The sequence below is a fragment of the Burkholderia sp. BCC1985 genome (genome assembly GCF_905339915.1).
Classification (GTDB): domain Bacteria; phylum Pseudomonadota; class Gammaproteobacteria; order Burkholderiales; family Burkholderiaceae; genus Burkholderia.
Genome location: NZ_CAJPGY010000015.1, coordinates 56,559 through 169,441 on the forward strand (window position 1 = coordinate 56,559; position 112,883 = coordinate 169,441).

The 112,883-nt window shown below is 68.0% G+C and carries 106 protein-coding genes and 2 tRNA genes (1 of these 108 only partly in view); 56 read left to right on the top strand and 52 right to left on the bottom strand.

The genetic code is table 11. The annotated features are described in order from the left end of the window. The 3 genes from U4Z31_RS17265 to U4Z31_RS17275 form a co-directional block, all read right to left on the bottom strand. Window positions 1–185, bottom strand: the 5' portion of a protein-coding gene (locus tag U4Z31_RS17265) for a high-potential iron-sulfur protein (RefSeq protein WP_021163765.1). The gene continues 127 nt to the left of window position 1, outside the view; the window shows 185 of its 312 coding nt (coding positions 1–185); it begins with the start codon at window positions 183–185; the stop codon falls past the left edge of the window. 173 nt (window positions 186–358) lie between these two features. After that, window positions 359–1,468, bottom strand: a complete 1,110-nt coding sequence (locus U4Z31_RS17270) for an NAD(P)/FAD-dependent oxidoreductase (RefSeq protein WP_321810931.1) — start codon at window positions 1,466–1,468, stop codon at window positions 359–361. A 151-nt stretch (window positions 1,469–1,619) separates the two neighbouring features. Next, a complete protein-coding gene (locus tag U4Z31_RS17275) occupies window positions 1,620–2,600 on the bottom strand; it encodes an AAA family ATPase (protein WP_044848851.1) in 981 nt (326 codons plus the stop codon). A 227-nt stretch (window positions 2,601–2,827) separates the two neighbouring features. On the opposite strand from U4Z31_RS17275, the gene U4Z31_RS17280 reads away from it, so the two are divergent. From U4Z31_RS17280 to U4Z31_RS17320, 8 genes are all read left to right on the top strand, one after another. After that, window positions 2,828–3,556 carry a nitroreductase gene (locus U4Z31_RS17280; protein WP_321810932.1) on the top strand — a complete coding sequence of 243 codons (729 nt, stop codon included), beginning with the start codon at window positions 2,828–2,830 and terminating at the stop codon, window positions 3,554–3,556. Between the two features lie 147 nt (window positions 3,557–3,703). Next, window positions 3,704–4,192, top strand: a complete 489-nt coding sequence (locus tag U4Z31_RS17285; RefSeq protein ID WP_321810933.1) for a hypothetical protein — start codon at window positions 3,704–3,706, stop codon at window positions 4,190–4,192. Between the two features lie 5 nt (window positions 4,193–4,197). After that, window positions 4,198–5,013 carry an endonuclease/exonuclease/phosphatase family protein gene (locus U4Z31_RS17290; RefSeq protein WP_124486665.1) on the top strand — a complete coding sequence of 272 codons (816 nt, stop codon included), beginning with the start codon at window positions 4,198–4,200 and terminating at the stop codon, window positions 5,011–5,013. Between the two features lie 359 nt (window positions 5,014–5,372). Further along, entirely contained in the window at window positions 5,373–6,143 is a 771-nt protein-coding gene (locus tag U4Z31_RS17300; RefSeq protein ID WP_059535031.1) for a ferredoxin--NADP reductase, read from the top strand. 416 nt (window positions 6,144–6,559) lie between these two features. Next, window positions 6,560–7,375, top strand: a complete 816-nt coding sequence (gene rqpS, locus U4Z31_RS17305) for a quorum system sensor histidine kinase RqpS (RefSeq protein ID WP_044848846.1) — start codon at window positions 6,560–6,562, stop codon at window positions 7,373–7,375. Between the two features lie 7 nt (window positions 7,376–7,382). Continuing rightward, a complete protein-coding gene (gene rqpR / locus U4Z31_RS17310; RefSeq protein ID WP_044848845.1) occupies window positions 7,383–8,039 on the top strand; it encodes a response regulator transcription factor RqpR in 657 nt (218 codons plus the stop codon). Between the two features lie 214 nt (window positions 8,040–8,253). Then, on the top strand, window positions 8,254–9,660 hold the full coding sequence (locus U4Z31_RS17315) for an amino acid permease (protein ID WP_321810934.1): 1,407 nt from the start codon (window positions 8,254–8,256) through the stop codon (window positions 9,658–9,660). Window positions 9,661–9,999: 339 nt separating this feature from the next. Continuing rightward, on the top strand, window positions 10,000–11,025 hold the full coding sequence (locus U4Z31_RS17320; protein ID WP_044848843.1) for an XdhC family protein: 1,026 nt from the start codon (window positions 10,000–10,002) through the stop codon (window positions 11,023–11,025). 166 nt (window positions 11,026–11,191) lie between these two features. On the opposite strand, the gene U4Z31_RS17325 is transcribed toward U4Z31_RS17320, so the two are convergent. The 6 genes from U4Z31_RS17325 to fliE all read right to left on the bottom strand — a co-directional run bounded on the left by U4Z31_RS17325 (window position 11,192) and on the right by fliE (window position 15,388). Continuing rightward, window positions 11,192–11,926: a PepSY-associated TM helix domain-containing protein gene (locus tag U4Z31_RS17325; RefSeq protein WP_321810935.1), complete on the bottom strand. Its 735-nt coding sequence runs from the start codon at window positions 11,924–11,926 to the stop codon at window positions 11,192–11,194. Between the two features lie 370 nt (window positions 11,927–12,296). Beyond that, window positions 12,297–12,617 carry an EscU/YscU/HrcU family type III secretion system export apparatus switch protein gene (locus U4Z31_RS17330; protein ID WP_044848841.1) on the bottom strand — a complete coding sequence of 107 codons (321 nt, stop codon included), beginning with the start codon at window positions 12,615–12,617 and terminating at the stop codon, window positions 12,297–12,299. Further along, window positions 12,614–14,008 carry a flagellar hook-length control protein FliK gene (locus tag U4Z31_RS17335; protein WP_321810936.1) on the bottom strand — a complete coding sequence of 465 codons (1,395 nt, stop codon included), beginning with the start codon at window positions 14,006–14,008 and terminating at the stop codon, window positions 12,614–12,616. The genes U4Z31_RS17330 and U4Z31_RS17335 overlap by 4 nt, the downstream gene beginning before the upstream one ends. Window positions 14,009–14,083: 75 nt before the next feature. After that, window positions 14,084–14,416: a flagellar protein FliT gene (locus U4Z31_RS17340; protein ID WP_044849239.1), complete on the bottom strand. Its 333-nt coding sequence runs from the start codon at window positions 14,414–14,416 to the stop codon at window positions 14,084–14,086. Beyond that, window positions 14,413–14,847, bottom strand: a complete 435-nt coding sequence (gene fliS / locus U4Z31_RS17345) for a flagellar export chaperone FliS (RefSeq protein ID WP_044849240.1) — start codon at window positions 14,845–14,847, stop codon at window positions 14,413–14,415. The genes U4Z31_RS17340 and fliS overlap by 4 nt, the downstream gene beginning before the upstream one ends. Window positions 14,848–15,043: 196 nt before the next feature. Continuing rightward, window positions 15,044–15,388, bottom strand: coding sequence for a flagellar hook-basal body complex protein FliE (gene fliE, locus U4Z31_RS17350; protein ID WP_044849241.1), 345 nt, complete (start codon window positions 15,386–15,388; stop codon window positions 15,044–15,046). A gap of 251 nt (window positions 15,389–15,639) precedes the next feature. Here fliE and fliF point away from each other — a divergent pair, with 251 nt between their 5' ends. From fliF to U4Z31_RS17380, 6 genes are read left to right on the top strand one after another with little or no spacing between them, the layout of a single operon-like run. Continuing rightward, window positions 15,640–17,403 carry a flagellar basal-body MS-ring/collar protein FliF gene (fliF, locus tag U4Z31_RS17355; protein ID WP_044849242.1) on the top strand — a complete coding sequence of 588 codons (1,764 nt, stop codon included), beginning with the start codon at window positions 15,640–15,642 and terminating at the stop codon, window positions 17,401–17,403. Further along, window positions 17,393–18,388, top strand: a complete 996-nt coding sequence (gene fliG, locus U4Z31_RS17360; RefSeq protein WP_321810937.1) for a flagellar motor switch protein FliG — start codon at window positions 17,393–17,395, stop codon at window positions 18,386–18,388. Before fliF ends, fliG begins: the two co-directional genes overlap by 11 nt. Beyond that, window positions 18,381–19,064: a flagellar assembly protein FliH gene (gene fliH, locus U4Z31_RS17365; protein WP_321810938.1), complete on the top strand. Its 684-nt coding sequence runs from the start codon at window positions 18,381–18,383 to the stop codon at window positions 19,062–19,064. Before fliG ends, fliH begins: the two co-directional genes overlap by 8 nt. Continuing rightward, on the top strand, window positions 19,058–20,599 hold the full coding sequence (gene fliI, locus U4Z31_RS17370) for a flagellar protein export ATPase FliI (RefSeq protein WP_321803198.1): 1,542 nt from the start codon (window positions 19,058–19,060) through the stop codon (window positions 20,597–20,599). The genes fliH and fliI overlap by 7 nt, the downstream gene beginning before the upstream one ends. Window positions 20,600–20,604: 5 nt before the next feature. Continuing rightward, window positions 20,605–21,063 carry a flagellar export protein FliJ gene (gene fliJ, locus U4Z31_RS17375; RefSeq protein ID WP_321803196.1) on the top strand — a complete coding sequence of 153 codons (459 nt, stop codon included), beginning with the start codon at window positions 20,605–20,607 and terminating at the stop codon, window positions 21,061–21,063. A 31-nt stretch (window positions 21,064–21,094) separates the two neighbouring features. After that, window positions 21,095–22,468, top strand: coding sequence for a flagellar hook-length control protein FliK (locus tag U4Z31_RS17380; protein WP_321810939.1), 1,374 nt, complete (start codon window positions 21,095–21,097; stop codon window positions 22,466–22,468). A gap of 43 nt (window positions 22,469–22,511) precedes the next feature. Here the strand turns inward: U4Z31_RS17380 and U4Z31_RS17385 are convergent, their stop codons facing one another. Beyond that, window positions 22,512–24,152, bottom strand: coding sequence for a GMC family oxidoreductase (locus U4Z31_RS17385; protein ID WP_044847858.1), 1,641 nt, complete (start codon window positions 24,150–24,152; stop codon window positions 22,512–22,514). 217 nt (window positions 24,153–24,369) lie between these two features. Here U4Z31_RS17385 and U4Z31_RS17390 point away from each other — a divergent pair, with 217 nt between their 5' ends. Beyond that, window positions 24,370–24,834, top strand: coding sequence for a hypothetical protein (locus U4Z31_RS17390; protein ID WP_321810940.1), 465 nt, complete (start codon window positions 24,370–24,372; stop codon window positions 24,832–24,834). 39 nt (window positions 24,835–24,873) lie between these two features. Next, a complete protein-coding gene (locus U4Z31_RS17395; RefSeq protein WP_044847857.1) occupies window positions 24,874–26,316 on the top strand; it encodes a coniferyl aldehyde dehydrogenase in 1,443 nt (480 codons plus the stop codon). 79 nt (window positions 26,317–26,395) lie between these two features. On the opposite strand, the gene U4Z31_RS17400 is transcribed toward U4Z31_RS17395, so the two are convergent. Together U4Z31_RS17400 and U4Z31_RS17405 are read right to left on the bottom strand one after the other, a co-directional pair. Then, the gene (locus U4Z31_RS17400; RefSeq protein ID WP_321810941.1) at window positions 26,396–27,427 is read right to left on the bottom strand and encodes a serine/threonine protein kinase; all 1,032 of its coding nucleotides are present in this window, start codon (window positions 27,425–27,427) and stop codon (window positions 26,396–26,398) included. A 49-nt stretch (window positions 27,428–27,476) separates the two neighbouring features. Beyond that, window positions 27,477–27,689, bottom strand: coding sequence for a hypothetical protein (locus U4Z31_RS17405; protein WP_011886311.1), 213 nt, complete (start codon window positions 27,687–27,689; stop codon window positions 27,477–27,479). 832 nt (window positions 27,690–28,521) lie between these two features. Here U4Z31_RS17405 and U4Z31_RS17410 point away from each other — a divergent pair. Continuing rightward, a complete protein-coding gene (locus U4Z31_RS17410) occupies window positions 28,522–29,403 on the top strand; it encodes a DMT family transporter (protein ID WP_321810942.1) in 882 nt (293 codons plus the stop codon). A 307-nt stretch (window positions 29,404–29,710) separates the two neighbouring features. Next, window positions 29,711–29,896, top strand: coding sequence for a hypothetical protein (locus U4Z31_RS17415; RefSeq protein WP_014895742.1), 186 nt, complete (start codon window positions 29,711–29,713; stop codon window positions 29,894–29,896). Window positions 29,897–30,011: 115 nt separating this feature from the next. Here U4Z31_RS17415 and mgrA read toward each other — a convergent pair whose 3' ends face one another. After that, window positions 30,012–31,055, bottom strand: coding sequence for an L-glyceraldehyde 3-phosphate reductase (gene mgrA, locus U4Z31_RS17420; protein WP_124486683.1), 1,044 nt, complete (start codon window positions 31,053–31,055; stop codon window positions 30,012–30,014). Window positions 31,056–31,239: 184 nt separating this feature from the next. Here mgrA and U4Z31_RS17425 point away from each other — a divergent pair, with 184 nt between their 5' ends. Further along, window positions 31,240–31,446, top strand: a complete 207-nt coding sequence (locus tag U4Z31_RS17425; protein ID WP_044847854.1) for a DUF3185 family protein — start codon at window positions 31,240–31,242, stop codon at window positions 31,444–31,446. Between the two features lie 157 nt (window positions 31,447–31,603). Here the strand turns inward: U4Z31_RS17425 and U4Z31_RS17430 are convergent, their stop codons facing one another. Further along, window positions 31,604–32,377 (bottom strand): phytanoyl-CoA dioxygenase family protein, encoded by a 774-nt coding sequence (locus U4Z31_RS17430; protein ID WP_257773986.1) that lies wholly within the window; start codon window positions 32,375–32,377, stop codon window positions 31,604–31,606. A gap of 353 nt (window positions 32,378–32,730) precedes the next feature. Between U4Z31_RS17430 and U4Z31_RS17435 the strand changes: the two genes are divergently transcribed. Beyond that, window positions 32,731–33,072: a hypothetical protein gene (locus tag U4Z31_RS17435; protein ID WP_044847852.1), complete on the top strand. Its 342-nt coding sequence runs from the start codon at window positions 32,731–32,733 to the stop codon at window positions 33,070–33,072. A 118-nt stretch (window positions 33,073–33,190) separates the two neighbouring features. On the opposite strand, the gene metK is transcribed toward U4Z31_RS17435, so the two are convergent. After that, window positions 33,191–34,378, bottom strand: coding sequence for a methionine adenosyltransferase (gene metK / locus U4Z31_RS17440; RefSeq protein WP_044847851.1), 1,188 nt, complete (start codon window positions 34,376–34,378; stop codon window positions 33,191–33,193). A gap of 265 nt (window positions 34,379–34,643) precedes the next feature. Between metK and lpxL the strand changes: the two genes are divergently transcribed. Then, window positions 34,644–35,528 (top strand): lauroyl acyltransferase LpxL, encoded by an 885-nt coding sequence (gene lpxL / locus U4Z31_RS17445; protein ID WP_321810943.1) that lies wholly within the window; start codon window positions 34,644–34,646, stop codon window positions 35,526–35,528. A 20-nt stretch (window positions 35,529–35,548) separates the two neighbouring features. On the opposite strand, the gene U4Z31_RS17450 is transcribed toward lpxL, so the two are convergent. Together U4Z31_RS17450 and U4Z31_RS17455 are read right to left on the bottom strand one after the other, a co-directional pair. Further along, the gene (locus U4Z31_RS17450; protein ID WP_044847849.1) at window positions 35,549–35,851 is read right to left on the bottom strand and encodes a HigA family addiction module antitoxin; all 303 of its coding nucleotides are present in this window, start codon (window positions 35,849–35,851) and stop codon (window positions 35,549–35,551) included. Window positions 35,852–35,865: 14 nt separating this feature from the next. Next, the gene (locus tag U4Z31_RS17455) at window positions 35,866–36,144 is read right to left on the bottom strand and encodes a type II toxin-antitoxin system RelE/ParE family toxin (protein WP_044847848.1); all 279 of its coding nucleotides are present in this window, start codon (window positions 36,142–36,144) and stop codon (window positions 35,866–35,868) included. A 419-nt stretch (window positions 36,145–36,563) separates the two neighbouring features. Between U4Z31_RS17455 and dapF the strand changes: the two genes are divergently transcribed. The 8 genes from dapF to hslU all read left to right on the top strand — a co-directional run bounded on the left by dapF (window position 36,564) and on the right by hslU (window position 44,736). Next, window positions 36,564–37,433, top strand: a complete 870-nt coding sequence (gene dapF / locus U4Z31_RS17460) for a diaminopimelate epimerase (RefSeq protein WP_124486686.1) — start codon at window positions 36,564–36,566, stop codon at window positions 37,431–37,433. 39 nt (window positions 37,434–37,472) lie between these two features. Continuing rightward, window positions 37,473–38,201 (top strand): DUF484 family protein, encoded by a 729-nt coding sequence (locus tag U4Z31_RS17465; RefSeq protein ID WP_321810944.1) that lies wholly within the window; start codon window positions 37,473–37,475, stop codon window positions 38,199–38,201. 13 nt (window positions 38,202–38,214) lie between these two features. Next, window positions 38,215–39,135, top strand: a complete 921-nt coding sequence (gene xerC, locus U4Z31_RS17470) for a tyrosine recombinase XerC (RefSeq protein WP_044847845.1) — start codon at window positions 38,215–38,217, stop codon at window positions 39,133–39,135. Window positions 39,136–39,211: 76 nt separating this feature from the next. Then, complete coding sequence (locus tag U4Z31_RS17475) at window positions 39,212–40,426, top strand: class I SAM-dependent rRNA methyltransferase (RefSeq protein ID WP_321810945.1); 1,215 nt, start codon at window positions 39,212–39,214, stop codon at window positions 40,424–40,426. 198 nt (window positions 40,427–40,624) lie between these two features. Further along, window positions 40,625–41,698: a GTP-binding protein gene (locus tag U4Z31_RS17480; RefSeq protein WP_321810946.1), complete on the top strand. Its 1,074-nt coding sequence runs from the start codon at window positions 40,625–40,627 to the stop codon at window positions 41,696–41,698. Window positions 41,699–42,190: 492 nt separating this feature from the next. Continuing rightward, a complete protein-coding gene (dksA, locus tag U4Z31_RS17485) occupies window positions 42,191–42,607 on the top strand; it encodes an RNA polymerase-binding protein DksA (RefSeq protein WP_006477498.1) in 417 nt (138 codons plus the stop codon). 238 nt (window positions 42,608–42,845) lie between these two features. Beyond that, entirely contained in the window at window positions 42,846–43,382 is a 537-nt protein-coding gene (hslV, locus tag U4Z31_RS17490) for an ATP-dependent protease subunit HslV (protein WP_006760749.1), read from the top strand. A gap of 10 nt (window positions 43,383–43,392) precedes the next feature. Then, window positions 43,393–44,736 carry an ATP-dependent protease ATPase subunit HslU gene (gene hslU, locus U4Z31_RS17495; protein ID WP_044847842.1) on the top strand — a complete coding sequence of 448 codons (1,344 nt, stop codon included), beginning with the start codon at window positions 43,393–43,395 and terminating at the stop codon, window positions 44,734–44,736. 86 nt (window positions 44,737–44,822) lie between these two features. On the opposite strand, the gene U4Z31_RS17500 is transcribed toward hslU, so the two are convergent. The 3 genes from U4Z31_RS17500 to U4Z31_RS17510 all read right to left on the bottom strand — a co-directional run bounded on the left by U4Z31_RS17500 (window position 44,823) and on the right by U4Z31_RS17510 (window position 47,123). Next, window positions 44,823–45,365, bottom strand: coding sequence for a response regulator transcription factor (locus tag U4Z31_RS17500; protein ID WP_044847841.1), 543 nt, complete (start codon window positions 45,363–45,365; stop codon window positions 44,823–44,825). A 13-nt stretch (window positions 45,366–45,378) separates the two neighbouring features. Beyond that, on the bottom strand, window positions 45,379–46,785 hold the full coding sequence (locus U4Z31_RS17505; protein ID WP_321810947.1) for an ATP-binding protein: 1,407 nt from the start codon (window positions 46,783–46,785) through the stop codon (window positions 45,379–45,381). A gap of 113 nt (window positions 46,786–46,898) precedes the next feature. Continuing rightward, the gene (locus U4Z31_RS17510) at window positions 46,899–47,123 is read right to left on the bottom strand and encodes a cysteine-rich CWC family protein (RefSeq protein ID WP_044847839.1); all 225 of its coding nucleotides are present in this window, start codon (window positions 47,121–47,123) and stop codon (window positions 46,899–46,901) included. A 343-nt stretch (window positions 47,124–47,466) separates the two neighbouring features. On the opposite strand from U4Z31_RS17510, the gene argB reads away from it, so the two are divergent. The 7 genes from argB to U4Z31_RS17545 all read left to right on the top strand — a co-directional run bounded on the left by argB (window position 47,467) and on the right by U4Z31_RS17545 (window position 54,527). Further along, window positions 47,467–48,366, top strand: a complete 900-nt coding sequence (argB, locus tag U4Z31_RS17515; RefSeq protein WP_006490510.1) for an acetylglutamate kinase — start codon at window positions 47,467–47,469, stop codon at window positions 48,364–48,366. Continuing rightward, the gene (locus U4Z31_RS17520; RefSeq protein WP_044847838.1) at window positions 48,363–49,154 is read left to right on the top strand and encodes an HAD-IA family hydrolase; all 792 of its coding nucleotides are present in this window, start codon (window positions 48,363–48,365) and stop codon (window positions 49,152–49,154) included. The genes argB and U4Z31_RS17520 overlap by 4 nt, the downstream gene beginning before the upstream one ends. Beyond that, complete coding sequence (gene slmA, locus U4Z31_RS17525; protein WP_044847837.1) at window positions 49,121–49,783, top strand: nucleoid occlusion factor SlmA; 663 nt, start codon at window positions 49,121–49,123, stop codon at window positions 49,781–49,783. Before U4Z31_RS17520 ends, slmA begins: the two co-directional genes overlap by 34 nt. A gap of 419 nt (window positions 49,784–50,202) precedes the next feature. Beyond that, entirely contained in the window at window positions 50,203–51,348 is a 1,146-nt protein-coding gene (gene metX / locus U4Z31_RS17530) for a homoserine O-succinyltransferase MetX (protein WP_044847831.1), read from the top strand. Further along, window positions 51,345–51,953, top strand: coding sequence for a methionine biosynthesis protein MetW (gene metW, locus U4Z31_RS17535; RefSeq protein ID WP_044847830.1), 609 nt, complete (start codon window positions 51,345–51,347; stop codon window positions 51,951–51,953). Before metX ends, metW begins: the two co-directional genes overlap by 4 nt. A 119-nt stretch (window positions 51,954–52,072) precedes the next feature. Then, window positions 52,073–53,494 (top strand): AmpG family muropeptide MFS transporter, encoded by a 1,422-nt coding sequence (locus U4Z31_RS17540; protein WP_124486695.1) that lies wholly within the window; start codon window positions 52,073–52,075, stop codon window positions 53,492–53,494. After that, window positions 53,484–54,527 (top strand): M48 family metallopeptidase, encoded by a 1,044-nt coding sequence (locus U4Z31_RS17545; RefSeq protein WP_321810948.1) that lies wholly within the window; start codon window positions 53,484–53,486, stop codon window positions 54,525–54,527. The genes U4Z31_RS17540 and U4Z31_RS17545 overlap by 11 nt, the downstream gene beginning before the upstream one ends. 67 nt (window positions 54,528–54,594) lie before the next feature. On the opposite strand, the gene U4Z31_RS17550 is transcribed toward U4Z31_RS17545, so the two are convergent. Further along, window positions 54,595–55,539, bottom strand: coding sequence for an AraC family transcriptional regulator (locus U4Z31_RS17550; RefSeq protein ID WP_044847827.1), 945 nt, complete (start codon window positions 55,537–55,539; stop codon window positions 54,595–54,597). 229 nt (window positions 55,540–55,768) lie between these two features. On the opposite strand from U4Z31_RS17550, the gene U4Z31_RS17555 reads away from it, so the two are divergent. Continuing rightward, window positions 55,769–56,821, top strand: a complete 1,053-nt coding sequence (locus tag U4Z31_RS17555; RefSeq protein ID WP_124520555.1) for an NAD(P)-dependent alcohol dehydrogenase — start codon at window positions 55,769–55,771, stop codon at window positions 56,819–56,821. Between the two features lie 104 nt (window positions 56,822–56,925). Here U4Z31_RS17555 and U4Z31_RS17560 read toward each other — a convergent pair whose 3' ends face one another. The 5 genes from U4Z31_RS17560 to gatC all read right to left on the bottom strand — a co-directional run bounded on the left by U4Z31_RS17560 (window position 56,926) and on the right by gatC (window position 62,053). After that, the gene (locus U4Z31_RS17560) at window positions 56,926–57,699 is read right to left on the bottom strand and encodes an exodeoxyribonuclease III (RefSeq protein WP_044847825.1); all 774 of its coding nucleotides are present in this window, start codon (window positions 57,697–57,699) and stop codon (window positions 56,926–56,928) included. A 49-nt stretch (window positions 57,700–57,748) separates the two neighbouring features. Beyond that, entirely contained in the window at window positions 57,749–58,588 is an 840-nt protein-coding gene (locus tag U4Z31_RS17565; protein WP_321810949.1) for a polyphosphate kinase 2 family protein, read from the bottom strand. Between the two features lie 126 nt (window positions 58,589–58,714). Further along, a complete protein-coding gene (gene gatB / locus U4Z31_RS17570) occupies window positions 58,715–60,190 on the bottom strand; it encodes an Asp-tRNA(Asn)/Glu-tRNA(Gln) amidotransferase subunit GatB (protein ID WP_321802727.1) in 1,476 nt (491 codons plus the stop codon). Between the two features lie 3 nt (window positions 60,191–60,193). Further along, entirely contained in the window at window positions 60,194–61,684 is a 1,491-nt protein-coding gene (gatA, locus tag U4Z31_RS17575) for an Asp-tRNA(Asn)/Glu-tRNA(Gln) amidotransferase subunit GatA (RefSeq protein WP_044847822.1), read from the bottom strand. Window positions 61,685–61,753: 69 nt separating this feature from the next. After that, the gene (gene gatC, locus U4Z31_RS17580; protein ID WP_006407213.1) at window positions 61,754–62,053 is read right to left on the bottom strand and encodes an Asp-tRNA(Asn)/Glu-tRNA(Gln) amidotransferase subunit GatC; all 300 of its coding nucleotides are present in this window, start codon (window positions 62,051–62,053) and stop codon (window positions 61,754–61,756) included. Between the two features lie 368 nt (window positions 62,054–62,421). Here gatC and U4Z31_RS17585 point away from each other — a divergent pair, with 368 nt between their 5' ends. From U4Z31_RS17585 to rodA, 5 genes are all read left to right on the top strand, one after another. After that, window positions 62,422–63,465, top strand: a complete 1,044-nt coding sequence (locus U4Z31_RS17585) for a rod shape-determining protein (protein ID WP_004189550.1) — start codon at window positions 62,422–62,424, stop codon at window positions 63,463–63,465. A 128-nt stretch (window positions 63,466–63,593) separates the two neighbouring features. Next, window positions 63,594–64,667 (top strand): rod shape-determining protein MreC, encoded by a 1,074-nt coding sequence (gene mreC, locus U4Z31_RS17590; RefSeq protein ID WP_321810950.1) that lies wholly within the window; start codon window positions 63,594–63,596, stop codon window positions 64,665–64,667. After that, on the top strand, window positions 64,664–65,176 hold the full coding sequence (mreD, locus tag U4Z31_RS17595; RefSeq protein ID WP_321810951.1) for a rod shape-determining protein MreD: 513 nt from the start codon (window positions 64,664–64,666) through the stop codon (window positions 65,174–65,176). Before mreC ends, mreD begins: the two co-directional genes overlap by 4 nt. 109 nt (window positions 65,177–65,285) lie before the next feature. Next, window positions 65,286–67,571 (top strand): penicillin-binding protein 2, encoded by a 2,286-nt coding sequence (gene mrdA, locus U4Z31_RS17600; protein WP_321810952.1) that lies wholly within the window; start codon window positions 65,286–65,288, stop codon window positions 67,569–67,571. 11 nt (window positions 67,572–67,582) lie between these two features. Further along, the gene (gene rodA / locus U4Z31_RS17605) at window positions 67,583–68,731 is read left to right on the top strand and encodes a rod shape-determining protein RodA (RefSeq protein ID WP_044847360.1); all 1,149 of its coding nucleotides are present in this window, start codon (window positions 67,583–67,585) and stop codon (window positions 68,729–68,731) included. A 101-nt stretch (window positions 68,732–68,832) separates the two neighbouring features. Here the strand turns inward: rodA and U4Z31_RS17610 are convergent, their stop codons facing one another. The 14 genes from U4Z31_RS17610 to def form a co-directional block, all read right to left on the bottom strand. After that, window positions 68,833–69,612, bottom strand: coding sequence for a tetratricopeptide repeat protein (locus U4Z31_RS17610; protein WP_321810953.1), 780 nt, complete (start codon window positions 69,610–69,612; stop codon window positions 68,833–68,835). Then, a complete protein-coding gene (locus U4Z31_RS17615; RefSeq protein ID WP_321810954.1) occupies window positions 69,609–70,394 on the bottom strand; it encodes an HpcH/HpaI aldolase/citrate lyase family protein in 786 nt (261 codons plus the stop codon). The genes U4Z31_RS17610 and U4Z31_RS17615 overlap by 4 nt, the downstream gene beginning before the upstream one ends. Window positions 70,395–70,700: 306 nt before the next feature. Further along, window positions 70,701–71,153 (bottom strand): 6-carboxytetrahydropterin synthase QueD, encoded by a 453-nt coding sequence (queD, locus tag U4Z31_RS17620; protein WP_044847357.1) that lies wholly within the window; start codon window positions 71,151–71,153, stop codon window positions 70,701–70,703. Window positions 71,154–71,171: 18 nt separating this feature from the next. Beyond that, window positions 71,172–71,804 (bottom strand): 7-carboxy-7-deazaguanine synthase, encoded by a 633-nt coding sequence (queE, locus tag U4Z31_RS17625; RefSeq protein ID WP_044847356.1) that lies wholly within the window; start codon window positions 71,802–71,804, stop codon window positions 71,172–71,174. A 75-nt stretch (window positions 71,805–71,879) separates the two neighbouring features. Beyond that, window positions 71,880–72,614, bottom strand: coding sequence for a 7-cyano-7-deazaguanine synthase QueC (gene queC / locus U4Z31_RS17630; RefSeq protein ID WP_321802712.1), 735 nt, complete (start codon window positions 72,612–72,614; stop codon window positions 71,880–71,882). Window positions 72,615–72,964: 350 nt separating this feature from the next. Then, window positions 72,965–73,040 (bottom strand) — tRNA-Phe (locus U4Z31_RS17635). 60 nt (window positions 73,041–73,100) lie between these two features. Further along, window positions 73,101–73,802, bottom strand: a complete 702-nt coding sequence (gene esaR, locus U4Z31_RS17640) for a response regulator transcription factor EsaR (protein WP_044847354.1) — start codon at window positions 73,800–73,802, stop codon at window positions 73,101–73,103. Next, window positions 73,803–76,217 (bottom strand): sensor histidine kinase EsaS, encoded by a 2,415-nt coding sequence (gene esaS / locus U4Z31_RS17645; protein ID WP_044847353.1) that lies wholly within the window; start codon window positions 76,215–76,217, stop codon window positions 73,803–73,805. After that, complete coding sequence (locus tag U4Z31_RS17650; RefSeq protein ID WP_044847362.1) at window positions 76,207–76,797, bottom strand: DUF4390 domain-containing protein; 591 nt, start codon at window positions 76,795–76,797, stop codon at window positions 76,207–76,209. Before U4Z31_RS17650 ends, esaS begins: the two co-directional genes overlap by 11 nt. Continuing rightward, window positions 76,794–78,182, bottom strand: coding sequence for a 16S rRNA (cytosine(967)-C(5))-methyltransferase RsmB (gene rsmB / locus U4Z31_RS17655; RefSeq protein ID WP_321810955.1), 1,389 nt, complete (start codon window positions 78,180–78,182; stop codon window positions 76,794–76,796). The genes U4Z31_RS17650 and rsmB overlap by 4 nt, the downstream gene beginning before the upstream one ends. Window positions 78,183–78,414: 232 nt before the next feature. Then, window positions 78,415–79,272, bottom strand: a complete 858-nt coding sequence (gene htpX / locus U4Z31_RS17660) for a zinc metalloprotease HtpX (RefSeq protein ID WP_006485774.1) — start codon at window positions 79,270–79,272, stop codon at window positions 78,415–78,417. 99 nt (window positions 79,273–79,371) lie between these two features. Beyond that, entirely contained in the window at window positions 79,372–80,013 is a 642-nt protein-coding gene (locus tag U4Z31_RS17665; RefSeq protein ID WP_044847351.1) for a LysE family translocator, read from the bottom strand. A gap of 110 nt (window positions 80,014–80,123) precedes the next feature. Further along, window positions 80,124–81,116 (bottom strand): methionyl-tRNA formyltransferase, encoded by a 993-nt coding sequence (fmt, locus tag U4Z31_RS17670; protein ID WP_321810956.1) that lies wholly within the window; start codon window positions 81,114–81,116, stop codon window positions 80,124–80,126. A 34-nt stretch (window positions 81,117–81,150) separates the two neighbouring features. Continuing rightward, window positions 81,151–81,654 carry a peptide deformylase gene (gene def / locus U4Z31_RS17675; RefSeq protein ID WP_057924826.1) on the bottom strand — a complete coding sequence of 168 codons (504 nt, stop codon included), beginning with the start codon at window positions 81,652–81,654 and terminating at the stop codon, window positions 81,151–81,153. A gap of 185 nt (window positions 81,655–81,839) precedes the next feature. Between def and dprA the strand changes: the two genes are divergently transcribed. From dprA to U4Z31_RS17690, 3 genes are all read left to right on the top strand, one after another. Beyond that, window positions 81,840–83,162, top strand: a complete 1,323-nt coding sequence (gene dprA, locus U4Z31_RS17680) for a DNA-processing protein DprA (RefSeq protein ID WP_321810957.1) — start codon at window positions 81,840–81,842, stop codon at window positions 83,160–83,162. A gap of 36 nt (window positions 83,163–83,198) precedes the next feature. Beyond that, window positions 83,199–83,579 carry a thioredoxin family protein gene (locus U4Z31_RS17685; RefSeq protein WP_044847347.1) on the top strand — a complete coding sequence of 127 codons (381 nt, stop codon included), beginning with the start codon at window positions 83,199–83,201 and terminating at the stop codon, window positions 83,577–83,579. A 193-nt stretch (window positions 83,580–83,772) separates the two neighbouring features. After that, the gene (locus tag U4Z31_RS17690) at window positions 83,773–86,370 is read left to right on the top strand and encodes a DNA topoisomerase III (RefSeq protein ID WP_321810958.1); all 2,598 of its coding nucleotides are present in this window, start codon (window positions 83,773–83,775) and stop codon (window positions 86,368–86,370) included. Between the two features lie 134 nt (window positions 86,371–86,504). Here the strand turns inward: U4Z31_RS17690 and U4Z31_RS17695 are convergent, their stop codons facing one another. After that, window positions 86,505–87,554, bottom strand: coding sequence for a LysR family transcriptional regulator (locus tag U4Z31_RS17695; protein WP_044847345.1), 1,050 nt, complete (start codon window positions 87,552–87,554; stop codon window positions 86,505–86,507). A 425-nt stretch (window positions 87,555–87,979) separates the two neighbouring features. Between U4Z31_RS17695 and U4Z31_RS17700 the strand changes: the two genes are divergently transcribed. Then, window positions 87,980–88,993 (top strand): D-2-hydroxyacid dehydrogenase family protein, encoded by a 1,014-nt coding sequence (locus tag U4Z31_RS17700; RefSeq protein WP_044847344.1) that lies wholly within the window; start codon window positions 87,980–87,982, stop codon window positions 88,991–88,993. Window positions 88,994–89,063: 70 nt separating this feature from the next. Here U4Z31_RS17700 and U4Z31_RS17705 read toward each other — a convergent pair whose 3' ends face one another. Beyond that, complete coding sequence (locus tag U4Z31_RS17705) at window positions 89,064–89,930, bottom strand: patatin-like phospholipase family protein (RefSeq protein WP_321810959.1); 867 nt, start codon at window positions 89,928–89,930, stop codon at window positions 89,064–89,066. 8 nt (window positions 89,931–89,938) lie between these two features. Further along, window positions 89,939–90,343, bottom strand: coding sequence for a PaaI family thioesterase (locus tag U4Z31_RS17710; RefSeq protein WP_044847342.1), 405 nt, complete (start codon window positions 90,341–90,343; stop codon window positions 89,939–89,941). A 191-nt stretch (window positions 90,344–90,534) separates the two neighbouring features. On the opposite strand from U4Z31_RS17710, the gene U4Z31_RS17715 reads away from it, so the two are divergent. Next, window positions 90,535–90,610: transfer RNA gene (locus U4Z31_RS17715), tRNA-Lys, on the top strand. 190 nt (window positions 90,611–90,800) lie between these two features. After that, complete coding sequence (locus tag U4Z31_RS17720; protein WP_321802696.1) at window positions 90,801–91,850, top strand: DUF3592 domain-containing protein; 1,050 nt, start codon at window positions 90,801–90,803, stop codon at window positions 91,848–91,850. Between the two features lie 42 nt (window positions 91,851–91,892). Here the strand turns inward: U4Z31_RS17720 and U4Z31_RS17725 are convergent, their stop codons facing one another. Beyond that, complete coding sequence (locus U4Z31_RS17725) at window positions 91,893–92,507, bottom strand: CGNR zinc finger domain-containing protein (RefSeq protein WP_044847340.1); 615 nt, start codon at window positions 92,505–92,507, stop codon at window positions 91,893–91,895. 81 nt (window positions 92,508–92,588) lie between these two features. Here U4Z31_RS17725 and U4Z31_RS17730 point away from each other — a divergent pair, with 81 nt between their 5' ends. Beyond that, window positions 92,589–93,404, top strand: coding sequence for an alpha/beta hydrolase (locus tag U4Z31_RS17730; RefSeq protein ID WP_321802692.1), 816 nt, complete (start codon window positions 92,589–92,591; stop codon window positions 93,402–93,404). A gap of 28 nt (window positions 93,405–93,432) precedes the next feature. Here the strand turns inward: U4Z31_RS17730 and U4Z31_RS17735 are convergent, their stop codons facing one another. The 3 genes from U4Z31_RS17735 to U4Z31_RS17745 are packed head-to-tail and all read right to left on the bottom strand — an operon-like array spanning window position 93,433 to window position 95,665. After that, on the bottom strand, window positions 93,433–94,191 hold the full coding sequence (locus U4Z31_RS17735; protein ID WP_124486713.1) for an amino acid ABC transporter ATP-binding protein: 759 nt from the start codon (window positions 94,189–94,191) through the stop codon (window positions 93,433–93,435). Next, a complete protein-coding gene (locus U4Z31_RS17740) occupies window positions 94,188–94,868 on the bottom strand; it encodes an amino acid ABC transporter permease (RefSeq protein WP_044847337.1) in 681 nt (226 codons plus the stop codon). Before U4Z31_RS17740 ends, U4Z31_RS17735 begins: the two co-directional genes overlap by 4 nt. A 14-nt stretch (window positions 94,869–94,882) precedes the next feature. Next, window positions 94,883–95,665, bottom strand: a complete 783-nt coding sequence (locus U4Z31_RS17745) for an amino acid ABC transporter substrate-binding protein (RefSeq protein WP_257773938.1) — start codon at window positions 95,663–95,665, stop codon at window positions 94,883–94,885. 326 nt (window positions 95,666–95,991) lie between these two features. Here U4Z31_RS17745 and U4Z31_RS17750 point away from each other — a divergent pair, with 326 nt between their 5' ends. After that, on the top strand, window positions 95,992–96,267 hold the full coding sequence (locus tag U4Z31_RS17750) for a hypothetical protein (RefSeq protein ID WP_124486715.1): 276 nt from the start codon (window positions 95,992–95,994) through the stop codon (window positions 96,265–96,267). 90 nt (window positions 96,268–96,357) lie between these two features. Here the strand turns inward: U4Z31_RS17750 and phnY are convergent, their stop codons facing one another. Further along, window positions 96,358–97,812 carry a phosphonoacetaldehyde dehydrogenase gene (gene phnY, locus U4Z31_RS17755; RefSeq protein WP_124486716.1) on the bottom strand — a complete coding sequence of 485 codons (1,455 nt, stop codon included), beginning with the start codon at window positions 97,810–97,812 and terminating at the stop codon, window positions 96,358–96,360. Window positions 97,813–97,839: 27 nt separating this feature from the next. After that, a complete protein-coding gene (gene phnA, locus U4Z31_RS17760) occupies window positions 97,840–99,078 on the bottom strand; it encodes a phosphonoacetate hydrolase (protein ID WP_321810960.1) in 1,239 nt (412 codons plus the stop codon). Window positions 99,079–99,296: 218 nt separating this feature from the next. Here phnA and U4Z31_RS17765 point away from each other — a divergent pair, with 218 nt between their 5' ends. The 5 genes from U4Z31_RS17765 to U4Z31_RS17785 all read left to right on the top strand — a co-directional run bounded on the left by U4Z31_RS17765 (window position 99,297) and on the right by U4Z31_RS17785 (window position 105,989). Continuing rightward, entirely contained in the window at window positions 99,297–100,361 is a 1,065-nt protein-coding gene (locus U4Z31_RS17765) for a putative 2-aminoethylphosphonate ABC transporter substrate-binding protein (RefSeq protein WP_321810961.1), read from the top strand. 111 nt (window positions 100,362–100,472) lie between these two features. Beyond that, complete coding sequence (locus U4Z31_RS17770; RefSeq protein WP_321802683.1) at window positions 100,473–101,564, top strand: putative 2-aminoethylphosphonate ABC transporter ATP-binding protein; 1,092 nt, start codon at window positions 100,473–100,475, stop codon at window positions 101,562–101,564. Continuing rightward, a complete protein-coding gene (locus tag U4Z31_RS17775) occupies window positions 101,561–103,288 on the top strand; it encodes a putative 2-aminoethylphosphonate ABC transporter permease subunit (RefSeq protein WP_321810962.1) in 1,728 nt (575 codons plus the stop codon). Before U4Z31_RS17770 ends, U4Z31_RS17775 begins: the two co-directional genes overlap by 4 nt. Window positions 103,289–103,336: 48 nt before the next feature. Beyond that, entirely contained in the window at window positions 103,337–104,467 is a 1,131-nt protein-coding gene (locus U4Z31_RS17780) for a 2-aminoethylphosphonate--pyruvate transaminase (protein ID WP_321810963.1), read from the top strand. A gap of 133 nt (window positions 104,468–104,600) precedes the next feature. Beyond that, on the top strand, window positions 104,601–105,989 hold the full coding sequence (locus tag U4Z31_RS17785; RefSeq protein WP_321810964.1) for an FAD-dependent oxidoreductase: 1,389 nt from the start codon (window positions 104,601–104,603) through the stop codon (window positions 105,987–105,989). A gap of 291 nt (window positions 105,990–106,280) precedes the next feature. Here the strand turns inward: U4Z31_RS17785 and U4Z31_RS17790 are convergent, their stop codons facing one another. Then, the gene (locus U4Z31_RS17790; RefSeq protein ID WP_044847361.1) at window positions 106,281–107,006 is read right to left on the bottom strand and encodes a phosphonate utilization associated transcriptional regulator; all 726 of its coding nucleotides are present in this window, start codon (window positions 107,004–107,006) and stop codon (window positions 106,281–106,283) included. Between the two features lie 194 nt (window positions 107,007–107,200). Further along, window positions 107,201–109,372, bottom strand: coding sequence for a phosphocholine-specific phospholipase C (locus U4Z31_RS17795; protein ID WP_321810965.1), 2,172 nt, complete (start codon window positions 109,370–109,372; stop codon window positions 107,201–107,203). A 229-nt stretch (window positions 109,373–109,601) separates the two neighbouring features. Between U4Z31_RS17795 and U4Z31_RS17800 the strand changes: the two genes are divergently transcribed. Continuing rightward, a complete protein-coding gene (locus tag U4Z31_RS17800; RefSeq protein ID WP_321810966.1) occupies window positions 109,602–110,510 on the top strand; it encodes a LysR family transcriptional regulator in 909 nt (302 codons plus the stop codon). Window positions 110,511–110,686: 176 nt separating this feature from the next. On the opposite strand, the gene U4Z31_RS17805 is transcribed toward U4Z31_RS17800, so the two are convergent. Beyond that, window positions 110,687–112,327 carry an L-lactate permease gene (locus tag U4Z31_RS17805; RefSeq protein ID WP_321810967.1) on the bottom strand — a complete coding sequence of 547 codons (1,641 nt, stop codon included), beginning with the start codon at window positions 112,325–112,327 and terminating at the stop codon, window positions 110,687–110,689. Between the last annotated feature and the right edge of the window lie 556 nt (window positions 112,328–112,883).

Here is a 112,883-nt window from a genome sequence, read left to right on the forward strand (position 1 = left end):
CCCGCTGCGTATTTCGGATACTTCGTCTTGTCGACCTTCGTCGCATCGGCCTTGTAGCCGAGCGCCACGGCGGTCGGATCCGTTTCCGACAGCATCGGCGCATCGGCCAGCGCTTCGCGCGACAGCGCCAGCGCGGACACGGCGCCGATGCTCGTGATCAGGAAACTCCGACGGGATGTTTTCATGGGGGACTCGCTCCAACGTTATCGGTTTGAAAGCCGTTCTGTCGACGGCCGTACGACAGAATAACGCTCAAGCGCATCAATGTGCGCGCCGAAATGCCGGAGATAAGGGATTTCACACGGGGTCTCGCCCGGGGTTTCGCACGGCCGGCCCGCACGGATGCGGGCCGTGAGCGTCAGCCATGCGACGTCATGTCGGCGACGCGCTGCGCGAGCGCGAGCGACGCGGTCAGCCCCGGCGACTCGATGCCGAACAGGTTCACGAGGCCGCGCACGCCGTGCTGCGCCGTGCCCTGCACGATGAAGTCGGCCGGCGGCTCGCCGGGCCCCGCGAGCTTCGGCCGGATCCCCGCGTAGGCCGGCTGCAGCGCGTCGTCCGGCAGGTCGGGCCAGTACGTGCGGATCGACGTGTAGAACGCCGGCGCGCGCGCCGGATCGACTTCGTAGCGCAGCGCATCGACCCACTCGACGTCCGGGCCGAAGCGCGCCTGCCCGGCGAGATCGAGCGTCAGATGCACGCCGAGCCCCGCGCGGTCGGGCATCGGATAGACGAGATGCGAGAACGGCGCGCGCCCGGACAGGCTGAAGTAGTTGCCGCGCGCGAGATAGAGCGGCGGCACCCAGCGCGGATCGAGGCCGCGCGTGCGGCGTGCGAGCGCCTGCGCGCCGAGGCCCGCGCTGTTGATCACGCACGCGGCCTCGATTTCGGTCGGCGCGTCGCCGCCGGTGCGCACGACGAAGCGGCCGCCGCGCAACACGTCGATCGACTCGACCGGGGATTTCAGCGCGCACACCGCGCCGTCGCGCTCCGCGTCGCCGAGCAGCGCGAGCATCAGCTGGTGACTGTCGACGATGCCGGTGCTCGGCGAAAACAGCGCCTCCACGCAATCGAGCGCGGGCTCGAGCGTCTGCGCCTCGGTGCGCGTGAGCGGCATCAGGTCGAGCACGCCGTTTTCCGCCGCGCGCGCGGCGATCGCCTTCAACTGCTTCACCTGCGCGGTGCTCGTCGCGACGAGCAGCTTGCCCACGCGCCGGTGCGGCACGTGACGCGTCTCGCAGAACTCGTACAGCAGGTCGCGCCCGCGCACGCACGACATCGCCTTCAGCGAGCCGCGCGCGTAGTAGAGCCCCGCGTGAATCACCTCGCTGTTGCGCGAGCTCGTGCCCGTGCCGATGGCGTCGGCCGCCTCGAGCACGATCGTTTCGCGTCCGCGCGCGGCCAGCTCCCGCGCAATCGCAAGACCGACGACACCCGCGCCGATCACCACACAATCCATCTGCTCCATGGCGTTTCGCGTCGCTCACGCGTCGAGGGGAGAGAAGAGAATTGTACGTCCCGGTTCGCCCGCCTGCCGAACGCGCTTGCATCGGCATGTCGCGTGCGCCGCGCCGCACGGCGCGACGCGCGCAGGCCGCGGCGAGGCGCGCGCCGCCGGCTCAGAACCCGATCGGCCGGCGCTTCGCCGCGCCCTCGTCGGCGCGGATGTCGGACGGTGCGATCACGTCCCGGCCGTCGAGCCGCGCGGCGCCGAACGCATGCAGCAGCGCACGGCGCATCGTGCGCGGCGGCGTCGCGGCCAGCACGTCGAGCGCGTCGTCGTCGAGCGTGTCGGGGAAGCGCCGCCCCCACGCGTGCGACGTGCGGATCTCGTCGTAGATCGTCTGCGCGATCCGGCGCGCGCCGGCCGCGTCCGGCGGCGCGATCTCGTACACGTTCATCCGGTTCAGCAGCGGCTCCGGAATCGCCTGCGCATCGTTCGCGGTCGCGACCCAGATCACGTTGCCCGCATCGATCGGCACCTCGGCGAATTCGTCGACGAACGCGCGCGCGGTGTCGTGCTCGAGCAACGCGTACAGCGCGCCGAGCGGATCGTATTGCGCGTCGCTGCCCGCCTTGTCGATCTCGTCGACCGCGATCACCGGGTTCGCGTAGCTGCCGTTGACGAGCGCTTCGAACACCTTGCCGGGCTTCGCGTTCTTCCATTGCGACGACGCGCCCGACAGGATCCAGCCGGCCGTCAGCGAACTCATCGGCACGTAGTGGTACGCGGTGCCGAGCAGCTGCGCGAGCGCCTTCGCGAAATGCGTCTTGCCGATGCCGGGCGGCCCGAGCAGCAGGATCGGCATCAGTTCGAGCCGGTCGTCGGTCTCGAGGCACAGCGCGACCTGCTTGCGCACGTCGTCGAGGGGCTCGGTGAAATTGGGCAGCGCGTCGCCGAGTTCGTCGAACGACGGCATCCGGTTCGGCTTCACGCAAAAGCGCAGATTGCCGGTCTTGAGCATCCGCTCGTAGGTAGCGCGCAGTGCGTCGCTCGCGCTCTCGTTCAGCTCGTTCAACGCGGTCTCGACCTGCTCGAGGTCGTACACCGTGCTGAAGGACGCCACCGCCAGTTCCTGTTTCACCATCGCCGTCGTCATACCAACCTCGCCACTGCTGCCGTCACTCGATCATCAGACCCTTACGATTTCAGTGTAGCGATCCCGCATCGGCGTGCAAGCAAGCAGCCACCGCGGTCTGCTGCTAACACCGTGCGCGCGCTGCGGCGTCGCGCCGCGCGGCGTATGATCGATGATTCACCGGCCGTCGCGCCGGCCTCGCCACGGCGCCCGCGCGGCGCCGCGCGCTTCGTCTCGAAGGGTTGCCGATGTCCGTCCCCGCTGCTGTCTCGCGCGTCGATCCCGACGCGATCCACGCCGTCGACGCTGTCGACGCCGCGCTCAAGTCGCGCCGCGCGATTCGCGCGTTCCTGCCGACGCCCGTGCCGCGCGACACGCTCGAGGCAATCCTCGAAGCCGCGAGCCGCGCGCCGTCGGGCACCAACATCCAGCCGTGGCACGTGTACGTCGCGACCGGCGCGACCCGCGACGCGCTCGCCGCGGCCCTCACCGCGGCATACGACGATCCGGCGCGCGACGAGAAATACGTCGCCGAGTACGACTACTATCCGCGCGAATGGGTGCCCCCGTACATCGACCGGCGCCGCAAGGTCGGCTGGGACCTGTATGGTCTGTTGAACATCGGCCGCGACGAAAAGGCCCGCATGCACGCGCAGCATGCGCGCAACTTCCGCTTCTTCGATGCGCCGGTCGCGCTGTTCTTCACGCTCGACCGCGTGATGACGCACGGCGCATGGCTCGACTGCGGGATGTTCCTGCAGGGCGTGATGACGGCCGCGCGCGCACGCGGCCTCGACACCTGCCCGCAAGCCGCGTTCGTGCCGTTCCACCGGATCGTCGCCGAGCATCTCGGCATCCCGGCCAACGAGCAACTCGTGTGCGGGATGTCGCTCGGCCATGCGGACCCGCACGCGATCGAGAACCGCCTCGTGACCGAGCGCGCGAGCGTCGCCGAGTTCGCGCGCTTTTTCGCTTGAAAACGCGTGACGCGCACCTACCTTTCGATCAGGACCAGATCGTGCTGCGAACCCGCGGCGACGCATCGTGTCACGCGACCGTCCGGATCGATCGGGCGTAAGATGTGCGTCCGTTCCCCGCTACCCCCGCGTTTCCGGAGAAGTTTCATGCTGAAACACGGCCTGGCCGTCCTGCTCGCGAGCGCCGCGCTCGCGGCCCATGCGCAGAGCGCCGCACCGGCAGCCGTCGCATGGGAGATCCAGGTGGTGCGCGACGGTCAGACGATCGACACGTTCCAGCAACGCACCACCGTCGGTCAGACCCGCACCGACACCCATCGCTATCCGTCCGCCGTGCCCGTCGGGTGCGGCAACGCCGCGCGCGTCGTGCCGACCGAGCGCTCGCGCTCGGTGACGGTCGCGCCGCTCACCGTCGACGACGCCGCCCGCACCGTGTCGCTCGCGCTCGACGTGCAGGAAACCCTCGACGACGAAAACGCGACGCGCAACGATCCGTGCGTGCCCGCGTCGCCGCGGCAGATCGTCGCGAGCCATCCGGGGCTGTCGGTCGGCGACGACGCATGGACCGACTGGACGCTCGTCGAGCAGCGCCCGCATCTCGTCTACCGCGTGCGCGCGCACGTCGCGAAGGACTGAGCGCCATGTCCGCCGACGCCCTGTCCCTGCCGTTCGCCGAACCGCACGCCGCGCCCGACGAAATCACCGCGGTCAGCTGGAACCTGCACAAGGGCCGCTCGCCGCTCGGCTTCACCGCATGGAACGCGATGCGCAACTGGATGCAGTCGACGCACGCCGACGTGTATTTCCTGCAGGAAGCGATGGCGCGCCGCATGCCGCGCCCGATGCTCGCCCCCGGCTTCGGCGCGCCGATGGACGACGCGGTCGACGACGTATGGCACTGCCAGGCCACCGAGATCGCGCAGGCGCTCGACTGGCAGATCGCGCTCGGACCGAACGTGTTCAAGCCGTCGTGGCGGCACGGCAACGCGATCCTGTCGCCGCACCCGCTCGACCTCGGCGGCCGCTGGGACATCTCCGCGCACCGCTTCGAGCGGCGCGGGCTGCTGGTCGCGCGCGCGACGCTCGCCGGCGCGCGGCCCGTCACGCTCCTGTGCGCGCACCTCGCGCTCACGCGTGCGGCGCGGCTGCGCCAGATGCACTGGATCGCGCACTGGATCGTGCGCAACGCGGGCGACGACCCGCTCGTGCTCGCCGGCGACTTCAACGACTGGCGCAACGATTCGGTCGCGCTGTTCGCCGAGATCGGGCTGTCCGAAGTCGCGACGCTGCTCGGCGAGTCGGGCCGCACGTTCCCCGCGTTCTCCCCGGCGCTCGCACTCGACAAGATGTTCGTGCGCGGGCTGACGCCGCTCGAATGGCAGGCGCCGTCCGGCGAAACCGCGTGGCTGTCGGACCACCTGCCGTATATCGCGCGGCTGCGCCTCGATTCGCAGTGACGCGGCAGCACCGCATGCCCGCGACGACCTGCGCGCGTATCGCGGCGGCCGGTTCACCTGCCTGACCGGCTCGAAAGCGTGCGCGTTCCGGACCCGCGTGTTCGCGGCGCGAAGCTCGCTGCCGATTACTGAAAGCTGTTTGCAAGATTCCGTTGCGCCAAATCCGCGCAGCCACGCGGGTCAAGCCCGCATCTGCCCCAAGCAGGGTAAAATAAAGAGTTCCTCAAACGTCTGTCATCGAGAAGGCGCGTGTCCGACGCGCCGGCCGGCCGATCCGCGATCGGGCCGACGCACTCGGTTTTTTTGCCCGTTTTTGGGCCCGTTACACGCGTCCGCTACGCGCGTCCGTTTTCAAAGCCATGAGCAAATACGACACCGCCACCGTCCAATCCGTCCATCACTGGACCGACACGCTTTTCAGCTTCACCTGCACCCGTGAGCCGAGCCTGCGCTTCAACAACGGCGAATTCACGATGGTCGGCCTCGAGGTCGACGGCAAGCCGCTCGCGCGTGCCTACTCGATCGTCAGCCCGAACTACGAAGAGCACCTCGAATTCTTCAGCATCAAGGTCCAGAACGGCCCGCTGACGTCGCGCCTGCAGCACCTGAAGGTGGGCGACTCGGTGCTGATCGGCAAGAAGCCGACCGGCACGCTCGTCGCCGACAACCTGCTGCCCGGCAAGACGCTGTGGATGCTGTCGACCGGCACGGGCCTCGCGCCGTTCATGTCGATCATCCGCGACCCGGACATCTACGAACGCTTCGACAAGGTCATCCTGACGCACACCTGCCGCCTGAAGGGCGAGCTGGCGTACATGGACTACATCAAGCACGACCTGCCGGGCCACGAGTACCTCGGCGACATCATCAAGGAAAAGCTCGTCTACTACCCGACGGTCACGCGCGAAGCGTTCGACAATGAGGGCCGGATCACCGACCTGATCGCGACGGGCAAGCTGTTCACGGACCTCGGCGTGCCGGCGTTCTCGCCGGAAAACGACCGCGTGATGCTGTGCGGCAGCACCGCGATGCTGAAGGACACGACCGACCTGCTGAAGCAGGCCGGCCTCGTCGAGGGCAAGAACAGCGCGCCGGGTCACTACGTGATCGAGCGCGCATTCGTGGACTGATCGAGCCCCGAATTTGTGCCGTATCAAGAACCGGAGCAAAAGCTCCGGTTTTTTTTCGTCCCTACTTGGCGAATTCGTAACAAACTGGGACTATTCCATGTCAAATCGTTACATTTGGATACGCGCAGCGCCGGTGCTTTCGTGTCGGTGTTTTTCCTACAGCCAGCTTCATTCCGATTATTCACATTTACCCTTAAACCTCCGTCTGACATGACCTTTTCAAAATTTTTGAGATATTATTCGGCCCGCATGGTTGGCGTCGGGACGGTCATTGAAGGGTCGGACTCAAACGTTACAAATTGTAACTTCTGTTACCTCGGCAAGGGACGATTCTCTGACGGCGACCGTCATCGAAACGGCAGCCGATCCACGCAGCCGGCCGGTGCCCGAACCGCTTTCTGACAGCAGGGAGAGTCATGGATACGTCGCTCAACGCGCCCCCGGGCGCCCACGCCCCGTTCCCGTCGCAGCCGCGCGTGCCTGGCGACGGCGCGGCAGCCCCCGTGGCCGAAGCCCTGCCCAACCGCGACACGTCCGCCGCCCGGATCGCGGCGCTGTCTCTTCAGCTGACGGCCGCCGACGAAGCGGCCCGCCGCCATCTGGCCGGCGAACTGCATGACGGGCTCGGCGCCGAACTTACCGCCGCGCGTTTCGCGCTCGCAAACGTTCAAACGTGGCTGCCGGCCGATGCGCCGGAGGGCTGCCTGCGCGCGCTCGAGCTGGCGCAGCGGTCGCTCGACGCCGCGACCGACGCCAACCGCCGGCTGATCGACGAGCGCGACACGCCGGCACTCGACGGCGGCGTCGTCGGCGCACTGTCGACGTGGGCCGACAGCCACGCGGCCCGCACTGGCCTGCGTACGAGCTTCGTCTGCGCGGCCGACGCGCGGCTCACGCAACTCGGCGGCGCCGGCGCGCTCGCGATCTTCCGTGTCGCGCAGGAAGCGCTGTCGAACGTCGCGAAGCATGCGCGCGCGGCGTCCGTCGACGTGCAGATCGACACGGACGCCACGCATCTGTCCCTGATCGTCACCGACGACGGGACCGGTTTTACCCGCAGCCGGCGCGCCGGCTACGGCCTCGCCGGGATGCGCGCACGCTGCGAGGCGTTCGGCGGCAGCTTCGACGCGCGTGCGCCGGAAGCGGGCCGCGGCACGCGCGTCATCGCGCGCTTCGCGTGGGACTCGCTGTTCGCGGTGCCGGCCGCCGCGCGCCGCGCGTCGCTTTCGTGAGGTCGTCATGAGCCTGAACATCCTGCTCGTGGACGATCATGCGATCGTCCGCCAAGGGATCCGCCACCTGCTGATCGACCGCGGTGTCGCGCGCGACGTGACCGAAGCCGAGACCGGCAGCGATGCGATGGCCGCGGTCGACCGCCAGGCCTTCGACGTGATCCTGCTCGACATCTCGCTGCCGGACGCGAACGGCATCGAGGTGCTCAAGCGCATCAAGCGCAAGCTGCCGGGCGCGCCGGTGCTGATGTTCTCGATGTACCGCGAGGATCAGTACGCGGTGCGCGCGCTGAAGGCCGGCGCCTCCGGCTACCTGTCGAAGACGGTGAATGCCGCGCAGATGATCGGCGCGATCCAGCAGGTCGCGGCCGGCCGCAAGTACGTGAGCCCGGCGATGGCCGAGGCGCTCGCCGAATACGTGTCGTTCGAGAACGAACCGCTGCCGCACGAGAAGCTGTCCGACCGCGAATACCAGACGCTCTGCATGCTCGCGTCGGGCAAGCGCCTCACCGACATCGCGAACACGCTGTCGCTGTCGGTGAAGACGGTCAGCGTGTACCGGTCGCGGCTGCTCGAGAAGATGCGGCTGTCGAACAACGCGGAACTGACGTTCTACGTGATGAGCAACCGGCTCGTCGAGATGACGCCCGCGTCGGGCGCCTGATCCGCCGGATTCACCGGAATCGCGCCGTTCACCGCGCCGGCCTGCGCCGCGCCGGCGCCGGCCGCCGAATGCTGCGCGCAAGCGCTTGTTTTGTCGGGCGATTCCGGAGCACGCCGCTGCGCCGCAGCGGGTCTTTCACGCCAAATCGGCTAAAATTGCGGGTTTTCACTCACTCGGCGCCGCCGCGCTCGCGCGCGCCGGAGACACATCCGCAATGTCCCTCTTCCGCAAGAAAAACGTCGATCGCATGATCGCCGGCGCGCACGGCGCCGGGCTCAAGAAAGCGCTCGGCGCAATCGACCTCACCTTCCTCGGCATCGGCGCGATCATCGGCACCGGCATCTTCGTGCTGACCGGCACGGGCGCCGTGCAGGCCGGCCCCGCGCTGATGCTGTCGTTCGTGATCGCCGCGATCGCATGCGGCCTCGCGGCGCTGTCGTACGCCGAATTCGCGTCGACGATTCCGGTCGCGGGCTCGATCTACACGTATTCGTACGCGACGCTCGGCGAGCTCGTCGCGTGGATCATCGGCTGGGACCTGATGCTCGAATACGGCCTCGCGGCGTCGGCCGTGTCGGTCGGCTGGTCGGGTTACCTGCAGTCGCTGCTGCAGGGCTTCGGGCTCTCGCTGCCGACCGTGCTGACGGCCGCACCCGGCGCGATTCCGGGCGTCGTCACGTGGTTCAACCTGCCGGCGTTCCTCGTGATGGTGGTGATCACGACGCTGCTGTCGATCGGCATCCGCGAGTCGACCCGCATCAACAACATCATGGTGTTCATCAAGGTGTCGGTCGTGCTGCTCGTGATCGCGGTCGGCGTGTTCCACGTGACGCCCGCGAACTGGAAGCCGTTCATGCCGCACGGCTGGAACGGCGTGTTCGGCGCTGCGGCCGTGATGTTCTTCGCGTTCATCGGCTTCGACGCGGTGTCGTCGGCGGCCGAGGAAGTGAAGAACCCGAAGCGCGACCTGCCGATCGGCATCATCGCGTCGCTCGCGGTGTGCGCGGTGCTGTACGTGACGGTCGCGGCGGTCGCGACCGGCATCGTGCCGTCGGCGCAGTACGCGAACGTGTCGCACCCGATCTCGTATGCGCTGCAGATCGCCGGCGAGACGTGGGTCGCGGGCTTCATCGACCTCGGCGCGGTGCTCGGCATGCTGACCGTGATCCTCGTGATGAGCTACGGCCAGACGCGGATCATCTTCGCGATGTCGCGCGACGGGCTGCTGCCGGCGACGCTGTCGCGCGTGCATCCGCGCTACGCGACGCCGTTCCTGACGACCTGGCTCGTCGGCCTGTTCTTCGGGCTGATCGCCGCGCTCGTGCCGCTCAACGTGCTCGCCGAGCTGATCAACATCGGCACGCTCGCCGCGTTCTCGATGGTGTCGATCGCGGTGCTGGTGCTGCGCCGCACGCACCCGGAACTGCCGCGCGCGTTCCGCTGCCCGGGCGTGCCGGTGGTGCCGATCCTCGCGGTCGGCGCGTGCCTGTTCCTGATGCTGAACCTGCAGCCCGTCACGTGGGCCGCGTTCGGCATCTGGCTCGTGATCGGCCTCGTGATCTACTTCCTGTATTCGCGGCGCCACTCGAAGCTCGCGCACGGTCACCATGACGCGCATTGACCGCCGCCGCTGCGCGCGCACACCGCGCGCAGCACGCAGCGTGTAGCGGTACGACGCCACGGCGGGCCGGCACCGGCCCCGTGCCCCCGCTCCCTCCCGCCTGAATCGTCCCCGCCCGAATCGTCCCCGCCATAGGCGCACCCGCGCGGGCGGCGCGACATGCGCCGCTTCGCCCCGCCCGCGCACGATCGCTGCCCGATCGTCGCGATTTCTTGCCCGATCGTCCGGATTTGCCGCCACGATCTGCACGCTGCCGGCACGCGCGCGCCGGGCGGTTCATAATCCCGCCATCGAACGACGGCCCGGCCCGGCGGGCCGTCCGGCAACAGGAACAGGATGATGGAAAGCGTCGATCTCGATGTACTGAAATCCAGCGCGCGCTGGCTCGACGAAGGGCGCCGCGTGCTGCTCGTGACGGTCGTGAAGACGTGGGGCTCGTCGCCGCGCCCCGAAGGCGCGATGCTCGCGGTGCGCGAGGACGGGCTCGTGGTCGGCTCCGTGTCCGGCGGATGCATCGAGGACGACCTGATCGCCCGCGTGCATGCGAGCGGGATCGCGGCCGACGCGCGCCCGGAAGCCGTCAAGTACGGCGTGACGGCCGAGGAAGCGCACCGCTTCGGGCTGCCCTGCGGCGGCACGATCCAGCTCGTGCTGGAGCCGCTCACGCGCGACAGCGGGATCGCCGCGTTGTGCGCGGAAGTCGAAGCCGGCCGCCTCGTCACGCGCACGATGACGCTCGCGACCGGGCGCGCGTCGCTGTCACCCGCGCAGGCGACCGACGGGCTCGCGTTCGACGGCGAGCGGCTCGTGACGATCCACGGGCCGCGCTACCGGATGCTCGTGATCGGCGCCGGGCAATTGTCGCGCTATCTGTGCCAGATCGCGGTCGGCCTCGACTATCAGGTGACGGTTTGCGATCCGCGCGAGGAATACACGGATGCGTGGGATGTGCCGGGCACGCGCGTCGTGCACACGATGCCCGACGACACGGTGCTCGACATGAAGCTCGACGCGCGTTCGGCCGTGATCGCGCTCACGCACGACCCGAAGCTCGACGATCTCGCGCTGATGGAGGCATTGAAGACGCCCGCGTTCTACGTGGGCGCGCTCGGCTCGCGACGCAACAATGCGGCGCGGCGCGAGCGGCTGCTCGAATTCGACCTGAGCGAGGCGGAACTTGCGCGGCTGCACGGGCCGGCCGGCATCTACATCGGCAGCCGCACGCCGCCCGAAATCGCGATCTCGATCCTCGCCGAAGTGACGGCCGCGAAGAACAACGTGTCGCTGCCGACGATCCTGCAGGTCGAGGGCGCGAAGGCCGCCCGCGAGATCGCGGCAAACGGCGGCGCGGCCTGCGGCCTCTGAGGCCCCCTCCAAACCGCTCGCTTCGCGCCAGCCCCCCAAGGAGACTTCCTTCGGGGCGGAAAACCTGGGGCGACCCGGCGTTTTCTTGACGCCGTCGCTGCGGTGCAAGGCCGCGCCGGATGGCCGTCATGCGTCGGCGGGAAACCGGCGCGCGTCGATGCCGACGTCAGGCAAGGCCCGCCGCGAGCGCGGCGGCGACCGAGCCGGCCACCAGCACGACGCCGACCGTGCGGCGCTTGTTCAGCTCCGTCCACAACAGCACGCCCGTCAGCGACAACAGGATCAGCGAACCCGCGATCGTGTCCATCAGCAGCACCCAGCCGAGATTCATGCCGACGCCGCGATGCAGGTTGTTCAGCGTCGTCAGGAACGTGTTGCCGGTGCGCTTCACCGACACGTAGCCGTTGCCGACCCAGTATTCCGCCTGCAGGTTCTGGTGCGGACCGAACAGGCCCATCTGCCAGTGCTCGGGCTGCATCACGCGCTTATCGCCCCAGGCGACCGGCTGCGCAGGCTCCTTGCGCACGCGGCCCGGCCGGCCGTCGAAGTGCAGTTCCTGCTGGAGCCACTTCGTCATCGCGGCGGGCGACTTCGGCACCGGGTCCGGCAACGCGATCTGCATCTGCTCGACCTGCGGTTCGCCGGTCGAGATCTTCAGCGGCGGCGCACGGTGGTTCAGCAGCACGCCCGTCACGCCGAACAGCAATCCGAGCACCGCGCCCCACAGTCCGACCCAGCCGTGCAACTTGCGCAGCCATTTGATGAAGGTCGCGCGGCGCGAGCGCTGGCGGCGCGCCGCCAGTTCGGCGTCGCTCAGGGGCCGTGCGGCCGGATGCAGCACGGTAACGCCCGCGGGGGGCCTGCCCGCCTGCGGCGGGGCGATCGTTTCGGGCGCGTTCACGCGAGAGTATCCATTCGTTCAAAGCAACGGGCGGCGCACGGAAAACGTACGCCGCCCGGACAGCATGAAAATGAGAATGGATATCATTACACAAATGACGCGACCGCTCAATCCGCCGGCACACGACGGAGCGGGCGAGAAAGTCCAGAGATAACCGAAAAAGCATGCTGATCGAGCGAAGATGGCGATCATTAGACGAAAAATGCCGACGAAATGATCGCGAAAGACCCGGACAGCATTTCGCAAGAAAACCGGGTAGGCGGGCGGCTGGGCGAGCTTCGGCTTCGGCTTCGGCTTCGGCTTCGGTGCGGGCGCGGGCGCGGGCGCGGGCGCGGGCGTAGGCGCAGCGCCTCAGCGCCTCAGCGACTACTCAGCGGCGCAGCGGCGGCAACGGAAAGCGCGGCGCGGCGTCACCCGGTTCGGGCTCGGTGCGATCGAGCGCATACAGCCACGCGAGCAGATCCGCGACGGCCTGGTAAAGCTGCGGCGGAATCCGGTCGTCGAGGTCGACCTGCATCAGCAGCGACACCATCTCCGGCGCGGTATGCACGTACAGCCCCGCATCACGGGCGCGCGCGACGATCATCTCGGCGAGCAGGCCATACCCCTTCGCGACCACGCGCGGCGCGGCATCGCCGCCTTTCGGATCGTAGACGAGCGCGGCCGCGCGCTTGCGCGACGTCATGCTCATCGCGGCACCTCGTCGTCGGCGCCCGGCATGCCGCCAGCCGCACTGCGCGCATACGCGGCAGCGGCGGCCTGCGCGACGAGCGGATCGAAGCCGTCCGGCTCGTCGCCGACCGCGCGGATCGACAGTCCGCCGAGCTGCAGGCCCGATCCCTCGAACCGTTGCCGCAACGTCGCCTCGTTTCGCGTGAGCCGGTCGGCGCCGGCCGAATTCGCGCGCAGCCGCGCGACGAGCTGCTTGCCGTTCAACACCAGTTCCGCGTCGACCGTGCCGAGCGACGGCAACGTGAGCGTCAGCCGGGTGCGCCAGGCGATCCCGTCCCCCGTGTCGTCGCCGCCGCGCGACGCGCGGCCGCCCGGCTCGTCGGGCTCGATCGTCCAGTCGAGCCGCGCGCCGGGCCATGCCTCGCCCGCCCAGCGAAACTGGTCCGTCGCGAGTGCGTCGAGCTGCTGCCGGACGATCGGCACGGCGGCCGGATGCACGGGAGCCGATGCCTGCGCCTGCGGATCGGCCGACGCGGCGGCCAGTTCGGCGCGCGCCGGCGTCCAGCGCGGGTCGGGATGGTCGCCGAGCGGGTCGGTCAGCGCGGCCGTGCCCGACGCGGTACCCGGCCGGGAGGCCGGCTGCGCGTTCGGCACAGGCTCGTGCGGCACTGCACCGCCCGGCGCGGGCGCGCCCGGCTGTATGGCGAATCGCGGCGCGGCCGCCGGCAACGGCAGACGCGGCGCGAGCAGTTCGTCGAGCACATCGGGCGCATCGTGCTGCGCGGCATCCGGGGCGGGCTGCACCGGCACGGTCGTGAGGCGCGCCTGCGGTTCGCGCATCAGCGCGGCGAGCGGGCGCTGGCCGGCCAGCCACTGCGCGAGATGGGATTCGTAGAAGAGGCCGCTTTCGCTCACGGCCTGCGCGAGCGCCGCGCGCAGCGCCGCGACGGGCGGTGCGGCAGCCGCAGCGCGCGTGGCCGCGACGTCGGACGCGGGCGACGCGGTTGAAGAAGTGCTGGAAGAAGCGGTGTAGGAAGCAGTGGAAGAAGCGGCGGCCGAAGCGGCCGGATCGGAGGCGCTCTGCCCGACCGGCGGCGCGGTCGCCGCGACGCCCAGCAGCACGGAAGGGTCGGCCAGCAGCGGCGTGCGCCCGGCGATCACGGGCGTCGCGACACCGCCCGAGCGCGAGATCGCATCGAGCACGAGCGCGACATCGGACAGCGCCGTCTGCGCGGACGCCGGCGGCGCGGCCGGCGTGGCCCCCGTCGCGGGCTGCAACGACGCGCCGGCACCCGGCGTGCCGACTTGCGCGGTCGCGCCGCCGCCGGCGGGCGCCGTCACGGTGCCGGCCAGCAGGCTGTCGAGGCGGCTCGCCAGCAGGGCGGCCGCAACGGAGTCGATACCGGTCATGATCGAAGCCTGCTCACCTCAGCCACATCGTTGCGAAGCCGGGCACGCGGCTACCGCCGCCCCGGCAAACGGGCACTATCCGCGAGCGCGGTAGAGATCGGTCAATACCTCGGTCGAGCGCCGCGCCTCGAACAGCGCGGACAACCGCGCGACTTCCGGGCTCGCGAGATCGCGGATCGCGGCGTCGTCGGCGAGGATGCGGCGAATCAGCGCGAGCTTGCGGCCGAGGTCCGCTTCGTCGAGCGCGACGCCCGGAGCGGCCGCCTTCAATCCGTCGACGAGCCTCAGGAATTCGGCCTGCAACTCCGGCAGCGCCCGCCAGTCCGCGCCGCGCGCCGCGCACAGCATGCGGCCGGATACGGCCGCGAGCGCCTCGTAGCGAGCGAAGTATTCGGCCTTGAGATTCATCGCGCCGCGCCCGCCGCCTGTTGCGCGGCCATGCGCGCGACTTCCGGAGCGATGCCCGTCCATGCTTCCTCGAGCGTCGCGAGCAGCCCGTCGACCTCGACCAGCATCGCGTCGCTCGCGTGCATGTTGGCTTCCAGCAGGCGCCGGCCGATATAGGTGTACAGCGCGTCGAGGCGCTCGGCGATCTGGCCGCCCGCGTCGCGATTCAGCGACACCTGCAGGCCGTTCTCGACGATCCCGATCGCCTTGCCGATCGCTTCGCCGCGTGCGGACACGTTGCCCTGCTGCAAATGCATGCGCGCGAGCGCGATGGCCTGCCGCGCGCCCTGATACAGCATCGCGATCAGCCGGTGCGGGGAGGCGCCCATCACCCCCGTCTCGACGCCGACACGCGCGTACGCACTGGCTCCAGCGTGTCCTGGGGAAAACATGCGCTTCTCCTTGTGATGCGTTGGCTATGCGGTGGCCGCCGCCTTGCGATGCACGACGCGGCCTCGTTCCAGAGTTATCGGAACGGAATTGGAAAGCTTTAGGTGCGCGGGCCGCCGGCGCGGCAGGCAGGCTGCTCGCCTGGGCGGCTGCCCCGGGAAGCCCGTCGCCGGTTGCCCGTCGCCGGTTGCCCGCGGGTCAAACCGACATCTGCATGATGTCGTTGTACGCGCTCACCAGCTTGTTGCGGACCTGGAGCCCGAACTGGAAGCCGATGTTGGCCTTCTGCATGTCGACCATCACGTCGTTCAGCGACACGTTCGCCGCGCCGACCTCGAACGCGTGCGCCTCGCCGAGCGCGTGCTGCTGGTCGCCGCTGATCTTGTCGAGCGACGCCTTCATCGCGCTCGCGAACGTGCCGGCCGTCGCGGCGCCCGAGCCGGCGAGCGCTGCCGCCGGGCTCCCGACGCCGCCACTCGCCTGCGCGGCCATCGCCTGCATCTGTTGCAACACCGAACCGATTCCGCTCACGTTGGCAGCCATGCTGTCCCCAGACCTGTAAGAGATGAGACCCGGGCACACCGGGCGTTTCCGACGGCGCCGCACGACGCGCACCATGCCGGATCGCGAAAAAGGATAGCAGCGCGGCGCGCGCCAAAGCCGCGAAAGTACGGGGGAAACCCCGCTCTTTTCGGTCGATCGGAGTCGCGCCCGGGTCCCGATAATCGCATCGTGTCATTGTCCGTCCGCTCGTCCGAGCGGCTCAGTCGTCCCGCTCCGGAGAAACTCCACGCATGGATTCGCAGGCCAACTCGCTGATCAACCCCGACGCCCGCACGGGCCTCGCCAGCCCGGTGCCAGGCGCCACCGCGGCCGCCGCGTTGCCGGGAGCAGGCGGCGCCGGCGCGGACTTCGGGTTCGGCGGCTTCGCGGAACGCATCCCCGGCATCTCGCGGATGAAGGGCAACCCGAAGCTGCCGTTCGTGATCGCGGTCGCGTTCGCCGTCGCCGCGATCACCGCGCTCGTGCTGTGGAGCCGCGCGCCCGACTATCGCGTGCTGTACAGCAACCTGTCGGACCGCGACGGCGGCGCGATCATCACCGCGCTCCAGCAGGCAAACGTTCCCTACAAGTTCGCCGACGCGGGCGGCGCGATCCTGGTGCCGTCGAACCAGGTGCACGAAACGCGCCTGAAGCTCGCCGCGATGGGCCTGCCCAAGGGCGGCTCGGTCGGCTTCGAGCTGATGGACAACCAGAAATTTGGCATCAGCCAGTTCGCGGAGCAGGTGAACTACCAGCGCGCGCTCGAAGGCGAGCTGCAGCGCACGATCGAGTCGATCAACGCGGTGAAAACGGCGCGCGTGCATCTCGCGATCCCGAAGCCGTCGGTGTTCGTGCGCGACAAGGAAGCGCCGAGCGCGTCGGTGTTCGTCGACCTCTACCCGGGCCGCGTGCTCGACGAGGGCCAGGTCCAGGCGATCACGCGGATGGTGTCGTCCGGCGTGCCCGACATGCCGGCCAAGAACGTGACGATCGTCGACCAGGACGGCAACCTGCTGACCCAGACGGCGTCGGCCTCCGGCCTCGACGCGAGCCAGCTCAAGTACGTGCAGCAGGTCGAGCGCAACACGCAGAAGCGCATCGACGCGATCCTCGCGCCGATCTTCGGCGCCGGCAACGCGCGCTCGCAGGTCAGCGCCGACGTCGATTTCTCCAGGCTCGAGCAGACCTCGGAAAGCTACGGCCCGAACGCCTCGCCACAGCAGACCGCGATCCGCAGCCAGCAGACCAGCACGGCCACCGAACTCGCGCAGGGCGGCGCCTCGGGCGTGCCGGGCGCGCTGTCGAACACGCCGCCGCAGCCGGCCTCCGCGCCGATCGTCGCCGGCAACGGCCAGAGCGGGCCGCAGTCGACGCCCGTCAGCGACCGCAAGGACCAGACGACCAACTACGAACTCGACAAGACGATCCGCCACGTCGAGCAGCCGATGGGCAACGTGAAGCGGCTGTCGGTCGCCGTCGTCGTCAATTACCAGCCGGTGGCCGACGCGAAGGGCCACGTGACGATGCAGCCGCTGCCACCCGCGAAGCTCGCGCAGATCGAGCAGCTCGTGAAGGACGCGATGGGCTACGACGAGAAGCGCGGCGACTCGGTGAACGTCGTGAACAGCGCGTTCTCGACCGCGAGCGATCCGTACGCCGACCTGCCGTGGTGGCGCCAGCCGGACATGATCGCGATGGCGAAGGAAGCCGCGAAGTGGCTCGGCATCGCGGCGGCCGCGGCGGCGCTCTATTTCATGTTCGTGCGCCCGGCGATGCGCCGCGCGTTCCCGCCGCCCGAGCCGGCCGCGCCGGCGCTCGCGGCGCCGGAGGATGCGGTCGTGCTCGACGGCCTGCCCGCCCCGGACAAGGCCGACGAGCCCGATGCGCTGCTGCTCGGCTTCGAGAACGAAAAGAACCGCTACGAACGCAACCTCGACTACGCGCGCACGATCGCCCGCCAGGATCCGAAGATCGTCGCCACCGTCGTGAAGAACTGGGTGTCCGATGAACGCTGAAGGCCTGACCAAGAGCGCGCTGCTGCTGATGTCGATCGGCGAGGAAGAGGCCGCTGAAGTATTCAAGTTCCTCGCGCCGCGCGAGGTGCAGAAGATCGGCGCCGCGATGGCCGCGCTGAAGAACGTCACGCGCGAGCAGGTCGAGGACGTGCTGCAGGAGTTCGCGAGGGAAGCCGAGCAGCACACCGCGCTGTCGCTCGATTCGAGCGAGTACATCCGCTCGGTGCTGACCAAGGCGCTCGGCGAGGACAAGGCCGGCGTGCTGATCGACCGGATCCTGCAGGGCAGCGACACGAGCGGCATCGAGGGCCTGAAGTGGATGGACTCGGGCGCGGTGGCCGAACTGATCAAGAACGAGCATCCGCAGATCATCGCGACCATCCTCGTGCATCTCGACCGCGACCAGGCGTCCGAGATCGCATCGTGCTTCACCGAGCGGCTGCGCAACGACGTGCTGCTGCGGATCGCGACGCTCGACGGCATCCAGCCGGCCGCGCTGCGCGAGCTCGACGACGTGCTGACCAGCCTGCTGTCCGGCAGCGACAACCTGAAGCGCAGCCCGATGGGCGGCATCCGCACCGCGGCCGAGATCCTGAACTTCATGACGAGCAATCATGAGGAAGGCGTGCTCGAAAGCGTGCGCCAGTACGACGCGGAGCTCGCGCAGAAGATCATCGACCAGATGTTCGTGTTCGAGAACCTGCTCGACCTCGAGGATCGCGCGATCCAGATGGTGCTGAAGGAAGTCGAGTCGGAAACGCTGATCATCGCGCTGAAGGGCGCGCCGCCCGCGCTGCGCCAGAAGTTCCTCGCGAACATGTCGCAACGCGCGGCCGAACTGCTCGCCGAGGATCTCGACGCGCGCGGCCCGGTGCGCGTGTCCGAAGTCGAGACGCAGCAGCGCCGCATCCTGCAGATCGTGCGCAATCTCGCCGAAAGCGGCCAGGTCGTGATCGGCGGCAAGGCGGAAGACGCGTATGTCTGATTCCGCGCGCGAGCCCGCCGGCACCCTCACCGCGTACCAGCGGTGGGAGATGGCGTCGTTCGATCCGCCGCCGCCCCCGCCGCCGCCCGACACTGCCGCAGCGGCCGCCGCCGCGCTCGCCGCGGACCTGCAGCGCGTGCGCGACGCCGCGCATGCCGAAGGCCATGCGGCCGGTCACGTCGAAGGCCAGGCGCTGGGTTATCAGGCCGGTTTCGACCAGGGCCGCGAGCAGGGTTTCGAAGCCGGCCAGGCCGAAGCCCGCAAACAGGCCGCGCAGCTCGCGGCGCTCGCCGCGTCGTTCCGCGAAGCCGTGTCGAGCATCGAGCACGATCTCGCGTCCGACCTCGCGCAGCTCGCGCTCGACATCGCGCAGCAGGTCGTGCGCCAGCACGTGAAGCACGATCCGGCCGCGCTCGTCGCGGCGGTGCGCGACGTGCTCGCCGCCGAACCGGCGCTGTCCGGCGCGCCGCATCTCGCGGTGAATCCGGCCGACCTGCCCGTCGTCGAAGCCTATCTGCAGGACGAGCTCGATACGCTCGGCTGGAACGTGCGCACCGACGCGTCGATCGAGCGCGGCGGCTGCCGCGCGCACGCCGCGACGGGCGAGGTCGACGCGACGCTGCCCACCCGCTGGCAGCGCGTCGCCGCCGCGATCGGCAAGGTGAGCGCATGGTGACGCCCACGCCCGAATCGATCCTGCACGACGGAATGACGCCGCTCGAGCGCGAACTCGCGCTCGCGTCGTTCGGCCCCGACGGTCCGCACGACACCGCGCACGACGCGCCGGCACACGCGACGGAGGCCGCCTGCGACACGCCGCGCGCGCCGCACAATCCGCATCTCGCGCACTGGCGCACGCACCTGAACGGGCTCGCGACACGCAGCCACCGCGCGCTGCCGCTGCGGCCGTGCGGGCGCCTCACGCGCGCCGCGGGCCTCGTGCTCGAGGCGATCGGGCTGCGCCTGTCGGTCGGCGCCGAATGCACGATCGAATTGCCGCCCGGCAGCACGCTGCCGCACGCGGAAGCGGAAGTCGTCGGGTTCTCCGGCGATCGCCTGTTCCTGATGCCGACCACCGACGTCGCCGGCGTCCTGCCCGGCGCGCGCGTATGGCCGCTGGAGGCCGCGCCCGTCGCCGATCCGCTCGCGGGCGCCAAGCGGCTGCCGGTCGGCTGGGAAATGCTCGGGCGCGTCGTCGACGCGTCGGGCCGCCCGCTCGACGGCCTCGGCCCGCTTGGGTCGAAGGTCGATGCGCCGCTGTCCGCGCCGTCGATCAACCCGCTCGATCGCGAGCCGATCCACCACGTGCTCGACGTCGGCGTGCGCGCGATCAACGGCCTGCTCACCGTCGGCCGCGGGCAGCGGATGGGCCTGTTCGCAGGTTCCGGCGTCGGCAAGTCGGTGCTGCTCGGCACGATGGCGCGCTACACCAGCGCGGAAGTGATCGTGATCGGGCTGATCGGCGAACGCGGCCGCGAAGTGAAGGAATTCATCGAACAGATCCTCGGCGAGGACGGGCTCGCGCGCTCGGTCGTCGTCGCGGCGCCGGCCGACGTGTCGCCGCTGCTGCGGATGCAGGGCGCCGCCTACGCGACGTCGCTCGCCGAGTATTTCCGCGACCAGGGCAAGCACGTGCTGCTGCTGATGGATTCGCTGACGCGCTACGCGATGGCGCAGCGCGAGATCGCGCTCGCGATCGGCGAGCCGCCCGCGACCAAGGGTTATCCGCCGTCGGTGTTCGCGAAGCTGCCCGCGCTCGTCGAGCGCACCGGCAACGGGCCCGAAGGCGGCGGCTCGATCACCGCGTTCTACACGGTGCTGACCGAAGGCGACGACCAGCAGGACCCGATCGCCGACTCGGCGCGCGCGATCCTCGACGGCCACGTCGTGCTGTCGCGCGCGCTCGCCGAGGCCGGCCACTATCCGGCGATCGACATCGAGGCGTCGATCAGCCGCGCGATGACCGCGCTGATCGACGAACCGCATCTCGACCGCGTTCGGCAGTTCAAGCAGATGCTGTCGCGCTACCAGCGCAATCGCGACCTGATCGCGGTCGGCGCCTATGCGCCCGGCCGCGACGCGCAGCTCGACCGCGCGATCGCGCTCTACCCGCGCATCGAATCGTTCCTGCAGCAGGGCTTTCGCGAATGCGCACCGTTCGAATCGAGCCTCGCCGCGCTCGATGCGCTGTTCGACGTACACGGAGGCTGATCCCGATGGCACACGGCTTTCCCCTTCAACTGCTGCTCGACCGCGCGCAGGAAGATCTCGACACGGCCGCGAAGCAGCTCGGCACCGCGCAGCGCGACCGCACCGCGGCCGCCGAGCAGCTCGATGCGCTGCTGCGCTATCGCGACGAATACCACGCACGCTTCGCGCAGTCCGCGCAGAGCGGGATGCCGGCCGCCAACTGGCGCAATTTCCAGGCGTTCATCGACACGCTCGACGCTGCGATCGCGCAGCAGCGCAACGTGCTGGCCGCAGCTGAACGCCGCATCGACGAGGCGCGCCCGAACTGGCAACAGAAGAAACGCACCGTCGGCTCCTACGAAATCCTGCAGGCGCGCGGCGTCGCGCAGGAAGCGCAGCGTACCGCGAAGCGCGAACAGCGCGACGCCGACGAACACGCCGCGAAGATCCTGCGCATGCGGGCCGACGCCGCCCGCTCGGCGTAGCCGCTCACCGCTTTCGAACGAGAGAATCGTCATGCCTCCCCTGCCCCTGCTCGGCGCGCTGCTCGACACCGCCGGCACCGCACTCAAGGCCGTCCGCGACGCGGGTTCGTCGGCCGCCGCCGGCAAGACCAACGGCAACGATGCCGCCGCCAGCCCGGCCGCCGTGCCGTTCGCGCAGACGCTGAAGCAAAGCGTCGACACGCGGCACGACGTGGCGACTGCCGGCAAGCCGGACGCCACGACGAAACAGGTGTCGGCGACGCTGGCCGCCGGCACGAAGCCGTCCGGCACGGGCGACGACAAGCCGACCGACGACGCGAACGCGACGCCCAATCCCGACGCCGCCGCGCTCGCAGCGGCCGCCGCCGTGCAGGCGCAGCTGCTGGCTCGCACGAACGACGCGGCGCCGGCCGATGCCGACAGCACCGCCACTGCCGCGCAGACGACGGCCGTGTCCGGCCAGCCCGACGCCACGGCCGCGCTGACGAATCATGCCGGCAAGGATGCGGCCGCCGAGCCGGCTGCCCCCGCGCCGGGTCGCGACGCGCTGCAGACCGCACTCGCGAAGCTGACCGGCGGCGCGGGCGCGATCGCGATGCCCGCGACGGGCGCGGCGGCGGGCGCGGCGGCGGCCGCAGCGCCCGCACCGGCAGCGACGACGTCGGCCTCGGCCGCCGCCCCGCTGGCGCCGAAGGTCCCGACGTTCGACCGCGCGCTCGCCGACGCGAAAGGCGCGCCCGCGACGCAGCAGCCCGCCACGCAGGCCGCCGCACCGGCGCTGCAGGCCGGCGCAACGGCCCAACCCGCCGCGCAACATGCATTCGCGGCCGCCGAAGAAACCGCCAGCCCGGCCGCCGACGCAACGGTCGCTGCCGCCGCCACGGCTGCGGCAGCCGCCCAGGCGAACCTCCAGGCATCGCCCGCCGCAAGCACGATCGCCGCGGCCAACCCGCACGTGCTGGCCCCGCACGTCGGCACCGCCGACTGGACGGATGCGCTGAGCCAGAAGGTCGTGTTCCTGTCGAATGCGCACCAGCAGAGCGCCGAGCTGACGCTGAACCCGCCGGACCTCGGCCCGCTGCAGGTCGTGCTGCGCGTCGCGGACAACCACGCGCATGCACTGTTCGTATCGCAGCACGCACAGGTGCGTGACGCGGTGGAAGCCGCGCTGCCGAAGCTGCGCGAGGCGATGGAAGCGGGCGGGCTCGGCCTGGGCAGCGCGACGGTCAGCGACGGCGGCTTCGCGTCGCAGCAGCAGAACCCGCAGCAAAGCTTCGCCGGCGGCCGGTCGTCGCCGCGCGCGCGCGCCGGATCGTCAGCCGTCGACGCACCGCTCGACGCCGCGCAATCCGCATCGGCCGCCGCCACCGTGAGCCGCGCGGGCCTCGTCGATACGTTCGCCTGAGCATCGCGTCGCTCGCGTGCCGGTATGTGCCGGCATGTGCCGCTCAGCGGCCGTGCGCGGCCGCGGCCGCCTCGCCGCGCGGCACGCCGCCCCGGCGCGCCGCGACGATGAAGTCCGCCGCGCGTTCGCCGATCATCACCGACGGCGCATTCGTGTTCCCGCCGATCAGCGTCGGCATCACCGACGCATCCACCACCCGCAGCCTTTCGACGCCCCGCACGCGCAGTTGCGGATCGACGACCGCGCGCGCATCCGAGCCCATCCGGCAGGTGCCGACCGGGTGATAGATCGTGTCGGCGTGCGCGACGATCGTCGCGCGCAGCTCGGCTTCGCTCTGGCCCGCGCGCGTGTACAGCTCGCGCCCGCCCTGCGACGCGAGCGGCGCCTGCGACAGGATCCGGCGCATCGCCTGCGCCCCGCGCACGAGCAGGTCGAGATCGCGCGTATCGCTGAAGAAACGCGGATCGATCAGCGGCGCGTCGCGCGCATCGCCGCTCGCGAGCGCGACCGTGCCGCGGCTGAACGGGCGCAACGCGCACACGTGCAGCGAATAACCGAAGCCCCAGTGCATCTTGCGGTTGTGATCGTCGACGAGCGCCGTGCAGAAATGCAGTTGCAGGTCCGGACGATCGAGCGACGGATCGCTCTTGATGAAGCCGCCGGCCTCCGCGACGTTGCTCGTCATCATCCCCGTGCGGCTCGAGAAATAGCGCGCGAGCGCCGGCGTCATCTTCGCGATCCCGCGCAGGCAGATGCCGACCAGCTCCGACGAATTCACGCGCGTGTTGATGATGAAGTCGATATGGTCGATCAGGTTGGTGCCGACATCCGGCGCGTCCTGCACGACCGCGATCCCGTGCCGGCGCAGTTGTTCCGCCGGCCCGATCCCCGAGCACATCAGCAGTTGCGGCGAATTGAACGCGCCGGCCGACAGGATCACTTCCGCGCGCGCGCCGAGCGTCTCGACGCGTCCGTCGCGCGACACCACCACACCGACCGCGCGCTTGCCGTCGAAGCCCACGCGCAGCACCGTCGCATCGGTGATCACATGCAGGTTCGGCCGGTCGCGGTCGTAGATGTACGCACGTGCAACGCTGCAGCGCGAGCCGTCGCGATGCGTGACCTGATAGAAGCCGACGCCTTCCTGCGTCGCGCCGTTGAAGTCGTCGTTGAGCGGATAACCGGCCGCGTGCGCGGCCTGGATGAATCGTTCGGAGAACGGATTGCGAAAGCGCAGATCGGACACCGTCAGCGGCCCGTCCGCACCGTGCCAGGCGTCGGCGCCGCGCGCGTTGCCTTCCGCGCGGCGGAAATACGGCAGCACGTCCTGCCAGCCCCAGCCCGTCGCACCGAGTTGTGCCCACTCGTCGTAGTCGCCCGGATGGCCGCGCGTGTAGATCATCGCGTTGATCGCGCTCGAGCCGCCCATTCCGCGTCCGCGCGGCTGGTAGCCGCGGCGGCCGCCGAGGCCCGGCTGCGGCACCGTTTCGTAACCGTAGTTCGTGCCGAGCTTGAACGGCACGAGCGCCGCGATCCCCACCGGCATGTTGACGAGCAGGTTGCGCGCCGTGTGCGAACCGGCCTCGATCAACGCGATCGTCGCGTCGGGGCATGCATCGGCGAGGCGGCTCGCGAGGCTCGACCCGCCCGATCCTCCGCCGACGATGATGTAGTCGTATTGCATGTCACGTCTCCTTCGTGTCATGAACGGCACCCGGCGCGGCCCGGCTCCCGCTTGTAATGTTCGGGCATTGTAGGAATGGCCGTCGCGCGCGCGGCACGCCGATTCAAGAGCGATTCCTCTAAACGCCCGCGTGAACTAAATTTAAGATGTATCGATGAATTCGACGCGATGCAGCGGCCGCCAGAAGCCGCGCCGTCGCGAAACTGGGGAGACGACGATGCAGCGCGACGTACTGCAGGCCGCGTGCCGACCGGGTTGCCCGGACGCACCGCGCGCGGCCCGCATTTCATTTCAAACGGGTGCCTTGGCGGTGACGTGCAACACCGTGCGCGCGGCCGGTCGAAATCGAACGACGCCGCGTATCGCCGACCGTTTGAACGGCGCGTCGCATGTGCGGTTCGCCCTGCCGATTCATGCATCGTCGCGCGCATCGCGCGATGCCGCTTCGGTGCGCCGGCAAGCATCGGCAATTCGCGATCGCGCACCATTCGGAAGTCGCAGCGAGCCGTACGCGCACCCCGGGCGATCCCGTTTTCGAACACGAATACCGTCGCGCGGATACGACGCTTGCCGCACGTTGCACCCTGTTTTCGACCGTGCATTGCATCCGGCCCCGTGCCGCGCGACGCGCGCCATCCCGACCCGCCCCACCACGCTCGCCGAGCGGGTACGTGCGGCCTGACTGCTGGCCGACGTGCCACGCCCAACTGGAGTAGACGACATGAAGAACGACCTGCCCGAACTGGCCCCGCAAACGGCGCCGTCGGTCGATGCGCTGACGTCGCTGCTGCGCGACCAGCGCGCGGCCTACCTGCGCGCGCCGTATCCGGAGTGGGACACCCGCGCGCAGCACCTGCGCGCGCTGCGCACGATGCTGCTCGATCACGCGGATGCGCTCGCCGATGCGATCAGCGCCGACTTCGGGCATCGCGCGAAGCAGGAAGTGCTGCTGTCGGAAATCTGGATGGCGAAGGAAGAGATCGACGATGCGCTCAAGCACGGCAAGCGCTGGATGAAGCCCATCCGCAAGCCGATGAACAAGTGGTTGCGGCCGGCGCGCGCGAAGGTGCTGCCGCAGCCGCTCGGCGTGGTCGGCATCGTCGTGCCGTGGAACTATCCGCTCCTGCTCGCGGCCGGGCCGCTGATCTGCGCGCTCGCGGCCGGCAACCGCGCGATCATCAAGATGTCCGAACTGACGCCGCGCACGTCGGCGCTGTTCGAGCAACTGATTGCGAAGACCTTCTCGCGCGACCACGTCGCGGTCGTGAACGGCGATGCGGAGATCGGCGCCGCATTCAGCGCGCTGCCGTTCGATCACCTGCTGTTCACCGGGTCGACGCACGTCGGCCGCCATGTGATGCGCGCCGCGGCCGACAACCTCACACCCGTCACGCTCGAACTCGGCGGCAAGTCGCCGGCGATCGTCGGTCCGAATGCGCGCTTCGATGCGGCCGTCGACGCGATCATCGGCGGCAAGACGCTGAACGCGGGCCAGACCTGCATCGCGCCCGACTACGTGCTGCTGCCGCGCGGGATGGAAGCCGCGTTCATCGAGCGGGCACGAGCGCGCTTCGCGAAGCTGTATCCGGACCTGTCGACCAACGGCGACTACACGACGATCGTGTCGCCGCGCCATTACGCCCGGCTGCAGCAGTTGGCGACCGACGCGCAGGCGGCAGGCGCGCAATTGCATCCGCTGTCGGACGCGCAGTCCGATCCCGCGTCACGCCGCTTCGTGCCGTGCGCGGTCACGCACGTGCCGGCCGCATCGCAGCTGATGCAGGAGGAAATCTTCGGACCGTTGCTGCCGCTCGTGCCGTACGAGCGGCTCGACGAGGCGATCGCGTACGTGAACGCGCGGCCGCGGCCACTCGCGCTGTACCTGTTCGACGAGGATGGCGGCACGGTCGAGCGCGTGATGCGCGAAACGATCTCGGGCGGCGTGACGGTGAACGACGCACTGCTGCACATTGCGTGCGGCAGCCTGCCGTTCGGCGGCGTCGGCGCGAGCGGGATGGGCGCGTATCACGGCTACGACGGCTTCGTGACGTTCTCGAAGATGAAGCCCGTGCTCACGCAGGCGCGTCTGAATACCCGTGGGCTGATCGCACCGCCTTACGGCAAGCGCTTCGCCGCGGTCATCAGGATGATGCTGAAGTTCTGAGCGATGCGGGCCGCGGGCCACGCGCGCCGGCCCGCCCACGAACGCCGCGCGGCGACGCTGCCGCGCGCGCCGTCGCACGTCACACGGGCCAGAGCGGCCCTTCCTGCATCGCGCCGATCTGCTCGCGCAGCTCGAGCACGCGTGCTTCCCAGTAGCGATGCGTGTTGAACCACGGGAACGCGGCCGGAAACGCCGGATCGTCCCAGCGGCGCGCCAGCCAGGCCGCGTAGTGGATCAAGCGCAGCGTGCGCAGCGCTTCGACCAGATGCAGCTCGCGCGGCTCGAATTCGCAGAAGTCCTCATAACCGGCGAGCAGGTCCGCGAGCGCGCGCGACGCGCCTTCGCGATCGCCCGGCAGCAGCAGCCACAGATCCTGGACGGCGGGCGCCATCCGGCTATCGTCGAAGTCGACGAAATGCGGGCCTGCGTCGGTCCACAACACGTTGCTCGGATGGCAGTCGCCGTGCGTGCGCAGCAGGCGAATCTCGCCCGCACGCTCGAACGCGGCCTCGACGCCTTCGAGCGCGAGGTTCACCGCCGTCTCGTAGGCGGGCCGGACATCGTCGGGAAGAAAATCGTGCGCGAGCAGGTAGTCGCGCGGCTCGTAGCCGAACGTGCGTATGTCGAGCACCGGACGCGCGACATACGGCTCGGTCGCGCCGACCGCGTGAATCCGGCCGATGAAGCGGCCGAGCCATTCGAGCGTGTCGCTGCGGTCGAGATCGGGCGCGCGGCCGCCGCGCCGCTCGAAGATCGAGAAGCGGAAGCCGTCGAACGCGTGCAGCGTGCGGCCGTCGAACACGCGCGCGGGCACCGCCGGAATCTCGCGCGCGGCGAGTTCGGCGACGAACGCGTGTTCTTCCAGGATCGCGTCGTCCGACCAGCGCGCGGGCCGGTAGAACTTCGCGACGACCGGCGGGCCGTCTTCGATGCCGACCTGGTAGACGCGGTTCTCGTAGCTGTTGAGCGCGAGCAGGCGCCCGTCGGTGCGCAGCCCGGACGGCATCAGCACGCTGTCGAGCGCGTCGAGCACGCACTCGGGCGTGAGGCCGGCGAACGGCGGGCCGGCAGGAGCTGCGGGGGCGGAAGTGTCGTCTTTCATGCCCCGCATTGTGCCGTCAGCCGCGCCGAAACACGAGCGCCCGGTGCGGCACGCGCGCTCAGTGGATCGCGGCGCCGGCCGGCAGCACGGATTCGCCGGTGTCGATCAGGTCCTCGAGAAAGAACGGCTCGGTGTTGAGTTCCTTCGACTCGCCCGGCACGCCCGCGTACCAGGTCACCATGGCCATGTCGCCCAGAACGCGCTGAACGATGCCGCGCGCGCCCTTCGGCACTGCGATATGGGTAGTGCAGACAATCGACCCGACATGCATGATGGTTCCCCACTCTTGAAACTTGAAACCCGGCTCGCTGGCGAGCCGGCAAATGCACGATCCGCGCCGCCCTCGTCGGGGTGTTGCGCGTGATCCCATTGTTCACGGTTTATCGAAGCGCGAAAAGAAGAAGAAGCAGGCGAAGTGCCGCGAATTCGTCGAATGTCTCCAATCAACCACTGCGCCGCGCGTGCGCTTGCACGGGCGGATACCCCCATCATACCCTGTCGAATGTGACCGTCCGCCGAATCCGGCCATACGCGCGGCGCGCACGCGAATCGCACGACAGGCGTATCGTCTGCCCTTTGCCCGGTCGCGAGGAGACTTCGCGTGAGCGCAGCGAACGGAACCACGCCCGCGGCCTCGCGCCTCAATGCCGCGTCTCCTTTCCTCGAACAAGACTCACGCGGCTACCGACGCGCGGCGTGCGGCGTGATGTCGTAGTGTCATCGTGTCGTGGCGCCATAGCGCATGGCGATGCCGGTGCGCCGCCGGTTGCGCTGCACGACCGCCTTGCGTTACCTTTGACGTTCATTCGCGTTCAAGCGCATTTCGACACGATGCATCCGCTCACGTCCGCTCTCGCAAAATCCAGGCCGCAGTTCGACTCGCGGCCGCAGGCGTGCGCGCATCCGTCGGTCCTCCCTCCTCCTGTCGCACCGCCGCTCGTCGGCGCCGCGCCGCCCCCGCCGGCGGCACGCGTCGGCTGACCAGCCGGCTTTCGGTTTCCGTTTTCCATTTGCCCGTTCGGGCCGTTCGTGCGTGATCGCGCACGACGCGTTCCCGCACGCGCGACATGTAACGTTTCGATCCGTTCGACAGGTGGATTCACATGGTTTCGTTCAAACGCGCGCTCGCCGCGCATGGCGTGACGTCGCTCTTCGTCCTGCTGTGGAGCAGCGGCGCGATCTTCGCGGAACTCGGTCTGCATCACGCATCCGCGTTCGTCTTTCTCACCGCGCGATTCGCGCTCGCGTCACTCGTGCTGCTCGCGCTGGCCGTCATGCGCGGACGCTGGCTGCCGCCACGCGGCGAGCGCCGCATGGCCGCGCTGACCGGCCTGCTGATGATGGGCGGCTATTCGATCTTCTACCTGCTCGCGCTCGACCGCGGGATCGCGCCGGGCGTGCTCGCGACGATCCTCGGCGTGCAGCCGATCCTCACGCTCGCGATCGTCGAGCGGCGCTGGCAACCGATGCGTATCGCCGGGCTCGGGCTGTCGCTGGCCGGTCTCGCGCTCGTCGTGTGCCGCGGCGTGGGCGGTGCCGGCCTGCCGGTCATCGGCGTCGCCTGCGCGCTCACGGCGCTCGTCGCGCTGACCGCCGGCTCGCTGCTGCAAAAGCGCGTGCGCGCGGCGCCTGCCGACGTGCTGCCGCTGCAGAACGCGATCGGCCTCGCGCTGTGCGTGGCGATCCTGCCGTTCCGGCCGATCTCGCTCGAGATCGGCTGGGCGTTCGTCGTGCCGCTGCTGTGGCTCGGGATCGTGATCTCGGTGATCGCGCAGTTGCTGTTCTACCGGTTGATGCAGCGCGGCGATCTCGTCAACGTGACGAGCCTGTTCTATCTCGTGCCCGTCGTCACCACGCTGATGGACGCGCTCTGGCTCGGCAACCGGCCCGAACCGCTCGCGCTCGCCGGCATGGGGGCGATCGTCGGGGGCCTCGCGCTCGTGTTCCGCACGCCCGCCGTTCGCGCGCAACCCGATCGCGCATAAGCGGCCGGGCTGCCGCGCCCGCGGATGCGGCAGCCCGTAGCGAACACGTACGACGTTTCCGCGCCAATCGAAAGGAACGGGAAAGACTTGCGCAAGGCATTCGTCCAGTTCGCGGAAAAAATGCGGAATCCCCCGGGTTTTCCGCATACTTTTAATGGTTCGGATAGCGAAAAACGCAGCGAGCTTGCCTATACTCGAACTGTCCGAGCCGCTCGCAATCGCGAATCGGTCGGCCGAACAAGAGAAATGCCCGGCATGGGGCTGGAAGACGCGCATGCGCCTGTTCCGGCCGACTACGGAGACACGCATGACGACCTATTTCACGATCGGCGACTTCATCCTGTTGATTCCGATGGCGCTGGCCGGAGCGCTATTTCTCGGCGCGGTGCCGTGCGCAACCGAATTCCGCCACAACCTGCTGCGCGTGCTCGGCGTCATCCTCGGCGTCGGCGTTGCGGTATTGCTCGTCGAGGGCCTGCCTGCACTCCTCTAGCCACGCGTCGGCGCGCGGCGGTCACGTCGCTGCATTGCAGCGACGCGACGGCGTGCGTGCGCGGCGATACGGCATGCAATGCTTCGCATCCCGTATCAGCCGTCGTTGCTGCCGGTCAGATCGCCTGATCGGTGGACGGCTTTTCCCACAGATTGATGCCACCCTCGATCGCATGGCGATCGATCTCCGCGAGTTCGTCGGCCGAGAATTCGAGATTCTTCAGCGCGCCGACGTTTTCACGCACCTGCTCCGCACGGCTCGCGCCGATCAGTGCGGACGTCACGCGGCCATTGCGCAGCACCCACGCGAGCGCCATTTGCGCGAGGCTCTGCCCGCGCCGCTCGGCGATGCCGTTGAGCTTGCGCACGTGCTCGAGGTTCTCCGCGCTCAGGTGATCCTGCTTCAGCGAGCCGCCGCCCGGTTTGTTCACGCGTGCGTCGTCCGGCACGCCGTTCAGGTATTTCGACGTCAGCAGCCCCTGCGCGAGCGGCGTGAACGCGATGCTGCCCGTGCCGATCTCGTCGAGCGTGCCGAGCAGGTCCGGCTCGATCCAGCGGTTCAGCATGTTGTACGACGGCTGGTGGATCAGCAGCGGCACCTTGTATTGCGCGAGCAGTTCGGCCATCTCGCGCGTCTTCGCGGCCGAGTACGACGAGATGCCGATATACAGCGCCTTGCCCTGCTGCACGGCCGATGCGAGCGCGCCGGCGGTTTCCTCGAGCGGCGTGTGCGCGTCGAAGCGGTGCGAATAGAAGATGTCGACGTAGTCGAGGCCCATGCGCTGCAGGCTCTGGTCAAGGCTCGCGAGCACGTACTTGCGCGACCCGCCGCCGCTGCCGTACGGCCCCGGCCACATGTCCCACCCGGCCTTCGTCGAGATCAGCAGCTCGTCGCGGTACGGCCGGAAATCTTCCTTCAGCAGCCGGCCGAAGTTGGTTTCGGCGCTGCCGTACGGCGGCCCGTAGTTGTTCGCGAGGTCGAAGTGATTGATGCCGAGGTCGAACGCGGTGCGCAGGATCTCGCGCTGCGTCGCGATCGGCGTCGAGTCGCCGAAGTTGTGCCACAGGCCGAGCGACAGGGCGGGCAGTTTGAGCCCGGATTTGCCGCAGGTGCGGTATTGCATGTCGGCATAACGTTCGGAAGCTGCTTCGTAGGCCATGAGTCGGTTCCGTCAGGACGTCGGGGAAGGGACGCGCGCCGCGCGCGAACATCACGCGCCGGCGGCGAAGGAAACATACGACGGCTATGGTAGCGAACGTGGCCGATGCGCGCACGGCAATGGACGCGGCTGCGCGCGTCGCCTACACTGCGGCGTCTCGAATCACCGTTACAGCGAGGTTGGTATGTCCCGGGTCATCTCGGTTGCGCTGCTCGTCGGCGGCGTCGTGCTGCTGTATTTCGGCGGCCAGTCGTTCCATTCGATCAACGACAACGTGTCGCGCTTCTTCACCGGCTCGCCCGCCACGAAAACGATCCTGCTGATCGCCGGCGGCGCCGTCGCGATGCTGATCGGCCTGATCGGCCTCGCAATGCCGGCCAACAAGCGCTGATCACGCAGCCGCGCGACGCACGACGACGTGCCCGCCTCGCGCGATGCGGGCCGCACAAAACGCAACGGGCGGCCAGGCCGCCCGTTTCTTCATCCGCTCACGCGGCCGCGCGCCGCATCGAACCATCGACGCGGCTGCAGCGCCGCCCGAACCGCTGCTAGAACTGCACTTCCGGCTTCGCCGCCGAACGCGTGCCCGGCATCGGCCGGTTGCTCACGCCGTGATACGTGTAGACGAGCGAGAACTTCACCTGGTCGGAGCGGTTCTGCCCCGCCGAATGCAGCGTGTTGCAGTGGAAAAACACGACGTCGCCCGTCTGGAGCGGCGGGCAGGTTGCCGCGTCGATCATCTTGCGGTTTTCCGGCAGGTCGCTGCGGAAGAACTTCGCGTCGTCGAACGCTTCCGGCCCGAATTCGGCCGTGTGCGAGCCCGGCACCAGCCAGAGCGCCCCGTTTTCATTCGTTTCCGGGCCGAGCGCGAGCCACACCGACACCATGTCCGCACGTTCGAACGACCAGTAGCGGAAGTCGCGATGCCAGCCCGTCAGGCTGCCGTACGCCGGATGCTTCGTCATCATGCAGTTGTGATGCGCGCGCGACAGCACCGGCTGCTCGCCGAAGTACTCGCGCATCCACGCGCCGATTTCCGGCGCGATCGCGCGCTCGGCGAACGCCGGATCGCGCGTGTAGGCGTCCAGCAGCCGCCGCACCGTATGCCCGCCCGGCGCATGCTTCGACTCGGGCGCGCCCGGGTAGCGCAAATCCGCCTCGAACTCGATCGGCTCCGCCGCTTCCTGCAACTGGCGCGCCGCGATCTGCTTGAGCGTCGCGCACTGCGCTTCGCCGACGAGGCCGCGCGCGACGACGAAGCCGCGTTCGCGCAATTCCGCGACTTGCGCGCGGATCGATTCCGACTGCAATGAAGACGACATGGGATGCCAGACGTTTATTGTGTGAATGTGACGATTGTAAATCGGCGCCGGATGCCGCGAACAGCGCCATTGTCGTACGCAGGGGCATGCCAATCGCCGATTTGATCTGGCTCAAGGGAACTGTGCGGCGCCGCGCGAGCCTCAGCGACAGGCGGTATGCGACGACACGCTTGCGGCACAAGGGTTTATCGCGACTTTTGCACGTCATGAAACCCCGGTAGCCTGTCGCGGCCTGTCAATTCTGGCGGGCGCGGCGCGCAACGACTTTCGGTAAGATCCGTTGCGCCATCCGAGGCCGTTCATACCAGTGCGCTCTTCAAGGGCGCCATCCATACAAGCGAAGCATCGTTCACATGCCATTCCGTCTGACTTCCCGTCTCAGCCGCGCTGCGAAGCGCGTCGTGCCGTCCGCTCCCGCCCGCCCGCTGCGCCATCACCGCGCGCGCACGCAGGCGCTCGCCGAGCACACGCACGCACATAGCCGGCTGGACGGCATCCGCGCGTGGTTCCACGCGTTCTTCTCGATGATGAGCGCACAGGCGTTCGCCCGCCGCGCCGGCCTGCGCTCGCTGCTGCAGAAGCCGTCGTCGCTGCGCGCGCTCGCGCTGCGCCGCACGCTGGGCCCGCAGCGCCGCGTCAATCGCCCGCGCCGCCTCGCGGCGAGCAACGGCTGGTTCGGGTTCGGCGCGCGCTGAAGCCGAGCCGGCGGCACGCTGCCCGCCACGATCGTCGCGCGCGCCGTCATTCCGCCGGCGTGCGACGCGCAAAAAAAACCCCGGCATGCCGGGGTTTTTCGTTTCAGGCGGACGACGCTTATGCGACGCGTGCCGTCGGCTCCACGCCAGCCGCTTCGGCCAGCGCGAGTGCCTTGTCGGTTGCTTCCCACGAGAATTCCGGCTCGTCGCGGCCGAAGTGGCCGTAAGCGGCCGTCTTCTCGTAGATCGGGCGCAACAGGTCGAGCATCTTGATGATGCCCTTCGGACGCAGGTCGAAATGCTCGCGCACGAGCTTCGTGATCACCGCATCCGACACGCGGCCCGTGCCGAACGTGTTGACCATCACCGAGGTCGGCTCGGCAACGCCGATCGCGTACGACACCTGGATCAGCGCGCGCGATGCGAGGCCTGCTGCGACGATGTTCTTCGCGACGTAACGGCCGGCATACGCCGCCGAACGGTCGACCTTCGACGGATCCTTGCCCGAGAACGCGCCGCCGCCGTGCGGTGCGGCACCGCCGTAGGTATCGACGATGATCTTGCGACCCGTCAGGCCGCAGTCGCCCTGCGGGCCACCGATCACGAACCGGCCGGTCGGGTTCACCAGGAACTTGATGTCGCCCTTGATCAGGTCGGCCGGCAGCGTCGGCTTGATGATTTCCTCGATCACGGCTTCGCGCAGCGCCGGCAGCTCGATGTCCGGTGCGTGCTGCGTCGACAGCACGACGGTGTCGATCGAATCGGGCTTGCCGTCGACGTAGCGGACCGTGACCTGCGACTTCGCGTCCGGGCGCAGCCACTGCAGGCGGCCGTCGCGGCGCAGGCTGGCCTGGCGCTCGACGAGACGGTGCGACAGGTAGATCGGCAGCGGCATCAGTTCCGGCGTTTCGTCGCATGCGTAACCGAACATCAGGCCCTGGTCGCCCGCGCCTTGATCGAGGTTGTCGTCATGCGCGCGGTCGACGCCTTGCGCGATGTCCGGCGACTGCTTGTCGTACGCGACGAGCACCGCGCAGCCCTTGTAGTCGATGCCGTAGTCGGTGTTGTCGTAGCCGATGCGCTTGATGGTGTCGCGCGCGATCTGGATGTAGTCGATGTTGGCCGTCGTGGTGATTTCACCGGCCAGCACGACGAGACCCGTGTTGCACAGCGTTTCGGCCGCAACGCGGGAGTATTTGTCCTGCTCGAGGATGGCGTCGAGAATCGCGTCCGAGATTTGGTCCGCGACCTTGTCCGGATGGCCTTCGGAGACGGATTCGGACGTGAAGAGATAATCGTTTGCCACTTTTTCAGGCTCCTGTGTGGTTACGGTGGGTTTCACGTAGCCAGCTTCGTTGGGCCTGAAGCGGCGACGCTTTAGCGGATTACCAGGACCGGGCAGCGCGCTTCGCGCCAGCCGGCTTCGCCCCGCAAGTTGTCAGTTAACTCGGCGAAGCCCGTATTATAGCGGCTTTCGTGAATTGTCACAGAGCGCCACACGTGCTGCATCGTCCGCTGTCCTCCCCCCCTGTTCGCAACGCGCCGGCCAGCCGGCCCCACGGAGATTCCGCATGCTAGGCCGCCTCGGCACGCACCTCGCCATCGGCTTGCTGAAGCTGCTCGCCCTGCTGCCGTACGGTCTGACCGCACGGTTCGGCGACGGCCTCGGCTGGCTGCTGTACCAGATTCCCAGCCGGCGAAAGCGCATCGTACATACCAATCTGAAACTCTGCTTCCCCGACTGGAGCGACGAACGGCGCGAGGAAGTGGCGGGCCGGCATTTCCGCCACGCGATCCGCAGCTACGTCGAGCGCAGCGTCCAGTGGTTCGGCTCCGAGCGCAAGCTCGCGAAACTGATTCAGGTCGACAGCGCGGTCGATCTCACGGACCCCGATCTGCCCCCGACGCTGTTCCTGGGCCTGCATTTCGTCGGCATCGAAGCCGGCTCGATCTGGCTGAACCGTTCACTGCAGCGCCGTTGCGGATCGCTGTACCAGCCGTTCTCGAATGCGATCCTCGAGGAAGAAGCGAAGAAGGCGCGCGGGCGTTTCGACGCCGAGATGGTCGGCCGCGCGGACAGCGCGCGCGTCGTGCTGCGCTGGCTGCGCGACCGCAAGCCGGTGATGCTCGGTGCCGACATGGACTACGGGCTGCGCAATTCGACGTTCGTACCCTTCTTCGGCGTGCCCGCGTGCACGCTGACGGCCGTCGGCCGGCTCGCGAAGACGGGCCGCGCGCAGGTCGTGCCGTTCATCGGCGAAGTGCTGCCGAACTACCGGGGTTACCGGCTGAAGGTGTTCAAGCCGTGGGATCACTACCCGACCGGCGACGACGATCTCGACGCGCGGCGGATGAACGAATTCCTCGAAGAGCAGATTCCGCTGATGCCCGAGCAGTATTACTGGGTGCACAAGCGCTTCAAGACGCGCCCGCCCGGCGAGCCGAGCCTCTACTGAGTCGAACCGCGGGCGCGTCGTCAGATACGCGCCTGCACCCTCGCCACCTTCGGCGCGCCTTTCGCGCGCGCCTGCCAGAGATCGTAGGCCGACTGCTGCGCCAGCCACAGATCCGCCTTCCCGCCGTTTTCCTCGCCCAGCCACGCTTCGAGACGCAGCGCCATTTCAGGCGAGATGCCGGCATGGCCGTGCAGGATGCGCGACAGCGCCGCGCGCGTGACGCCGAGCTGCGCGGCGGCTTCGGTGACGGTCAGGCCGAGCGCCGGCAAGACGTCGTCGCGCAGCGCCTCGCCCGGATGGGGCGGATTGAAGATGCGAGTCATGGCGTTGAATGACCTCAGTGATAGTCTTGATAGTTGACCAGGACGACATCCGGGCCCTCGAATCTGAACGTCAGGCGCCAGTTGACGCTCACGCTCACCGAGCAGTAACCCTCCAGCCCGCCGGCGAGGCCATGCAGGCGCCAGCCGGGTACGTTCATGTCGAACGGCTGGCTCGCCATGTCGAGACGGGCAAGCTGGCGCCGCAACCTCGGGGCATGATCCGGCCGGATGCCAGCCTTGCTCCCGTTCGTGAAAAACGCTTCCAGCCCCTTGTGCTGCCATGACTTGATCATGGGCCTCCCACACTCGAGTGCGATTCGACGGCATGGCCCACATGGCGTATAGCCAGACTATACGAATCGCCTGATTGATTTGTCAATTTGACCGGTACGAAAACAGGCACGCGGCAAAATCCCGTGCACTGGCAACGCCGGGCAGCATGCTGCCGGATTCACCTGTCCCGACAACGCTCGCCACATCGCACCACCTCAATCTGCCGACTCCCTGCCCACGCGACCAGTCAGCCGATCGGCCGGCATCGCCGAGCTCCGCCGCCCGAACGACGGCCGGCGCCCCGCCCGCGCAGGACGCCCCTGTCGGCTGCATGTATCATTTGCGGTTGAGATCAGCACGACGAACGACGCCGCCCGGCATGACGGCGCGCCGCGTCCGTCGTGCCGGCCGCCCTGTTCGCCATGGAATTCCGGACCCAGTGAAACTCTCGTTCACCAAGATGCACGGCGCGGGCAACGACTTCGTCGTGCTCGACAGCTATTCGCGCGCGCTGCCGCCGCTCACCGAGGCGCAGGTGCGCGCGCTCGCCAACCGACACTTCGGCATCGGCGCCGACCAGTTGCTGCTCGTCGAGAAACCGACCGTCGACGGCGCGGATTTCAAGTACCGGATCTTCAATTGCGACGGCGGCGAAGTCGAACACTGCGGCAACGGCGCGCGCTGCTTCGTGAAGTTCGTCAGCGACCGCGGCCTGACCGACAAGCGCAGCGTGCGCGTGCAGGTGATGAAGGGGCTGATCACGTTGACGATGCAGGACAACGGCGAAGTCGTCGTCGACATGGGCGCGCCCGTGTTTGCGCCGGCGGAGGTGCCGTTCGACGCCGCGGGGCTCGACGGCCGGACGGAAGGCAACGACACGCTGTGGCCGCTCGACGTCGGCGGCCACACGCGCTGGATCTCGACGGTGTCGATGGGCAACCCGCACGCGGTGCAGGTCGTCGACGACGTCGAAGCGTATCCCGTGCTCGACGAAGGCCCGCTGATCGAGCGCCACGCCCGCTTCCCGCAGCGCGTGAACGCCGGCTTCATGCAGATCGTGTCGCGCAGCGAGGTGAAGCTGCGCGTGTACGAACGCGGCGCGGGCGAGACGCTCGCGTGCGGCACCGGCGCGTGCGCGGCGGTGGCGGCCGGCATCCGGCGCGGCCTGCTCGATTCGCCGGTGACCGTGCACACGCATGGCGGCACGCTGACGATCGGCTGGGGCGGCGCGCGCGACGAAGCCGCCGCGCTGATGATGTCCGGGCCCGCCACCACCGTGTTCGAAGGCGAGATCGACCTGAACGTCTGACCCTTCAACGTCCCGATAACCGAAGAACGCTCCAGCCACATGAACGATCGCGAAGTCGCCGACTACCTGCTCGCCAATCCCGAATTCTTCGCGCAACATGCGGAATTGCTCGCGACGATCCGTCTCGCGAACCCGCACGGCAAGGCCGCGATCTCGCTGCAGGAGCGGCAGATGGAGATGCTGCGCGACAAGAACAAGCATCTCGAGCGCCGGCTCGCCGAGCTCGTGCGCTACGGCCACGAGAACGACAGCCTGTCCGCGAAGTTCAGCCGCTGGACCGCGCGCGTGATCGCGGAACGCGACCCGTACGCGCTGCCGCGCACGGTCGCCGAAGGCATCGCCGACGTGTTCGACGTGCCACAAACCGCGCTGCGCGTATGGGACGTCGCCGACACCTACGCGCAGGCCGATTTCGCGCGCCAGGTCGGCGAGGAAGTGCGCCTCTTCACGAACGGGCTGTCGACGCCGTACTGCGGCGCGAACACCGGATTCGAAGCAGCGCAGTGGCTCGCGCCCGCGCTCGCGGCGCCGGCCGCGAATGCGGCGGAAGGCGCCGAAGCCGCGCCGGCCGGCGACGGCGGCGCGGCCACGTCGGTCGCGCTGCTCGCGCTGCGCGCGCCGCTCGGCGGGACCGATGCGCCCGCGTTCGGCCTGCTCGTGCTCGGCTCGCCCGATCCGCGCCGCTTCCACGACGGGATGGCGACCGACTTCCTCGCGCAGATCGCGACGCTCGCGAGCGCCGCGCTCACGCGCCTGCTGCCGCATTGAGATCGCTCCCGCGATGACCGACGATCCGATCGCCGCCTACCTGTCGAACCTGAAACACGTCAGGCAGCTGTCGGAACACACGCTGCGTGCGTACACGCACGAACTCGACGAACTGAAGAAACTCGCCGCCGGCCGCCCGCTCGACGCGCTGACGGCCGCCGACATGCGCGGCGCGGTCGTGCGCGCGCACGCGGGCGGCTTGTCCGCTCGCTCGATCTCGCACCGGCTTTCCGCATGGCGTGCGTTCTATCGCTGGCTCGCGCAGCGCATCGAGATGCCCGCGAATCCCGTTGCCGGGGTGCGCGCGCCCAAACGCGAGAAATCGCTGCCCAAGGCGCTGTCGGTCGACGATGCGGTCGCACTCATGGATACGCCGCTCGCCGGCACGACCGAAGGCATCCGCGATCACGCGATCCTCGAGCTGTTCTATTCGTCCGGGCTGCGCCTCGCGGAGCTGGTCGGGCTCGACGTCATGTACACGCAGGCCGACGGCTACCGCTCGGCCGGCTGGCTCGATCTCGCCGAAGCCGAAGTCACCGTGCGCGGCAAGGGCAACAAGGAGCGCAAGGTGCCGGTCGGCCGCAAGGCGATCGAGGCGCTGAACGCGTGGCTCGCGGTGCGCGGCGAATTCGTGAAGCACGATCCGCATCCGCTGTTCGTGTCCGTGCGCGGCAACCGGATGGCGCCGGGCGTCGTGCGCGACCGCGTGAAGCGCGCGGCGCTGGCCGCGGGCATCCCCGCCAACGTTCACCCGCACGTGCTGCGCCATTCGTTCGCGACGCACGTGCTGCAGTCGAGCGGCGACCTGCGCGCGGTGCAGGAGTTGCTGGGCCACGCGAGCGTCGCCGCGACGCAGGTCTACACGTCGCTCGACTTCCAGCATCTCGCGAAAATTTACGACAGCGCGCATCCGCGCGCGAAGAAGCGCGACTGACGCGCGTCCCGCCCTACCCGCCGCGCGCGGCGGCCGGCAACGGCCGGCGCCGTCCGCGGCCCCAATCGATCCGATCATGCAAACCGTCACACTCAGACCGTCCAAGGAAAAATCGCTGCTGCGCCGGCATCCGTGGATCTACGCCAATGCGATCGACCGCGTCGACGGCACGCCCGCCCCCGGCGCGACCGTGGTCGTGCGCGCGCACGACGGCCGCTTCCTCGCGCGCGGCGCGTACAGCCCGCAGTCGCAGATCCGCGTGCGCGTGTGGAGCTTCGACGAGAATGAGCCGATCGATCACGCCTTCTTCAAGCGCCGCGTGCAGCGCGCGGTCGCGCACCGCACGACGATGGTGTCGGGCACGGGCGCGGTGCGGCTCGTGTTCGGCGAAGCCGACGGGCTGCCGGGGCTGATCGTCGACTACTACGTCGCGGACACGGCCGAGCCGGGCGCCGCGCCGCGCGGCCAGCTCGTGTGCCAGTTCATGGCCGCGGGCGTCGAGGCATGGAAGGATGCGATCGTCGCGGCGCTCAGCGGCGCGACCGGCTGCCCGAACGTGTACGAACGCTCGGACGTGTCGATCCGCGACAAGGAAGGGCTCGCGCAGACGACCGGCGTGCTCGCCGGCGACGCGCCGCCCGCGACGCTGATCGCGAACGAAAACGGCGTGCGTTATCACGTCGACGTGCCGAACGGCCACAAGACCGGCTTCTACGTCGACCAGCGCGACAACCGCGCGCTCGTCGCACAATACGCGGACGGCCGCGACGTACTGAACTGCTTCTGCTACACGGGCGGCTTCTCGCTCGCGGCGCTCAAGGGCGGCGCGAAACGCGTCGTGTCGATCGACTCGTCGGGCGACGCGCTCGCGCTCGCGCAGCAGAACGTCGTCGCGAACGGTTTCGATCCCGACCGCGCGACCTGGCTCGACGCGGACGCGTTCAAGACGCTGCGCCGCCTCGTCGACGAAGGCGAGCGCTTCGACCTGATCGTGCTCGATCCGCCGAAGTTCGCGCCGACCCGCGACAGCGTCGATCGCGCGTCGCGCGCCTACAAGGACATCAACCTGAGCGGCTTCAGGCTGCTGCGTCCGGGCGGCCTGCTGTTCACGTACTCGTGCTCGGGCGCGATCGACATGGACCTGTTCCAGAAGATCGTCGCGGGCGCGGCCGCCGACGCGAAGGTCGACGCGCGGATCCTGAAGCGGCTCGGCGCGGGCGTCGATCACCCGCTGCTCGCCGCGTTCCCGGAAGGCGAATATCTGAAGGGGCTGCTGTTGCAAATCGTCTGATCGCCCCGATCTAGACGCACACCCGTTCGCCGGCCGTTCGTGCGCTGGCGGAACCGCGCTCTCGCCTGTCGTCCGGACGACGGGCGAGGGCTTGACAGGTATGTTTCAATGGATGGTTGTGCGCCCCGGCTCGCGAGTCGACGGCGCGACGCACCCATCCTGGTTTTGACCCCGATTCACGAACCACAGGCGACCGACATGGCCACTCCCGTCACCATCCTCACCGGCTTCCTCGGCAGCGGCAAGACGACGCTGCTCAAGCGCATCCTGAACGAACAGCACGGCATGAAGATCGCCGTGATCGAGAACGAGTTCGGCGAAGAGAACATCGACAACGAGATCCTCGTCCAGGACACGAACGAGCAGATCATCCAGATGAGCAACGGCTGCATCTGCTGCACGATCCGCGGCGACCTCGCCCGCGCGCTCGGCGATCTGGCCGCGAAGAAGCGCGAAGGCAAGCTCGACTTCGACCGCATCGTGATCGAGACGACCGGCCTCGCGAACCCGGGCCCCGTCGCACAGACCTTCTTCATCGACAGCGAGATCGCCGACGATTTCCTGCTCGACGCCGTCATCACGCTGGTCGACGCGAAGCATGCGAACGCGCAGCTCGACGAACACGAAGTGGTGCAGCGCCAGGTCGGCTTCGCCGATCGCCTGTTCATCACGAAGTCGGACCTCGTCGACGACCAGGCCGTCGCGGCGCTCAAGCACCGCCTGATGCACATGAACCCGAAGGCGACGATCAAGGTCGTGAATTTTGGCGAAGCCGACATCAAGGAAATCTTCGACCTGCGCGGCTTCAACCTGAACGCGAAGCTCGAGATCGACCCGGACTTCCTCGCCGAGGACGACCACGCGCACCATCACCACGATCACGACCATGATCACGATCACGCGGATTGCGACCACGATCACGGTCAATGCGCGCACGATCACGCCCACGGCCATCACCATCACGCGCACCACGACGACAAGATCAAGTCGTTCGTGTATCGCAACGACCGTCCGTTCGACCCGAACAAGCTGGAGGATTTCCTCGGCGGCATCCTGCAGATCTATGGGGAACGGATGTTGCGCTACAAGGGCGTGCTGTACATGAAGGGCGTCGACCGCAAGGTCGTGTTCCAGGGCGTGCACCAGATGATGGGCAGCGACCTCGCCGCGAAGTGGCTGCCGGTCGAGAAGAAGACCAACAAGATGGTGTTCATCGGCGTCGACCTGCCGCAGGACCTGATCACCGACGGCCTCGACGCCTGCCTCGCCTGAGCGGTCGGGCCGGCGTCGCAGGCCTTCCGTGCGGCCGCCTTCGCGGGCGGCCGCGGCGCTTGCGGGGTGCCGTTTCCGGGCAGGGTTTCGCCGTCATCGCTTTTTCGCGATTTGCGCGTTATATTTTCTAGATATTGGCGCAGCCGACGGGGATCGACCCGATACGGCGCCCGCTTGCGATTCAGTTACAATACGTGCCCGCTGGAGTACGGCAATAACAGGCCCGGTTCTTGCAGAACCAATACCCGGGCATCGCAACCGCGCCGGATCGCCCATCCGCCACCCGGCCGCGGCCGATGCGATCTGCCGCGCAGTACCGGTTCGCCGCGCGCGCAAATCCGCGCCAGGCCTGTCCTGGTATTTGAGAACCGGTTTTCCAGAGGCTTTCGGCCCCGCGGCGGCAAATCGCAATTGATTGCAAGCGGCAGTTGCGGGTAATCCCAAAGTGCAGGCACTATCTCCTGATTTGCCGCACATTGAAGAAGCAAGCAGATGACGAAGAAACTCTTGACCGAAGCCGAAATCCTGAAGATGAGCGACAAGGATTACATGAATGAGGATCAGCTCGCCTTCTTCAAAAATCGGCTCGAACAGTTGCAGGCGGACATCCTCAAGAACGCAGGCCAGACGACCGAGAACCTGCGCGAGACGGTGATCGTCCCCGATCCCGCCGACCGCGCGACGATCGAGGAAGAGCACGCGCTCGAGCTGCGCACGCGCGATCGCGAGCGCAAGCTCCTCAAGAAGGTTCAGCAGTCGCTCGCCCGCATCGATTCCGGCGACTACGGCTGGTGCGAGGAAACCGGCGAACCGATCGGCATCCCGCGCCTGCTCGCGCGTCCGACGGCCACGCTGTCGCTCGAGGCGCAAGAGCGCCGCGAGCTGCGCCAGAAGCTGTTCGGCGACTGATCGAGCGGCGTTCCGCTCCGACACGCTGCTTCCCGAAAGCGCGCGGCCTGCCGCGCGCTTTTTGTTTTTCCGGCACCGGTTCCCGGGCCGCCGGCCGATTTGCGTCCCCCTCTTGATATCCCGGCGCCCGCCCTAAAATGAAACGGACGCGCGCCGGGCCGCTCCCCGGCGCACTGCGGATTCACGCGGCGGCGCGTCGCGCCGCCCGACTCTTCCCCGTTTTTCTCAAGGAACGCAGATGGAGCAATTTCACGGCACGACCATCGTTTCGGTCCGGCGCGGCGACAAGGTCGCGCTCGGCGGCGACGGCCAGGTAACCCTCGGCAACATCGTCATGAAGGGTGGCGCGCGGAAAGTGCGGCGGATCTACAACAACCAGGTACTGGTCGGATTCGCGGGCGGCACCGCCGATGCGTTCTCGCTGCTCGATCGCTTCGAGGCGAAGCTCGAGAAGCACCAGGGCAACCTGACCCGCGCGGCCGTCGAGCTCGCGAAGGACTGGCGCACCGACCGGATGCTGCGCCGCCTCGAGGCGATGCTGATCACGGCCGACGCGACCACCACGCTCGTGATCACCGGCAACGGCGACGTGCTCGACCCGGAAGGCGGCATCTGCGCGATCGGTTCGGGCGGCGCCTATGCGCAGGCCGCGGCCCGCGCGCTCGCGGAGAACACCGAGCTGTCGCCGCGCGAGATCGTCGAGAAGTCGCTCGAGATCGCCGGCGACATGTGCATCTACACGAACCACAACCGCATCATCGAAACGATCGAGTAAGGACCGCCCCATGAGCACCATGACCCCTGCCGAGATCGTCTCGGAACTCGACAAGCACATCATCGGCCAGGCCAAGGCGAAGAAGGCCGTCGCGGTCGCGCTGCGCAACCGCTGGCGCCGCCAGCAGGTCGCCGACCCGCTGCGCCAGGAAATCACGCCGAAGAACATCCTGATGATCGGGCCGACGGGCGTCGGCAAGACCGAAATCGCACGACGCCTCGCGAAGCTCGCCGACGCGCCGTTCATCAAGATCGAAGCGACCAAGTTCACCGAAGTCGGCTACGTCGGCCGCGACGTCGACAGCATCGTGCGCGACCTGATCGAGATCTCGGTCAAGCAGACGCGCGAATCCGAGATGCGCAAGGTGCGCAGCAAGGCCACCGACCAGGCGGAAGATCGCATCCTCGACATCCTGCTGCCGCAGCCGCGCGCGGTGGGCTTCGGCGGCAATGCCGACCACGCGAACGACGACAACAACGCGACGCGCCAGACCTTCCGCAAGCGCCTGCGCGAAGGCCAGCTCGACGACAAGGAAGTCGAGCTCGACCTCGAGCAGCCGTCGGCCGGCATGGACATCATGGCGCCGCCGGGAATGGAAGAGATGACCGAGCAGATCCGCTCGATGTTCTCGAACCTCGGCAGCGGCAAGAAGCAGCGCCGCAAGGTGAAGATCAAGGAAGCGCTGAAGCTGCTGACCGACGAGGAAGCGGCGAAGATGCTCAACGACGAGGAAGTGAAGACGAAGGCCGTGCAGAACGTCGAGCAGAACGGCATCGTGTTCCTCGACGAGATCGACAAGATCACGTCGCGCAACAACGAAGGCAGCGGCGGCGAAGTGTCGCGCCAGGGCGTGCAGCGCGACCTGCTGCCGCTCGTCGAGGGCACGACGGTCAACACGAAGTACGGGATGGTGAAGACCGATCACATCCTGTTCATCGCGAGCGGCGCATTCCACCTCGCGAAGCCGAGCGACCTGATTCCCGAACTGCAGGGCCGCTTCCCGATCCGCGTCGAGCTCGACTCGCTGTCGGTGAAGGATTTCGAGGCAATCCTCGTCGCGACCGATGCCAGCCTCGTCAAACAGTACCAGGCGCTGCTCGCCACTGAAGACGTGCAGCTCGAGTTCGCCGAAGACGGCATCCGCCGCCTGGCCGAGATCGCGTACGCGGTCAACGAGAAGACCGAGAACATCGGTGCGCGCCGGCTCTACACGGTGATCGAGAAGCTGCTCGAGGAAGTGTCGTTCTCGGCCGGCAACCACGCCGGCGAGCGCGTGACGATCGACGCGCAGTATGTCGACCGTGCGCTCGGCGAAGTGTCGCAGGACGAAGACCTGTCGCGCTACGTGCTGTAACGCGCGCGGCGGCGAATGCGAAACGGGCGGCTCCTTCGGGGCCGCCCGTTTTCGTTGGGGGCGGCCGGCCGCTGCCGCCGCGCCGCTTACTGCCGCACCGGCTTCTTCGCGAGCTTGCGCTGCAGCGTGCGACGGTGCATGTTCAGCGCGCGCGCGGTTGCCGAAATGTTGTTGTTGTTCTCCGCGAGCACGCGCTGGATGTGCTCCCATTCGAGCCGGTCGACCGACAGCACGACCGGATTCTCGAGCGCCTCGTCGGCCTGCACCTCGCTCGCGTTGGTCTGCAGCGCGGCCAGGATCGACTCGATGTTCGCCGGCTTCGCGAGATAGTTGTCGGCGCCTTCCTTCACGGCCTGCACGGCGGTCGCGATGCTCGCGTAGCCGGTCAGCACGAGGATCCGCGCGTCGGGCTGCAGGTCGCACAGCGGCGCGATCAGGCTCAGCCCCGAATCGTCGCCGAGATGCAGGTCGACGGTGATGAACTGGAACTTGCCGCCGGCCGCGAGCCGCAGCGCCGCCTCCTTGTCGTGCGCCTGCTGGACCGCGTAGCCGCGGCGCTCGAGGCCGCGCGCGAGCGTGCCCGCGAACACCTCGTTGTCGTCGATCACCAGGAAATTGTTCTCGCTCATGTGGTTTCTCCGTCTACGTGTTGGTTGAGGCGGCCGGCGCCGTGACGCGCGCCACCGGCAGGCGCAGCACCGCGCGGGTGCCGCGGCCGGGGACGCCAGCCGGGCGGCCGTCCGGCGCGGCTGCCGCTCGTTCGCTCGCGCGCTGGCCCGACCCAGCAGCGGCGTGACCGTTCGCACCGCCACCCGCGCGCCCGTTGCCGCCCGCCGCGCGCGGCGTGACATCGGACAGCTCGACCTCGCCGCCGAGGCGCGCAGCCGCGCTGAACGCAAGATACAGGCCGACCCCGTGCCCGCCCTGCGTGCTGTCGACCGGCATCGCGCCGAGCGATTCGCGCAATGCGGCCGGAATGCCGGGGCCGTCGTCGCATACTTCGAATTCGATCTGGTCGCCCGCCCGGTCGTTGTGCGCGAGCTTCGCGGACAGCGTCACGCGGTGCGGGCTCGCCCGCGCGGCATTGTCGAGCAGGATCGTCAGGATCTGGCCGGCCGCCACCGTGTCGTCGAGCGCGACGCCAGACGGGCGCGCACCCAGCAGCTCGAACTGCACGTGCGGATGCCGCAGGCGCCAGTGCTCGACGAACGTGTCGAGCCAGTCATCCACCGGCTGGCGGCTCGCCGGCGCGCTCGCGCGACTGCGCAGCCGCGCGAGCGCCGACGTGCAGAGCGTCATCTGTTCTTCCAGCACCTTCAGGTCGCCCTCGTAACGCGCGAGCCCCGGATCGGCGCGTGCCGCGTCGCGCAGTTCCTCCGCGAGCATCGCGATCGTCGACAGCGGCGTGCCCATCTCGTGCGCGACGGTGGCCGCCTGCACGCCGAGCGCGACCGCCCGCTCGTCGCGCAGCAGGTGCGCCTGCGCCTCGCCGAGCGCCGCATCGCGCTGGCGCAGCGCGTTCGACATGCGCGCGACGAACCATGCGATCAGCCCGACGCTGACCATGAAGTTCGCCCACATCCCGGTGCGGTAGTAGTCGAACAGGTTCGCCGGGTTATCCATGTTGAGCGGCACCGAATCGAAGCCGAGCGCCGCATAGCACGCGACCGCGAACGCCGCGAGCCAGATCATCAGGTGCCACGGCAGCACGGCCGCCGCGATCGCGAGCGACGGCAGGTACAGCGACACGAACGGGTTGGTCGTGCCGCCCGACAGGAACAGCAGCGCCGACAATGCGCCGAGGTCGACCCACAGCTGGCCGAGCAGCTCGAAATTGGTCTCGGGCCGCGCGCGCAGCACGCGCACCCAGGTCAGCGCGTTGAAAACGATTTCGAGCGCGATGACCATCAGCATCGCCGGCAGCGGCAGATGCACGCCGAAATAGGTCTGCACGACGCCGATCGTCACGAGCTGGCCGATGATCGCGAGATTGCGCAGCCAGAACAGGTGACTGAGGTTGACGCGCCCGGTGGTGGTGATTCGTTGCATCCGAGCAGTTTACCCGTTTAGCGCCCGGCGCCTCTACCGGGGGCCGGATCGGTGAGGACGAACGGCGCACCGGGCGAGCCGGCGTCGCATCGGGTTGCACGGGCCGGCAACCGTCAGCCGGCCGCACCGGCCATGCGTTGCGCGATCTCGTCGGCGAGGCACTCCGGACAGCGGCAACGCGTACCGGCTGCCGGCGGCGCGCCGCCGGGCACGGCCGGCATCGACGCACACCAGCACTCGAACGGCTGCGTGCCGGCGCCGCAGTCGAAGCCGCGCCCGCAGTGCGGGCAACGCGCTCGGCGCGGGGTCGAACGGGCGGCGGCGGCGGAATCGGTCATGGCTCAAGCGTGAAAGCGGGCATGCACGTCGCCCTACGCGACAAGCATAGCGCGGCGCACGGATTTTGCACGTCTGCCGTCCGGCCGATGCGTGCCGCCGACACCGCCGCACGCGGCGGACGTCGCCCGGCTCGCGCCGCTGGCGCGGAGCCCGCCGCGGGGGCCGGCTCAGAGCCCGGCGCAGGGTTCGGCCGCAGGGTCCGGCGCCATGGCCGGCGGGCCGCCGAGCGTGGCGCCGGGCCCGCGCGATCGGCCGTCCGGCCAGCCCAAAAACCCGATGCTGCGCTGCGCCACTCCTGTACAATTCGCCCTGTTTCAACCGTTCCCAGCCAGAGCCGCCGCCATGTCCGAGCCCATCGACCTCTCGCAGATCGCCCCCACGCTGAAAGCAGAAATCCTCGCCGAGGCGCTGCCGTACATCCGCCGCTACCACGGCAAGACCGTGGTGATCAAATACGGCGGCAACGCGATGACGGAAGAGCGGCTCAAGCAGGGTTTCGCGCGCGACGTGATCCTGCTGAAACTGGTCGGCATCAATCCGGTGATCGTCCACGGCGGCGGTCCGCAGATCGATCATGCGCTGAAGAAGATCGGCAAGGCCGGCACCTTCATCCAGGGCATGCGCGTCACCGACGAAGAAACGATGGAAGTCGTCGAATGGGTGCTGGGCGGCGAAGTCCAGCAGGACATCGTGATGCTGATCAACCACTTCGGCGGCCATGCGGTGGGCCTGACGGGCAAGGACGGCGGCCTGATCCATGCTCGCAAGCTGCTGATGCCGGACCGCGACAATCCGGGCCAGTACATCGACATCGGCCAGGTCGGCGAAGTCGAGGCGATCAACCCGGCGGTCGTGAAGGCGCTGCAGGACGACGCGTTCATCCCGGTGATCTCGCCGATCGGCTTCGGCGAGGACGGCCTCTCGTACAACATCAACGCCGATCTGGTCGCGGGCAAGCTCGCCACGGTGCTGAACGCCGAGAAGCTGCTGATGATGACCAACATCCCTGGCGTGATGGACAAGGACGGCAACCTGCTGACCGACCTGTCGGCGCGCGAGATCGACGCGCTGTTCGAGGACGGCACGATCTCGGGCGGCATGCTGCCGAAGATCTCGTCGGCGCTCGACGCGGCGAAGAGCGGCGTGAAGTCGGTGCACATCGTCGACGGCCGCATCGAGCACTCGGTGCTGCTGGAAATCCTGACCGAGCAGCCGTTCGGCACGATGATCCGCTCGCATTGAGCGCGCGCCGCAAAACCACCGGTCCCGACCTGCCGGCGTCGCTGCGACGCCGGCGCATCTCCCGCAGCCGGCCGCGCGCCGGCTCGCCTGTCTGGCTGTTCGATCTCGACAACACGCTTCATCACGCATCGCACGCGATCTTCCCGGAGATCAACCGCGCGATGACGCAATACATCATCGACACGCTCCACGTCGGGCGCGTCGAAGCCGATCGCCTGCGCACCGGCTACACGCAGCGCTACGGCGCCGCGCTCCTCGGCCTTGCGCGCCATCATCCGATCGATCCGAACGACTTCCTGCGGGTCGTGCACACGTTTTCCGACCTGCCCGCGATGCTGCGCGCCGAGCGCGGCCTCGCGCGCATCATCGCCGCGCTGCCGGGCCGCAAGTTCGTGCTGACCAACGCGCCCGAGAACTACGCGCGCGCGGTGCTGCGCGAGCTGCGCATCGAACGGCTGTTCGAGCGCGTGATCGCGATCGAGCACATGCGAGACCGGCGTGCGTGGCGCGCAAAGCCCGATCACACGATGCTGCGCCGCACGCTGCGCGCCGCGCACGCGCGGCTCGCCGACGCGATCCTCGTCGAGGATACCCGCAGCCACCTGAAGCGCTACAAGCGCCTCGGCATCGGCACCGTGTGGATCACGGGCCACCTGCCGGGTCATCTGCCGAACATCGGCCGGCCGCATTATGTCGATCAGCGCATTCGTTCGTTAAAATCGCTGCGACTGGGCACACGATCGGGGCGACAAAAATGCAGCCGACTTACCCGCAGGACCAAGCCGTAACGGAAGACCAGGCCACGCCGTCCCGCCCGCGCCCGAAGCCGGGCGAGCGGCGCGTGATGATCCTGCAGACGCTCGCCGCGATGCTGGAGGCGCCGAAGCCCGAAAAAATCACGACGGCCTCGCTCGCGGCCCGGCTCGACGTGTCGGAAGCCGCGCTGTACCGGCACTTCTCCAGCAAGGCGAAGATGTACGAAGGGCTGATCGAGTTCATCGAGCAGGCGCTGTTCGGCCTCGTCAACCAGATCGTCGCGAAGGAGCCGAACGGCGTGCTGCAGGCACGCACGATCGCGCTGACGATGCTCAATTTCGCCGCGAAGAACCCCGGCATGACGCGCGTGCTGACCGGCGAGGCGCTGGTCGGCGAGGACGAGCGGCTCACCGAGCGCGTGAACCAGCTCGTCGACCGAATCGAGGCGACCGTCAAGCAGTGCCTGCGGGTCGCGCGCACCGAATCCCAGGCGCCCGACGGCGCGGCGCCGTTCGTGCTGCCGGCCGATTACGATCCCGCCGCGCGCGCAAGCCTGCTCGTCAGCTATGTGATCGGCCGGTGGCATCGCTTTGCAAAAGGCGGGTTCCAGAAGCCGCCCGGGGAACAGGCCGATGCGCATTTGCGGTTGATTCTGCAGTGATGCCCGGCGCGCCTCCATCCGGATCGGCACGACCGGACAAGTGAGCCTGCGCTTCTCGATATCGGCCAGCCTCGGCGTGGAAGGAAACCTGTCCAACTACTCGGTGATCACGGGCCAGTTCACGGCAAAGTACCGCTGGTAAAGCGGCCAGCGGGCCACACGCTCCGATGAAATCCGCCTCCGGCGGAATTCCGCTATACTTTGCCGACTTGCCGCCCCCTTGGCGGCAGGCCGGAAGCGCGCCGATTTGCTGACTCGATTGCGGGCGCGCGAACCGGCCGGGGCTTTGACGCGTCGATGCGTCGTTCCCCGGCGGTTCACTACAAATGCGGCTAAAGAGGTCGTCAGCCGCGCACCTTCGACTCCGCGCCTCGCCGACACCATTTAGCCGCCCAGTCATATGGCATAAGGCGGAACGAATGGAATCGATCGGCATCGTCGCTCCACAGACCATGCACTTCGCCGAACCGCTGCGCTTGCAAAGCGGCAGCGTGATCGGCAACTATCAGCTCGTCGTCGAGACGTACGGCGAGCTCAACGCCGCGCGCTCGAACGCGGTGCTCGTCTGCCACGCGCTCAACGCGTCGCACCACGTCGCCGGCGTCTACGCGGACGATCCGCGCAGCACCGGCTGGTGGGACAACATGGTCGGCCCCGGCAAGCCGCTCGACACCAACCGCTTCTTCGTGATCGGCGTGAACAATCTTGGGTCGTGTTTCGGCTCGACCGGCCCGATGAGCATCGATCCGTCGACCGGCAAACCGTACGGCGCGCGCTTCCCCGTCGTCACCGTCGAGGACTGGGTGCACGCGCAGGCGCGCGTCGCCGACGCATTCGGCATCGAGCGCTTCGCCGCCGTGATGGGCGGCAGCCTCGGCGGGATGCAGGCGCTCGCGTGGAGCCTGATGTATCCGGAGCGCGTCGCGCACTGCATCGACATCGCGTCGACGCCGAAGCTGTCCGCGCAGAACATCGCGTTCAACGAGGTCGCGCGCTCGGCGATCCTGTCCGATCCCGACTTCCACGGCGGCGACTACTACGCGCACGGCGTGAAGCCGAAGCGCGGCCTGCGCGTCGCGCGGATGATCGGCCACATCACGTACCTGTCCGACGACGACATGGCCGAGAAATTCGGCCGTGCGCTGCGCCGCGCGGACGGCGCGCTCGACGCGTACAACTTCAGCTTCGACGTGGAGTTCGAGGTCGAGTCGTACCTGCGCTATCAGGGCGACAAGTTCGCCGACTACTTCGACGCGAACACCTACCTGCTGATCACGCGCGCGCTCGACTACTTCGATCCGGCGAAGGCGTTCGACGGCAACCTGACGGCCGCGCTCGCGCACACGCAGGCGAAATACCTGATCGCGAGCTTCTCGACCGACTGGCGCTTCGCGCCGGCGCGTTCGCGCGAGATCGTGAAGGCGCTGCTCGACAACAAGCGCACGGTCAGCTACGCGGAAATCGACGCGCCGCACGGCCACGACGCGTTCCTGCTCGACGACGCGCGCTATCACAACCTGCTCCGCGCGTATTACGAACGAATCGCCATCGAGGTGGGGGCATGAACCAGCAAGCACTGAATTCCCTGTCCGCCCGCGCGGACTTCCGCGCGATCGCCCGCTGGGTCGAACCGCGCGCGACCGTGCTCGACCTCGGCTGCGGCGACGGCTCGCTGCTGTCGCTGCTGTCGGAAGAACTCGACGTGTCCGGCTACGGGATCGAACTGAACGACGCGGGCGTGCTCGCGAGCGCGAAGAACGGGATCAACGTGATCCAGCAGAACCTCGAGGACGGCCTGCGCCTGTTCGAGGATCACAGCTTCGATTTCGCGATCCTGTCGCAAACCCTTCAGACGATCCACCAGACGGCCGCGATCCTGCGCGAAACCGCGCGCGTCGGGCGCGAATGCATCGTGTCGTTCCCGAACTTCGGCTACTGGGCGCACCGGTTGTCGGTGCTGCGCGGCCGGATGCCGGTGTCGAAGTCGCTGCCTTACCAGTGGCACAACACGCCGAACGTCCGGGTGCTGACGATCAAGGATTTCGAGGCGCTCGCGCCCGAAGTCGGCGTCACGATCCTCGACCGCATCGTGCTGCACGAAGGCCAGCCGATTCGATGGGGAGCGAACTGGCGTGGTAGTCTTGCTGTCTATCGCGTCAAGCGCAGCTGAGCCGGGGGGCCGTTGACGGACGCCGACGGCCCGCACGCACGTACGGCCGCGCTCCTGTGCTACCCGCGCCGCCGCCTGCGCTGCCGCCGCCATCAGTCAACGCTACCCAGTTTCCGTCCATGTCCAAAACGCCACACGAGGCGCCCGCACTCACCGCTCACGAGGATCACCCCGGCTGGCGCGCCTATCTGAACACGCACATGCTGATCTGCGTGTTCCTGGGCTTCACGTCGGGGCTGCCCCTGTTCACGCTCGTCTACCTCGTGCAGGCATGGCTGCGCTCCGAGGGCGTGAACCTGAAGGAAATCGGCCTGTTCGCGCTGATCCAGTTCCCGTATACGTGGAAGTTCCTGTGGGCGCCGCTGATGGACCGCTACATCCCGCGCCTGCCCGGCTGGCGGCCGGGCCGCCGGCGCGGCTGGATGCTGCTCACGCAGGTGCTGGTCGCCGGCGCGATCGCCGCGCTCGGCTTCGTGTCGCCGCGCGACTCGATCTGGACGGTCGCCGCGCTCACGACGCTCGTCGCGTTCTTCGGCGCAAGCTCCGACATCGTGATCGACGCCTATCGCCGCGAACTGCTGCGCGACACCGAGCAAGGCCTCGGCAACGCGGTGCACGTGAACGCATACAAGCTCGCCGCGCTGATCCCCGGCTCGCTCGCGCTGATCCTGTCCGACCACATGCCGTGGGACGCCGTGTTCGCGCTCACCGGCGCGTTCATGCTGCCGGGCATCCTGATGACGCTGCTCGTGCGCGAACCGGAAGTCGTCGGCGCGCCGCCGCGCAACCTGCGCGACGCGATCGTGCTGCCGTTCCGCGAATTCATCCAGCGTGACGGCTGGAGCGGCGCGCTGCTCGTCATCGCGTTCATCTTCCTGTTCAAGATCGGCGACACGATGGCCACCACGCTGTCGACGTCGTTCTTCCTCGACATCGGCTTCACGCGCACCGAGATCGGCATCGTCGCGAAGACCACCGCGCTCGTCGCGAGCGTCGCCGGCGGCATCATCGGCGGCGTCTGGCTCGTGAAGATCGGGATCGGCCGCGGGCTGTGGATCTTCGGCGCGCTGCAGATGGTGTCGACGCTCGGCTTCGCATGGCTCGCGCAACTCGGCCCCGGCTCGCCGGTACTCGCGATGCTGTACGACTTCACGGTATCGACGAGCCATGCGATCGCGGCGGCGCTGTCGGTGTTCGGCGTCGCGGTCACGCCGCAATTCAGCCCGATGACGGTCGCGCTCGCGATCGTCTACGGCGTCGAAACCTTCACGACCGGCCTGACGATGGCCGCGTTCGTCGCGTATATCGCGAGCACGACCGATCCGCGCTACACGGCCACGCAGTTCGCGCTATTCACGAGCCTCGCGTCCGTACCGCGCACCCTCGCATCGGCCGCGAGCGGCTTCATCGTCGCGAAGATCGGCTGGTTCGACTACTTCATCGTGTGCACCGCGCTCGCGATCCCCGGCATGCTGCTGCTGTTCAAGATCGCGCCGTGGAACGGCACCGCGCGCAACGGCGAGGCCAGCCGTGCGCAATGACCGACTGCATCGCGTGGCGCGCGTCGCCGCCGCGCTGGGCGTCGGCTTCGCGACGCTCGGCGCGGCGGGAAGCGCTCATGCGTCCGACACCGTTGCGGCCATGGCCGGCTCCGCGCCCGCTGCCCCGGCATCGCCGTCCACACCGGCTGCAGCCGCTCCCCCGCCCGCAGCCGAAGCCGCGCAGCCGACCGGCGCCGCGGTGCCCGCGAAAGCCTATACGCCGACGCCGCAGCAGGTTCGCTACGGCAATGCGATCGCGTTCCGCACGCTGATCCCGTCGCCGCTGCTCGAACAACTCACCGCGAACGAATACGCGCAGATCGTCCAGGCCGCCGCCGACAGCGACCGCCTGCTGCCCGCGAACCAGCCGCGCGTGAAGCGGCTGCGCGCGATCGTCATGAAGCTCGCGCCGTATTCGGTGAAGTGGAACGATCGTGTGAAGAGCTGGGCGTGGGACGTCAACGTGATCCGCTCGCGCGACATCCGCATCACCTGCCTGCCGGGCGGCAAGGTACTCGTGTACGGCGGGCTGCTCGATCGCGTCCGCCTGAACGACGATGAGTTCGGCGTGCTGATCGCACACGGCATCGCGCACGCGCTGCGCGAACACGCGCGCAGCAATTTCAGCGCGACGTCGCAAACGTCGCTGCGCGCGGCCACGCTGCCGCCGCTGTTCGGCGTCGGCGATCCGCTGCCGCAGGCGCTGAACCTCGGCGAACGCCTGCAGACGCTGCGCTACGACCCGACCGACGAAACCGAAGCCGACGTGATCGGCGGCGACATCGCCGCCCGCGCGGGTTTCGATCCGCGCGCGGCGATCACGCTGTGGGACAAGCTCGCGGCGGCGACGCGCGCGAACAAGACGTCGGGCTTCATCTACATGCATCCGTACAGCGCCGCGCGGCGGCAGGATCTGCTGAACCGCCTGCCGGACCTGATGCCGCTGTATGCGAAGGCGACGGCCAAACGCGTCGACACGCTGCCCGACTACGCGGGCATCAGCGCGCAGCGGCGCAAGGTCGTGCGGCGCTGAGCGCCGCACCCGGCGGCTTCCCCGCCGGGAATCGCCGGCACGCATCACCGGCGCACGAGGCCAGGCGCTACGCGCCGACTTCCGACTCGACCGGCCGGCTGCCGATTTCGCGCATCCAGCGTACTTCGTCTCCCGGGCTGCGGCCGAACAGCCGCTTGAACTCGCGGCTGAACTGCGACGCGCTCGCATAACCGACCCGTGCCGACGCCGCACCCGCGCCGAGACCGTCCTGCACCATCATCAACCGGGCCTGGTGCAGGCGCGCGGCCTTCACATACTGCATCGGCGACGTCGCCGTCACGTGCTTGAACTGCGCGTGGAACACCGCAACGCTCATCCCGGCCTCGCGCGCGAGCGTCTCGACGTCGAGATCGGCCTTCAGGTCCGCATGGATGCGCCGCAGCGCCTTCGCGATGCGGCCGAAATGATGCTGCTGGACGAGCGCCGCCCGAATCGCGTCGCCCTGCGCCCCCGTCAGCACGCGGTATGCGATCTCGCGCATGATCGCCGGCCCGAGCACGCACGTGTCGTGCGGCGACGCGAGCGCTTCGAGCAGCCGCACCACCGCGTCGGCGAGCGGCGCATCGAGCGGCGTCGAATAGACGCCGTGCGGCTCGCTGACTGAAGCACCCAGCGTCTCGTCGAGCAGGATCGCGAGCTCGGCGATCACCGCGAGATCGACGCGGATCGAGATCGCGAGAAACGGCTCGTCCATGCTCGCGAAGGTCTCGCATTCGAACGGCAGCGGCACCGACAGCACGAGATACTGCTGCGCGTCGTAGACGAACGAGCGGTCGCCGAGATAGCCGAGCTTGCGGCCCTGGCACACGACGATGATGCTCGGTTCGTACAGCACCGGCATGCGCGGCACGGGGCGGTTCACGCGGAAGAAGCGCACGCCGTCGAGCGCCGCCGGCGTATCGCCCTCGTTCGGCGCGAGACGCGCATGCAGCTCGATCATGCGGCGCCGCACACGGTCGCCCGTGTCGTCGAAAAGGGGTTGGAAGCTCACGGGCGTCGTCCTGTCCGGCGAGAGAATCAGGCTCGCAATGTAGCACCTTGAAAGCGTTTTGACGGCCGTTCGCGTGCAATTCGAGAGGAATAGGCAAATCTTCGAGACCTTCGTGTATTTCGCCGACGCGGCCCGCTCCTTACGATGGGCACCTGTCTCGCCGCGTCGCCACATGATGCGGTGGCAGTCTGATTCGCCGGACGTTTTTGCCGGACAAGGAGCCCCCTGCATGAGCACAACCTACGCTTACGCGGCGACCGACGCGCGCTCGCCGCTCGCCCCGTTCGAATTCCAGCGCCGCGCGCTGCGCGACCTCGACGTCCAGATCGAGGTGCTCTACTGCGGCGTCTGCCACTCGGACCTGCACCAGGCCCGCAACGAATGGCGCAACACGATCTACCCGGTCGTGCCGGGCCATGAAATCGTCGGCCGCGTGACCGCGACCGGCCCGCAAGTGTCGCGCTTCAAGGTCGGCGAGCTGGTCGGCGTGGGCTGTCTCGTCGATTCGTGCCGCACCTGCCCGAGCTGCGCGGAAGGCCTCGAGCAGTATTGCGAGAACGGCTTCGTCGGCACCTACAACGGCCAGGACCGCGTGACCGGCGACGTCACGTACGGCGGCTATTCGACACAGCTCGTCGTCGACGAGGCGTTCGTGTTGCGCGTGCCCGAGACGCTCGACCCGGCCGGCGCCGCGCCGCTCTTGTGCGCGGGGATCACGACCTATTCGCCGCTGCGCCAGTGGAACGTCGGGCCCGGCAAGAAGGTCGGGATCGTCGGCCTGGGCGGCCTCGGTCACATGGGCGTGAAGCTCGCGCGCGCGATGGGCGCGCACGTCGTGCTGTTCACGACGTCGCCGTCGAAGATCGAGGACGGCAAGCGTCTCGGCGCGCATGAGGTGGTGATCTCGAAGGACGAAGCGCAGATGAACGCGCACCTGAACAGCTTCGACTTCATCCTGAACACGGTCGCCGCGCAGCACGACCTGAACCCGTTCCTGCACCTGCTGAAGCGCGACGGTACGATGACGCTCGTCGGCGCGCCGGAGCACGACCATCCGTCGCCGCAGGTGTTCAACCTGATCTTCAAGCGCCGCCGCCTCGCGGGCTCGCTGATCGGCGGGATCGCGGAAACGCAGGAAATGCTCGACTTCTGCGCGGAGCACGGCATTACGTCGGATATCGAAACGATTCCGATGCAGCAGATCAATGCCGCTTACGAGCGGATGCTGAAGAGCGACGTGAAGTACCGGTTCGTGATCGACATGGCGTCGATCAAGCAGTAAGCGACGCACCAAACGAAACGGGGCCGCATGTTCGACATGCGGCCCCGTTTTGCGTGCGGCGACCGGACGACTCGGCAGCGACGCGAAGCGCGTCGCGCCGACGCTCACTTCTTGTAGTCGTAATCGACCGTCAGCGGCGCGTGATCGCTGAACTTGATGTCCTTGAAGATCGACGTGCGCTTCGCGGTGCCGGCCACGCCCGGCGTCGCGATCTGGTAATCGATCCGCCACCCGACGTTCTTCGCGTACGCCTGGCCGCGATTGCTCCACCACGTGTACTGCTCGGGGCGCGGATCGAGCGTGCGGAACACGTCGACGTAGCCGACATCGTCGAACAGCTGCGTGAGCCACGCGCGCTCTTCCGGCAGGCAGCCCGAATTCTTCTGGTTGCTCTTCCAGTTCTTGATGTCGATTTCCTTGTGCACGATGTTCACGTCGCCGCACAGGATCACCTCGCGCTTCTTCTTCAGCTCGGCGAGGTGCGGCATGAACTCGTCCATGAAGCGGTACTTCGCCTGCTGGCGCTCTTCGCCGCTCGAGCCGGACGGCACGTACACCGACACGACCGACAGCTTGCCGTAGCGCGCCTCGACGTAGCGCCCCTCGGAGTCGAATTCGCTGCTGCCGAAGCCGATGATCACGTCATCGGGCTCGTGGCGGCTGTACACGCCCGCGCCGCTGTAGCCCTTCTTCTCGGCGTGATGGAAGTAGCTCCTGAAGCCGTGCGGCTCGACGAATTCGGCCGGCAGGTCGTCGGCCGATACCTTGATTTCCTGCACGCACACGCAGTCGGCATTCTGTTCGCCGAGCCATTCGAAGAAGCCCTTCTTCGCGGCGGAGCGGATGCCGTTCAGGTTGGCGGTAATCACTCGCATCATGTCGGGTTCCGTTGTTCAGTTCAGTTCGATGTGGTTGCAGGTTCGCAGCCTAGCGGATCTTCACGCCTTCGAGTTCCGGCTTCGGCGGCGGGAATTCGAGCTTCATGTCGGTCATCGTGCGCAGCAGCAGCTCGGCGATCATCACGTTGCGGTGCGTCTTCGAGTTCGCCGGGATCACGTACCACGGCGCATGCTCGGCCGACGTCGCGGCGAGCGCATCGCGGTACGCCGACTGGTACGCCTCCCAGTGCTTGCGCGCGTCGAGATCGGCGATGTCGAACTTCCAGTGCTTGGTCGGATCGTCGATGCGCGCCTGCAGCCGCTCGCGCTGCTCGTCCTTCGAGATGTGCAGGAAGCACTTGACGATCGTCGTGCCGTTCTCGAACAGCATCGTCTCGAAATCGCGGATCTGCCGGTAGCGGCGCTCGCATTCCTTGTCGTCGATCGCGCCGATCACGCGCGGCACGAGCACGTCTTCGTAGTGACTGCGGTTGAAGATCGCGAGCTCGCCCGCGGCCGGTACCTGCAGATGCACGCGCCAGAGGAAGTCGTGCACGGCCTCGATCGGCGTCGGCGCCTTGAACGACACGACGCGCAGGCCGAGCGGATCGACCTCGCGGAACACGGCGCGCACGGTGCCGTCCTTGCCGCTGGTATCCATCCCCTGCAGCACGAGCAGCACGCGCTTCTTCTGCTGCGTGTGCAGGCGCTCCTGCTGGACGTCGAGCTCGGTCGATACGGCCGACAGCCGTTCGCGGTCGGCGTCCTTCGACCCCGACGAAAACGGCTTCGCGGCCGGATCGAACGCATCGAGCTTGAATGCGGCAGCTTCCTTCTCGCGCGTGCTGTACGGCACGCGGAAATCGTCGAGCGACGGTTGTTTCGCCATTCGTTCCTCCGTTGGACGGTGCGATGCACACGCGCACACGATAACGCATGCACCAAAACGACGGGCCGCCCCGAACAGGTTCGGCGGCGGCCCGTGGTCAGGCGCGGTTCAGGCGCGCGGCCATGCTCAGCCGAGTTTCTTCTTCAGCAGCTCGTTGACCTGCTGCGGATTGGCCTTGCCCTTGGTCGCCTTCATCGCCTGGCCGATCAGCGCGTTGAACGCCTTTTCCTTGCCGGCGCGGAACTCCTCGACCGACTTCGCGTTCGCCGCCAGCACCTCGTCGATGATCGCTTCCAGCGCGCCGGTGTCGGAAATCTGCTTCAGGCCCTTCACGTCGATGATGCGGTCGGCCGCGCCTTCGTCGGTCGCCTTCTCGTCCCAGATCGTCGCGAAGATTTCCTTCGCGATCTTGTTCGAGATCGTGCCGTCGGCGATGCGCTGCAGCACCAGCGCGAGCTGCGCGGCCGACACGGGAATCGCGTCGATCTCGATGCCGTCGCGGTTCAGCTGCGACGACACGTCGCCCATCAGCCAGTTCGCGGCGATCTTCGCGTTCGCCGCGCCGGCCTTCGCGACCACCGCCTCGAAGTAGGCAGCCATCGCCTTGCTCGACGTCAGCACGCCCGCGTCGTACGCGGACACGCCGTACTGCTCGACGAAGCGCTGCTGCATCGCGGCCGGCAGTTCCGGCATGCCGGCCTGCACGCGCTCGACCCAGTCACGGCCGATCACGAGCGGCATCAGGTCGGGGTCGGGGAAGTAGCGGTAGTCGTGCGCGTCTTCCTTGCTGCGCATCGAACGCGTCTCGCGCTTGTCCGGATCGTAGAGGCGCGTTTCCTGCACGACTTCGCCGCCGTCCTCGATCAGCTCGATCTGGCGGCGCACTTCGTAGTTGATCGCCTCTTCAAGGAACCGGAACGAGTTCAGGTTCTTGATCTCGGCACGCGTGCCGAACTTTTCCTGGCCGACCGGGCGCACCGACACGTTCGCGTCGCAGCGGAACGAGCCTTCCTGCATGTTGCCGTCGCAGATGCCGAGCCACACGACGAGCGCGTGCAGCGCCTTCGCATACGCGACGGCCTCGGCCGCGCTGCGCATTTCCGGCTCGGTGACGATCTCGAGCAGCGGCGTGCCCGCGCGGTTCAGGTCGATCCCGGTCATCCCGGCGAAGTCTTCATGCAGCGACTTGCCCGCATCTTCCTCGAGGTGCGCGCGGGTCAGGTTGACGGTCTTCTCGTACGCTTCCTTGCCGGCCTTTTCGTTGGCGGGCACCTGGATCGTGATCTGGCCGCCCTGCACGACCGGAATCTCGTACTGGCTGATCTGATAGCCCTTCGGCAGATCGGGGTAGAAGTAATTCTTGCGCGCGAAGATGCTGCGCGGCGCGATGGTCGAGCCGATCGCGAGGCCGAAGCGGATCGCGCGCTCGACCGCGCCGCGGTTCAGCACCGGCAGCACGCCCGGCAGCGCCAGGTCGACCGGGCAAGCCTGCGTGTTCGGCTCCGCGCCGAACTGCGTCGACGCGCCCGAGAAAATCTTCGAGACGGTCGACAGTTGCGCGTGCGTCTCGAGACCGATGACGACTTCCCATTGCGTAGTCATTGCTTACACCCCTGCCGGAACTTGCTTGTGCCAGTCGGTCGCGCGCTGGAACGCGTCGGCGACCTGCAGCATCCGGGCTTCGTTGAAATAGTTGCCGATGATCTGCAGACCGACCGGGCGCTTCGCGTTCGCGCCGGCGCCGAAGCCGCACGGCACGCTCATGCCGGGAAGACCCGCGAGGCTCACCGACAGCGTGTAGATATCCGCGAGATACATCTGCACCGGATCGTCGCCCTTCGCGCCGAGATCCCATGCGACCGTCGGCGATGCCGGGCCCATGATCACGTCGCAGGACTTGAACGCTTCCTGGAAATCGTTCGCGATGATGCGGCGGATCTTCTGCGCCTGCAGGTAGTACGCGTCGTAGTAGCCGTGCGACAGCACGTAGGTGCCGACCAGGATCCGGCGCTTCACCTCGGGGCCGAAGCCTTCGGCGCGCGACTTCTTGTACATGTCGAGCAGGTCGCCGTACTGCGCGGCGCGGTGGCCGAAGCGCACGCCGTCGAAACGCGACAGGTTCGACGATGCTTCCGCCGGTGCGATCACGTAGTACACGGGAATCGACAGTTCCGTCTTCGGCAGCGACACCGGCACGAGCGTCGCGCCGAGCGCCTCATATTGCTTGAGCGCCGCGTCGATCGACGCGCGCACGTCGTCGGCCAGACCATCACCGAAATACTCGTTCGGCAGGCCGATGCGCAGCCCCGCGAGCGGCTTGGCCGCGTCGTTGCCGGCCGTCCACGGCTGGCCGAGATGACGCGTGAAATCCTCGTCGTCGCGCTCGAGGCTCGTCGAGTCGCGCTCGTCGAAGCCGGCCATCGCGTTCAGCAGCAGCGCGCAGTCGGACGCGCTCTGCGCCATCGGGCCGCCCTGGTCGAGCGACGACGCGAACGCGATCATCCCGTAGCGCGACACGCGGCCGTAAGTCGGCTTGATGCCCGTCACGCCCGCGAACGACGCGGGCTGGCGGATCGAGCCGCCGGTGTCGGTGCCGGTCGCGGCCGGCGCGAGGCGCGCGGCGACGGCCGCCGAGCTGCCGCCCGAGCTGCCGCCCGGCACGGCGTTCGTGTCCCACGGGTTCTTCACCGCGCCGAACGCCGAGTTCTCGTTGGACGAGCCCATCGCGAACTCGTCCATGTTGGTCTTGCCGAGCGTGACCATGCCGGCCGCCTGCAGGCGGGCGACGACGGTCGCGTCGAACGGGCTTTCGTAGTTCGCGAGCATCTTCGAGCCGGCGGTCGAGCGCCAGCCGCGCGTGACGAACACGTCCTTGTGCGCGATCGGCAGGCCGGTCAGCGCGCCGCCCGCGCCGCGCGCGAGCTCGGCGTCGGCGGCCTTCGCCTGCGCAAGGGTGAGGTCGGCATCGACATGGACGAACGCGTTCAGGTCGCGTGCCGCGTCGATCCGTTTCAGGTAGAGCTGCGCGAGCTCGACGGCCGAGCATTCCTTGGCGGCGAGCGCGGCGCGCAGTTCGGTCAGGCTTTTTGCGTGCATTGAGTGGTTTTCCTGGGAATTCTGGGTGGCGCGCGGCGCAGGCCGGCCGGCGCGCTTCTCATCGAATGCTTACTCGATCACCTTCGGCACGAGATAGAGGCCGTCCTGGACGGCCGGCGCCGGACGCTGGTTGTCGTCGCGATTGACGACTTCCGTCACGGCGTCGTCGCGCAGGCGCTGCGCGACTTCCTGGATCTGTTCGATCGGGTGGGCGAGCGGCGCGATGCCGGCGGTGTCGACCGCCTGCATCTGCTCGACGAGGCCGAAGAATTCATTGAGCTGGCCGAGCGTATGCTCGGCGTCGGCGTCGGCCATTTCGAGTCGCGCCAGGTGCGCGATGCGTTTCACATCGGTCAGGGTCAGGGCCATGCGATCACCGGAAAAACAAGGCTGCGCAGCGCATTGAAAACCGCGCTGCGGCGGGGGGTTGGAGGGTACGATCCCACCCTCAAAAATCAGGGCCGAAGCGGCAAAAATACCGTCCGTTTCGATTCAAATACCGCGAAATTATAAGGTATCATTACGCGTTCGACCCAAACCCGGCAGCCTTTTCCCGCACCGTTTCGCCCCGCTTCGGCAAGCCGTGCGTGCTTCGTGCGATTCCCGGTAGACATCACTCGCAGCTTCGTGCGCCGCGGCGGCCGCTTCCGCCACGCTTCCCGAGGCTGTTATTTTTTCCGCTGCCCGCCCTCAGCGTTCGCTATGCAGGGCCGGCCCAGAGCGAAACAGGATTCTGAATGTTCGGTTTTTTGCGCAGCTACTTCTCCAACGATCTGGCGATCGACCTCGGCACCGCAAACACCCTGATCTACATGCGCGGCAAGGGCATCGTGCTCGATGAGCCGTCGGTCGTGTCGATCCGCCAGGAAGGCGGCCCCAACGGCAAGAAGACGATCCAGGCAGTCGGCAAGGAAGCCAAGCAGATGCTCGGCAAGGTGCCGGGCAACATCGAGGCGATCCGCCCGATGAAGGACGGCGTGATCGCCGACTTCACCGTCACCGAGCAGATGATCAAGCAGTTCATCAAGACGGCGCACGAGTCGCGCATGTTCTCGCCGTCGCCGCGCATCATCATCTGCGTGCCGTGCGGCTCGACCCAGGTCGAGCGCCGCGCGATCAAGGAAGCCGCGCACGGCGCCGGCGCATCGCAGGTCTACCTGATTGAGGAGCCGATGGCGGCCGCGATCGGCGCCGGCCTGCCGGTGTCGGAAGCCACCGGCTCGATGGTCGTCGACATCGGCGGCGGCACCACGGAAGTCGGCGTGATCTCGCTCGGCGGCATCGTCTACAAAGGCTCGGTGCGCGTCGGCGGCGACAAGTTCGACGAGGCGATCGTCAACTACATCCGCCGCAACTACGGGATGCTGATCGGCGAACAAACCGCCGAGGCGATCAAGAAGGAAATCGGCTCCGCGTTCCCGGGCTCCGAAGTCAAGGAAATGGAAGTGAAGGGCCGCAACCTGTCGGAAGGCATTCCGCGCAGCTTCACGATCTCCAGCAACGAAATCCTCGAAGCGCTGACCGATCCGCTGAACCAGATCGTGTCGTCGGTGAAGATCGCCCTCGAGCAGACGCCGCCGGAACTCGGCGCCGACATCGCCGAGCGCGGGATGATGCTGACGGGCGGCGGCGCACTGCTGCGCGACCTCGACCGCCTGCTCGCGGAAGAAACCGGCCTGCCGGTGCTCGTCGCCGAAGATCCGCTCACCTGCGTCGTACGCGGTTCGGGCATGGCGCTCGAACGCATGGACAAGCTGGGCAGCATCTTCTCGTACGAGTGATCGCCTAAGCAGTCCCGTTTGATATGGCGCACCCGCGGCGTGGCCGGATCGCTCGTTCAGAACGAACCGCCACGCCGTTCGCGCGTCTGAGCATTATTTAACCGATCGCCACGCGCCCGGCGCCGACCATGGAATACAGTCCGCCGCCCCTCTTCAAGCAAGGTCCGCCCGCACTCGCGCGGCTCATCTTCTTCGTCGCCCTCGCCATCGCGCTTCTCGTATCGGACGCGCGCTTCAGCACGCTCGAAATCGTCCGCGGCGTGCTCGGCACCGTGCTGTACCCGCTGCAGCGCGCGGCGCTCGTGCCGCGCGACCTGTTCATGGGCGCGGCCGACATCGCCGTCACCGGTGCGTCGCTGCGCCACGAGAACGACGCGCTGCGCAAGCGCAACCTGCAGCTGTCCACGCAGGCCAACCAGGCCGCGGTGCTCGCGCAGGAGAACACGCATCTGCGCGCGGTGCTCGAGCTGCGCCAGCACATCGCGACGCATTCGACGCCGGTCGAGATCCAGTACGACACCAGCGACCCGTTCACGCAGAAGATCGTGATCGGGCAGGGTTCGCAGCAGGGCATCCAGAACGGTGCGCCGGTCGTCAGCGAGGACGGCGTGATCGGCCAGGTCACGCGCGTGTTCCCGCTGCAGGCCGAAGTCACGCTGATCACCGACCGCGATCTCGCGATTCCCGTGCAGGTGCTGCGCACCGGCCTGCGCAGCGTGATCTACGGCACGCCGAAGGGCGATTCGCTCGACCTGCGCTTCGTGCCGACGAGCTCGGACCTCGTCGCGGGCGACGAACTCGTCACGAGCGGCCTCGATGGCGTCTATCCGCCGGGCCTGCCGGTCGCGAAGGTCGCGAAGGTCGACAAGCTCGCCGATACCGCGTTCGCGCGCGTGACCTGCGCGCCGGTCGCCGCCGTGCGCGGCGCGCGCCAGATGCTCGTGCTGCATTACCAGAACGATGTCCCGCCGCGCCCGGCCGAGCCCGAGCCGGCCGACAAGAACGCGAAGGGCAAGAAGGGCGCCAAGGCCGCCGCGAAGAGCGACAAGGCCGACGCGAACGCGAAGCCGGCCGCCGCGGCCGCACCCGGCGCGAAACCGGCGGCGGCTGCACCTGCCGCCCCCGCCGCCCCCGCCGCTCCGGCCAAGCCGGCCGCCGCGCCCGCGAAGCCCGCGGCCGGGCAACCAGGAGCCCAGCGATGAACCGCCCGCAATACATCCTGCAGCCGGTCAACCCGTACTTCATCGTCTTCAGCCTCGCCGCCGCGTTCCTGCTGAACCTGATGCCGTGGGGCCGCCTGCCCGGCGTGCCCGACTTCGTCGCGCTCGTGCTGCTGTTCTGGAACATCCACCAGCCGCGCAAGGTCGGAATGGGCGTCGCGTTCGCGCTCGGCATCCTGATGGACGTGCATGACGCGGGGCTGCTCGGCGAGCATGCGCTCGCCTATACGCTGCTGTCGTACGGCGCGATCACGATCCACCGCCGCGTGCTGTGGATGCCGATCGGCGTGCAGGTGCTGTACGTCACGCCGCTGCTCGTCGTCGCGCAGCTGGTGCCGTTCGTGATCCGCCTCGTGATGGGCGCCGCGTTTCCCGGCTGGCGCTATCTGGTGGACGGCTTCGCCGAGGCCGCGCTGTGGCCGATCGCGAGCCACCTGCTGCTGATGCCGCAACGCCGCCCGGTCGACCCGGACGATACGCGCCCCATCTGAGCCGGACCGACCTTGAATACCCGCCGCCCCCACGCCCGCGCGCCGCGCTCCGGGGCGGCTCCTTGCCCGCGCGCGCTCGCCGCGCACGGGCCAGATCGATCGTAACCGCATGACCGAATTCAACGACACCCAACAGCAGCTCTCGAAGTTCCGCCTGCGCGTCGCGGCGGCGGGCGTGTTCGTGTTCGTCTGCTTCGGGCTGCTCGCGAGCCGCTTCTTCTACCTGCAGCTGATGCAGCACGGCAAATACGCGCTGCAGGCCGAGGAAAACCGCATCTCGGTCGCACCGATCGTGCCGAACCGCGGGATCATCACCGACCGCAACGGCGTGGTCCTCGCGAAGAACTATTCGGCCTACACGCTCGAGATCACGCCGTCGAAGCTCGACGACACGCTCGACAACACAATCGACAAGCTGTCCGAGATCATCCCGATCGACGCGCGCGACCGCCGCCGCTTCAAGAAGCTGCAGGAAGACTCGAAGAACTTCGAGAGCCTGCCGATCCGCACGCGCCTCACCGACGCGGAAGTCGCGCGCTTCACCGCGCAGCGCTTCCGCTTTCCCGGCGTCGACGTGCGCGCGCGGCTGTTCCGCCAGTACCCGCTCGGCATGACGGCCGCGCACGTGATCGGCTACATCGGCCGGATCTCGAAGCGCGACCAGGATCGCATCGACGCGATGAGCGACGACAACGACAGCGACCAGGAACACTACGATCCGCGTCGCGACGCGAACAACTACAAGGGCACCGACTACATCGGCAAGATCGGCGTCGAGCAGAGCTACGAAACCGAGCTGCACGGCCTCACGGGCTTCGAGGAAGTCGAGGTGACGGCCGGCGGCCGGCCCGTGCGCACGCTGTCGCGCACGCAGGCGACGCCCGGCAACAACCTCGTGCTGTCGCTCGACATCGCGCTGCAGCAGGTCGCCGAGCAGGCGTTCGCCGGCAAGCGCGGCGCGCTCGTCGCGATCGAGCCGAAGACGGGCGACGTGCTCGCGTTCGTGTCGTCGCCGAGCTTCGACCCGAACTCGTTCGTCGACGGCATCGACCAGCAGACCTGGGACGAACTGAACAACTCGCCCGACAAGCCGCTCCTGAACCGCCCGCTGCACGGCACCTACCCGCCCGGCTCGACGTACAAGCCGTTCATGGCGCTGGCCGGCCTGACGCTCGGCAAGCGCACGCCGGGCTGGGGCTTCCAGGATCCCGGCTACTTCACGTTCGGCGGGCACACGTTCCGCAACGACGTGCGCTCGGGCCAGGGTTGGGTCGACATGAACAAGGCGATCATGGTGTCGAACGACACCTACTTCTACATGCTCGCGCGCGACCTCGGCGTGAACGCGATCGCGAACTTCATGAAGCCGTTCGGCTTCGGCCAGATCACCGGCATCGACATCCAGGGCGAGGCGCGCGGGATCCTGCCGTCGACCGACTGGAAGAAGAAGGCGTTCAAGAAGGCCGCGCAGCAGAAGTGGTTCGACGGCGAGACGATCAGCCTCGGGATCGGCCAGGGCTACAACTCGTACACGATCCTGCAGCTCGCGCATGCCACCGCGACGCTCGCGAACAACGGCGTCGTGATGAAGCCCCACCTCGTGAAGGAAGTCGAGGATCCGATCACGCGCGGGCGCCACCTGACCGTGCCGAAGGAAAGCGAAACGATCCCGCTCAAGCAGGCCGACATCGATGTCGTGAAGCGCGGGATGGAGAACGTGATCGAGAATCCGTCCGGCACCGCGTACAAGGTGTTCCGCGGCGCGTCGTACCTCGCGGCCGGCAAGACCGGTACCGCGCAGGTGTTCTCGCTGCAGGGCTCGAACTACAAGGGCCACCTGCTCGCCGAGCACCTGCGCGACCACGCGCTGTTCATCGCGTACGCGCCGGTCGACCATCCGCAGATCGCGCTCGCGCTGGTCGTCGAGAACGGCGGCTGGGGCGCGCAGGCCGCGGGCCCGATCGCGCGCCGCGTGCTCGACTTCTACCTCGTCGAGCGCCAGAAACCGGAGAACGAGGCGGCTGCCGTCGCCGCCGCCGCGTCGGCGACCGAGCCGATCAGCGCACCGGTGATCGGCGATGCCTCGAAGGCCGTGTCCGTCGCGGCCGGCTTCAAGGCGCTGCCGCCGCCTGTCGTGCCGGCCGCGGCCAGCGCGGCGGATGCGGCATCGGCCGCGTCGGCGCCCGATGCGTCGGGTGCGGCCGCGGCAAGCGCGGCGCAGCCCGCCGACGCGAGCGCCGCGGCGCCGAGGGCCGCGAGCCTGCCGCCGATCCGGCGCCCGCACCGGCCGCGCCGGCCCGCCAGCGACGCGCAGCCGCTCGCCGCCGCGCCGCGCGACGACAACTTCCGTGTCACGGCCTCCGCGAAAGCGGTGAACGCCGCCACCGCTCATTAACGGAGAAAGGCATGCAATTCGACAAGCGCGCCTGGCTCGACAAGATCAAGCAGATGTTCGCGGGCTTCGACCGCCCGCTCGCCCTCATCGTGTTCCTGCTGCTGTGCGTCGGCATCGTCACGCTGTACAGCGCGTCGATCGACATGCCGGGCCGCGTCGAGGATCAGCTGCGCAACATCCTGCTGACGTTCGTGCTGATGTGGGTGATCGCCAACATCCCGCCGACGACACTGATGCGCTTCGCGGTCCCGCTCTATACGTTCGGGGTCACGCTGCTGGTCGCCGTCGCGCTGTTCGGGATGACCAAGAAGGGCGCGAAGCGCTGGCTGAACGTCGGCGTCGTGATCCAGCCGTCGGAAATCCTCAAGATCGCGACACCGCTGATGCTCGCGTGGTACTACCAGCGCCGCGAAGGCGGGCTGCGCTGGTACGACTTCATCGCCGCGTTCGCGATCCTGCTGGTGCCGGTCGGCCTGATCGCGAAGCAGCCCGACCTCGGCACGGGCCTGCTCGTGTTCGCGGCCGGCTTCTTCGTGATCTACCTCGCGGGCCTGTCGTTCAAGCTGATCGTGCCGGTGCTCGTCGCGGGCGTGATCGCGGTCGGCTCGATCGCCGTGTTCGAAGAGCGCATCTGCCAGCCCGAAGTGCAGTGGCCGCTGATGCACGACTACCAGAAGCACCGCGTGTGCACGCTGCTCGACCCGACCTCCGACCCGCTCGGCAAGGGCTTCCACACGATCCAGGCCGTGATCGCGATCGGCTCGGGCGGCGCGCTCGGCAAGGGCTACCTGAAGGGCACCCAGGCCCACCTCGAATTCATTCCGGAGAAGCACACCGACTTCATCTTCGCGGTGTTCTCGGAAGAATGGGGGCTCGCCGGCGGCCTCGTGCTGCTGACGCTGTACATGGCGCTGATCGCACGCGGGCTCTATATCGCCGCGCAGGGCGCGACGCTGTTCGGCCGGCTGCTCGCGGGCTCGCTCACACTCGCGTTCTTCGTCTACGCGTTCGTCAACATCGGGATGGTGAGCGGCGTGCTGCCCGTCGTCGGCGTGCCGTTGCCGTTCATGAGTTACGGCGGCACCGCACTCGCGACGCTCGGTGTCGCGATCGGCATGATCATGAGCGTCGGGCGACAGCGGCGGCTGATGAAGAGTTGACGGCGCGGCACGACACGGCACGCGGTCGCAAGTAATGAAAAACGGCGCCTCGGCGCCGTTTTTTCGTTCTGCGCGTATCGCATGGCGCCCGCGCTGCCTGCTCACTGCGGTGGCGTCGCGCGCGGGCTCCCATGATCCGTACCGGCGCCCGAAGCGGGCTCCTGCGCTCTCAGCCGCGCGCTCAGTTCCTTGAATTTCAGCCCGGCCGTCTCGTCGCCCTGCGCGGCCGCGGCCGCGTAATACGCGCGCGCGATGTTCAGGTTCTGCGTGACGCCGTCGCCACCGCGCTCGTAGAACGACGCGGTCACGTACTGCGCGGTCGGCTCGCCCGCGTCGGCCGCCTGCTTGTACCACTCGAACGCCCGCCGGTTGTCGCGCGGCGTGCCGCGCCCGTCGAGGAACTGGTTCGCGAGCGACAGCTCGGCCTGCACGTGCCCCTGCTTCGCCGCGCGCAGGAACCAGCGGTGCGCTTCGGCCGGGTTGCGCGCAACGAACTCGCCGTCGTCGAACATGCGCCCGTACACGTACTGCGCATGCGACATGTTCGCGTCGGCCGCCCGCTTCAGCCAGCGCAGCCCTTCGTCGACGTTCGCGGTCACGCCGACACCCGTGAGCAGCATCATCGCGTAGTTGAACTGCGCGAGCCGGTCGCCGCGTTCGGCCGCGTCGTGGAACTGCACCAGCGCCGCGCGATAGTCGCCCGCGTTGTAGTCGGCCACCGCGGATTGCGTCTCGCGCGCCGGGTCCGGCTTCGCGTGCGGCGCATTCTGCGCAACCGCCGCGACGCATACGGCCCACAGCCCGAGCAGCGCGCCGATCCGCCCGCGTACGCCGGCCGCAAGCCGCACACCTTCGTGCCCCGCGCCGTCGCCATCGTTCATGACCGCACCTCCTGCAATGCCTGGCGCGTCGCGCGCAGCAGCCAGCTCACGTCGGCCGACAGCGTGATCATCCGGAAGCCGGCCTCGCGATACTGGCGCGCGGTTGCGGTATCGCTCGCAAAGATGCCGACCGCGACGCCGGCCTGCTTGCCGGCCGCGAGCACGCGCGCGATCGCGGTTTCGACGTCCGGATGGCGGCTGTCGCCGAGGTGCCCGAGGCTCGCCGCCAGATCGGCCGGGCCGACGAACAGGCAGTCGACGCCCGGCGTCGCGGCGATCCGCTCGACTTCGTCGATGCCGCGCGCCGATTCGATCTGCACGATCACCGCGACCTGCGCGTTCGCCGTCTGCAGGTAATCGCGGCGCATGCCGAACGCCGCCGCACGCACCATGCAGGCCACGCCACGCAGCCCGTCGGGGGAATCCGGCGACGGGAAGCGCGTGAGCCGCACCGCGTGCGCGGCCTCGTCGGGCGTCTCGATGCACGGGAACATCAGCGTGCGCGCGCCGGCGTCGAGCGCGCGCTTCACGAGCCACGGCTCGCGCCCCGGCACACGCACGACGGGCTCGCTCGGCAGGTGCGCGGCGGCCAGCGCGCGCAGTTGCGACGCGACGTCGCGGCTGTCGTTCGGCGCATGCTCCATGTCGATGCAGAGCCAGTCGTAGCCGGCGTGGGCGAGCGCTTCCGCGGCCGAATCGCAGCCGAGCGACAGCCACAGGCCGTACAGCGGCTCGTCGCCGTCGTGCAGGCGTTGTTTGAGGGAATTGGTGAGCGTGCTCATCGATACGGGCTCCTGGACGGAACGGCAATCGAACGGGACAAGCAACGGGCGAAGCGGGCGCGATACGCCGGGCCGCGATGCCCGGCGGCGCCGGACCGGGCCCTGGAACGTCAGTCGGTCGTGAGCAGCCGATCTGACAGCGCGGGCCGCGCGATGTCGCACGGATGCGTTTTCCGGTGCCACGCAACGATCATAGCGCGGCGTTACGCGGAATGTGGGAACAGGCGGGGAACGGCGCCGGGCGGGGCCGCGCGGCGCGGCGGCAGGCAGCCCGCGCCGGCCGGCGGGGCTGCCGGGAAGGCAGGATCAGCGGCCGGGCTGGCGCTCGACGTCGGCCCAGCAGTTCGGCGTTTCGTACAGGCGCACGCGCTCCAGGCGCAGGTTCACGCCGTAGTGCGCGTCGTACACGTTCGCGAGGATGTCGAACGCGATCGCCGCGAGGTTCTCGACGGTCGGGATCCGGTCGAGCACGACGGTCTTGTGGTCGGCCATCTGCTCGAGGAACGAGCGCACGACTTCGTCGCGCGCGTAGACCAGGAACGCGTGATCCCACTTGTTGACGAGGTGCTCGACCGCGAGCGCCTTCACGTCGGCGAAGTCCATCACCATGCCGCGATCGGGCGCCCCCTCGGTATCGACGAGATCGCCGCGCAGCGTGACTTCGAGCACGTAGCGATGGCCGTGCAGGTTGCGGCACTGGCTGCGGTGATCGGGAATGCGGTGGCCCGCGTCGAATTCGAGTTTTCGGGTAATCAGCACGATGTCAAAAGCCGTGGCTCAGGGAATGTTCAGATATTTGTGGGTCTGCATCGACAGCCGCCACTGCGGATGCCGCTTGCACCAGTCGATCGCGAGCTTCGTATTGAGGTCGCGCGACGGGCCGTCCATCGGCTGCACGAGAAAATACTCGAAATCGAGCTTCGCGTAATCGGCCAGCCGCTGGTTGTCCTGCGGGATCACGACCTTCAGTTCGTTGCCCTTCGTGACGACGAGCGGCGCGTCGGCCTTCGGGCTCACGCAGATCCAGTCGATCGTCTCGAGCACCGGCAGCGAGCCGTTGGTCTCGATCGCGATCTCGAAGCCCGCCGCGTGCAGCGCGTCGACGAGCGGCTGGTCGAGCTGCAGCATCGGCTCGCCGCCCGTGCAGACGACGAAGCGGTGCGCCTCGCCGTCCGGCCACAGGCCGGCGATCGTCGCGACGAGCGCGTCGGCGTCCTTGAACTTGCCGCCGTTCTCGCCGTCGGTGCCGACGAAGTCGGTATCGCAGAAGCGGCACACGGCATCCGCCCGATCCTCTTCGCGACCCGACCACAGATTGCAGCCGGCGAACCGGCAGAACACGGCCGGACGGCCCGCGTTCGCGCCCTCGCCCTGCAACGTGTAGAAAATTTCCTTGACCGCGTAAGTCATCGTGCTTCGTCCGGCTCGCGCCGCTCGTTGTCGATCAGAATCCGTTATCCATCCAGCGCTGCCGGCGCACCCGCGTCACAGCGGTGCTTCGGTCACGCGCTCGCCCTTCAGGTAGGCCTCGTAGCCGCGCTTGCGCAGCTTGCAGGCCGGGCATTCGCCGCAGCCGAAGCCCCAGTCGTGCAGTTCCGCGCGCTCGCCCACGTAGCACGTATGCGTCTCGACGCGGATCAGTTCGACGAGCGCCTCGCCGCCGAGCTGCTCGGCCAGTTGCCAGGTCTGCGCCTTGTCGAGCCACATCAGCGGCGTCTCGAGCACCATGCGCGTGTCCATGCCGAGGTTCAGCGCGACCTGCAGCGCCTTCATCGTATCGTCGCGGCAGTCCGGGTAGCCCGAGAAATCGGTCTCGCACATCCCGCCGACCAGCACGCGCAAGCCGCGGCGATAGGCGATCGCGGCCGCGATCGTCATGAACAGCAGGTTGCGGCCCGGCACGAACGTGTTCGGCAAGCCGTTCGCCGCGGTCTCGATCTCGATCGTGCGGGTCATCGCGGTATCGCTGATCGCGCCGAGCACCGACAGGTCGACCATGTGATCGTCGCCGAGGCGGTCGCCCCACGCGGGAAACTGACGCTTCAGCGCGTCGCGCACGCCTTCGCGACATTCGAGTTCGACGCGGTGGCGCTGGCCGTAATCGAAGCCGAGCGTCTCGACCGTCTGGTAGCGTTCGAGGGCCCAGGCCACGCACGTGGCCGAGTCCTGCCCGCCGGAAAACAACACGAGCGCGCCGTCTTTAGCGTCTGTCCGAATCACCGTGATACTCCGTGAATGTGTAGGCTCGCGTCGCGCTGCGCCCCGGGGCCGGCTGCCGCCGGGCGGCCCGACGCGTGCCGGCCTGCGCCGGCTCGACCAGTATAGGCAGCGCGGTCGGCCGCGAACGCGGCGGAGCGCTTATACCGCCCATCGCGCGGCATCGTTGCCGCACATCACGGCAGCGCCTGCGGGCAGCCTTGCCGTGCGCATGAAGCGATGCGCTAAGTCATTGAGCGGGCACGGATTTTATCACGCCCCGACGAATGCTGCCGGGCGCGCCGCCAATGCCGCGCAAACCCACCACAAACGAAAAACCCCAAGAACCTTCCGATTCTTGGGGTTGGAACTGCTGGTGGCCTGGGACGGAATCGAACCATCGACACGCGGATTTTCAATCCGCTGCTCTACCAACTGAGCTACCGGGCCAACGAAGAAACAAAGTATATCGAGCTTTATTGTGTCGCACAAGGGGTTTCGTGAAATTTCTTATACGGCCCCTTCCGACGGCTTCTTGCCGAGCTCGACGCCGAGCTGCTTGAGCTTGCGATACAGGTGCGTGCGCTCGAGGCCCGTCTTCTCCGCGACGCGCGTCATGCTGCCGTTCTCGCGCGCGAGGTGATATTCGAAGTACGCGCGTTCGAACGCATCGCGCGCTTCGCGCAACGGGATGTCGAACGGAATCGCGGCCGTCTGGCCCGCGAGGCCGAGCGCCGCGGCCATGTCGTCGCCGAGCGTCGGCAGCGCGGCCGCGGACGCGACCGCCGCCGGGCCCGATGCCTGGCCGCCGCCCGCCTTCGCCGCCGCATTGGCAGACACCGGTGCCGCGCCGCGCGCGAGACCGTGCTCGACGGACTTCAGCAGCTTCTGCAGCGCGATCGGCTTCTCGAGGAAATCGAGTGCGCCGATCTTCGTCGCCTCGACGGCGGTATCGATCGTCGCGTGCCCGGACATCATGATCACGGGCATCGTCAACAGGCCCTGCGCCGCCCATTCCTTGAGCAGCGTGACGCCGTCGGTATCGGGCATCCAGATATCGAGCAGCACGAGATCGGGCGCCTGATTCAGACGGTATTCCCGCGCGGCCTGCGCGTTTTCCGCCGCCTCGACGACATGTCCTTCATCGCTGAGGATCTCCGAGAGCAATTCCCGGATGCCCATTTCATCATCTACCACCAGGATGGTTGCCATTTACGCTGCCTTTGTCTGCACACTTGCTTTTGTCTTGGCGGGAGCCGCCCCGCCCTGCGCGCCGGATTCGACGCCTGGCGTATCGCTCGCCATCTGCAGGAACAGGATCGACACCTGCGCACCCTCGACGGTCTCGCCGTGCATGCGATTGCGCAGATCGATCCGCGCGCCGTGCTCATCGACGATTTTCTTGACCGTGGCCAATCCGAGCCCCGTGCCCTTCGCCTTCGTCGTCACGTAAGGCTCGAACGCACGGGTCAGGATGCGTGCCGGAAAACCGGGCCCGTTGTCGGACACGGTAAGACGTACCGCGACGCGCGTTTTGCCCTCGGCGTCGGGGTCGCCATATTCTACTGTCTTGGTTTCGATCAACACACGCGGATGCGCGACTTCCGCGACCGAATCCTGCGCGTTCTGCAGCAGGTTGTGAATCACCTGGCGCAGTTGCGTCGCGTCGCCGCGGATCACCGGCAGCGACGGCGCGAGTTCGGCGACGATCGCGCTCTTGCCTTCGCCGACACCATACAGCCCGAGCACCTCGCTCGCCAGTTCGTTCAGCTGCAGGTTGGCGAGCACCGCCGGCGGCGTGCGCGCATATTCGCGGAAGTCGTCGACCATCCGCTTCATCGCGGCCACCTGGTTGACGATCATCGTCGCGCCGCGCTTGAGCACGTCGGCATCGGGCGGCGCGAGCTTGTCGGACAGCTTCATCTGCAGCCGCTCGGCCGACAGCTGGATCGGCGTCAGCGGGTTCTTGATCTCGTGCGCGAGCCGCCGCGCGACCTCGCCCCATGCGACCGAACGCTGCGCGGAAATCACGTCGGAGATGTCGTCGAACACGACGACGTAGCCGGACGTCTGCGGATCGTCGGCCTCGCCCTCGACGGTCGATACGAGGCGCGTGCCGCGTACGAGCAAGGTCAGCGGATCGGCTTCGCCCGGCACTTCGATCGCGAACTGCTGCTGCCAGTGGCCGCGGTCGCCGCCGCCGTCGTCGGACGCCGCTTCGCGATCGGCGAACGCCTTGCGCACCATCGCGCCGAATTCCGCGACGACGCCGATCCGGTCGAGCGCCGTGCCGATCATCGCGCCGAACGGCTGGCGGAAAATGCGCTCGGCGCCGCGGTTGGCCGTCGTCAGCCGGAACTGGCGATCGAGCACGAACACGCCGGCGGTCAGGTTCGCGAGGATGCTCTCGAGATAGGTCTTCGAATGCTCGAGCGCGACGCGGTTCTTCTCGACCGCGAGCCGCGCCTCGGACAGCTGGCGCGTCATCGCATTGAACGACTGCGTGAGGAAGCCGAGCTCGTCGCGCGACTTGATCTCGCGCTTCGGCGTGTAGTCGCCTTCCGTGATCTCCTTCGTGCCCTGCGCGAGCAGGAACAGCGGCCGCGCGAGCTGCTGGCCGAGCGCGAGCGCGAGCATCATCGCGATGAAGGTCGCGAGGAACAGCGCGAGCGTCAGCGTGCCGATGTACATCTTGCGCAAGCCCGTGCGGCCGAGCGATTTTTCCTGGTACTCGCGATACGCGCGCTGCACCGCGTCGGCATTGTGCGCGAGCGTGGGCGGCACCGGCTGCGTGAGCTGCAGGAACCGCTCCGCCGGCTGCAGCAGCGACGTCGTCGCGTCGGGAATCGGCCGCACGACACGCAGCCGCAGCGCGCCCTTCGCGCCGTGCGCGCGCGGGTCGCCGTCGACCTCGCCCTCGATCGCCGCATACGCGCCGTGTTCGCGCGCCTGGCTCAGCATCAGCGGCGTCGGCAGGTCGTCCGGAATCAGCGCGGCGAAATTGCCCGATGCCTGCGCGACGATGTGCAGGTCGGGCGCCGCGCCGGAGCCGCCGCGGCTCGGCTCGACGATCGTCGCATCCTGCACGCCGAACTGGTCGCGCAGGCGCAAGAGCGTGAGCGTCGTGCCGTTCGTGTTCGCATCGACGCTCGCGAGCTGGTCGGACATCAGCCGCGCCTTCGTCTGCAGGTCGGACAGCGACGCGTCGAGCATCCCGCGGCCGAGGTTCAGGCCGGCCGTCAGCGCGGTCTCGACGTTCACGTCGAACCACGACTCGATACTGCGCGACACGAACTGGTACGACACGATGTAGATGATCCCGCCCGGCACCACGCCGACGAGCGCGAAGAACACCGCGAGCTTCGCGAGCAGCCGCGTGCCGAACTTGCCCTTCCTCAGGCGCACGACGATCATCCCGATCAGCCCGAGCACCACGAGCAGGAACACGAGCGCGACGACGATGTTCGTCGCGTACAGCCACGAGTAGTAGCGGTCGAAGAATTCGGTGTTCGCGCTCGCGGCCGCGAGCAGCACGAGCAGCAGCAGTGCGGTGATCGCGACGGTCGAGACGATCACGCGAACGAGGAGGCTCTTCCCGCTGGCCGCGCGGCGCACTTTATTTAGCACGTTCGGTCACCGTGAAGGTAAAGCGCTTCCAGTCCGACCCGAGCGTCCAGTCGCGGTTGTTCACCGCGTCGACCTGGAACGGTTTCGGCATCAGCGCCGTATCGAGCTGCATCCGCACCGAGGCCGTGTAGGTTTCGCCGGCACGCACCTGGTTGCGGTCGATCACGTGCCACGACGTGATGTGCCGGACGACCGCGAGCGCGTCCTTCAGCGACGGGAAGCCGAGTTGCAGGCCGCCCGTCGACACGCGGTACTCGCGCGTGAGCGGCTGGAACGACAGCCGGATCGTCTGCGACACCGACACCGGCTGCTCGTCGAACCAGTACCAGCGCGCGCGGCCCAGTTCGAAATCGGTCGTGAAGTAAAGCGGGATGCCCTTGTTGACGGCATCCTCGAGGTTCGGATTCAGCTCGAAATCGAAGCGGGCATCGAGGCTCCAGCCGCTTCCGTCAGCCTGCAGCGATGCGCGCTGCACGGCGATCGACTCGGCGCGCGCCGGCCGAACGACCGTCAGGCACAGCGTCAACGCGACCAGCAGGACGGCCGCAAGCCGAAGTGGAAAAAGGTGTTTGATCGTCACCGTTTCTGAAACCGCGCGTAGAAGAATCCGTCGTGATCGGTGTTCTGGTCGCGTGCGCCGGCCGCCCCGCCGTGCACGCCGCCCGGCAGCAGTTGGCCGGGCGCGTCCAATCGTACCGCATCTTCACAGGCCGCTTCAAACCAGCGCGCCTGCAATTCACCTTCCTCGGGGAAGATCGAACAGGTCACGTAGAGCAGTTCGCCGCCCGGTTTCACGAGCGGCCACAACGCGCTCAGGATGCGGCGCTGTTCCGCGACGAGCGCGGCGATGTCGGCTTCGCGGCGCAGCCAGCGGATGTCGGGATGACGGCGCACGATGCCGGACGCCGAGCACGGCACGTCGGCCAGGATGCGGTCGAACGGACGGCCGTCGTACCACGCGTCCGGTGCGCCCGCGTCGCCGACGCGCACGTCCGCCGCGAGCGACAGGCGCGCGAGGTTCTCGCCGATACGCGCCGCGCGCGTCGCGTCGCTTTCGAGCGCAACGACTTCCGCGTCGGCCAGTTCGAGGATATGCCCGGTCTTGCCGCCCGGTGCCGCGCACGCGTCGAGCACGCGCATGCCGTCGCGCGCACCGAGCCACTCGGCCGCGAGCTGCGCGCCGGCGTCCTGCACCGACACGACGCCATCGGCGAAGCCCGGAATGCGATCGACCGGCAGCGCCAACGCGAGCCGCACCGCGTGCCGGCCGATCGCGGTCGCGTCGATCCCGCTCGCACGCAGCGTGTCGAGATACGCGTCGACGCTCGCGCGGCGCGCGTTCACGCGCAGCGTCAGCGGCCCCTGGCGCTCGCCGGCCGCGAGGATCGCCTGCCATGCGTCGGGCCATGCGCGCTTCACCGCGTCGACCCACCAGGTGCGGTAATTCCAGCGCGCGACCGGATCGTCCTGCAGCGCCGCGACGAGCACGTCGCGCTCGCGCAGGAAACGCCGCAGCACCGCGTTGACCAGCCCCTTCGCGAACGCGTATTCGCGTCGCGCGCCGATTACAGTCACGGCCTGGTCGACGATCGTGAACGCCGGATATGCAGCCGTTTCTTCCGGATCGAGCAACAGCGCAAATGCGCCGGCGAGCACCGCATGCACATGCGCGGGCGGCGCTTTGCTGACGAGCCGGCCGATCAGCCAATCGGCGCTCCCGAGACGACGCATCGTCCGATACGCAACGTCCTGCGTCGCGCCGCGCGCGAGCGCCTGCGTGCCGGCCGGCATCTGCGCGAACACCGCGGCCAGTGCCGCCGGCAGCGCGGTGCCGCGCCGCACCGCATCGACTGCCTGCGCGGCCGCGTCGAGCGCGAAGCCCAGCGAATCGGGCGCGAGATGCAGCGCGGACGGGCGCGCCGGGCGGCCGGAGGAAGACGGGGCGGAGGAACGGGTTCGTGTCATCGGAACGGAATCGGCAATCAAGCGCGGCAAGCAGGCACGGCAAACACAGGCGGCAAACGGCGGGATCGCAACGGCCCCGAGGCCGCGCGATTCCAAACCGCGCATTGTAGCGTGCGACCGCGCGAACCCTTTGGCCCCTTTACGGCGCGCAGAAATGAAAAACCCCGCAGCGCGAAGCGTGCGGGGTAGCATCGCGCCCCCGCGCGGCAATGGCCGCGCGATGCGCCTGGGATCAATCGAAGCGGCCGGTACGGGCCATCTCCATCAGGCGCGCGATGCGTTCCTCGGTCGCCGGGTGCGTGGAGAACAGGTTCTGCAGGCCGCCGCCGTGCAGCGGGTTCATGATCATCATCTGCGCGGTGGCCGGATGCGCTTCGGCCGCCTGGAACGGGATGCCGGCCGCATAGCGATGGATCTTGTCGAGCGCGGTGGCGAGCGACTGCGGATCGCCGGAGATCTGCGCGCCGCCGCGGTCGGCCTCGAACTCGCGCGCCCGCGAGATCGCCATCTGGATCAGCGCACCGGCGATCGGCGCGAGCAGCGCGACCGCAATGCCCGCGATCGGATTGGCCGGACGGCCGTTTTCGTCGCGGCCGCCGAAGAACATCGCGAAGTTGGCCAGCGCCGAAATCGCGCCCGCCATCGTCGCGGTGATCGTCGAGATCAGGATGTCGCGGTGCTTCACGTGCGCGAGCTCGTGCGCCATCACGCCGCGCATCTCGCGCTCGGACAGCACGCGCAGGATGCCCGTCGTCGCGGCGACTGCCGCGTGCTCGGGGTTGCGGCCCGTGGCGAACGCGTTCGGCGCGTCCTCGTTGATCAGATAGACGCGCGGCATCGGCAGGTTCGCGCGCGTGGCGAGCTCGCGCACCATCCGGTAGAACTGCGGCGCCGTGTTCTCGTCGACTTCCTGCGCGTTGTACATGCGCAGCACCATCTTGTCCGAGAACCAGTATGAGAAGAAATTCATGCCGAGCGCGAACAGCAGCGCGATCGTCATGCCGCGCGAGCCACCGATCATGCCGCCGATCACGATGAACAGGGCCGTGATCGCGGCCATCAGCATCGCCGTTTTGACCCAATTGAACATACCCACTCCTTATCCGTCAGGGGACCCGCCGACATCACAGTGCGCGGCGGAAAATTGTAAGCGATTTGTTAGATAAGGTCTTGCCGGAAAAATTCAATTTCAGCGTTGCGTCGCCGCGAGCCGCAGCCCGAGGCCGACGAAGGCGCTGCCCACCGTGCGATCCAGCCATTTCCTGACGCCCGGCTTGCCCGAAAAGCGCTGTGTGACGCTACCCGCGACCCACGCGACGATGCAGCTCCAGACGGTGCTCATCACGAGGAACACCGACCCGAGGGCCAGGAACGCCAGCGCCTTGTGCGGGCTGTCGGCCGACACGAACTGCGGGAAGAACGACACGAAGAACAGCACGACCTTCGGATTCAGCACGTTGGTCCAGAAACCCTGCATGAACAACTGGCGCAGCGGCTTCGCGGCCGTGGCCTGCGCCGCCTCGGCGCCTGCCGGCGCGGCGGCCTGCTTCGTGACGATCATGCGCACGCCGAGGTAGATCAGGTAAGCGGCACCGACCAGCTTGATCGCCGTGAACGCGGCCGCCGACGCCGCGAGCAGCGCGGTCAGGCCGAATGCGCACGCAAGCGTGTGCACGCAGCAGCCGGCCGAGATGCCGAGCGCCGACATCAGCCCCGCGCCACGGCCCTGCGCGACGCTGCGGCCGACGATGTACGCCGTATCGGGGCCGGGCGTGACATTCAGCAGGAAGACCGCGAGCACGAAGAAGCCGAAATGGGTGATGCCAAGCATGAGAACCTCGAAACCGGAATGCGCAGGGAAATTCTACGCGCGCCTGCCGCGCTGCGCGACTCGGCCATCCGGCCGATTGCGCGCTGGCGCGATGCCGTGTCGAATGACGCTCAGGCCGCGTCAGGCAACGCGAAGCGCTGGCCCGCGGCGAGCGGCGAGCCGGCCAGGAATTCGCGCGCGGGCAGCCGCTTGCCGCCCGGTTTCTGCAGTTGCGTGACGCGCAGCGCGCCGCTGCCGCAGGCGACGACCACGCCCTCCGGCGCAGCCTCGACGATCGTGCCGGGCGCCACGTCGACAGTCGTGCCGCGCGCCGCCACCGGTTCGGCCGCCCACAGCTTGATGGCCGCGCCGTCGAGCGTGGCGACGCCGCCCGGGAACGGGTCGAACGCGCGCACCTGGCGCGCGAGCACGTCGGCCGGCTTGCGCCAGTCGAGCGCCGCTTCGTGCTTGCCGATCTTTTCCGCATAGGTCACGCCGTCGGCCGGCTGCGGCGTGGCGGGCAGCGTGCCGTCGCGCTCGAGCCGCACCAGCGCATCGACGATCAGCCGCGCGCCGTCGGCGGCGAGCCGGTCGTGCAGCGTGGCGGTCGTGTCGTCGGACGCGATCGCGACGCGTGTTTCCTCGATCATCGCGCCGGTGTCGAGGCCGACGTCCATCTGCATCAGCGTGACGCCCGTCTCGGCGTCACCGGCCTCGATCGCGCGGTGGATCGGCGCGGCGCCGCGCCAGCGCGGCAGCAGCGACGCGTGGATGTTGATGCAGCCGGCACGCGGAATGTCGAGCACTTCCTGCGGCAGCAGCAGGCCGTATGCGGCGACCACCATCACGTCGTGCGGCGTCGCGCGCAGCAGCTCGATCGCGTCGGCCGCCTCCGCCGGGTACTTGCCCGCGCGGCGCAGCGACGGCGGCTGCGCGACGGGCATCCCGTGCTCGACGGCATAGCGCTTCACGGCGCTCGCCTGCAGTTTCATCCCGCGCCCGGCCGGGCGATCGGGCTGGGTGAGCACGAGCGGCACCGGAAAACCGGCCTCGTGGATCGCGGCGAGTGCGGCCGCGGCAAATTCCGGCGTGCCGGCAAAAATCACGCGCAACGTATGGGTCATGACAGCGTTCGGGATCGGGCTGGGCACACGCGCGTCACATCGCGCGTTCGAGTTTCTTCATCTTCGTCTTGATGCGGGTCTGCTTCAGCGGCGACAGATACTCGACGAACACGCGCCCCATCAGGTGATCCATCTCGTGCTGCACGCACACGGCCAGGAGGCCCTCGCAGTCGAGCTCGAAGGTCTCGCCGTGCTCGTTGAGCGCACGTACACGGACGTGGTCGGGACGCTCGACTTCGTCGTAGATCCCGGGCACCGACAGGCAGCCCTCCTCGTAGACCTGTTTCACGTCGCTCGACCAGATGATCTCGGGGTTGATGAACGCGCGCAGCTCGTTCTTCTCCTCGGAGACGTCGATCACGATCACGCGCTCGTGCACGTCGACCTGCGTCGCCGCGAGGCCGATGCCCGGCGCGGCGTACATGGTTTCGGCCATGTCGGCGACGAGCTTGCGGATCCGGTCGTCGACCTTGTCGACGGGCTTCGCGACCTTGTGCAGCCGCTTGTCGGGGTAATGAAGAATGTTCAGCAAAGCCATGGTGTTCGGTATTCGGTGGAGCGGCGTGCCGCATCGGCCATCCGGCCGGCTGGCGCCGCCGCCGGGATGCAATGAAGATGAGGCAGACGCGCGGCATATCAACGCCGCAGGTCATGCCTCCTGCAATTGGCCGGGCGCTCGTGCGCGCGGCCCTGTCGAGTATTTCGGATGATGAAAATTTTATCATGGCGCCACGCGCTCCGCTGGCCGCCGCGTTCGAGGGGAACCTCATGTCGCCGCAAGCGCTGACGACTTCCGCGTTGCGCGCGTGGCTGCAGCTCGCGCATGCGCCGGGCATCTCCCCCGCCGTGCTGCACGCGCTGCTCGACGCATTCGGCTCGCCGGCGGCGCTGCTCGCCGCGTCCGACCAGGCCATCGGCGCGGCGAGCAGCGCTGCCGCCGCGCGGGCGGTGCGCGCCAGCGAGCGGGACGACCTCGACGCATGCACCGACGCCGCGCTGGCATGGCTCGACACACCGGGCAACGCGATCGTCACGCTCAACGATCCCGTCTATCCGCCACGGCTGCGCGACCTGCACGACCCGCCGCCGCTGCTATATGTAAAGGGCAGGCTCGACCTGCTGCACGCACGCGGGCTCGCCGTGGTCGGCAGCCGCCATGCGACGCCGCAAGGGCTCGCCGACGCCACCCGCTTCGCCCATGCGCTGTCCGACGCGGGGCTCGCGATCGTCTCCGGCCTCGCGCTCGGCATCGACGGCGCCGCGCACCGCGGCGGGCTCGACGGCCGCGCCGCCACGGTCGCGGTGATCGCGACGGGCGCCGATCTCGTCTATCCGGCGCGGCACCGCACGCTTGCGCACGACATTGCCGCGCGCGGCGCGATCCTGTCCGAATGGCCGCTCGGCACACCCGCGCGGGCGTCGCATTTCCCTCAGCGCAACCGGCTGATCGCCGCGCTCGCGCTCGGCGTGCTCGTCGTCGAAGCCGCGCCGCGGTCCGGCTCGCTGATCACCGCACGCCTCGCGAACGAGCTGGGCCGCGACGTGTTCGCGATGCCGGGCTCGATCCACGCGCCGCTCGCGCAGGGCTGCCACGCGCTGATCCGCGACGGCGCGAAGCTCACCGCGACACCGCTCGACGTGCTCGAGGAGTACGGGCTGGACGAACCGGCAACGCACACCGCCCACGCCGCGGCGAATTCGCGTACGCGCCCCGATAACGGCGAAACAGCCGGCACGCTGGGGCGACGCGCGGGTGAGCATGTCGGGAAACCGGATTGCGCCGTTCCATCCACCGCATCGACCGGAACCGAAGGCGTGCCGCCCGACGACCCGGCCGAGCGATCCGTGCTCGCCGCACTGGGATACGGCCCCGTTACTTACGAGTGGCTCGCCGAGCACAGCGGCCTGTCGGATGACGCGCTGCATCGCGCGCTGCTCGCGCTCGAACTGGCCGGCCGCGTCGCGAGCGTGCCCGGCGGACGCTTCGCGCGGCTTGACGTGGCGCCCACTCCGCCCGCGTCCGGCGTGCTACAGTCCCCCGCATAGGGCGGCCCGTGCCGCCGACGCTACCCAAGGAATTCCATGCCCGCGCTGAATCTCGACACCGATGCCGATCGGATCGCCGAGCGCCTCGCCGATCCCGACACGCTGCTGGTCGCCTGCCTGTGCGCCGAGTGGTGCGGCACCTGCCGCGACTACCGGACGGCCTTCGACCAGCTCGCCGATACCCATCCCGACGCCTGCTTCGCGTGGATCGACATCGAAACCCATGCCGACCGGCTCGACGATCTCGACGTCGAGAATTTCCCGACGATCCTGATCGAGGACGCGAACACCGCGCGCTTCTTCGGCACGGTGCTGCCGCACGCGACGATCGTCGAACGAATGCTGTCCGACCTGAGCGCCGTGCCCGGCGCGCCGCACGCACCGAAATTGCGCAATATCCTGAACGTCGAGGCGTGAACCGCGCACCGGCCGGGCGGCTTTTCGCGCCGTTGCGCGTGCCGCCGCGCCGGGTGCGCTTGCCGCCGTTGCGCCCCCCCTCTATGATGAGCCGCTTTTTGCACGCCGAGCCGCCGTCGCTGCGGCGTGTGCTATAAAGCCGTCGTAAAAGGGACCCACGCCGGCGAACCCGGTCTACCAACACACATCTGTCATGTCCAAAGCTCTGATCATTGCGGAAAAGCCTTCTGTCGCGAACGACATCGCGCGCGCTTTGGGCGGCTTTACCAAGCATGACGAATACTTCGAGAGCGACGAATTCGTCCTGTCGTCCGCGGTCGGCCACCTGCTGGAAATCGCCGCCCCGGAAGAGTACGAGGTCAAGCGGGGGAAATGGAGCTTCGCTCATCTGCCCGTCATCCCCCCGCATTTCGACCTGAACCCGATCGCAAAAAGCGAGTCGCGCCTGAAAGTCCTGACCAAGCTGATGAAGCGCAAGGACGTCGACCGCCTGATCAACGCATGTGACGCGGGGCGCGAGGGCGAGCTGATTTTCCGCCTGATCGTGCAGCACGCGAAGGCGAAGCAGCCGGTCCAGCGTCTGTGGCTGCAGTCGATGACGCCGCAGGCGATCCGCGACGGTTTCGCGCACCTGCGCACCGACTCGGACATGCAGCCGCTCGCCGACGCCGCACGCTGCCGCTCGGAAGCCGACTGGCTCGTCGGGATCAACGGCACGCGCGCGATGACCGCGTTCAACAGCAAGGGCGGCGGCTTCTTCCTGACGACCGTCGGCCGCGTTCAGACGCCAACCTTGTCGATCGTCGTCGAACGTGAAGAGAAAATCCGCCGCTTCATCCCGCGCGACTACTGGGAAGTGAAGGCCGAGTTCGCATGCGCGGGCGGCTTCTACGAAGGCAAGTGGTTCGACCCGAAATTCAAGCGCGACGAATTCGATCCGGAAAAGCGCGACTCGCGCCTCTGGAGCCTGCCGGCCGCCGAAACGATCGTCGCCGCGTGCCGCGACCAGGTCGGCACGGTGTCCGAGGAATCGAAGCCGTCGACCCAGCTGTCGCCGCTGCTGTTCGACCTGACGAGCCTGCAGCGCGAAGCGAACAGCCGCTTCGGCTTCTCCGCGAAGAACACGCTCGGTCTCGCGCAGGCGCTGTATGAAAAGCACAAGGTACTGACGTACCCGCGTACCGACGCGCGCGCGCTGCCGGAAGACTACATTTCGACGGTGCAGTCCACGCTCGAGATGCTCAAGGAGAGCCACAACTACCTGCCGCACGCGAAGCAGGTGCTCGACAAGGGCTGGGTGAAGCCGAACAAGCGGATTTTCGACAACTCGAAGATCAGCGACCACTTCGCCATCATCCCGACGCTGCAGGCGCCGAAGTCGCTGTCCGAGCCGGAGCAGAAGCTGTACGACATGGTCGTGAAGCGCTTCCTCGCGGTGTTCTTCCCGGCGGCCGAGTTCCGCGTCACGACGCGGATCACCGAAGTCGCCGGCCATCACTTCAAGACCGAAGGCAAGGTGCTCGTCGAGCCGGGCTGGCTGCAGGTGTACGGCCGCGACGCCGAAGGCGCGGACGCGAACCTCGTGCCGGTGCAGAAGGACGAGAAGGTGAAGACGGACGAGATCGCCGCGGTCGCGCTCGTGACGAAACCACCCGCACGCTACTCGGAAGCGACGCTGCTGTCGGCGATGGAAGGCGCGGGCAAGCTCGTCGAGGACGACGAGCTGCGCGAGGCGATGGCCGCAAAGGGCCTCGGCACGCCGGCGACGCGCGCGGCGATCATCGAAGGCCTGCTCGGCGAGAAGTATCTCGTGCGCGAAGGCCGCGAGCTGATCCCGACCGCGAAGGCATTCCAGCTGATGACGCTGCTGCGCGGGCTCGGCGTGAAGGAACTGACCGCGCCCGAGCTCACCGGCGAATGGGAATACAAGCTGTCGCAGATGGAGCGCGGCAACCTCGGGCGTGACGCGTTCATGCAGGAAATCGCCCGCATGACGCAGCAGATCGTCAAGCGCGCGAAGGAATACGATTCCGACACGATCCCCGGCGATTACGCGACGCTCGAGACGCCGTGCCCGAACTGCGGCGGCCAGGTGAAGGAAAACTACCGCCGCTTCGCATGCACGAAGTGCGAGTTCTCGATCTCGAAGATTCCGGGCAGCCGGCAGTTCGAGATCGCGGAAGTCGAGGAGCTGCTGCGGGAAAAAACCATCGGCCCGCTGTCCGGCTTCCGCAGCAAGATGGGCCGTCCGTTCTCGGCGATCCTGAAGCTCTCGTTCGACGACGAAACGAAGAACTACAAGCTCGAGTTCGACTTCGGCCAGGACCAGGGCGGCGAGGAAGGCGAAGCGCCCGACTTCTCCGCGCAGGAACCGGTCGGCGCATGCCCGAAATGCAAGGGCCGCGTGTTCGAGCACGGGATGAGCTATGTGTGCGAGCACTCGGTCGCGAATCCGAAGACCTGCGACTTCCGTTCGGGCAAGGTGATCCTGCAGCAGGAAATCACGCGCGAGCAGATGGCGAAACTGCTGGCCGACGGCCGCACGGATCTGCTGCCGAACTTCAAGTCGTCGCGCACGGGCCGCAACTTCAAGGCATTCCTCGTGAAGCAGCCGGACGGCAAGATCGGTTTCGAGTTCGAGAAGAAGGAACCGAAGGCCGCTGCCGCGAAGAAGACGGCAAAATCGGCGACGAAGGATGCCGAAACCGTGACGGAAGGCGCCGACGTGAAACCGGCACCGGCGCGCAAGACCGCCGCCCGCAAGACGACGGCGCGCAAGACGGGCTCCTGACGCACCGGGCGCCGGGGTTTCCCGGCCCGTAGTAAGCCGGTGAAGCGGCGATAAAAAAACGCGGATCGATCGCTCGATCCGCGTTTTTTCTTGGTGCCTGCTGCCGGCCGTGCCGGTGCGCGGCCGCCGCGCCGTTACAGCGGCGACGGCACCGCGACGCGCGCGCGCGGCGAACGCGCGAGCCGCGGCTGCAGGTTCGGGTCGGTCGACTCGGGCGGCTCGGCACGCATCTCGACGCCGATCGGCGCAGGCGCCGCGCTCTGTGCGGCCCACTGTTCGCCCATCATCGCGTCGGTCGAGTGGCTGAAATATTCGACGAGGTGGTCGATGAACGTGCGCACCTTCGCGGGCAGGTGGCGCCGGCTCGGATACGCGATGTTGATCTCGACCTGCGGCAGCCGGAAATCCGGCAGCAGCCGGACCAGCGCGCCGCGCGCGATGTCGCTGCCGATCAGGTAGCTGGGCAGGATCGCGACGCCCATCCCGAGCAGCGCGAACTGGCGGAGCATCGCGGTATTGTTCGCGACGATCACGTTGGTCGGGCGCACGCGCACTTCGCCGTCCGGTCCGGTGAACACGCGCTCGTCGCCCCAGTATTCGGTCGGCAGGCTCAGCGCCGGGTGTTCGGCGAGATGCTCCGGATGGGTCGGCACACCGTGCTTTTCCAGGTAGCTCGGTGTCGCGCACACGGTCATGCAGCCCGTGGTCAGCCGACGCGTGACGATGCTCGCGCTGCGCATCTGGCGCGTGACGACGATGCCGACGTCGAAACCTTCCTCGACGAGATCGACCTGGCGGTCGACCAGCGTCAGATCCGGCACCACTTTCGGGAAATTCTCGGTGTACGACTGCAGGACGGGCGCAAGGTTGTGCAGGCCGAACACGACCGGCGCGACGATGCGCAACGTGCCGACCGGCTCGTGATTGCGCGCGACGACCATCTGTTCGACATCCTCGAGCTCATCGAGAATCTGGCGCGCCCGCTCCAGATAGACCTGGCCCGACTCCGTCAGCGAAAGGCTGCGCGTGGTGCGGTTCAGCAGGCGCGTGCCGAGCCGGCCTTCCAGATCGGCGACGTGACGCGTCGCGACCGCGTTGGAAATATCCATTGCACTCGCGGCCCGCGCGAAACTGCCGAGATCCGCAACCTTGACGAACACGCGCATCGACTGCAAATGATCCATAACGACTCCTGCCGCTGTTACAACTTCAAAAAGTTGAAGCAAATGCGTAATTCTCCTACGACAGCGGAAATGATGCAGAGTTGCTCAACAAGGGCCGCCTTGACGATAAAAATAGTCAAAAATCCTCACTCATCGCGAATGGATGATCCAATTATTCTGATTGAAGCAACAATTGGGTGAACCTCGTCGAGGAAACGTCCGAATCAGGAAGGACGTATTTGACGCGACACGGCAGCGGACCCCGCCGCACCCGACGGGAGCGGCGCCGGCTCAGGCCGGCGCCGATTGCGGCGGAGCGTAACAACCTGTTAAAAAGACACCACGACGTGCGCCGACGTAGCATCATGTCGGCCCCGGCCGGGCGGGACGGGTGCGCGACCTGCGCCGCCGCCGCTGCCGCTTTCAACGCGCGACTCCCGCTGATCATGAAAATTGCCATCCTCGACGACTACCAGGACGCCGTCCGCAAGCTGAACTGCTTCGAGATGCTCGCCGAGCACGACGTGAAGGTCTTCAACAACACGGTACGCGGCCTGGGGCAACTCGCGAGCCGCCTGGCGGAAGTCGAGGCGCTCGTGCTGATTCGCGAGCGCACGCCGATTTCGTCGCAACTGCTCGCCAAGCTGCCGAACCTGCGCATGATCAGCCAGACCGGCCGCATCTCGAGCCACATCGACCTCGAAGCGTGTACCGACCGCGGCATCGCGGTGCTCGAAGGCACGGGTTCGCCGGTCGCGCCCGCCGAGCTGACCTGGGCGCTCGTGATGGCCGCCCAGCGCCGCATTCCGCAATACGTCGCGAACCTGAAGCAGGGTGCGTGGCAGCAGTCGGGCCTGAAGACGTCGGCGCTGCCGCCGAACTTCGGCCTCGGCCAGGTGCTGCGCGGCCAGACGCTCGGCATCTGGGGCTACGGCAAGATCGGCCGGCTGGTGGCCGGCTACGGCAAGGCGTTCGGGATGAACGTGCTGATCTGGGGCCGCGAGCATTCGCTCGAGGCCGCGCGCGCCGACGGCTACACAGCCGCCGAGAGCCGCGAAGCGCTGTTCGAGCAGAGCGACGTGCTGTCGCTGCACCTGCGCATGCACGACGACACGCGCGGGATCGTCAAGCAGGAAGACCTGATGCGGATGAAGCCGACATCGCTGCTCGTCAACACGAGCCGTGCCGAGCTGCTCGAGGAAAACGCGCTCGTCAACGCGCTGTCGCACAACCGTCCGGGGATGGTCGCGATCGACGTGTTCGAGAGCGAGCCGATCCTGCAGGGCTACAGCCTGCTGCGGATGGAAAACGTGATCTGCACGCCGCACATCGGCTACGTCGAGCGCGAAAGCTACGAGCTCTATTTCAGCGCGGCGTTCAAGAACATCCTCGCGTTCGACCAGGGCGATATGTCGAGCGTCGTCAATCCGGAAGCGCTGACGCCGCGCCGCGTGCGCTGACGGACTCCGGCCGGTGCTGACCGGCACAGGCCGCGCTCGCCGCGCGGCTCTGCTGCCGGGCTTCCCGCCTTCAGGCGGCCACGCGGCCGCCCGTCATCGCGTCGACGCGCGTGAGGAAATGCTCGCCGTCGCGCCGTCCGAGGTCGTACGCATGCCGCATCTGCGACGGACTCGTGTAATCCCAGCTCGAAATCGGCACCTTGCTCGACGGCTGTACATACAGCCTCCGCTGGTCGCCGTGCGCGACCGTGAACGTCTGCGGGCGCGGATACAGCCGCGTGACGAGCACCAGCACGTCGCCCGGCGACGCGTCGAGCGCGTCGACCGGCACGTTGTCGACCATCCCGCCGTCGAGCACCGGCCGGCCGCCGCGGCGCAGCACCGGCGTGAACGGCGGCGTGCACGACGACTGCAGGATCAGATCGGCGAGTTCGTCGACACTCGCGCACGCCTGCGCGCGCACGAACTCGGGCCGGAAACCGAGCGTGCGCCCGAGCGTCGGGTGCAGCGTCTTGCGCAGGTACTTTTCGATGTTGTATGCGACGAGGCCCGCGGCGACCGCGCTGCGCGCGCCGAGCCAGCGCGGCACGTGCGACACGCCGATGCGGATCTCCGGCGCGTCGGCGAGCCGCGCGAACGGCTCGCCGTAGATGTCGAGCAGCGCCTGACGGTAGATCCGGTAATGCGGAAACACCGGCTCGCGGCCGAACAGGTTGCCCCAGTATGCGTTCTTGCGGTTGTGGCGCAGCGCTTCCTCGTAATAGCGCATCACCCACGCGGCGTCGCGTGCATACAGCATGCAGGCGGTCGCCGCGCCGGCCGAGATCCCCGCGATCACGCGCGGGCGCAAGCCGAGCGCCGGCTGCGCGACGTCCCAGAAGCCGGCCTGCCACCAGCAGCGATTGCCGCCGCCCGCGAAGACGATCTGGTCGAACATCGCGCCGCTCAGCTGACGAGCGCGTAGGTCGACGTCGCGTGAACGGCCATCTTGCCGTCCTCGTCGAACAGCTCGACTTCGCCGAATACCAGGTTGCGACCCATCCGCAGCACGCGCGCGGTGACGAGCACGTCGCCCTTGCGCACCGGACGCATGAAGTTCGTGTTCAGCGAGACGGTGGTCATCGGCCGGAACTCGCCGAGCGCGGCCGAGATCGCGACCACCATCGCGGTGTCGGCGGCGGCCGTGAACACCTGGCCGCAGATGACCCCGCCCGAATGACGGAATTCGCCGGAAAACGGCAGGCGCATCGTGACGCTGTCGTCGCCGATCGATACGGGAACCAGACCGAGCGAGCGGACCCACGGGGCCAGCAGGCGATCCAGCAATTCGCGGACTGCGTTTTCGTCCATCTTCGAATGTCCAGAAAACGTTGCGCGACCGCCGCGCAACGGGTGTGGACGTCATCATACCGGGAGCGCGCCAACTGCGATGGCTCGTTACCGCGCCGACAGCCGCCCTCGACGCTACGAAATATTTTGAGGAAATTCGCAGAAAGGGCTTGCCAAGTCCGAAATACACGGGCATAATCTTTCTTCTGTTGGGGGCGTTAGCTCAGTTGGTAGAGCAGCGGACTCTTAATCCGTAGGTCGAGTGTTCGAGTCACTCACGCCCCACCAGGAATTCCGAAGGCCGGTCAGCGCAAGCTGACCGGCCTTTTTCCATTTCCGGCGCCGCCCGGCCTCTCCCCCTCCTCGCGACAGGCAATCACATTGATGCCTCGCCCAGATACTTTCCGCTAGAATCGTCCGACAAAATATCACACGACCGGGACGGCGATCGCCGTATCGCCGCCGGCACTGAGAGAGCATGGGACGTCAGACATGGAATCATGTGAACGAGACGCGACCATTCAGAGGGCATGGTCACGCCGACAACGGCACGCACATCGTGTCGCCTCCTTCCCCCGATCGCATCCGGGCCCGTCGCGTGACGCGCACTACGGATCCGGCCATGCCGCGTAAGGACGCGCTCGTCGCACTCGCGCTCGGCGTTGCGCTGCTCGTGGTCGCAGCCATGCTCGCCGTCACCGCGAGCCATGCGGCCGGCGACCTGATCCGCACGCCGGGCACGGTCGTGCGCATCGTGCAGGACAGCGACGCGATGCGTGCATACCGCCCGATCGTCGCCTATTTGGCGAACGACGGCCGCCGCCGCGAAGTCGCCGGCAATACCGCATCGGTGGTCCCGGCCTACGACATCGGCGAAAGCGTGGACGTCCTGGTCGATCCGGCCCATCCGAACCGTCCCGCGCTCATCGACGATTTCACGCAACGCTGGTTGCCCGTCGCGGTGCCGGCGCTGCTTGCAGTCGCATCGCTGGCGATCGGCAGCCTGCTGTACGTGAACGCGCGCCGCGGCCGGCAGGCCGACGCGCTGTCTGCGCCAGCCGCCCGCAAAGCGGTCCGGCGCCGCTGGAACATCGCGATCGTGCTGATTCCGATCGCGATCGGCACCGTCTTCCTGGCCGGCGCCGGCGCCGCCGGGCTGCGCCAGTGGCAGATCGCCCGCCATTACGCGCACTCGACCGGCCATGTGGTCGAGATCGCCGAAACCGCCCAGTCGTCCCGCACGCGCACGTCGCTCTATTCGGCGACCATCGCGTTCACGACCGACAGCGGCCGCCCCGTCACGTTCGCGCAAGGCTCGACCTCGTCGCGCCCCGGGCTGTACGAAGGCGAGGTGGTCGACGTGCTGTACGACCCCGTCACGCCCGAGCGTGCGGTCATCGACCGGTTCTGGGACCGGTGGGGGCTCACGGCCATCCTGTTCGCGATCGGCGCGCCGTTCCTCGTCGCCGGACTGTTCGTCGTCGGGGCGCTGTGGCCCGAGCCTCGACCGCACGAACTCGCCGAATGACGAACGCGGAAGAACCGGGCCGTCAACGTCGCGGCCCCGGCTTCACCGCTCCCTGAATGCCTCCACCTTCGCGCGGTTGCCGCACGTGCGCATGTCGCACCAGCGGCGTCCGACGCCGCGGCCGCGATCGACGAAGAACCACGTACAGCGGCCGCACTGCCGCACGCGCGCGAAATCGTCGCCGCGCAGCAGATGCTCGAATCCGAGCGCGGCCGCGTCGATCCATCGCGACTCGGCCCGCGCATCGGGCCGCCACGCGAAGCGGCCGTCGACCGCGTCGAATCTGCTGCGCCCGATCGCGTCGCGAATCGCCTCGGCGAGCCGGTCCGCCGCTCGCGCGCCGGCACTGCCGCCTTCGCCGGCCGTCAGGTGCGCGAGCGCCGCATACGCATCCTCGCGAAAACCGTGCAGCGCAGCGAGTTCGTCCGCGCCGTCCTGCCGCGGATGACGCAGAAACCGCGTCAGGTCGGCCTCCGCCAGCAACCCCGACTTCCCGGCCCAGGCACGCACGGCCGGCCAGTCGACGAGTTTGTCCTCATCGCGCGTCTTGCCCGTGTCGGCCACCGTGTTCAGGAAATCGAGCGCCGGATGGCCGCCGACGAAATCGGCCGCACACCATGTATGCGCCGCTCGCGCAGGCTCGTGTCGAGTAACCATTTATTTTCACCTATCGGTTTCACATCCGAGTGAACACGCGTAACCTGTTAACAACCAAAACAGGTTAGCACGGAGGCGCCGATGCTCGAGCTCGCCAATCGCTACAATTTTGAAGGTCACCGGATCGCATGGGGCACGCTTGGCGAAGGGCCGCCGCTCGTGCTCGTGCACGGGACGCCGTTCTCGTCGCAAGTGTGGCGCCGCATCGCGCCGTGGCTCGCACGGCGTCATCGCGTGTTCTTCTACGACCTGCTCGGCTACGGCCAGTCGGACATGCCCGACACGGACGTCTCGCTCGGCCGGCAGAACGTGCTGTTCGGCGCGCTGCTCGACGAATGGAAACTTTCACGCCCGCGCGTACTCGCGCACGACTACGGCGGCGCAACCGTGCTGCGCGCGCATTTCCTCGACGGCATCGCGTATTCGGACCTGACACTCGTGAACCCCGTCGCGATCGCGCCGCAAGGCTCGCCGTTCGTGCGTCACGTCGCGCAGCACGAAGCCGCGTTCACCGGGCTGCCGGCGTATGCGCATCACGCACTCGTGTCGGCCTATATCGGCAATGCAGTCGCACGGCCGTTGAGCGACGACGTGCTGTCGATCTACCGCTCGCCGTGGCTCACGCCGGCCGGCCAGCCGGCGTTCTATCGGCAGATCGCGCAGATGCGCCAGCGCTATATCGAGGAAGCCGAGGCCCGTTATGCGCCGCCGGACTTTCCGGTGCGCATCGTGTGGGGCGAGGACGACGCATGGATTCCGCGCGAACAGGGGCAGGCGCTCGCCGATCGCATCGCGGGCGGAAAGCTGATCCGCGTGCCGCGCGCGGGGCACCTGGTCCAGGAGGATGCGCCCGAGGCGATCGTCGCCGCGGTGCTCGACGCACACGGACAGGAATGATCGCCCACGCAGCCGCGTGCGTGGCAGATCAGAAGGCCGGCACGCCCTGCGCGAGCGTCGCGACGAACTTCGCGGTGCGCGGATCGCGCGGCCGCCCGAACAGCTCGCGCGATGCGCCGGCCTCGACCACCCGGCCATCCGCGAGAAACACCGCATCGTGCGCGACCGACGCGGCCAGGCGCAGGTCGTGCGTGGCCATCAGCATCGTCGTTCCTTCCCGCGCGAGCTGGCGCAGCACTTCGACGACTTCGACGGACAATTCGGGATCGAGCGCTGAGGTCGGCTCGTCGCACAGCAGCACCTGCGGCGACGGCGCGAGCGCGCGTGCGATGGCCACGCGCTGCTGCTGGCCGCCCGACAACGTCGCGGGCCATGCGTCGGCCTTGTCGGCGATACCGACCTTGTCCAGCAACGCGAGCGCCCGTTCGCGCGCCTGCTCGCGCGGCCAGCGCTGCACGGTCACGAGCCCTTCCATCACGTTCTGCACGACGCTCAGGTGCGGAAACAACTGGAAGTTCTGGAACACCATGCCGGTCTGACGGCGCACCGCGAACACGTGATCGCGCGACGGGCGGCGCCCCGCCGCGAAGTCGATGCGGGCGTCGCCGACCGTGAGCGCGCCCGCCTCCGGCACTTCGAGCAGGTTCACGCAGCGCAGCAGCGTGCTCTTGCCGCTGCCGGACGGCCCGATCAACGCGGTCACGCTGCCGGGCTGCAATGCAAGGTCGATGCCGGTCAGCACGCGCTGCGCGCCGAACGACTTGTCGATGCGTTCGAGACGGATCATCGCAACTCCGCGTGGAACAGCGCATGGCGCCCGAACCGGAGCTCGAGCCGACGTTGCAGCGACGAGAGCACCGAGCTGAACAGCAGATAGATCAGCGCGGCTTCGGTATAGAGGATCAGCGGCTCGTAGGTGACGGCCGCGATGCGCTGCGCGGCCTGGAAGATCTCGGGCACGGTCAGCACGGCCGCGAGCGACGTGTCCTTTACCAGCGAGATGAACGAATTCGACAGCGCGGGCAGCGCGACGCGCGCGGCCTGCGGCAGGATCGCGCGGCGCAGCGCCTGCGCGCGCGTCATCGCCATCGAGTACGCGGCTTCCCACTGCCCTTTCGGGATCGATTCGATCACGCCGCGGATCACCTCGGCGTTGTACGCGCCGACGTTCAGCGAGAAGCCGATCACGGCGGCGGTCAGCGGATCGAGCACGATGCCGACGTTCGGCAGTCCGTAGAAGATCACGAACAGCTGCACGAGCAGCGGCGAGCCGCGAAACAGCCAGATGTAGAAACGTATGGCGGCCTGCGCCCAGCGCGGCCCGAACAGGCGCGCGAGCGCCGCGCCGAACGCGAGCAGCAGGCCGATCGCGAACGACGCGAGCGTGAGCGGAACCGTGAACACGAGCCCTGCCACCAGCAGGGGCCGCAGCGATTCCGCCATCAAGTGCAGCCAGGGCGGCATCGGTCAGCCTCGCGTCACGGCTGCGACACGTCGCGGCCGAAGTACTTCTGCGAGATCTTCGCGTAGGTGCCGTCGGCCTTGAGGTCCGCGAGCGCCTTGTCGATCGCCGCCACCAGCGCGGGACTGCCCTTGCGCAGCAGCACGCCCGATGCATCACCGGCGCCGCTCGTGTCGGTCGCCGCGATCTTCAGTTTCGCGTCGGGCTTGTGCTTGCGGAAATCGAGGTACGACAGCGAATCGTTGATCGTCGCGTCGACGCGCCCCGCGCTCAGCAGGTCGATCGATTCGTTGAAGCCCTGCACGGGCACCACGTCCGCGCCGTGCGCGGCCGCGAGCTTGCCGAAATTGCTGGTCAGCGTGTTCGCGGATTTCTTGCCCTTCAGGTCGTCGAACGAGCGGATCGACGTGTTGTCCGCACGCACGATCAGCACCGCGTGGGACGTGATGTACGGCGTCGAGAAATCGTATTTCGCCTTGCGCGCATCGGTGATCGACACTTCGTTGACGACCGCGTCGTAACGGTTCACGTCGAGGCCCGCGATCAGCCCGTCCCACTTGCCTTCGACGAACTCCGCCTTCACGCCGAGCCGTTGCGCGATCGCGCTCGCGATGTCGACGTCGAAGCCGGTCAGCTTGCCCGACGCATCGTGATACGTGAACGGTGCGTACGTGCCTTCGGTGCCGACCCGGAACACGCCGGCCGACTTGATCTGCGCGAGATCGTCGGCCGCCAGCGCGCTCGTGACGGCAGTGGCCTGCAGCAATGCGACGACCAGGATGGAGCGAAGGAATTTCATGGTGCGGACCCCGAACGATGGAAGGGAGTGGACCCGCCGGCCCGAACGGCCGCGCGAGAGGTCCGCGAATTCTACCGACGCGCCGATATCCGGCAAAAACGCAAATCCGCTAACGATATGAGCGCGTCGAATAACGCGCAGGCGAGCCGCGCCCATTCCGCAGACGAAATCCCACGCGATGCAGCGCGGCGATCGTCTGACGAATCGTTACCTGCGGTTACAGAAGCGACACTGCGGTATCACCCATTGGGCATGCGCTACGTACCATGAAGGCAGGTAAAACGATTGCTCGCGGGCCTGGTCCCCGCGGACGGAGTGAACGGCAAATGAGACGCATCCTGTTGTCCAGTGCCGTCGGCATCGCGGCCGCCTGCCTGTCGGCAAGTGCGTTCGCGCGTGCCGACGTCGGCGTGTATTTCGGCGTGCCGGGGCCCGTGATCGAGGCGCCGCCGCCTGTCTACTACGCGCCGCCGCCGCCCGTCGTGTACGAGCCGGCGCCCGTCTATTACGGCCCGTACTACGGCGAATACCGTTACCGCTACTACCGGCACGACAACGGCTGGCATCGCGGCTGGCGTCATCACCATCACGACGACGATTGACCGTCCCAAGGCGGCTGTCGCGGCCGCCTCCCGCCATCGGGAAATTGCGCGCGCCGGCCTTCGAGCCGGCGCGTGTGCATCACACACCGCTTACCACGGCAGCGAGTAGGTCTTCGTGTTCGTGAAGCTCTTCATCGCCTCCTGCACGCCTTCCTTGTAGCCGAGGCCCGAATCCTTCACGCCGCCGAACGGCGTCAGTTCGAGCCGGTAGCCCGGCACCTCGCGCACGTTCACGCTGCCGACTTCCAGCTCCGTGATGAAGCGCGTGATGCTGTCGAAGCGGTTCGTGCAGACCGACGACGACAACGCATAGTCGGTGCTGTTCGACATCCGGATCGCCTCGTCGATGTCGCGAAAACGCATGATCGGCGACACGGGCCCGAACGTCTCGTACTTCACGAGCGGCATGTCGGGCGTCACGCGATCGACGACCGTCGGCGAATACAGCGCGCCGTCGCGCACGTTGCCGACCAGCAGCCGCGCACCGCGTGCAATCGCGTCGTTCACCTGCTGCTCGCAGAACTTCGCGGCCGCTTCGTCGATCACGGTGCCCATGTCGACCGACGGATCGGCCGGGTTCCCGTAGGCCCACGCGCGGGTTTTCTCGACGACCAGCTCGGTGAAGCGATCGGCCACCGCCTCGTGCACGAGCATCCGCTTGATCGCGGTACAGCGCTGCCCCGAGTTCTTGTACGAACCCGACACCGCCAGCGTGCTCGCTTCGTCGAGATCGGCGTCCTCCATCACGATGATCGGATCGTTGCCGCCGAGTTCCAGCACCGCGCGCCGGTAGCCCATCCGCGACGCGATCGACTTGCCGATCGACACGCCGCCGGTGAACGTGATCAGGTCGATCGCCGGGTTCGTGATCAGCTCGTCGGCAATCTCCTTCGGGTCGCCGGTGATCACCTGCAGCATCTGCGGCGGCAGGCCGGCTTCATACAGGATGTCCGCGAACAGGTAGCACGACAGCGGCACCTTCTCCGACGGCTTCACGACGATCCGGTTGTTGGTCGCGACCGACGGCACGACCTTGTGTGCGACCTGGTTCATCGGATGGTTGAACGGCGTGATCGCGGAAATCACGCCGAGCAGCGGTTCGCGCTGCGTGTACACGCGGCGCTTCTTGCCGTGCGGCGTCAGATCGCACGAGAAGATCTGCCCGTCGTCCTTCAGCACTTCGCCCGCGCCGAACGTGAGCACGTCGGCCACGCGCCCGGCTTCATACGTCGAATCCTTGATGCACAAGCCGGCCTCGGCCGTGATCAGCGCCGCGATCCCGGCGGTGCGCGCACGCACGATGTCGGCCGCGCGGCGCAGGATCGCCGCGCGCTCGTGGCGCGTGAGCGACGGCCGGTACGCCCGCGCGACCGCGAACGCGCGCCGCACGTCGTCGAGCGTCGCCTTCGGCACGGTGCCGACGAGCGAGCCGTCGTACGGGTTGCGTACCTCGATCACCGCATCGCGCTGAATCCTTTCACCATCGATTCGCAGTGCTTCACGATGAACCGTGCGAACCTCCGTCGATGCTGCAATGGCGTTCATGAGTGTCTCCTGGCGGATGCGTCCGCGTCACTGCAGATGGTTGAGCGCGATGTCGATGATGTCGAAGTTGCGCAGCCGCGCGCGGCCCGCGACATCGGTCGCGACCGGCTTGCTGAAGATCAGCGGCACGATCTGCTCGGAGATCCCGCCGTGCGAGCGCAGCGGCACGTCGAGGCCCGACAGGTCGTGCTTGATGCGGCGCGTGCCGAGCACGACGTCCTGCTTCGAGATCACGATCAGGTCGCCCATCCGCTCGGGCGGCAGCTCGAAGCGCGCGCAGCCTTCGGCGCCCGTCAGCACGACCTCGATGCCGTCCACCGCGGCGAGCCGCGCGCGCAGCGCGTCGGCATCGGCGTCGTCCGGCACGTAGACGGTCGCGAACGAGCCGAGCGCGCCGTGGTGCACGACGTACGGATCGGTGATCGGCAGGATCACGCGCGCCGCGTCGTGGCCGAGCCAGTCGTCGAACAGCTCCTGCAGATAGATCACGTTCGGCTCGCCGGTCTCGCCGTCGTGCTTCGCGTTCATCCCGTGGTCGGCCGTGATCGCGACGATCGCGCCGAGTTCGTCGAACCGCTTCAGGTACGCGTCCATCATCTGGTAGAACGCGTTCGCGCCGTCGGTGCCGGGCGCGCATTTGTGCTGCACGTAGTCGGTTGTCGACAGGTACATCAGGTCGATCGGGCGCGTCTCGAGCAGGCGCACGCCGGCCGCGAACACGAACTCCGACAGGTCCGCGCTGTACACGCTCGGCACCGGCTTGCCGACCAGCTCGAGCACGTGGTCGATGCCGTTTTCCTCGAGGCTCGCCTCGTCCGCTTTCTCCGACGAGAAGCAGATGCCCTTCAGCCCCTTGCCGAGCAGGCGGCGCAGCTTGTCCTTCGCGGTGACGACCGCGACGCGCGCGCCCTGTTCCGCGAAGGTCGCGAGCACGGTGGGCGCGACCAGGTACTTCGGATCGTTCATCAGCACCTCGGCGCCGGTGTCGCGATCGTAGAAGTAATTGCCGCTTATCCCGTGGATCGCCGGCGGCACGCCGGTAACAATCGACAGGTTGTTCGGGTTCGTGAAGCTCGGCACCACGCACTCGCCCTTGAGCGCCGTGCCCGGCTTCAGCAGCGTGCGCAGGAACGGCGCGACGCCGGCCTCGGCCGCCATCTCGAGATACTCATAGGCGCAGCCGTCGACGCAGACCACCACCACGGGGCGGCGCATCCAGTTGTAGCGGCGGCCGTTCACTTCCACGGATACAGGCGTTTCAGTCATGACGTTCAGTCCTTTCGGTTCGAAGGGGGTTGAGCTGTCGGCGCCCGCGCCGCGCCGAGGAGGTGTTTTCCATGCTTGACATTAAAATTGAGGATTTGTAGATTGTCAACAACATGCAGAGAACAGAAAGCAAAAGACGGAAACACGAGGCAGTACGAAGAGGGCTGGTCTCCACTCATCCGCCGCATGCCGCGGCGCCACGGTCAAGGGGTCTGAAGATGAACGAAGTGCCGGTACAGAAGCGTTTCAATGCATGGGCGACGGGCGCGGCGCGCGTCGCGCTGGCCGCCGCGGTCGCGCTCGGCGCGGCGCAGGCGGCGCAGGCGGCGCAGGCGAAGACGTCGCTGCTCGTCTACACCGCGCTGGAGGACGAGGCGATGAAGCCCTACAAGGACGCCTTCGAGAAAGCGAACCCCGACATCGAGATCCGCTGGGTGCGCGACTCGACCGGCTCGGTCACCGCGAAGCTGCTCGCGGAGAAGAACAACCCGCGCGCGGACGTCATCCTCGGCCTCGCCGCATCGAGTCTCACGCTGCTCGACCTGCAGGGGATGCTGATGCCGTATGCGCCGAAGGGCTTCGACCAGCTCACGCGCAAGTACAGCGACGCGAACACGCCGCCGCACTGGGTCGGCATGGACGTGTGGGGCGCGACGATCTGCTACAACCGCGTCGCCGCGCAGGCCAAGAACATCCCGAAGCCGACGTCGTGGGAAGACCTGACGAAGCCGGTCTACAAAGGCGCGATCGTGATGCCGAGCCCCGTTTCGTCGGGCACCGGCTATCTCGACGTCACCGCATGGCTGCAGACCTTCGGCGACGATCGCGGCTGGAAATTCATGGACGCGCTCGACAAGAACGTCGCGCAGTACGTGCATTCGGGCTCGAAGCCGTGCACGCTCGCCGGCACCGGCGAATTCCCGATCGGCATCTCGTTCGAGTTCCGCGGTCATGAACTGCAGGCGCAGGGCGCGCCGATCGATCTCGTGTTCCCGAAGGAAGGGCTCGGCTGGGACATGGAAGGCACCGCGATCATGAAGACGACCAGGCAGCCCGACGCCGCGAAGAAGCTCGCGGACTTCATGGCGAGCAAGGACGCGAACCAGATCACCGCGCGCTGGTGGGCGATCGTCGCGTACCCGGGCGTCGCGCGCAAGCTCGCCGGCATCCCCGACAACTATGCGGACCTGCTCGTGAAGAACGACTTCGTGTGGTCGGCGAAGAACCGTCAGTCGATCCTCGATACCTGGCAGAAGCGCTACGGGGCGAAAGCACAGCAATGACGCGGCGCTAACGCCGCACCAGGCAGCGGGGCCGCGACACGCGCCGCCCCGCCTCCCTTCCGATCGTCGTATCCGGCCCGCATCCGGGCCGCCCGCAGCGTGGAGGCGTGCATGGCACCCTATCTGAGCGTAGAACGCATCGAAAAGCGGTACAACGACACACAGGTCCTCACCGACATCAACCTGAGCGTGATGAAGGGCGAGATGATCTGCTTCCTGGGGCCGTCCGGCTGCGGGAAAACCACGCTGCTGCGGATCATCGCGGGGCTCGAGGCGCAAAGCGCCGGCCACATCATGCAGGACGGCCGCGACATCTCGCGGCTGCCGCCGCAACTGCGCGACTACGGGATCGTGTTCCAGTCGTACGCGCTGTTTCCGAACCTCACCGTCTTCGACAACGTCGCGTACGGGCTCGTGAACCGCAGGATGAAGCGCGACGCGATCCACGAGCGCGTGCATACGCTGCTCGCGCTGGTCGGCCTGCCCGACAGCCATCGCAAGCATCCCGGTCAGCTGTCCGGCGGCCAGCAGCAGCGCATCGCACTCGCGCGCGCGCTCGCGACGTCGCCCGGCCTGCTGCTGCTCGACGAGCCGCTGTCGGCACTCGATGCGCGCGTGCGCGTGCGGCTGCGCCAGGAGATCCGCGCGCTGCAGCAGCGGCTCGGCGTGACGACGATCATGGTCACGCACGACCAGGAAGAGGCGCTGTCGATGGCCGACCGCATCGTCGTGATGAATCACGGCGTGATCGAGCAGATCGGCACGCCGCTCGAAATCTACCGGCAGCCCGCGTCGCCGTTTGTCGCGGACTTCATCGGCCGCGTCAACACGATCCCCGCCGAAGTCGCGCAGGACGGCACGCTGCGGGCGGGCGGCGTCGGCTTCGACTGCCGGCATGGCGCGACCCGGCCGGCCCAGGGCGCGGCCGTGTCGGTCTACGTGCGGCCCGAGGATCTGCGCATCCGCATTCCGGGCGAGACGGCCGACAACGTGCTGGCCGGCCGCGTCGAGAAGCTCGAGTTCCTCGGCGCGTTCTGCCGCGTGAGCTTCCGGATCGACGGGCTCGACGGCCAGGAGATCGTCGCCGACCTGTCGTATCACGACGTCGACCGCACCGGCGTGCAGGCCGGCGCGCGCATCGACCTCGCGCTCGATCGCGAGCATGTCCGCGTGTTCCCGAGCGCGAAGGAGCGACTGCAATGAGCGCCGTCCTCACCGAACGCCGCCGCGGCGCGGCCGCCTCCGCCGACGTGCGGCAGCTCACGCACTGGCACGACCGCATCGCACAGCTCGCGCTCGTCGCGATGGCCGCGCTGATGTCGCTGTTCCTGCTGCTGCCGCTCGCGCTCGTCGTGCAGAAATGCTTCGTCGACGCGGACGGCCGTTTCGTCGGCGCACACAACTTCGTCGAGTATCTCGAGGACAGCGGCGTGCTGCGCTCGATGCTCCATTCGCTGACGGTCGGCGCGCTCGTCACGATGATCGTCGTGCCGATGGCGTTCACGTTCGCGTATGCGCTGACGCGCTCGTGCATGCCGCTGAAGAACGCCGCACGCACGATCGCGCTACTGCCGCTACTCGCGCCGACGCTGCTGTCCGCCGTGTCGTTCATCTACTGGTTCGGCAACGCGGGGCTGCTCAAGCCGCTGCTGCACGGCCACTCGATCTACGGACTGGCGGGCATCGTGCTGAGCATGGTGTACGCATCGTTTCCGCACGTGCTGATGATCCTCGTCACCGCGCTGTCGCTCGCGGACGGCCGGCTCTACGAAGCCGCCGACGCGATGGGCACGAGCCGCATCCGCAAGTTCTTCACGATCACGCTGCCGGGCGCGAAGTACGGGCTGATCAGCGCGACGATGGTGGCCTTCACGATGTGCATCAACGACTTCGGCGTGCCGGTGGTGATCGGCGGCTCGTACAACGTGCTGTCGACCGACATCTACAAGCTGATCATCGGGCTGCAGGACTTCAACCGCAGCGCGGTCGTGAGCCTGATGCTGCTGTGCCCGGCGCTGGTCGCGTTCGGCGTCGACTTCTTCATCCGCCGCCGCCAGCAGTCGCAGCTCGGCGCACGCTCGACGCCGTATCAGCCGAAGCCGTCGCGCGGCTTCGACGCCGCGATGCTCGCGTACTGCGCGCTGGTGTGCGCGTTCTTCATCGCGGTGGTCGGCATCTCGGTGTTCGCGTCGTTCGTGAAGTTCTGGCCGTACCAGATGAGCGTCGGGCTGCAGCACTACGAGATGGGGCTGATCGGCGCCGGCATCTTCGATGCGTACAAGAACAGCCTGCGGATGGCCGCGACCGTCGCGCTCGGCGGCACGATCGTCGTGTTCGGCGGCGCCTACCTGATCGAGAAAACCCGCGGCGCGCGCTGGCTGCGCGGCTTCATCAGCCTGTGCGCGATTTTGCCGATGGGCGTGCCGGGCCTCGTGCTCGGCATCAGCTACATCTTCCTGTTCAACGCGCCCGGCAATCCGCTGAACGGGCTGTACGGGTCGCTGTGGCTGCTCGCGATCGTCACGGTCGTCCACTACTACGCGTCGAGCCACCTGACCGCCGTCACCGCGCTGCGGCAGATCGACAGCGAGTTCGAGGCCGTGTCCGCGTCGCTGAAGGTGCCGTTCTACAAGACCTTCCTGCGCGTGACCGTGCCCGTGTGCCTGCCGGCGATCCTGCTGATCGCGCGCTACCTGTTCGTCAACGGGATGACGACGGTCTCCGCCGTCGCGTTCCTGTACTCACCGGACACGCAGCCCGCCTCCGTCGCGATCCTGAACCTCGACGACGCGGGCCAGATGGGCCCGGCCGCCGCGATGGCGACGCTCGTGCTCGCGACCTCGTCGTTCGCGTGCGTGCTGTTCGCCTGCATCTCGCACCGCCTGTTGCGCCGCACGCAGGCCTGGCGCACCCCGCACCGCCGCTGATCCGTTCGCCGCATTCACGTGACGTCCCGACTTCACCAAGGAGACACCATGACGCTCGCCACCCAGCCCATCCTGCTCACCCCCGGCCCCCTGACGACCTCGGAGCGCACGCGCGACGCGATGCTGCGCGACTGGGGTTCGTGGGACAGCGACTTCAACGCGATCACCGCGCGGCTGCGTGAACGGCTGCTGCAGATCGTGCACGGCGAAGGCACGCACGAATGCGTGCCGCTGCAGGGTAGCGGCACGTTCTCGGTCGAGGCGGCGATCGGCACGCTCGTGCCGCGCGATGGCCACGTGCTCGTGCCGAACAACGGCGCGTACTGCCAGCGCCTCGCGAAGATCTGCCGCGTGCTCGGCCGCAAGCTCACGACGATCGACTACAGCGAGGACCGCCGCGTCGATCCGGCCGACGTCGAGCGCGCGCTCGCCGGCGATCCGACCATCACGCACGTCGCGCTCGTGCACTGCGAAACCGGCGCCGGTGTGCTGAACCCGCTGCACGAAGTCGCGCAGGTCGTCGCGAAACACGGCCGCGGGCTGATCGTCGACGCGATGAGCTCGTTCGGCGCGATCGACATCGATGCGCGCACGACGCCGTTCGACGCGGTGATCGCCGCGTCCGGCAAGTGTCTCGAAGGCGTGCCTGGGCTCGGCTTCGTGATCGCGAAGCGCACCGCGCTCGAACGCTGCGAAGGCAACAGCCATTCGCTCGCGATGGACCTGTACGACCAGTGGGTCTACATGCAGCGCACGACGCAATGGCGCTTCACGCCGCCGACGCACGTGGTCGCGGCGCTCGATGCGGCCGTCGCGCAATACGTCGACGAAGGCGGGCTCGCCGCGCGCGGCGGCCGCTACCAGCGCAACACGCGCGCGCTGATCGACGGGATGCGCGCGCTCGGCTTCCGGCCGTTCCTCGATCCGGCGATCCAGGCGCCGATCATCGTCACGTTCCATGCGCCCGACGATCCGAACTACGACTTCAAGCGGTTTTATCAGGAGGTCAAAAAGCGCGGCTACATTCTGTATCCGGGCAAGCTGACCGAGGTCGACACGTTCCGCGTCGGCTGCATCGGCCACTTCGGCGAAGCCGGCATTCCGGGCGCGGTCGCCGCGATCGCCGACACGCTGAAGGCGATGGGCGTGCGGCGCGTGTCGGCCGAAGCGGCGGCCTGACGCGCTGCATCCGCCACACCGCGGCGCGCGGCCGGTCGCCGTGCGTTGCGGTGCGGCGGGTTCGCTTTCGTTTTGCGTTTTACCGCCGTGTGCGGCACGGCAATTCTCTCGACCCTTACCGGCACGACATCCGATGCGACCCTTCTGGATCGAACAAGCACTGTTCAACGACGGCGATCTCGCCCCCGCGCTGCAAGGCACGATAGAGGCCGACGTCTGCATCGTCGGCGGCGGCTTCACGGGGCTCTGGACCGCGATCCAGGCGAAGCAGCAGAACCCGGCGCTCGACATCGCGATACTCGAGGCCGACCTGTGCGGCGCCGGCGCGAGCGGGCGCAACGGCGGGTGCCTGCTCACGTGGTCAGCCAAATTCCTGACGCTGCGGCGCCTGTTCGGCGAAGCGGAGGCGATCCGGCTCGTGAAGGCGTCGGAGGCGGCCGTCCAGCACATCGCCGACTTCTGTCGCACGCATCGCATCGATGCCGAACTGCGGCTCGACGGCACGCTGTACACCGCGACGTCGCGCGCGCAGGTCGGCACGCTCGCGCCGGTGCTCGACGCGCTCGCCGCGTGCGGTATCCACAGCTACGAGCCGCTGCCGGCCGCTGAAGTCGCACGCCGTTCGGGCTCGGCCCGCAATCTCGACGGCGTGTATTCGCCGATCGCCGCGACCGTGCATCCGGGCAAGCTCGTGCGCGGGCTGCGCCGCGTCGCGCTCGAGATGGGGATCCGGATCTACGAGCGCACGCCGCTCGTCGACTTCACGCCAGGGCAGCCGGCCGTCGTTCGGACGCCGTCCGGCAGCGTGCGCGCCGGCAAGCTGGTGTTCGCGATCAACGCGTGGATGGCGAGCCGCTTCCCGCAGTTCGAGCGCACGATCGCGGTCGTGTCGAGCGACATGGTCATCACCGAGAAATGCCCGGAACTGCTGGAACGGACCGGGCTCGTCGACGGCGTGTCGGTGCTCGATTCGCGGATCTTCGTGTACTACTACCGCACGACCGCCGACGGCCGGCTGATGCTCGGCAAGGGCGGCAACACGTTCTCGTGGCGCAGCCGCATCGCGCCGGTGTTCGACCGGCGCTCGCCGTACGAGGCGCAGCTCACGCAGAGCCTGCGCGAATTCTTTCCGTCGCTCGCGGGCGTGCCGGTGACTGCGAGCTGGAACGGCCCGTCGGACCGCTCGGTGACGGGCTTCCCGTTCTTCGGCCACCTCGACGGCGCGCCGAACGTGTTCTACGGCTTCGGCTATTCAGGTAACGGCGTCGGGCCGACCTACATGGGCGGACAGATCCTGTCGTCGCTGGTGCTCGGGCTCGACAACGCGTGGACGCGCAGCCCGATCGTGCGCGGCCCGCTCGGCCATTTCCCGCCGGAGCCGATCCGCTATGTGGGCGCGCACGTGGTGCGCAATGCGATTCGTCGCAAGGAGCGTGCGGAAGACGAAAGCCGGCGGCCGGCGATGGTCGACACGTGGCTCGCGAAGTTCGCGAGCGCGGCGGGGAAGGCGGACAAGGCGTGATGGCGGGCGCCATGCAATAAAGGGGCCTACACACAGGTGCGCTGCGAGACTGGTACTGGCTGGGTCCTGGACGATTTCTTTGATAAACGGAGCGGCAAATGATCAACGCGCCGACGATCACCCCAATCGGCTCGGATCTCGTCATCTTCGGCAGGAACTGAACCCGCCAGGCACAACGCGCATCGCGCACCGCACGTCACCATGCGAACGATGTAAACACAAAAGGCGCTGACCGACCGGTTCAGCGCCCTGTCGCCATCGACGCGCGGTGAAACCCGCGCCGCAACCCGCTCACGCGCCGGCCTTCTCCCGCGCCGCCTTCCCCGCCGCAGGCAACCCCTGCTCGTGCGTGCGGCGCATCCGCGCGAGGCCGTGCGCGACATGCTCGCGCACCAGTGCGACCGCCTTCTCCTCGTCGCCGCTCGCGAGCGCCTGCACGATCTTGTCGTGCTCGGCCGCCGACACCGCGATCGCATCCTCCTCGGCCTCGATCGCGGCCTGGCGCAGCAGCCCGAGCTGGCGCACGAGCCGGCGATAAGTGTCGGTGAGATGCGTATTGCCGACGCCGACCACCATCGCGTCGTGGAACTGCACGTTCAGCTCGGTATAGCGCGTGACGTCATGCGTCTTCGCGGCATCCTTCATCGACTGGATGATGCCCTTCAGCACCTTCAGCGTGTCGGGCGAAATGCGTTTCGCGAGCGCGCGCGCGACCGACTCGTCGAGCATCGCGCGCACTTCGTAGATCTCTTCGGCCTCGCGCAGCGGCACGACGCGCACCGTCACGCCGCGATTCTTCTCGTTGCGCAGCAGCCCGGCCTGCTCGAGCGCGCGGAATGCTTCGCGCACGGGGCCGCGCGACACGTTCAGCTTGGTCGCGATATCGACTTCGTTGAGCTTCTCGCCCGGCGCATATTCGCCGGACACGATCGCGCGCTCGAGCATGTCCTGGACAATCATCGCGAGCGACTGGCTTTGCAGGAGTTCGATGGCGTTGAGCGCGTTCGGGGCAGTCATGGTCGGGCAGGCAGCGACGCTGCGGAAGAAAACGAGGGCGCCATGTCGGCGAATGATCGTTATATACCCTCGGCCCGATACATTGTCAACAGTTTTCAGTTTCCAAAAACCGGTTCCGCTGCCGGAATGCGACCGGCACGCGGCATCGTGCGGCCGGCATGAGCACGCCGGACCGCACCGATGCGCGCCTGCCGTCAGGCCGTCTGCTTCACCGGCCCCGGGTCGCTCTGGCTCGGCCGCCCTGTCTCGACGTGGCCCGCGAAGCGGCGCACGACCTTGTCGTCGCCACCGCGCAGCGTGGTCGCGGTGATCGTCAGATCGTACCAGCCGTGGCTCGACGACAGCTCGAAGTGATCCTCGATGCGCTCGCCCGGCTCCAGCGTGTAGCTGCGTGCATGCGCATGGCTGTACGCGTTGTCGACGACCACGCGGCACGCCGCGCCGCCGCTGTTGCGCAGCTGCAGGTACACGTGGCGGTTGCGCACGTCGTAGCCGACCTTCGCTTCCGGGTTCGCGTGGCGGCCGTCCGCGGCCAGCCGCGTGTTGCCCTGGAATTCGCACAGATAGCCGTTCGGGCCATACGCGGCGAGATGGTAGTCGCCGCGCGCGGCCGACGTGCTCCAGGTATCGGCGAAGCGGTCGTGCGACGACACCGCGTAACGACGCGGCGGCGTCGCCGGATTGCGGCGGTCGTACACGTAGAATGCGGCGCCCGCGTCACCCGAATTCGCGAAATCGAGCGACACGCTGTCGTCGCGGCCGTTCACGCGGGCATGCACGAACAGCTCGTACGGCAGCGCCCGCGCCGGACGCGTGCCGGGCTCCTGCGCCGGCATCGACTGCTGCGCGGGCACCTGGTACGCCTGGCCGGCCGTCTGGATGTGCTGCGGCACCGTGAAGCTCACCGTGCGCGTATCGGGTCGCGCGGAGAAATCGAATGCCGACCTGAGGTCGCCGCAGACCGAGCGGCGCCACGCGCTGATGTTCGGCTCCTGCACGCCGAAGCGCGCTTCGAGGAAACGCAGCACCGACGTGTGGTCGAACGTCTCCGAGCAGACCCAGCCGCCCTTCGTCCACGGCGAGATGATGATCAGCGGCACGCGCGGCCCGAGGCCGATCGGCTGGATGCCGCCCGGGTCCGCGCCCGGCACGAGCGGGCTCATCTCGCCCGGGTACTTGTTCAGGTCGAGCAGTTCGTCGCCGAGGTTCGACAGCAGGTTCGACGACACGATGCCCTGGCCGCCCACGCCGCTCGTGACCGGCGGCACCGGCGGCACGACGTGGTCGAAAAGCCCGTCGTTTTCGTCGTAATTGAGGATGAACACCGTCTTCGCCCACACCTCGGGGTTCGACGTCAGCGCCTCGAGCACCGTGTTGATGTAGAACGCGCCGTCGGTCGGCGACGCCTGCGGGTGTTCGCTGTACTTGTACGGCGACACGATCCACGACACCTGCGGCAGCCGGTTCGCCTGCACGTCGGCCTTCAGCTCGGCGAGCGTGTGATCCGACGCGCCCTTGTCGACCAGCGGGCCGCTCGCGCCTTCCTTCACCTGGAAGCGCTTGAAGAACATCAGCGAGTTGTCGGTGTAGTTGTCGGTCGGGTCGCCCGGGATGCCCGTGCCGCCCTGGTACAGCTTCCAGCTGACCTTCGCGCTCTCGAGGCGTTCCGCGTAGGTCGTCCACGTGTAGCCGTTCGTGTTGTTGCGCTCGCCGATGCCGGGGCCGTTCGGCTGCGTGCCGTACACGTTGCGCGAATCGATCGTGCCGGTCCACAGGTAGATGCGGTTCGGCGCCGTGTCGGCATGCGCGGAGCAGAAGTACGAATCGCAGATCGTGAACGCGTCGGCGAGCGCGTAGTGGTACGTGAGGTCCTGGCGCTTCAGGTAGCCCATCGTCAGCACGTCCTGCTTCTGGTTCACCCACTGGTCCCACTGGCCGTTGTTCCAGGACAGGTGGCCGCTGCTCCAGCCGTGGTTGGTGCCCGGCTGGAATTCGGTCGTCTGCTTCGGGTCGAGGTAGAACGGCAGCACGTACGGCGCGGACGGGTCGAGCCCGCGCGAGTGGTAGTTTTTCGTGAACACCGATGCCGGCGGCTGCTGCCACACCGGCGCGCCGCTCGGCAGCAGGTGCGGGCGCGGGTCGTTGAAGCCGCGCACGCCGCGCAGCCCGCCGAAGTAATGGTCGAACGAGCGGTTTTCCTGCATGAAGATCACGACGTGTTCGACGTCGCGGATCGTGCCGGTGCGATAGGCGGCCGGCATCGCGAGCGCCTTGCGGATCGCCGGCGGGAAGCCGGCGTAGGCGGCCATCGCGCCGGCCGATTGGGCGGCGAGGCGCAGGAAATCGCGTCGATTGGTGGCGGACATGAAGAGGATCCTGTGGGTCGGTAAGGGTGGCGCCGGTCGAGCGGGGCCGGCGGTCGGTGCGTTGCCGCTATTACTCCGCACCGGCATGTCCCGGCCGTGACCGGTTCCAGCAGGTTTCTTGCGGTCACCCCCAGCTTTTTTTCGAAGCGGCGCACGGCGCACCTTTCACGTGGCCGACACACGCATGCGCTACGCTGACGCGCGATGAAGAGGGGGGAGAAGCCGAGTCGTGTTCGATCAGCTGAAGGCGTTCCACGCGACCGTCCGGCAGGGCAGCATCACGCGCGCCGCGCGCCACCTGGGCGTGAGCCAGCCGACGATCGCCGCGCAGATCCGGCAGGTCGAGCAGCTGTACGGCGTCGAGCTGTTCTATCGCAGCGGCCGCAAGCTCGAGGTCACCGAGACCGGCATCGAGCTGCTGCCGCTCGTCGAGAAGATGATCGCGCTCGAGGCGCAGGCCGACATCATGCTGCGCAACGTCGGCGGCCTGTTCGAAGGCCATCTGCGGATCGGCGCGACCGGGCCGTACTACATCATGGACGCGGTCGGCCGCTTCTCGCACGCGCATCCGTCGATCGCGCTCACGTGCCGGATCGGCAATTCCGAGGAAATCCTGCAGGCGCTGCACGAATTCCGCATCGACCTCGCGGTGTCGTCGCAGCGCAATGACGCGGACGGCCTCGAACGCAAGGTGATCTCGACCGATCCGCTCGTGCTCGTCGTGCATCGCGACCATCCGCTCGCACGCTTCGACGCGATCGACGCCGCGCAGCTCGCCGACGTGCGGCTCCTGATTCGCGAGGAAGGGTCGGTCACGCGCCGCTGCACGGAGACGATCCTCGCGGCGGCCGGGGTCGCGGCCACGTCGGTCGCCGAGATCGGCAGCCGCGAAGCGATCCGCGAGGCGATCCTGCATGGCGTGGGCGGAAGCCTGTTTCCGCGCGGCGAGGCCGAGCGTCACCCGGACCTGCGCGTCGTCGCGCTGCGCGGCGTCGACACGACGATCGACGAATACGTGTACTACCTGAAGGCGCGCCGCCAAAGCCCGGCGATCGATGCGTTCCTCGCGTGCATCGTACCGGCGCAGTCCGCGACCCGCGACGCAACGCACGCGACGCGGCCGGTGCACGCGCGCTGAGCCGCCGCGCGTTCGTCGGCTTCGCGTTTTTCCCTTCGCGTTTTTCCCTTCGCGTTTTTCCCTTCGCGTTTTTCCCTTCGCGCTTCCCGGCGCTTTTCCGGGCGCGTTTCCCGCGTTGTTCCCGCGCCTTCCGTCGTTGTGTTCCTCGTGCCTTCCTTGCCGCTTCCCGCCGCGCGTCACTTCGGCAGCGCGGGGATCATCCACGTCAGCACGTGCTGCTGCAGGAACACGAGCACGCCGAGCAGTAGCGTGAGGATCACGCTGTGCCAGAAGGTGCGCGCGAACACGATGCCTTCCTGCCCCTTCAGGTCGGTCGTCGAGACGCCCGTCGCGATGTTCTGCGGCGAGATCATCTTGCCCATCACGCCACCCGACGAGTTGGTCGCGGCCATCAGTACCGGATCGAGGCCGAGCTGCCGCGCGGCAACCACCTGCAGGTTGCCGAACAGCGCGTTGCCGGACGTGTCGCTGCCGGACAGGAACACCGCGATCCAGCCGAGCGACGCCGACACGAGCGGGAACAGCGCACCGGTCGACGCGACACCGGTGCCGAGCGTGTAGCTGATTCCCGAGTAGTTCAGCAGGTACGCGAGCCCGACGATCATCATCACCGTGATGATCGCGATCCACGTCTGCCGCCACGTCTTCACCACGCATTCGAGGAACGCGCCGGCGCCGGTGCGCGTCAGCACGGCCGTGATGATCGCCGACAGGAGGATCGCGGTGCCGGTGCCGAGCGGCTGGAAGTCCCAGATCGCCGCATACGGCTTGTGGTACAGCGACACGAAGACCGCGTTGTGCAGGCCCGGCCACTTGATCTTCACGTCGCCGATCGCCGCGATGTTCGCGTGCACCCAGACGATCACGATCACCGACACGACGATCCACGGCAGCCAGCCGCCGAAGCCCGCGCGCGCGGCGCCGGCCGTGGCGGGCACGCTGCGCGCGAGCGCGTATTGCGGATCGGGCTGCGGCTTCCACACCTGCAGGAAGCCGATCGTGACGATCAGCGACGTGAGCGACGACAGCACGTCGGTGAGCTGGTAGCCGAGGAAGTTCGACGTGACGAACTGCGCGATCGCGAAGCTCGCACCCGACACGAGCAGCGCGGGCCACAGTTTCGAGATCGAGCGCAGGCCGCCGTACGCGCCGACCACGTAGAACGGCAGCAGCAGCGCGAAGAACGGCAGTTGCCGGCCGACCATCGCGCCGAGCGTCGCGGGCGGCAGCGACGTGACCGCGCCGAGCACGGTGATCGGCACGCCGAGCGCGCCGAACGCGACTGGCGCCGTGTTGAACAGCAGCGTGTAGGTGAGCGCTTCGAGCGCGGGGAAGCCGAGCGCGATCAGGAGTGCGCTGGTGATCGCGACCGGCGTGCCGAACCCGGAGATCCCTTCGAGCAGGCAGCCGAAAGAGAACGCGACGACGAGCAGCACGAGGCGGCGGTCGTCGGGCAGGTGGTCGAGCATCCACTGCCGGAACTGGTCGAAGCGGCCCGACTTCACCGCGATGTTGTACAGCAGCAAGGCGTTGAACACGATCCACATCACCGGCACGACCGCGAGCGCCATGCCGGCGCCGACCGCGTTGAACGCGAGGCCGGCCGGCATGCCCCACGCGCCGATCGCGACCGCGAGGCCGGTGACGAGGCCGGCGAGCGACGCCTGCCATGCCGGCCGGCGCAGCACGCCGAGCGCGATCAGCGCGACCGCGATCGGGATCACCGCGACGAGGAACGACAGGAACAGCGAGTTGGCGACGGGCGTCAACGGCTGCGCGAACAGGATGCCGGGCGGCAGGGTTGCGGTGGGATTCATCGTGTCTCGTGTCTCCGTGTCGACAGGAGTTAGCGCTTTAGCGCTTACTCCTGTCCCATGCTTCGCGGTCGACAGGAGTTAGCGCTTTAGCGCTTACTCCTGTCCCATGCTTCGCGGTCGACAGGAGTCAGCGCTTTAGCGCTTGCTCCTGTCCCATGCTTCGCGGTCGACAGGCGTTAGCGCTTTAGCGCTTACTCCTGTCCCATGCTTCGCGGTCGACAGGAGTCAGCGCTTTAGCGCTTGCTCCTGTCCCATGCTTCGCGGTCGACAGGCGTTAGCGCTTTAGCGCTTACTCCTGTCCCATGCTTCGCGGTCGACAGGCGTTAGCGCTTTAGCGCTTGCTCCTGTCCCATGCTTCGCGGTCGACAGACGTTAGCGCTTTAGCGCTTGCTCCTGTCCCGTATCAAACGTGCGTTCCACGACGGCAAAGATCGCCCGACGCTTGCGCATGCAACCATGCCGCAGCGCCGACCGATCAGTCGCTTAAAAAAGGTTAGGAGGCGCATCGCGCTTGCACAAGGAGGGCAAGCCCGATGCGCGCGGCGTCGACACACGG

Bases quoted from the DNA above. Each gene is read 5' to 3' on its own strand.
- U4Z31_RS17745 (WP_257773938.1), bottom strand. From the start codon at position 95,665: ATGAAATTCCTTCGCTCCATCCTGGTCGTCGCATTGCTGCAGGCCACT.
- U4Z31_RS17720 (WP_321802696.1), top strand. From the start codon at position 90,801: ATGGGACGTCAGACATGGAATCATGTGAACGAGACGCGACCATTCAGA.
- dprA (WP_321810957.1), top strand. From the start codon at position 81,840: ATGGCGCCACGCGCTCCGCTGGCCGCCGCGTTCGAGGGGAACCTCATG.
- phnY (WP_124486716.1), bottom strand. From the start codon at position 97,812: ATGAACGCCATTGCAGCATCGACGGAGGTTCGCACGGTTCATCGTGAA.
- U4Z31_RS17685 (WP_044847347.1), top strand. From the start codon at position 83,199: ATGCCCGCGCTGAATCTCGACACCGATGCCGATCGGATCGCCGAGCGC.
- U4Z31_RS17705 (WP_321810959.1), bottom strand. From the start codon at position 89,930: ATGTTCGACCAGATCGTCTTCGCGGGCGGCGGCAATCGCTGCTGGTGG.
- U4Z31_RS17380 (WP_321810939.1), top strand. From the start codon at position 21,095: ATGCCTCCCCTGCCCCTGCTCGGCGCGCTGCTCGACACCGCCGGCACC.
- U4Z31_RS17735 (WP_124486713.1), bottom strand. From the start codon at position 94,191: ATGATCCGTCTCGAACGCATCGACAAGTCGTTCGGCGCGCAGCGCGTG.
- U4Z31_RS17770 (WP_321802683.1), top strand. From the start codon at position 100,473: ATGGCACCCTATCTGAGCGTAGAACGCATCGAAAAGCGGTACAACGAC.
- rqpS (WP_044848846.1), top strand. From the start codon at position 6,560: ATGGATACGTCGCTCAACGCGCCCCCGGGCGCCCACGCCCCGTTCCCG.
- U4Z31_RS17280 (WP_321810932.1), top strand. From the start codon at position 2,828: ATGTCCGTCCCCGCTGCTGTCTCGCGCGTCGATCCCGACGCGATCCAC.
- metX (WP_044847831.1), top strand. From the start codon at position 50,203: ATGGAATCGATCGGCATCGTCGCTCCACAGACCATGCACTTCGCCGAA.
- htpX (WP_006485774.1), bottom strand. From the start codon at position 79,272: ATGTTCAATTGGGTCAAAACGGCGATGCTGATGGCCGCGATCACGGCC.
- U4Z31_RS17410 (WP_321810942.1), top strand. From the start codon at position 28,522: ATGGTTTCGTTCAAACGCGCGCTCGCCGCGCATGGCGTGACGTCGCTC.
- U4Z31_RS17455 (WP_044847848.1), bottom strand. From the start codon at position 36,144: ATGATCAAGTCATGGCAGCACAAGGGGCTGGAAGCGTTTTTCACGAAC.
- rqpR (WP_044848845.1), top strand. From the start codon at position 7,383: ATGAGCCTGAACATCCTGCTCGTGGACGATCATGCGATCGTCCGCCAA.
- U4Z31_RS17795 (WP_321810965.1), bottom strand. From the start codon at position 109,372: ATGTCCGCCACCAATCGACGCGATTTCCTGCGCCTCGCCGCCCAATCG.
- U4Z31_RS17430 (WP_257773986.1), bottom strand. From the start codon at position 32,377: ATGTCGTCTTCATTGCAGTCGGAATCGATCCGCGCGCAAGTCGCGGAA.
- U4Z31_RS17585 (WP_004189550.1), top strand. From the start codon at position 62,422: ATGTTCGGTTTTTTGCGCAGCTACTTCTCCAACGATCTGGCGATCGAC.
- U4Z31_RS17775 (WP_321810962.1), top strand. From the start codon at position 101,561: ATGAGCGCCGTCCTCACCGAACGCCGCCGCGGCGCGGCCGCCTCCGCC.
- esaR (WP_044847354.1), bottom strand. From the start codon at position 73,802: ATGGCAACCATCCTGGTGGTAGATGATGAAATGGGCATCCGGGAATTG.
- U4Z31_RS17465 (WP_321810944.1), top strand. From the start codon at position 37,473: ATGAACGATCGCGAAGTCGCCGACTACCTGCTCGCCAATCCCGAATTC.
- U4Z31_RS17565 (WP_321810949.1), bottom strand. From the start codon at position 58,588: ATGGCGAAACAACCGTCGCTCGACGATTTCCGCGTGCCGTACAGCACG.
- fliJ (WP_321803196.1), top strand. From the start codon at position 20,605: ATGGCACACGGCTTTCCCCTTCAACTGCTGCTCGACCGCGCGCAGGAA.
- U4Z31_RS17500 (WP_044847841.1), bottom strand. From the start codon at position 45,365: ATGAGCGAGAACAATTTCCTGGTGATCGACGACAACGAGGTGTTCGCG.
- U4Z31_RS17560 (WP_044847825.1), bottom strand. From the start codon at position 57,699: ATGATGCGAGTGATTACCGCCAACCTGAACGGCATCCGCTCCGCCGCG.
- U4Z31_RS17805 (WP_321810967.1), bottom strand. From the start codon at position 112,327: ATGAATCCCACCGCAACCCTGCCGCCCGGCATCCTGTTCGCGCAGCCG.
- U4Z31_RS17385 (WP_044847858.1), bottom strand. From the start codon at position 24,152: ATGCAATACGACTACATCATCGTCGGCGGAGGATCGGGCGGGTCGAGC.
- U4Z31_RS17320 (WP_044848843.1), top strand. From the start codon at position 10,000: ATGGAAAGCGTCGATCTCGATGTACTGAAATCCAGCGCGCGCTGGCTC.
- rsmB (WP_321810955.1), bottom strand. From the start codon at position 78,182: ATGACACGAACCCGTTCCTCCGCCCCGTCTTCCTCCGGCCGCCCGGCG.
- fliH (WP_321810938.1), top strand. From the start codon at position 18,381: ATGTCTGATTCCGCGCGCGAGCCCGCCGGCACCCTCACCGCGTACCAG.
- U4Z31_RS17275 (WP_044848851.1), bottom strand. From the start codon at position 2,600: ATGACGACGGCGATGGTGAAACAGGAACTGGCGGTGGCGTCCTTCAGC.
- U4Z31_RS17315 (WP_321810934.1), top strand. From the start codon at position 8,254: ATGTCCCTCTTCCGCAAGAAAAACGTCGATCGCATGATCGCCGGCGCG.
- U4Z31_RS17725 (WP_044847340.1), bottom strand. From the start codon at position 92,507: ATGGTTACTCGACACGAGCCTGCGCGAGCGGCGCATACATGGTGTGCG.
- gatB (WP_321802727.1), bottom strand. From the start codon at position 60,190: ATGACTACGCAATGGGAAGTCGTCATCGGTCTCGAGACGCACGCGCAA.
- U4Z31_RS17405 (WP_011886311.1), bottom strand. From the start codon at position 27,689: ATGCATGTCGGGTCGATTGTCTGCACTACCCATATCGCAGTGCCGAAG.
- mreC (WP_321810950.1), top strand. From the start codon at position 63,594: ATGGAATACAGTCCGCCGCCCCTCTTCAAGCAAGGTCCGCCCGCACTC.
- U4Z31_RS17335 (WP_321810936.1), bottom strand. From the start codon at position 14,008: ATGACCGGTATCGACTCCGTTGCGGCCGCCCTGCTGGCGAGCCGCCTC.
- U4Z31_RS17390 (WP_321810940.1), top strand. From the start codon at position 24,370: ATGCAGCGCGACGTACTGCAGGCCGCGTGCCGACCGGGTTGCCCGGAC.
- U4Z31_RS17505 (WP_321810947.1), bottom strand. From the start codon at position 46,785: ATGCAACGAATCACCACCACCGGGCGCGTCAACCTCAGTCACCTGTTC.
- U4Z31_RS17450 (WP_044847849.1), bottom strand. From the start codon at position 35,851: ATGACTCGCATCTTCAATCCGCCCCATCCGGGCGAGGCGCTGCGCGAC.
- mgrA (WP_124486683.1), bottom strand. From the start codon at position 31,055: ATGGCCTACGAAGCAGCTTCCGAACGTTATGCCGACATGCAATACCGC.
- U4Z31_RS17690 (WP_321810958.1), top strand. From the start codon at position 83,773: ATGTCCAAAGCTCTGATCATTGCGGAAAAGCCTTCTGTCGCGAACGAC.
- fliE (WP_044849241.1), bottom strand. From the start codon at position 15,388: ATGGCTGCCAACGTGAGCGGAATCGGTTCGGTGTTGCAACAGATGCAG.
- U4Z31_RS17510 (WP_044847839.1), bottom strand. From the start codon at position 47,123: ATGACCGATTCCGCCGCCGCCGCCCGTTCGACCCCGCGCCGAGCGCGT.
- fliS (WP_044849240.1), bottom strand. From the start codon at position 14,847: ATGTTTTCCCCAGGACACGCTGGAGCCAGTGCGTACGCGCGTGTCGGC.
- fliG (WP_321810937.1), top strand. From the start codon at position 17,393: ATGAACGCTGAAGGCCTGACCAAGAGCGCGCTGCTGCTGATGTCGATC.
- rodA (WP_044847360.1), top strand. From the start codon at position 67,583: ATGCAATTCGACAAGCGCGCCTGGCTCGACAAGATCAAGCAGATGTTC.
- U4Z31_RS17750 (WP_124486715.1), top strand. From the start codon at position 95,992: ATGAGACGCATCCTGTTGTCCAGTGCCGTCGGCATCGCGGCCGCCTGC.
- U4Z31_RS17425 (WP_044847854.1), top strand. From the start codon at position 31,240: ATGTCCCGGGTCATCTCGGTTGCGCTGCTCGTCGGCGGCGTCGTGCTG.
- U4Z31_RS17540 (WP_124486695.1), top strand. From the start codon at position 52,073: ATGTCCAAAACGCCACACGAGGCGCCCGCACTCACCGCTCACGAGGAT.
- U4Z31_RS17765 (WP_321810961.1), top strand. From the start codon at position 99,297: ATGAACGAAGTGCCGGTACAGAAGCGTTTCAATGCATGGGCGACGGGC.
- U4Z31_RS17555 (WP_124520555.1), top strand. From the start codon at position 55,769: ATGAGCACAACCTACGCTTACGCGGCGACCGACGCGCGCTCGCCGCTC.
- U4Z31_RS17270 (WP_321810931.1), bottom strand. From the start codon at position 1,468: ATGGAGCAGATGGATTGTGTGGTGATCGGCGCGGGTGTCGTCGGTCTT.
- U4Z31_RS17695 (WP_044847345.1), bottom strand. From the start codon at position 87,554: ATGGATCATTTGCAGTCGATGCGCGTGTTCGTCAAGGTTGCGGATCTC.
- U4Z31_RS17730 (WP_321802692.1), top strand. From the start codon at position 92,589: ATGCTCGAGCTCGCCAATCGCTACAATTTTGAAGGTCACCGGATCGCA.
- U4Z31_RS17665 (WP_044847351.1), bottom strand. From the start codon at position 80,013: ATGCTTGGCATCACCCATTTCGGCTTCTTCGTGCTCGCGGTCTTCCTG.
- gatA (WP_044847822.1), bottom strand. From the start codon at position 61,684: ATGCACGCAAAAAGCCTGACCGAACTGCGCGCCGCGCTCGCCGCCAAG.
- U4Z31_RS17790 (WP_044847361.1), bottom strand. From the start codon at position 107,006: ATGACTGCCCCGAACGCGCTCAACGCCATCGAACTCCTGCAAAGCCAG.
- hslU (WP_044847842.1), top strand. From the start codon at position 43,393: ATGAGCACCATGACCCCTGCCGAGATCGTCTCGGAACTCGACAAGCAC.
- U4Z31_RS17780 (WP_321810963.1), top strand. From the start codon at position 103,337: ATGACGCTCGCCACCCAGCCCATCCTGCTCACCCCCGGCCCCCTGACG.
- lpxL (WP_321810943.1), top strand. From the start codon at position 34,644: ATGCTAGGCCGCCTCGGCACGCACCTCGCCATCGGCTTGCTGAAGCTG.
- U4Z31_RS17330 (WP_044848841.1), bottom strand. From the start codon at position 12,617: ATGAGCATGACGTCGCGCAAGCGCGCGGCCGCGCTCGTCTACGATCCG.
- U4Z31_RS17710 (WP_044847342.1), bottom strand. From the start codon at position 90,343: ATGGACGAAAACGCAGTCCGCGAATTGCTGGATCGCCTGCTGGCCCCG.
- U4Z31_RS17785 (WP_321810964.1), top strand. From the start codon at position 104,601: ATGCGACCCTTCTGGATCGAACAAGCACTGTTCAACGACGGCGATCTC.
- U4Z31_RS17290 (WP_124486665.1), top strand. From the start codon at position 4,198: ATGTCCGCCGACGCCCTGTCCCTGCCGTTCGCCGAACCGCACGCCGCG.
- U4Z31_RS17700 (WP_044847344.1), top strand. From the start codon at position 87,980: ATGAAAATTGCCATCCTCGACGACTACCAGGACGCCGTCCGCAAGCTG.
- fliI (WP_321803198.1), top strand. From the start codon at position 19,058: ATGGTGACGCCCACGCCCGAATCGATCCTGCACGACGGAATGACGCCG.
- U4Z31_RS17435 (WP_044847852.1), top strand. From the start codon at position 32,731: ATGCCATTCCGTCTGACTTCCCGTCTCAGCCGCGCTGCGAAGCGCGTC.
- U4Z31_RS17475 (WP_321810945.1), top strand. From the start codon at position 39,212: ATGCAAACCGTCACACTCAGACCGTCCAAGGAAAAATCGCTGCTGCGC.
- mreD (WP_321810951.1), top strand. From the start codon at position 64,664: ATGAACCGCCCGCAATACATCCTGCAGCCGGTCAACCCGTACTTCATC.
- hslV (WP_006760749.1), top strand. From the start codon at position 42,846: ATGGAGCAATTTCACGGCACGACCATCGTTTCGGTCCGGCGCGGCGAC.
- fliF (WP_044849242.1), top strand. From the start codon at position 15,640: ATGGATTCGCAGGCCAACTCGCTGATCAACCCCGACGCCCGCACGGGC.
- fmt (WP_321810956.1), bottom strand. From the start codon at position 81,116: ATGACCCATACGTTGCGCGTGATTTTTGCCGGCACGCCGGAATTTGCC.
- queE (WP_044847356.1), bottom strand. From the start codon at position 71,804: ATGACTTACGCGGTCAAGGAAATTTTCTACACGTTGCAGGGCGAGGGC.
- xerC (WP_044847845.1), top strand. From the start codon at position 38,215: ATGACCGACGATCCGATCGCCGCCTACCTGTCGAACCTGAAACACGTC.
- U4Z31_RS17400 (WP_321810941.1), bottom strand. From the start codon at position 27,427: ATGCGGGGCATGAAAGACGACACTTCCGCCCCCGCAGCTCCTGCCGGC.
- dksA (WP_006477498.1), top strand. From the start codon at position 42,191: ATGACGAAGAAACTCTTGACCGAAGCCGAAATCCTGAAGATGAGCGAC.
- U4Z31_RS17610 (WP_321810953.1), bottom strand. From the start codon at position 69,612: ATGAACGATGGCGACGGCGCGGGGCACGAAGGTGTGCGGCTTGCGGCC.
- U4Z31_RS17300 (WP_059535031.1), top strand. From the start codon at position 5,373: ATGAGCAAATACGACACCGCCACCGTCCAATCCGTCCATCACTGGACC.
- U4Z31_RS17415 (WP_014895742.1), top strand. From the start codon at position 29,711: ATGACGACCTATTTCACGATCGGCGACTTCATCCTGTTGATTCCGATG.
- U4Z31_RS17340 (WP_044849239.1), bottom strand. From the start codon at position 14,416: ATGAATCTCAAGGCCGAATACTTCGCTCGCTACGAGGCGCTCGCGGCC.
- mrdA (WP_321810952.1), top strand. From the start codon at position 65,286: ATGACCGAATTCAACGACACCCAACAGCAGCTCTCGAAGTTCCGCCTG.
- phnA (WP_321810960.1), bottom strand. From the start codon at position 99,078: ATGACTGAAACGCCTGTATCCGTGGAAGTGAACGGCCGCCGCTACAAC.
- def (WP_057924826.1), bottom strand. From the start codon at position 81,654: ATGGCTTTGCTGAACATTCTTCATTACCCCGACAAGCGGCTGCACAAG.
- U4Z31_RS17480 (WP_321810946.1), top strand. From the start codon at position 40,625: ATGGCCACTCCCGTCACCATCCTCACCGGCTTCCTCGGCAGCGGCAAG.
- argB (WP_006490510.1), top strand. From the start codon at position 47,467: ATGTCCGAGCCCATCGACCTCTCGCAGATCGCCCCCACGCTGAAAGCA.
- U4Z31_RS17285 (WP_321810933.1), top strand. From the start codon at position 3,704: ATGCTGAAACACGGCCTGGCCGTCCTGCTCGCGAGCGCCGCGCTCGCG.
- metW (WP_044847830.1), top strand. From the start codon at position 51,345: ATGAACCAGCAAGCACTGAATTCCCTGTCCGCCCGCGCGGACTTCCGC.
- U4Z31_RS17395 (WP_044847857.1), top strand. From the start codon at position 24,874: ATGAAGAACGACCTGCCCGAACTGGCCCCGCAAACGGCGCCGTCGGTC.
- U4Z31_RS17615 (WP_321810954.1), bottom strand. From the start codon at position 70,394: ATGAGCACGCTCACCAATTCCCTCAAACAACGCCTGCACGACGGCGAC.
- U4Z31_RS17740 (WP_044847337.1), bottom strand. From the start codon at position 94,868: ATGCCGCCCTGGCTGCACTTGATGGCGGAATCGCTGCGGCCCCTGCTG.
- slmA (WP_044847837.1), top strand. From the start codon at position 49,121: ATGCAGCCGACTTACCCGCAGGACCAAGCCGTAACGGAAGACCAGGCC.
- gatC (WP_006407213.1), bottom strand. From the start codon at position 62,053: ATGGCCCTGACCCTGACCGATGTGAAACGCATCGCGCACCTGGCGCGA.